General features: G+C 65.3%; 110 protein-coding genes, 1 tRNA gene and 2 pseudogenes (1 of these 113 running past the window's edge). 60 read left to right on the top strand and 53 right to left on the bottom strand.

Translation table 11 applies throughout. From position 1 onward, the window contains the following. Positions 1-40: the 3' end of a gentisate 1,2-dioxygenase gene (gtdA, locus tag TSA1_RS28250; RefSeq protein ID WP_100179207.1), read on the top strand. The gene continues 1,001 nt to the left of window position 1, outside the view; the window shows 40 of its 1,041 coding nt (coding positions 1,002-1,041); its start codon lies off the left edge, out of view; its stop codon occupies positions 38-40. 151 nt (positions 41-191) lie between these two features. Here gtdA and TSA1_RS28245 read toward each other — a convergent pair whose 3' ends face one another. From TSA1_RS28245 to TSA1_RS28230, 4 genes are all read right to left on the bottom strand, one after another. Beyond that, the gene (locus tag TSA1_RS28245) at positions 192-1,016 is read right to left on the bottom strand and encodes an ABC transporter permease (protein ID WP_174719109.1); all 825 of its coding nucleotides are present in this window, start codon (positions 1,014-1,016) and stop codon (positions 192-194) included. After that, complete coding sequence (locus TSA1_RS28240) at positions 1,009-1,782, bottom strand: ABC transporter ATP-binding protein (protein ID WP_100179205.1); 774 nt, start codon at positions 1,780-1,782, stop codon at positions 1,009-1,011. Before TSA1_RS28240 ends, TSA1_RS28245 begins: the two co-directional genes overlap by 8 nt. Before the next feature lie 79 nt (positions 1,783-1,861). Next, on the bottom strand, positions 1,862-2,866 hold the full coding sequence (locus tag TSA1_RS28235; RefSeq protein ID WP_100179204.1) for an ABC transporter substrate-binding protein: 1,005 nt from the start codon (positions 2,864-2,866) through the stop codon (positions 1,862-1,864). Between the two features lie 32 nt (positions 2,867-2,898). Then, positions 2,899-4,266, bottom strand: a complete 1,368-nt coding sequence (locus tag TSA1_RS28230; protein ID WP_100179203.1) for an FAD-dependent oxidoreductase — start codon at positions 4,264-4,266, stop codon at positions 2,899-2,901. A 111-nt stretch (positions 4,267-4,377) separates the two neighbouring features. On the opposite strand from TSA1_RS28230, the gene TSA1_RS28225 reads away from it, so the two are divergent. Both TSA1_RS28225 and TSA1_RS28220 read left to right on the top strand, forming a co-directional pair. Further along, positions 4,378-5,262: a LysR family transcriptional regulator gene (locus tag TSA1_RS28225; protein ID WP_100179202.1), complete on the top strand. Its 885-nt coding sequence runs from the start codon at positions 4,378-4,380 to the stop codon at positions 5,260-5,262. Positions 5,263-5,442: 180 nt separating this feature from the next. Further along, the gene (locus TSA1_RS28220; RefSeq protein ID WP_100179201.1) at positions 5,443-5,715 is read left to right on the top strand and encodes a hypothetical protein; all 273 of its coding nucleotides are present in this window, start codon (positions 5,443-5,445) and stop codon (positions 5,713-5,715) included. 3 nt (positions 5,716-5,718) lie between these two features. Here TSA1_RS28220 and TSA1_RS28215 read toward each other — a convergent pair whose 3' ends face one another. After that, a complete protein-coding gene (locus TSA1_RS28215) occupies positions 5,719-6,522 on the bottom strand; it encodes an enoyl-CoA hydratase-related protein (RefSeq protein WP_100179200.1) in 804 nt (267 codons plus the stop codon). Positions 6,523-6,676: 154 nt separating this feature from the next. Here TSA1_RS28215 and TSA1_RS28210 point away from each other — a divergent pair, with 154 nt between their 5' ends. Continuing rightward, positions 6,677-7,651, top strand: coding sequence for a ketopantoate reductase family protein (locus TSA1_RS28210; protein ID WP_100179199.1), 975 nt, complete (start codon positions 6,677-6,679; stop codon positions 7,649-7,651). Positions 7,652-7,654: 3 nt separating this feature from the next. Here TSA1_RS28210 and TSA1_RS28205 read toward each other — a convergent pair whose 3' ends face one another. From TSA1_RS28205 to TSA1_RS28195, 3 genes are all read right to left on the bottom strand, one after another. Then, positions 7,655-8,329: an alpha/beta hydrolase family protein gene (locus TSA1_RS28205; RefSeq protein ID WP_174719108.1), complete on the bottom strand. Its 675-nt coding sequence runs from the start codon at positions 8,327-8,329 to the stop codon at positions 7,655-7,657. 212 nt (positions 8,330-8,541) lie between these two features. Then, positions 8,542-10,098 (bottom strand): acyl-CoA synthetase, encoded by a 1,557-nt coding sequence (locus TSA1_RS28200; protein WP_100179197.1) that lies wholly within the window; start codon positions 10,096-10,098, stop codon positions 8,542-8,544. Further along, a complete protein-coding gene (locus tag TSA1_RS28195; protein ID WP_100179196.1) occupies positions 10,095-10,847 on the bottom strand; it encodes a TetR/AcrR family transcriptional regulator in 753 nt (250 codons plus the stop codon). The genes TSA1_RS28200 and TSA1_RS28195 overlap by 4 nt, the downstream gene beginning before the upstream one ends. A gap of 89 nt (positions 10,848-10,936) precedes the next feature. Between TSA1_RS28195 and TSA1_RS28190 the strand changes: the two genes are divergently transcribed. Genes TSA1_RS28190 through TSA1_RS28170 form a run of 5 tightly spaced genes read left to right on the top strand, consistent with a single transcriptional unit; the run spans position 10,937 to position 14,993 of the window. After that, positions 10,937-12,118, top strand: coding sequence for a lipid-transfer protein (locus tag TSA1_RS28190; protein WP_100179195.1), 1,182 nt, complete (start codon positions 10,937-10,939; stop codon positions 12,116-12,118). Between the two features lie 5 nt (positions 12,119-12,123). Continuing rightward, entirely contained in the window at positions 12,124-12,579 is a 456-nt protein-coding gene (locus TSA1_RS28185; protein WP_100179194.1) for a MaoC family dehydratase N-terminal domain-containing protein, read from the top strand. Next, positions 12,576-12,986, top strand: a complete 411-nt coding sequence (locus tag TSA1_RS28180; RefSeq protein ID WP_100179193.1) for a MaoC family dehydratase — start codon at positions 12,576-12,578, stop codon at positions 12,984-12,986. Before TSA1_RS28185 ends, TSA1_RS28180 begins: the two co-directional genes overlap by 4 nt. Before the next feature lie 20 nt (positions 12,987-13,006). After that, positions 13,007-13,834 (top strand): SDR family NAD(P)-dependent oxidoreductase, encoded by an 828-nt coding sequence (locus tag TSA1_RS28175; RefSeq protein ID WP_100179192.1) that lies wholly within the window; start codon positions 13,007-13,009, stop codon positions 13,832-13,834. Between the two features lie 13 nt (positions 13,835-13,847). Beyond that, positions 13,848-14,993 carry an acyl-CoA dehydrogenase family protein gene (locus TSA1_RS28170; protein ID WP_100179191.1) on the top strand — a complete coding sequence of 382 codons (1,146 nt, stop codon included), beginning with the start codon at positions 13,848-13,850 and terminating at the stop codon, positions 14,991-14,993. A gap of 18 nt (positions 14,994-15,011) precedes the next feature. Here TSA1_RS28170 and TSA1_RS28165 read toward each other — a convergent pair whose 3' ends face one another. Beyond that, the gene (locus tag TSA1_RS28165; RefSeq protein WP_100179190.1) at positions 15,012-15,896 is read right to left on the bottom strand and encodes a LysR family transcriptional regulator; all 885 of its coding nucleotides are present in this window, start codon (positions 15,894-15,896) and stop codon (positions 15,012-15,014) included. A 104-nt stretch (positions 15,897-16,000) separates the two neighbouring features. On the opposite strand from TSA1_RS28165, the gene TSA1_RS28160 reads away from it, so the two are divergent. From TSA1_RS28160 to TSA1_RS28150, 3 genes are read left to right on the top strand one after another with little or no spacing between them, the layout of a single operon-like run. Continuing rightward, on the top strand, positions 16,001-16,429 hold the full coding sequence (locus tag TSA1_RS28160; protein ID WP_100179189.1) for a DoxX family protein: 429 nt from the start codon (positions 16,001-16,003) through the stop codon (positions 16,427-16,429). Positions 16,430-16,450: 21 nt separating this feature from the next. Continuing rightward, complete coding sequence (locus TSA1_RS28155) at positions 16,451-16,912, top strand: DsrE family protein (protein ID WP_100179188.1); 462 nt, start codon at positions 16,451-16,453, stop codon at positions 16,910-16,912. Continuing rightward, a complete protein-coding gene (locus TSA1_RS28150; protein ID WP_100179187.1) occupies positions 16,905-17,492 on the top strand; it encodes a TlpA family protein disulfide reductase in 588 nt (195 codons plus the stop codon). Before TSA1_RS28155 ends, TSA1_RS28150 begins: the two co-directional genes overlap by 8 nt. A 3-nt stretch (positions 17,493-17,495) precedes the next feature. Here the strand turns inward: TSA1_RS28150 and TSA1_RS28145 are convergent, their stop codons facing one another. From TSA1_RS28145 to TSA1_RS28120, 6 genes are all read right to left on the bottom strand, one after another. After that, positions 17,496-18,635 carry an amidohydrolase/deacetylase family metallohydrolase gene (locus tag TSA1_RS28145; protein ID WP_100181369.1) on the bottom strand — a complete coding sequence of 380 codons (1,140 nt, stop codon included), beginning with the start codon at positions 18,633-18,635 and terminating at the stop codon, positions 17,496-17,498. Positions 18,636-18,758: 123 nt separating this feature from the next. Then, positions 18,759-18,835, bottom strand: a tRNA-Arg gene (locus tag TSA1_RS28140). Positions 18,836-18,937: 102 nt separating this feature from the next. Next, positions 18,938-19,894: a tripartite tricarboxylate transporter substrate-binding protein gene (locus tag TSA1_RS28135; RefSeq protein ID WP_100179186.1), complete on the bottom strand. Its 957-nt coding sequence runs from the start codon at positions 19,892-19,894 to the stop codon at positions 18,938-18,940. 51 nt (positions 19,895-19,945) lie between these two features. Next, entirely contained in the window at positions 19,946-20,317 is a 372-nt protein-coding gene (locus tag TSA1_RS28130) for a cupin domain-containing protein (protein ID WP_100179185.1), read from the bottom strand. A gap of 27 nt (positions 20,318-20,344) precedes the next feature. Further along, the gene (locus TSA1_RS28125; protein ID WP_100179184.1) at positions 20,345-20,983 is read right to left on the bottom strand and encodes an RraA family protein; all 639 of its coding nucleotides are present in this window, start codon (positions 20,981-20,983) and stop codon (positions 20,345-20,347) included. 21 nt (positions 20,984-21,004) lie between these two features. Beyond that, a complete protein-coding gene (locus TSA1_RS28120; protein WP_100179183.1) occupies positions 21,005-22,522 on the bottom strand; it encodes an AMP-binding protein in 1,518 nt (505 codons plus the stop codon). A gap of 232 nt (positions 22,523-22,754) precedes the next feature. Here TSA1_RS28120 and TSA1_RS28115 point away from each other — a divergent pair, with 232 nt between their 5' ends. Beyond that, positions 22,755-23,375: a hypothetical protein gene (locus TSA1_RS28115; protein WP_100179182.1), complete on the top strand. Its 621-nt coding sequence runs from the start codon at positions 22,755-22,757 to the stop codon at positions 23,373-23,375. Positions 23,376-23,734: 359 nt separating this feature from the next. Here TSA1_RS28115 and TSA1_RS28105 read toward each other — a convergent pair whose 3' ends face one another. Continuing rightward, complete coding sequence (locus tag TSA1_RS28105; RefSeq protein ID WP_100179181.1) at positions 23,735-24,742, bottom strand: 2-dehydropantoate 2-reductase; 1,008 nt, start codon at positions 24,740-24,742, stop codon at positions 23,735-23,737. Positions 24,743-24,903: 161 nt separating this feature from the next. Between TSA1_RS28105 and TSA1_RS28100 the strand changes: the two genes are divergently transcribed. Together TSA1_RS28100 and TSA1_RS28095 are read left to right on the top strand one after the other, a co-directional pair. Next, a complete protein-coding gene (locus TSA1_RS28100) occupies positions 24,904-25,494 on the top strand; it encodes a YidB family protein (protein ID WP_100179180.1) in 591 nt (196 codons plus the stop codon). 42 nt (positions 25,495-25,536) lie between these two features. Next, positions 25,537-25,809, top strand: a complete 273-nt coding sequence (locus TSA1_RS28095) for a GlsB/YeaQ/YmgE family stress response membrane protein (RefSeq protein WP_080586664.1) — start codon at positions 25,537-25,539, stop codon at positions 25,807-25,809. Between the two features lie 93 nt (positions 25,810-25,902). Here the strand turns inward: TSA1_RS28095 and TSA1_RS28090 are convergent, their stop codons facing one another. Then, complete coding sequence (locus TSA1_RS28090; RefSeq protein WP_100179179.1) at positions 25,903-26,688, bottom strand: SDR family NAD(P)-dependent oxidoreductase; 786 nt, start codon at positions 26,686-26,688, stop codon at positions 25,903-25,905. Positions 26,689-26,940: 252 nt separating this feature from the next. On the opposite strand from TSA1_RS28090, the gene TSA1_RS28085 reads away from it, so the two are divergent. Genes TSA1_RS28085 through TSA1_RS28075 form a run of 3 tightly spaced genes read left to right on the top strand, consistent with a single transcriptional unit; the run spans position 26,941 to position 30,011 of the window. Beyond that, positions 26,941-28,005 (top strand): acyl-CoA dehydrogenase family protein, encoded by a 1,065-nt coding sequence (locus tag TSA1_RS28085; RefSeq protein WP_100179178.1) that lies wholly within the window; start codon positions 26,941-26,943, stop codon positions 28,003-28,005. Positions 28,006-28,021: 16 nt separating this feature from the next. After that, positions 28,022-29,182 carry an acyl-CoA dehydrogenase family protein gene (locus tag TSA1_RS28080; RefSeq protein ID WP_018316466.1) on the top strand — a complete coding sequence of 387 codons (1,161 nt, stop codon included), beginning with the start codon at positions 28,022-28,024 and terminating at the stop codon, positions 29,180-29,182. Between the two features lie 16 nt (positions 29,183-29,198). Then, positions 29,199-30,011, top strand: a complete 813-nt coding sequence (locus TSA1_RS28075) for an enoyl-CoA hydratase/isomerase family protein (RefSeq protein ID WP_100179177.1) — start codon at positions 29,199-29,201, stop codon at positions 30,009-30,011. 162 nt (positions 30,012-30,173) lie between these two features. Here the strand turns inward: TSA1_RS28075 and TSA1_RS28070 are convergent, their stop codons facing one another. From TSA1_RS28070 to TSA1_RS28055, 4 genes are all read right to left on the bottom strand, one after another. After that, positions 30,174-32,291, bottom strand: a complete 2,118-nt coding sequence (locus tag TSA1_RS28070; RefSeq protein ID WP_100179176.1) for an acetate--CoA ligase family protein — start codon at positions 32,289-32,291, stop codon at positions 30,174-30,176. Positions 32,292-32,484: 193 nt separating this feature from the next. Further along, positions 32,485-33,234 (bottom strand): VOC family protein, encoded by a 750-nt coding sequence (locus TSA1_RS28065; protein WP_174719107.1) that lies wholly within the window; start codon positions 33,232-33,234, stop codon positions 32,485-32,487. Between the two features lie 2 nt (positions 33,235-33,236). After that, complete coding sequence (locus tag TSA1_RS28060; RefSeq protein WP_100179174.1) at positions 33,237-34,028, bottom strand: enoyl-CoA hydratase; 792 nt, start codon at positions 34,026-34,028, stop codon at positions 33,237-33,239. A 179-nt stretch (positions 34,029-34,207) separates the two neighbouring features. Continuing rightward, complete coding sequence (locus tag TSA1_RS28055; RefSeq protein ID WP_100179173.1) at positions 34,208-35,416, bottom strand: ABC transporter substrate-binding protein; 1,209 nt, start codon at positions 35,414-35,416, stop codon at positions 34,208-34,210. Positions 35,417-35,819: 403 nt separating this feature from the next. On the opposite strand from TSA1_RS28055, the gene TSA1_RS28050 reads away from it, so the two are divergent. Next, positions 35,820-36,590 carry a thermonuclease family protein gene (locus tag TSA1_RS28050; RefSeq protein WP_245448435.1) on the top strand — a complete coding sequence of 257 codons (771 nt, stop codon included), beginning with the start codon at positions 35,820-35,822 and terminating at the stop codon, positions 36,588-36,590. 36 nt (positions 36,591-36,626) lie between these two features. After that, positions 36,627-38,117 carry a M48 family metalloprotease gene (locus TSA1_RS28045; RefSeq protein ID WP_100179171.1) on the top strand — a complete coding sequence of 497 codons (1,491 nt, stop codon included), beginning with the start codon at positions 36,627-36,629 and terminating at the stop codon, positions 38,115-38,117. A gap of 199 nt (positions 38,118-38,316) precedes the next feature. Here TSA1_RS28045 and TSA1_RS28040 read toward each other — a convergent pair whose 3' ends face one another. Then, positions 38,317-39,645: an MFS transporter gene (locus tag TSA1_RS28040; RefSeq protein ID WP_100179170.1), complete on the bottom strand. Its 1,329-nt coding sequence runs from the start codon at positions 39,643-39,645 to the stop codon at positions 38,317-38,319. A 180-nt stretch (positions 39,646-39,825) separates the two neighbouring features. Between TSA1_RS28040 and cyoA the strand changes: the two genes are divergently transcribed. From cyoA to TSA1_RS28005, 7 genes are read left to right on the top strand one after another with little or no spacing between them, the layout of a single operon-like run. Then, on the top strand, positions 39,826-40,986 hold the full coding sequence (gene cyoA, locus TSA1_RS28035; protein WP_100179169.1) for a ubiquinol oxidase subunit II: 1,161 nt from the start codon (positions 39,826-39,828) through the stop codon (positions 40,984-40,986). Positions 40,987-41,012: 26 nt separating this feature from the next. Then, positions 41,013-43,010, top strand: coding sequence for a cytochrome o ubiquinol oxidase subunit I (gene cyoB / locus TSA1_RS28030; RefSeq protein WP_100179168.1), 1,998 nt, complete (start codon positions 41,013-41,015; stop codon positions 43,008-43,010). Then, the gene (gene cyoC / locus TSA1_RS28025; protein ID WP_100179167.1) at positions 43,011-43,640 is read left to right on the top strand and encodes a cytochrome o ubiquinol oxidase subunit III; all 630 of its coding nucleotides are present in this window, start codon (positions 43,011-43,013) and stop codon (positions 43,638-43,640) included. Then, the gene (gene cyoD, locus TSA1_RS28020) at positions 43,637-44,017 is read left to right on the top strand and encodes a cytochrome o ubiquinol oxidase subunit IV (RefSeq protein WP_100179166.1); all 381 of its coding nucleotides are present in this window, start codon (positions 43,637-43,639) and stop codon (positions 44,015-44,017) included. Before cyoC ends, cyoD begins: the two co-directional genes overlap by 4 nt. Further along, positions 44,014-44,862 (top strand): SURF1 family protein, encoded by an 849-nt coding sequence (locus TSA1_RS28015; RefSeq protein ID WP_100179165.1) that lies wholly within the window; start codon positions 44,014-44,016, stop codon positions 44,860-44,862. Before cyoD ends, TSA1_RS28015 begins: the two co-directional genes overlap by 4 nt. Next, positions 44,834-46,231 carry an ATP-binding protein gene (locus TSA1_RS28010; RefSeq protein ID WP_100179164.1) on the top strand — a complete coding sequence of 466 codons (1,398 nt, stop codon included), beginning with the start codon at positions 44,834-44,836 and terminating at the stop codon, positions 46,229-46,231. Before TSA1_RS28015 ends, TSA1_RS28010 begins: the two co-directional genes overlap by 29 nt. Further along, positions 46,221-46,754, top strand: coding sequence for a response regulator transcription factor (locus tag TSA1_RS28005; RefSeq protein WP_100179163.1), 534 nt, complete (start codon positions 46,221-46,223; stop codon positions 46,752-46,754). The genes TSA1_RS28010 and TSA1_RS28005 overlap by 11 nt, the downstream gene beginning before the upstream one ends. A 220-nt stretch (positions 46,755-46,974) precedes the next feature. Here TSA1_RS28005 and TSA1_RS28000 read toward each other — a convergent pair whose 3' ends face one another. The 5 genes and pseudogenes from TSA1_RS28000 to TSA1_RS27980 form a co-directional block, all read right to left on the bottom strand. After that, positions 46,975-47,775 (bottom strand): CarD family transcriptional regulator, encoded by an 801-nt coding sequence (locus TSA1_RS28000; protein ID WP_174719106.1) that lies wholly within the window; start codon positions 47,773-47,775, stop codon positions 46,975-46,977. A gap of 344 nt (positions 47,776-48,119) precedes the next feature. Next, positions 48,120-48,458, bottom strand: a complete 339-nt coding sequence (gene fdxA / locus TSA1_RS27995; RefSeq protein ID WP_063198086.1) for a ferredoxin FdxA — start codon at positions 48,456-48,458, stop codon at positions 48,120-48,122. A 133-nt stretch (positions 48,459-48,591) separates the two neighbouring features. After that, positions 48,592-48,855 (bottom strand): annotated as a pseudogene (locus tag TSA1_RS27990) (RNA-binding S4 domain-containing protein); the annotation flags it as partial. 13 nt (positions 48,856-48,868) lie between these two features. After that, positions 48,869-52,288 carry a helicase-related protein gene (locus TSA1_RS27985; protein ID WP_100179160.1) on the bottom strand — a complete coding sequence of 1,140 codons (3,420 nt, stop codon included), beginning with the start codon at positions 52,286-52,288 and terminating at the stop codon, positions 48,869-48,871. A gap of 694 nt (positions 52,289-52,982) precedes the next feature. Further along, on the bottom strand, positions 52,983-53,804 hold the full coding sequence (locus TSA1_RS27980) for a DUF3108 domain-containing protein (RefSeq protein WP_174719343.1): 822 nt from the start codon (positions 53,802-53,804) through the stop codon (positions 52,983-52,985). Between the two features lie 582 nt (positions 53,805-54,386). On the opposite strand from TSA1_RS27980, the gene rpmB reads away from it, so the two are divergent. The 3 genes and pseudogenes from rpmB to TSA1_RS27965 form a co-directional block, all read left to right on the top strand. Continuing rightward, positions 54,387-54,698: a 50S ribosomal protein L28 gene (gene rpmB, locus TSA1_RS27975; protein ID WP_097666901.1), complete on the top strand. Its 312-nt coding sequence runs from the start codon at positions 54,387-54,389 to the stop codon at positions 54,696-54,698. 195 nt (positions 54,699-54,893) lie between these two features. Then, positions 54,894-58,592: a DEAD/DEAH box helicase gene (locus tag TSA1_RS27970; RefSeq protein WP_100179159.1), complete on the top strand. Its 3,699-nt coding sequence runs from the start codon at positions 54,894-54,896 to the stop codon at positions 58,590-58,592. Between the two features lie 93 nt (positions 58,593-58,685). Further along, positions 58,686-58,907: pseudogene (locus tag TSA1_RS27965) on the top strand (phospholipase effector Tle1 domain-containing protein); the annotation flags it as partial. An 8-nt stretch (positions 58,908-58,915) separates the two neighbouring features. On the opposite strand, the gene TSA1_RS27960 reads toward TSA1_RS27965, so the two are convergent. The 5 genes from TSA1_RS27960 to TSA1_RS27940 all read right to left on the bottom strand — a co-directional run bounded on the left by TSA1_RS27960 (position 58,916) and on the right by TSA1_RS27940 (position 61,331). Then, positions 58,916-59,473: a hypothetical protein gene (locus TSA1_RS27960; protein WP_100179158.1), complete on the bottom strand. Its 558-nt coding sequence runs from the start codon at positions 59,471-59,473 to the stop codon at positions 58,916-58,918. Further along, complete coding sequence (locus TSA1_RS27955) at positions 59,470-60,048, bottom strand: ComF family protein (protein WP_100179157.1); 579 nt, start codon at positions 60,046-60,048, stop codon at positions 59,470-59,472. The genes TSA1_RS27960 and TSA1_RS27955 overlap by 4 nt, the downstream gene beginning before the upstream one ends. Positions 60,049-60,316: 268 nt before the next feature. Continuing rightward, entirely contained in the window at positions 60,317-60,595 is a 279-nt protein-coding gene (locus TSA1_RS27950; protein WP_100179156.1) for a DUF1488 family protein, read from the bottom strand. 177 nt (positions 60,596-60,772) lie between these two features. Next, positions 60,773-61,069: a hypothetical protein gene (locus TSA1_RS27945; protein WP_100179155.1), complete on the bottom strand. Its 297-nt coding sequence runs from the start codon at positions 61,067-61,069 to the stop codon at positions 60,773-60,775. Beyond that, positions 61,062-61,331, bottom strand: coding sequence for a hypothetical protein (locus TSA1_RS27940; RefSeq protein ID WP_100179154.1), 270 nt, complete (start codon positions 61,329-61,331; stop codon positions 61,062-61,064). Before TSA1_RS27940 ends, TSA1_RS27945 begins: the two co-directional genes overlap by 8 nt. A 354-nt stretch (positions 61,332-61,685) precedes the next feature. Between TSA1_RS27940 and TSA1_RS27935 the strand changes: the two genes are divergently transcribed. From TSA1_RS27935 to TSA1_RS27925, 3 genes are all read left to right on the top strand, one after another. Continuing rightward, the gene (locus TSA1_RS27935) at positions 61,686-62,027 is read left to right on the top strand and encodes a hypothetical protein (protein ID WP_145984383.1); all 342 of its coding nucleotides are present in this window, start codon (positions 61,686-61,688) and stop codon (positions 62,025-62,027) included. Positions 62,028-62,295: 268 nt separating this feature from the next. Then, entirely contained in the window at positions 62,296-63,615 is a 1,320-nt protein-coding gene (locus tag TSA1_RS27930; RefSeq protein WP_100179152.1) for a T6SS phospholipase effector Tle1-like catalytic domain-containing protein, read from the top strand. A gap of 329 nt (positions 63,616-63,944) precedes the next feature. Next, complete coding sequence (locus TSA1_RS27925) at positions 63,945-64,196, top strand: PilZ domain-containing protein (protein ID WP_100179151.1); 252 nt, start codon at positions 63,945-63,947, stop codon at positions 64,194-64,196. A gap of 173 nt (positions 64,197-64,369) precedes the next feature. On the opposite strand, the gene TSA1_RS27920 is transcribed toward TSA1_RS27925, so the two are convergent. From TSA1_RS27920 to cobS, 7 genes are all read right to left on the bottom strand, one after another. Further along, positions 64,370-64,777 (bottom strand): hypothetical protein, encoded by a 408-nt coding sequence (locus tag TSA1_RS27920; protein WP_100179150.1) that lies wholly within the window; start codon positions 64,775-64,777, stop codon positions 64,370-64,372. 119 nt (positions 64,778-64,896) lie between these two features. Then, complete coding sequence (locus TSA1_RS27915) at positions 64,897-66,009, bottom strand: NADH:flavin oxidoreductase/NADH oxidase (RefSeq protein WP_100179149.1); 1,113 nt, start codon at positions 66,007-66,009, stop codon at positions 64,897-64,899. A gap of 208 nt (positions 66,010-66,217) precedes the next feature. Next, the gene (locus tag TSA1_RS27910) at positions 66,218-67,312 is read right to left on the bottom strand and encodes an esterase-like activity of phytase family protein (protein ID WP_100179148.1); all 1,095 of its coding nucleotides are present in this window, start codon (positions 67,310-67,312) and stop codon (positions 66,218-66,220) included. Continuing rightward, positions 67,309-69,210 carry a cobaltochelatase subunit CobT gene (gene cobT / locus TSA1_RS27905; protein ID WP_100179147.1) on the bottom strand — a complete coding sequence of 634 codons (1,902 nt, stop codon included), beginning with the start codon at positions 69,208-69,210 and terminating at the stop codon, positions 67,309-67,311. Before cobT ends, TSA1_RS27910 begins: the two co-directional genes overlap by 4 nt. Beyond that, the gene (locus TSA1_RS40095; RefSeq protein WP_174719105.1) at positions 69,207-69,416 is read right to left on the bottom strand and encodes a hypothetical protein; all 210 of its coding nucleotides are present in this window, start codon (positions 69,414-69,416) and stop codon (positions 69,207-69,209) included. Before TSA1_RS40095 ends, cobT begins: the two co-directional genes overlap by 4 nt. A gap of 40 nt (positions 69,417-69,456) precedes the next feature. Continuing rightward, positions 69,457-69,867, bottom strand: a complete 411-nt coding sequence (locus tag TSA1_RS27895; protein ID WP_161497267.1) for a GNAT family N-acetyltransferase — start codon at positions 69,865-69,867, stop codon at positions 69,457-69,459. Between the two features lie 11 nt (positions 69,868-69,878). Next, positions 69,879-70,862, bottom strand: coding sequence for a cobaltochelatase subunit CobS (cobS, locus tag TSA1_RS27890; protein ID WP_430649779.1), 984 nt, complete (start codon positions 70,860-70,862; stop codon positions 69,879-69,881). 309 nt (positions 70,863-71,171) lie between these two features. Between cobS and TSA1_RS27885 the strand changes: the two genes are divergently transcribed. Beyond that, the gene (locus TSA1_RS27885) at positions 71,172-71,831 is read left to right on the top strand and encodes a DedA family protein (RefSeq protein ID WP_100179144.1); all 660 of its coding nucleotides are present in this window, start codon (positions 71,172-71,174) and stop codon (positions 71,829-71,831) included. A 177-nt stretch (positions 71,832-72,008) separates the two neighbouring features. On the opposite strand, the gene TSA1_RS27880 is transcribed toward TSA1_RS27885, so the two are convergent. Further along, the gene (locus TSA1_RS27880) at positions 72,009-73,223 is read right to left on the bottom strand and encodes a citrate synthase family protein (protein ID WP_100179143.1); all 1,215 of its coding nucleotides are present in this window, start codon (positions 73,221-73,223) and stop codon (positions 72,009-72,011) included. An 84-nt stretch (positions 73,224-73,307) separates the two neighbouring features. Between TSA1_RS27880 and TSA1_RS27875 the strand changes: the two genes are divergently transcribed. Further along, the gene (locus TSA1_RS27875) at positions 73,308-74,402 is read left to right on the top strand and encodes a citrate synthase/methylcitrate synthase (protein WP_100179142.1); all 1,095 of its coding nucleotides are present in this window, start codon (positions 73,308-73,310) and stop codon (positions 74,400-74,402) included. A gap of 206 nt (positions 74,403-74,608) precedes the next feature. Here TSA1_RS27875 and TSA1_RS27870 read toward each other — a convergent pair whose 3' ends face one another. After that, positions 74,609-75,241 (bottom strand): J domain-containing protein, encoded by a 633-nt coding sequence (locus TSA1_RS27870; protein WP_100179141.1) that lies wholly within the window; start codon positions 75,239-75,241, stop codon positions 74,609-74,611. 105 nt (positions 75,242-75,346) lie between these two features. Between TSA1_RS27870 and TSA1_RS27865 the strand changes: the two genes are divergently transcribed. Beyond that, on the top strand, positions 75,347-75,616 hold the full coding sequence (locus TSA1_RS27865; RefSeq protein WP_100179140.1) for a BolA family protein: 270 nt from the start codon (positions 75,347-75,349) through the stop codon (positions 75,614-75,616). A gap of 173 nt (positions 75,617-75,789) precedes the next feature. Here the strand turns inward: TSA1_RS27865 and TSA1_RS27860 are convergent, their stop codons facing one another. Genes TSA1_RS27860 through TSA1_RS27850 form a run of 3 tightly spaced genes read right to left on the bottom strand, consistent with a single transcriptional unit; the run spans position 75,790 to position 78,892 of the window. Further along, positions 75,790-77,094, bottom strand: coding sequence for an HlyC/CorC family transporter (locus tag TSA1_RS27860; RefSeq protein WP_100179139.1), 1,305 nt, complete (start codon positions 77,092-77,094; stop codon positions 75,790-75,792). A gap of 29 nt (positions 77,095-77,123) precedes the next feature. Then, complete coding sequence (gene aroB, locus TSA1_RS27855) at positions 77,124-78,272, bottom strand: 3-dehydroquinate synthase (RefSeq protein ID WP_100179138.1); 1,149 nt, start codon at positions 78,270-78,272, stop codon at positions 77,124-77,126. Then, a complete protein-coding gene (locus TSA1_RS27850; protein WP_174719104.1) occupies positions 78,269-78,892 on the bottom strand; it encodes a shikimate kinase in 624 nt (207 codons plus the stop codon). The genes aroB and TSA1_RS27850 overlap by 4 nt, the downstream gene beginning before the upstream one ends. 182 nt (positions 78,893-79,074) lie before the next feature. On the opposite strand from TSA1_RS27850, the gene TSA1_RS27845 reads away from it, so the two are divergent. From TSA1_RS27845 to TSA1_RS27825, 5 genes are all read left to right on the top strand, one after another. Next, positions 79,075-79,221, top strand: a complete 147-nt coding sequence (locus tag TSA1_RS27845) for a hypothetical protein (RefSeq protein WP_014439243.1) — start codon at positions 79,075-79,077, stop codon at positions 79,219-79,221. A gap of 17 nt (positions 79,222-79,238) precedes the next feature. Continuing rightward, positions 79,239-80,198: a site-specific tyrosine recombinase XerD gene (xerD, locus tag TSA1_RS27840; protein WP_100179136.1), complete on the top strand. Its 960-nt coding sequence runs from the start codon at positions 79,239-79,241 to the stop codon at positions 80,196-80,198. 271 nt (positions 80,199-80,469) lie between these two features. Beyond that, positions 80,470-81,432 (top strand): acetyl-CoA carboxylase carboxyltransferase subunit alpha, encoded by a 963-nt coding sequence (locus TSA1_RS27835; RefSeq protein WP_100179135.1) that lies wholly within the window; start codon positions 80,470-80,472, stop codon positions 81,430-81,432. Positions 81,433-81,965: 533 nt separating this feature from the next. Continuing rightward, the gene (locus tag TSA1_RS27830) at positions 81,966-83,495 is read left to right on the top strand and encodes a L,D-transpeptidase family protein (protein ID WP_245448433.1); all 1,530 of its coding nucleotides are present in this window, start codon (positions 81,966-81,968) and stop codon (positions 83,493-83,495) included. Positions 83,496-83,662: 167 nt separating this feature from the next. After that, entirely contained in the window at positions 83,663-84,823 is a 1,161-nt protein-coding gene (locus tag TSA1_RS27825; protein ID WP_145984382.1) for a helix-turn-helix transcriptional regulator, read from the top strand. A gap of 106 nt (positions 84,824-84,929) precedes the next feature. On the opposite strand, the gene TSA1_RS27820 is transcribed toward TSA1_RS27825, so the two are convergent. From TSA1_RS27820 to TSA1_RS27810, 3 genes are read right to left on the bottom strand one after another with little or no spacing between them, the layout of a single operon-like run. Continuing rightward, a complete protein-coding gene (locus TSA1_RS27820; protein WP_100179132.1) occupies positions 84,930-86,306 on the bottom strand; it encodes a sensor histidine kinase in 1,377 nt (458 codons plus the stop codon). Continuing rightward, the gene (locus TSA1_RS27815) at positions 86,303-86,968 is read right to left on the bottom strand and encodes a response regulator transcription factor (protein ID WP_100181366.1); all 666 of its coding nucleotides are present in this window, start codon (positions 86,966-86,968) and stop codon (positions 86,303-86,305) included. The genes TSA1_RS27820 and TSA1_RS27815 overlap by 4 nt, the downstream gene beginning before the upstream one ends. Then, positions 86,968-87,294, bottom strand: a complete 327-nt coding sequence (locus TSA1_RS27810) for a PepSY domain-containing protein (RefSeq protein ID WP_100179131.1) — start codon at positions 87,292-87,294, stop codon at positions 86,968-86,970. The genes TSA1_RS27815 and TSA1_RS27810 overlap by 1 nt, the downstream gene beginning before the upstream one ends. A 134-nt stretch (positions 87,295-87,428) precedes the next feature. On the opposite strand from TSA1_RS27810, the gene TSA1_RS27805 reads away from it, so the two are divergent. The 5 genes from TSA1_RS27805 (at position 87,429) to TSA1_RS27785 (ending at position 93,008) form a co-directional block, all read left to right on the top strand. Then, entirely contained in the window at positions 87,429-87,704 is a 276-nt protein-coding gene (locus tag TSA1_RS27805; RefSeq protein ID WP_100179130.1) for a PepSY domain-containing protein, read from the top strand. Positions 87,705-87,715: 11 nt separating this feature from the next. Beyond that, positions 87,716-88,279, top strand: coding sequence for a cytochrome b/b6 domain-containing protein (locus tag TSA1_RS27800; protein WP_100179129.1), 564 nt, complete (start codon positions 87,716-87,718; stop codon positions 88,277-88,279). Between the two features lie 311 nt (positions 88,280-88,590). Further along, positions 88,591-89,625, top strand: coding sequence for an efflux RND transporter periplasmic adaptor subunit (locus tag TSA1_RS27795; RefSeq protein ID WP_245448591.1), 1,035 nt, complete (start codon positions 88,591-88,593; stop codon positions 89,623-89,625). Then, positions 89,626-92,700 (top strand): efflux RND transporter permease subunit, encoded by a 3,075-nt coding sequence (locus TSA1_RS27790; protein WP_100179127.1) that lies wholly within the window; start codon positions 89,626-89,628, stop codon positions 92,698-92,700. It abuts the gene before it with no gap. Then, a complete protein-coding gene (locus TSA1_RS27785; protein ID WP_100179126.1) occupies positions 92,697-93,008 on the top strand; it encodes a DUF3240 family protein in 312 nt (103 codons plus the stop codon). The genes TSA1_RS27790 and TSA1_RS27785 overlap by 4 nt, the downstream gene beginning before the upstream one ends. Before the next feature lie 7 nt (positions 93,009-93,015). Here the strand turns inward: TSA1_RS27785 and TSA1_RS27780 are convergent, their stop codons facing one another. Both TSA1_RS27780 and ndk read right to left on the bottom strand, forming a co-directional pair. Next, entirely contained in the window at positions 93,016-93,876 is an 861-nt protein-coding gene (locus tag TSA1_RS27780) for a TerC family protein (RefSeq protein ID WP_100179125.1), read from the bottom strand. Positions 93,877-93,917: 41 nt separating this feature from the next. Continuing rightward, complete coding sequence (ndk, locus tag TSA1_RS27775) at positions 93,918-94,340, bottom strand: nucleoside-diphosphate kinase (RefSeq protein ID WP_100179124.1); 423 nt, start codon at positions 94,338-94,340, stop codon at positions 93,918-93,920. Positions 94,341-94,652: 312 nt separating this feature from the next. Here ndk and TSA1_RS27770 point away from each other — a divergent pair, with 312 nt between their 5' ends. The 4 genes from TSA1_RS27770 (at position 94,653) to TSA1_RS27760 (ending at position 98,117) form a co-directional block, all read left to right on the top strand. Continuing rightward, on the top strand, positions 94,653-94,910 hold the full coding sequence (locus tag TSA1_RS27770) for a sulfur globule protein precursor (RefSeq protein ID WP_097660959.1): 258 nt from the start codon (positions 94,653-94,655) through the stop codon (positions 94,908-94,910). A 228-nt stretch (positions 94,911-95,138) separates the two neighbouring features. After that, on the top strand, positions 95,139-95,312 hold the full coding sequence (locus tag TSA1_RS40090) for a hypothetical protein (RefSeq protein WP_174719102.1): 174 nt from the start codon (positions 95,139-95,141) through the stop codon (positions 95,310-95,312). A 42-nt stretch (positions 95,313-95,354) separates the two neighbouring features. Continuing rightward, a complete protein-coding gene (locus TSA1_RS27765) occupies positions 95,355-97,217 on the top strand; it encodes an ABC-F family ATP-binding cassette domain-containing protein (protein ID WP_100179123.1) in 1,863 nt (620 codons plus the stop codon). Positions 97,218-97,346: 129 nt separating this feature from the next. Beyond that, the gene (locus tag TSA1_RS27760; RefSeq protein ID WP_100179122.1) at positions 97,347-98,117 is read left to right on the top strand and encodes a hypothetical protein; all 771 of its coding nucleotides are present in this window, start codon (positions 97,347-97,349) and stop codon (positions 98,115-98,117) included. Positions 98,118-98,219: 102 nt separating this feature from the next. Here TSA1_RS27760 and TSA1_RS27755 read toward each other — a convergent pair whose 3' ends face one another. The 3 genes from TSA1_RS27755 to TSA1_RS27745 form a co-directional block, all read right to left on the bottom strand. Further along, positions 98,220-98,714 carry a hypothetical protein gene (locus TSA1_RS27755; RefSeq protein ID WP_174719101.1) on the bottom strand — a complete coding sequence of 165 codons (495 nt, stop codon included), beginning with the start codon at positions 98,712-98,714 and terminating at the stop codon, positions 98,220-98,222. Between the two features lie 177 nt (positions 98,715-98,891). Continuing rightward, positions 98,892-99,344, bottom strand: coding sequence for a DNA polymerase III subunit chi (locus tag TSA1_RS27750; RefSeq protein ID WP_100179120.1), 453 nt, complete (start codon positions 99,342-99,344; stop codon positions 98,892-98,894). 7 nt (positions 99,345-99,351) lie between these two features. Further along, positions 99,352-100,851, bottom strand: coding sequence for a leucyl aminopeptidase (locus TSA1_RS27745; RefSeq protein WP_100179119.1), 1,500 nt, complete (start codon positions 100,849-100,851; stop codon positions 99,352-99,354). Between the two features lie 340 nt (positions 100,852-101,191). On the opposite strand from TSA1_RS27745, the gene lptF reads away from it, so the two are divergent. From lptF to TSA1_RS27700, 9 genes are all read left to right on the top strand, one after another. After that, complete coding sequence (gene lptF / locus TSA1_RS27740) at positions 101,192-102,361, top strand: LPS export ABC transporter permease LptF (RefSeq protein WP_100179118.1); 1,170 nt, start codon at positions 101,192-101,194, stop codon at positions 102,359-102,361. Next, entirely contained in the window at positions 102,358-103,455 is a 1,098-nt protein-coding gene (gene lptG, locus TSA1_RS27735) for an LPS export ABC transporter permease LptG (RefSeq protein ID WP_100179117.1), read from the top strand. Before lptF ends, lptG begins: the two co-directional genes overlap by 4 nt. Positions 103,456-103,547: 92 nt before the next feature. Then, complete coding sequence (locus tag TSA1_RS27730) at positions 103,548-105,944, top strand: LPS-assembly protein LptD (RefSeq protein WP_245448432.1); 2,397 nt, start codon at positions 103,548-103,550, stop codon at positions 105,942-105,944. A gap of 69 nt (positions 105,945-106,013) precedes the next feature. Next, complete coding sequence (locus TSA1_RS27725; RefSeq protein WP_174719099.1) at positions 106,014-106,949, top strand: SurA N-terminal domain-containing protein; 936 nt, start codon at positions 106,014-106,016, stop codon at positions 106,947-106,949. Beyond that, positions 106,949-107,977 carry a 4-hydroxythreonine-4-phosphate dehydrogenase PdxA gene (pdxA, locus tag TSA1_RS27720; RefSeq protein ID WP_100179114.1) on the top strand — a complete coding sequence of 343 codons (1,029 nt, stop codon included), beginning with the start codon at positions 106,949-106,951 and terminating at the stop codon, positions 107,975-107,977. Before TSA1_RS27725 ends, pdxA begins: the two co-directional genes overlap by 1 nt. Then, positions 107,974-108,831 carry a 16S rRNA (adenine(1518)-N(6)/adenine(1519)-N(6))-dimethyltransferase RsmA gene (gene rsmA / locus TSA1_RS27715; protein WP_100179113.1) on the top strand — a complete coding sequence of 286 codons (858 nt, stop codon included), beginning with the start codon at positions 107,974-107,976 and terminating at the stop codon, positions 108,829-108,831. Before pdxA ends, rsmA begins: the two co-directional genes overlap by 4 nt. Before the next feature lie 23 nt (positions 108,832-108,854). Then, complete coding sequence (locus TSA1_RS27710; protein WP_100179112.1) at positions 108,855-109,913, top strand: alcohol dehydrogenase; 1,059 nt, start codon at positions 108,855-108,857, stop codon at positions 109,911-109,913. 73 nt (positions 109,914-109,986) lie between these two features. Next, positions 109,987-110,223 (top strand): hypothetical protein, encoded by a 237-nt coding sequence (locus tag TSA1_RS27705; protein WP_100179111.1) that lies wholly within the window; start codon positions 109,987-109,989, stop codon positions 110,221-110,223. A gap of 342 nt (positions 110,224-110,565) precedes the next feature. Continuing rightward, positions 110,566-111,282, top strand: coding sequence for a Crp/Fnr family transcriptional regulator (locus TSA1_RS27700; protein WP_100179110.1), 717 nt, complete (start codon positions 110,566-110,568; stop codon positions 111,280-111,282). A gap of 8 nt (positions 111,283-111,290) precedes the next feature. Here TSA1_RS27700 and TSA1_RS27695 read toward each other — a convergent pair whose 3' ends face one another. Continuing rightward, the gene (locus TSA1_RS27695) at positions 111,291-111,458 is read right to left on the bottom strand and encodes a hypothetical protein (protein ID WP_245448431.1); all 168 of its coding nucleotides are present in this window, start codon (positions 111,456-111,458) and stop codon (positions 111,291-111,293) included. Between the two features lie 178 nt (positions 111,459-111,636). Between TSA1_RS27695 and TSA1_RS27690 the strand changes: the two genes are divergently transcribed. Next, a complete protein-coding gene (locus tag TSA1_RS27690) occupies positions 111,637-112,515 on the top strand; it encodes an AraC family transcriptional regulator (RefSeq protein ID WP_100179109.1) in 879 nt (292 codons plus the stop codon). Positions 112,516-112,711 lie beyond the last annotated feature (196 nt).

Genomic DNA, 112,711 nt, shown 5'->3' with positions numbered 1-112,711 from the left:
GAAGCTGGATCTGTTCAGGGAAGATCGCGGCAACGCGTGAAGCGTCGCCCTATCCTCCGTTATGGCCGGGCTTGACCCGGCCATCCACGTGCCACTGCGCCCGAGGAAAGACGTGGATGCCCGGGTCAAGCCCGGGCATGACGACCTGATTTTTGGCGCTCGCCTGCGTCCTCATCATCTTTGCGTTCGCGCTACCGCCAGTGCAACAGCCTCATCTCCAGCCAGCCGATCACCTTGCCGACCGCAAGCCCGAACACCGACAGGATCACCACGCCCGCGAGCAGCTGATCCGTCTGCATCAGATTGCCGGCCTGCAACACGAAGGCGCCGATGCCGTATTGCGCGCCGATCATCTCGGCGCTGACGACGAGCAGCAGCGCCACCGAGGCCGTGATGCGGAAACCCGCGAGGATCGCCGGCAGCGCGCCCGGCCAGATCACCTTGCGCACGATGGTCGCAAAGGGAACGTTGAAGCTTTGCGCCATGCGAATGAGATTGCGCGGCACCGCATCGACGCCGCTATAGACCGAAATCGCGGTGGAGAAGAACACCCCGAGCGCGATGGTCGCGATCTTCGGCTCTTCGCCGATGCCGAGCCAGAGGATGAGCAGCGGCAGCAGCGCGATCTTCGGGATCGGGAACAGCGCCGAGATGAAGGTGATGCCGATGCTGCGCGCCAGCCGCGACAGGCCGATGGCGAAGCCGACGACGACGCCGGCTCCCGTCCCGAGCAGCCAGCCGACGCCGATGCGCAACAGCGAGGCCGAGAGATGCTGCCAGAGCGCGCCGGAGACCGCGAGTTGGTAGATCGCGCGGACGATGGCAGCGGGCGTCGGCAGAAACAGCGCATTGACGAGACCAGCACTGCCCGCCGCCTGCCAGATCGCGATCACCAAGGCGAGCGCGACCCAGCCGCCATATCGGCTCGACGCCGGTACGAAGCCGGCGCCACGAAAGCGGACGCGACGCGTCGTCTCGTTCTTGGACGCCATGTCCGTTGCCGCGCGATCAAGCATGCTGGACCTCGCGCTCGGCATCGATCGCCTCGTTGCGGATCAGCGACCAGATCTGGTTCTGCAGCGCCAGCAGCTTTTCGCGCGCCGCCGTCTCGCCGCGTTCGGCGCGCGTCATCGGCACGGCGACGACCTCGCGGATGCGGCCGGGCCGGCGCGACAGCACGACGATGCGGTCGGCAAGCCGCGCGGCCTCTTCGAGATTATGAGTTACATAGACCGCACCCATGCCTCCATCGGCGAGCAGGCGAACGAAATCCTCCATCAGGAGCTCGCGCGTCTGCGAATCCAGCGCCGAGAGCGGCTCGTCCATCAGCAGGATCGCAGGCTTGACCGCGAGCGCGCGCGAAATGCCGACGCGCTGGCGCATGCCGCCGGAGAGCTGCTTGGGATAGGTCTTGCGGAAATCGGTCAGACCGGTGCGACGCAGGGCGTCCTCGACCAGCGCGCGGCGCTGAGCGGCCGAGAGCTGGGTGTGCAGCAGCGGGAATTCGACGTTCTCCTCCACCGTGGCCCAGGGCAGCAGCGCAAAATCCTGGAACACGAAAGTGAGCGGATTGAGGCTGTCCGCCGGCGGCGCTCCGCGCAGCTCGGGCGCGCCAGAGGTCGGCTGCAGGAGGCCACCTAGTATGGACAGCAGCGTGCTCTTGCCGCAGCCCGAGGGACCCACGATCGCCACCACCTCGCCGGCGCCGACGGTGAAGGAGACGTCGTCCAGCACGGCGAGATCACCGAAGCGGTGGGAGATGTGGCTGGCGATCAGGTCCATGCGGCGCGCACCGTTTGTCCACCCTCCCCTGGAGGGCAGGGTGGCAGATCACTCGCCGCGAGAGGCTCCATCGTCAGCATCAATCCGCCTTCACGTAGTCCTTGGCGATGATCGCCTCGGCATCAAAGCCCTTGTCGGCGAAGCCCTGCTCCTGCAGCCATTTGATCTGGTTGTCGACGTTCTTCACGTCGAGCTTGCCGTCGGGATCGATATAGGCGCAATTACCGACCACCTGCTCGACCGGGAGGTTGGTGTATTTTGCGATGATCTCCAGGAGCGGCTTGGTCTTGTCGTTGATCGGCGCAACGCCGTCCTTCATCGCGGCGAGGATGACGTCGTGATATTCGCGGTCGGCCTTGGCGAGCGCACCGAGCAGCTTCGTCACCAGCGCCTTGTTGGTCAGCGTCTTCGGCGACGCGAACACCGCACCCAGCTGCCACGGCGTCTCGTCGCCGACCCAGCCCAGGAACTTCGCGCCGCCCTCATCCATCAGCTTTCGCGCGGTGGAGATCGGCAGCAGCGCCGCATCGACGGTCTCGCCCTTCAGCGCGGCCGCCGCATTCGACAGCGACTGCAGCGGCACGATCTTCACGTCCGAAAGCTTGAAGCCGTATTTGTCGGCGAGCAGACCGAGCGAGTAGTGAAAGGAGGAGCCGACCTGCGTCATCGCCACGCGCTTGCCGGCGAGGTCCTTGGGCGTCTTCAGCCCGGCCGCATAGGCGTTGTTGCTGGCGAAATAGCCGATCAGGGGATAGCCGGCCTTCTCGCGGCTCATGCCGCCGATCACCTTCAGCGTGCCCTTGCCGGCGAGATTGTAGAGACCGGCGGTGAAGGCGGTGATGCCGAAATCGACGTCGCCCGAGGTGGTGGCGACCGCGATCGGCTGCGCCGCATCGAAGAATTTCAGCTCGACGTCGAGACCGGCCTCGCGGAAATAGCCCTTGTCCTGCGCAATGAAGACCGGCGCGGAGGAGGACAGGCGCAGCACGCCGATCCTGGCCTTCAGCGCGTCCTCGGCCCGCGCCGTGCCCATCGCCGTGATCGCCACCAGGCCCGCAAGTGCGAGCCGCACCATCCCGATCATCCCGTTCCTCCGCCGTCGCTTATTGCAGCCCGTCACAATCCTTCGGGCACCGTCTGGTCGCGCCCGATGAAGGCGCCCTGTTGTTTCAACGTTTCCTGCAACTTTTCAATGGGGATTTCGCGCGGGATCCGGTTTCCGGAGAGCGCCAGCGCGGCGGCGGAACCGGCAGCCTCGCCCATCACGAAACAGGCACCGGAAACCCGTGCCGCCGACTGGCCCTCATGGGTCATCGAGGCGCAGCGGCCGGCGACCAGGAGATTGTCGACGCCTTCCGGGACCAGCATCCGGTAGGGCAGCTCGTTGAAGCCGCGCGATTCCGGGATCGGCGGGAAGGTGAAGACGACGTCGCCGGGAACATGGGCCTCGATCGGCCAGCCGTTGACGCCGATGGAATCCTCGAACGAGGCGCAGCCGAGCACGTCCTCGCCGCTGAGCTGATAGCCGCCGGTGATGCGGCGGGTCTCGCGGATGCCGAGTTGCGGCGGCAAATCGACGATGTAGGATTTTTCAAAGCCGGGCACGGTGCTGCGCAAGAACTCGTACGCCGCGAGCGCCTGCTTGCGGCCTTCGATCTCGCCGCGGGTGAGATCGTCAGGCTCGACGCCGTTGATGGCGTTGCCGTCCTCGCGCGCCACTTGCGTGAAATTCACCCGCCACTCGATGCCGGACTTTTGCGGCCGCACGATCGCGCTTTTCCGCGGGAATGTGTGGGTGCCGGCGGCCGCGGCTCTCTCCATCAATTGCGGAATGGTCCGCCAGGCATCACCGGCCTTGTCAGGGTCGATGCCGTTGAGGCGGAGCATCATGGAGGGATACAGCGGATGGCCGTGCGCGTCGCCGATCTCGAACGGCGCCCCGGCCCAGACGGCGAGATCGCCGTCTCCGGAGCAGTCGATGAAGATCTCCGCACGCACCGCCTGGCGGCCGGCCTTGGTCTCGACCAGCAGCGCATCGATGCGGCTGTTGTCGCCCATCACCACGCCGGCACCGAGCGCGTGAAACAGGATGTGCACCTTGTGGCTGGCGAGCAGCTGATCGGCCGCGATCTTGTAGGCGGCGGTGTCATAGGCCTGGGCGAACACCTTTCCGAGGATCAGATGCGGCGTGTTGAGACCGTTCAAATGATCGATCCGCGCCAGCAGCTCGGACGCCATGCCTTGCACCAGCCGCCGGTGCTCGCCATGGACGTTGCCATGCAGGCCGCAGAAATTGGTGACGCCAGCCGCGGTGCCCATGCCGCCGAGGAAGCCGTAGCGCTCGATCAGTAGCGTCTTGCGCCCTGCTTGCGCGCTCGAAGCCGCCGCCACGATGCCGGCCGGGCCGCCGCCGAGCACGACGACTTCATATTCGCCATAGAGCGGCACCTTCCGTGCCGGTTCGTCGATCGTCGTGGCCCGCATGGCGCGTCCCTTCCCAAAATCTCTTGCTTGAGCTCGACTATGAATTAACGCGAGAGGGGCTACAATCCACCAAAATACGCGATCAGCTTTCGCGAATCGAGAAAGGTCGACATGGACATCCTCGTGAACCTGCAGGCCTTCCTCGCCACGGCCGATGCGTCCGGCTTCTCCGCCGCGGCACGCAGGCTGAATGTCTCGACCTCGGTGGTAGCAAAACGCGTCACGCAGCTGGAGGCGCGGATCGGCACGCCGCTGTTTCACCGGTCGACCCGGCAATTGCGTCTCACCGAGGCCGGCCAACGCTACGTGCATCGCGCGCGCGGCGTCGTGACCGATGCCGCCGACCTGCTCTCGCGCATGGGCGAGAAGGGCCACGATCTCGTCGATCATCTGCGCATCAAGGCACCGACCTCGCTGACGGTGGCGCGGCTCGCCGATGCCTTCAGCGCGTTCCAGACCCAGAACCCGCGGCTGAAGCTCGATATCGTGCTGATCGATCGCCCGGTCGATCCCGTCACCGAAGGTTTTGACATCGCCATCGGCGCCTTCCCGCATTCCTTCGGCGGCGTGGTCGACGAGCCGCTATGCGCGCTGAAGCGCCTGCTCTGTGCCTCGCCGGCCTATTTGAAGAAGCACGGCACGCCAAAGCATCCGCGCGATCTCGTCGAGCATCGCTGCCTCAGCTTTCTGCCGACGGGACCCGAATGGATCTTCGACGGTCCGCGCGGTCGCATCAGCATCCAGGTCAGCCCGCTGCTCTCCTCCAACGAAGGACACGTGCTGGCGCGCAGCGCCATCGCCGGCAACGGCATCGCGCTGCTCTCGCATTATCTCGTGGCCGATGCCTTGCGCGACGGCACGCTGAAGCCGGTGCTCCGGGACTTTCCGATTCCGGAATTGTGGGTGAAGGCCGCCGTGCCCGAGCGGCGGCGCAATGCCGCCGCGGTGCAGGCGCTGTTGACCCTGCTGAAAACGTCACTGGCGCCGTCGCTGTAGAGAGCGCCCAATATGCGGTGCCGTAGCCCGGATGGAGCGAAGCGCAATCCGGGTTTCGTGCCGCGCGGGGACAGTCGGACGATGAGGTTGGCCGGCCCCGGATTACGCTTCGCTCCATCCGGGCTACAGGCCTGCCACAAGACGGTTGCTCGGGAATCGCGAACCTGACAGAAGGGCACCATGGATTCGACCTTTGTGAAATACGCATTCACCGCCCTGATCGCTCTCGCAATCCCGGCCACGCCCGCCGCAGCCGTCGAGCAGAACTGCCGCTTCATCCAGGCCAAGCCCGATCGCGAGGCCTGCTACAAGCGGCAGGAGGAAGAACTCGCGGCAAAGCGCAGACCTGCTGCACCGGCCGGCGACGGCCAGACTCTCGAAACGCTGCGCCAGATGCGGCAGGAGGACGAGGCGGTCTATCGCAGCATCAACAACATCTGCCGCGGCTGCTGACGATCAGCCTTTCCCGCCGCCCCAATTCCCCGCCCGTTTCTCGGCGAACGACGCTAATCCTTCCGCTGCCTCCGCGCTCTGGCGCTTGAGCGAATGCAGCTGCACGAGGCGGGTGTAGGCGGCATCGTCCACCGCCATGCCTCCGAACGAGCTTTCCAGCGCGAGCTTCTTGGTCTCGGCCATCGCGTGGGGTCCGTTGGCGAGCAACTGCTCGACGACCTTGGCACCGGCAGCCTCCAGATCGGCGAGCGGCACCACGTCGTGGACGAGGCCGATGCGGCGGGCGTCCTCGGCGCCGAAGCGTTCGCCGGTCAGCGCGTAGCGGCGGACCTGACGGACGCCGATGGCGTCGCAGAGCTGCGGGATGATGATGGCCGCCGTCAGGCCCCAGCGTACCTCGGTGATCGAGAACAGGGCGTTGTCCGCGGCGATCACGACATCGCAGGCCGCGATCACGCCGGTGCCGCCGCCGAAGCAGCCGCCTTGCACCAGGGCGACGGTCGGGATCGGCAGCGTGTTGAGCCGCTGCACCGCCTCGAAGGTCGCGCGCGAGGCGGCCTCGTTGGCCTCCGCCGATTGCGGCCGCACGCCGTTGATCCATTTGAGGTCGGCGCCGGCCTGAAAGTGCTTGCCGTTCCCCCTCAGCACGACGACGCGCAGGTTCGGCTTCTTGGCCAGATCGTCCATCGCGGCGAGCACGCCTGATATCAGGGCGCCGTCATAGGCGTTGTTGACCTCCGGCCGGTTCAACGTGACGGTCGCAACCCCGCGTTCATCGAGGCTCCACAGAACAGGGCTGGCAGTCATCGGCGATCCCTCCGGTTCTTTGCTTGGCGCGCACTATGGCCGAGAGGACGCATTCCGATCCATATCTTTCCAGCGTGGGGCGGTCGCGCCCATCGCATGGCGGCTTGTGTCATGCTGCCGCCCCGATGGCACCAAGGGACAGGACGGAATCATCATGCGCATCTGCATTTTCGGCGCGGGCGCCGTCGGCAGCCACATTGCGGTGCGGCTGGCGCGGGCCGGCCACGACGTTTCATGCGTGATGCGGGGCGCGCATCTGGAAGCCGCGCGCGCAGGCGGCCTCAAGCTGCGGGTCGGCGATTCCGAGGTCAGCGCCAAGGTGAACGCGTCGGGTGATCCGGCCCAGCTCGGCCCGCAGGATGTGGTGATCTCGACGCTGAAGGCGACCGCATTGACGGGGCTGGTCTCGAGCATCAAGCCGCTGCTGCAGGACGATACCGCCATCGTGTTCGCCCAGAACGGCATTCCCTGGTGGTACGGGATCGGCCTGCCGCCGCGGCATCCGACGCCGCCGGATATATCTTTCCTCGACCCCGGCGGGCGCCTGCGCGCCTGCATTCCGAAGGAGCGGATCATCGGCGGCGTCGTCTTCTCCTCCAACGAGGTCACCGCGCCCGGCGTCGTGCACAACCTCACCCCGGACCGCAACCGCCTCCTGATCGGCGAATGCGACGACCGCAATTGCGAGCGCATCACAAGACTGCGGAATGTCTTCAACGACGCGCGGCTGGAATCGCCCCCGGTGGCCGAGATTCGCGAGGCGATCTGGTCAAAGCTGCTGACCAACATGTCGCTCTCGGTGCTGTGCCTGCTGACCGGCCAGACCGCGCGCGGCGTGCGCGACGACCCGGCCTTTGCCGATGTCATTCCGCGCATGCTGAACGAGGCCAACGACATCGCCCAGCACTTCATTCCCGAGGTCAAGCGCGTCACGCGCAGCGGGCCAGCTCCGAACCACAAGCCCTCGCTGCTGCAGGATTACGAGCTCGGCCGCGCCATGGAAATCGACGTCCTGGTGAAAGCGCCCGCCGCCTTCGCGCGCACCGCCGGCCTGTCGACGCCGACACTCGACCTCATCGCCGCGCTCGCGATCCAGAAGGCGCGGGACAAGGGACTTTACTCGGCGTGAAACTCAGACGAGCTGGTCAATCCAGGCCGCGAGCGTGTCGAGCACCTCGGTCAGCGCCTCGTCATTCGTCCGGCCGGATTTTTTCAGCACTGCGAATGAATGATCGCCGCCTTCGACTTCATGCAGCGTCGCCTTCGCCCCGAGCGATGCGATGACGGGCCTGAGATGGCCGAGATCGGCAAGCTCATCGCGGGTGCCTTGCAGGAACAGCATGGGGATGCCGATGCCGGCGAGGTGCTCGGCGCGCTCGGACGACGGCCTCTTGGCGGCATGGAGGGGGAAACCGAGGAAGGCGAGGCCCCTCACATCAGGCAGCGGCGCCTTGGACTGCGCTTGCGAGGTCATGCGCCCCCCGAAGGATTTGCCGCCCGCGAGCAGCATCACCCCGGGACACAGCCGCGCCGCCCCCGCGACCGCCGCGCGGATGGCGGCGTGGGCGACGGCCGGCTGGTCGGGACGGCCCTTTTTCTCTTCCATGTAGGGAAAATTGAAGCGGAACGTCGCGATGCCGCGGCTCGCGAGGCCGCCCGCGACCCTCTCCATGAAGGAATGCCGCATATCGGCCCCGGCACCGTGCGCCAGCACGTAGCAGGCGCGCGCATGGTCCGGCCGCGTCAGGATCGCCGATACCGTGCCGATACGCCCGATGTCGAGCTTGAGTTCGCGCGTCTCGACCAAGACCGAAGGTTCCCGATGAATTTCCTCGATCGTAGCCGCGCGACCGCGATCTGAAAACAGGAGACCTCGCGCTGTCCCAGATCTGCACGCCCCGCGCCAACGGAGGCGCCTAGAGCATTTTCGGTTCTGATTGAATCAGAACCGAAGCTCTAGATTCTGGTTTTGACGCGTTTTCTTCACGCGAACCGGTGTCCACTTCGCTCGAAAACGCTCTAGCTGACCCGCCGTTCCCGTCCCTCCCAAAACGGCCTGCGCAGCTCGCGCTTCAGCACCTTGCCGGCGCCCGACAGCGGCAGCGGCGTCTCGGTGATCTCGATGCTGCGGGGACATTTGTAGCCGGCAATCAGCGTCTTCGTGAACTCGATCAGCTCGCCGGGCGAAACCTCCACGCCGCTACGCTTGACCACGACGGCATGGACCTGCTCGCCCCATTGCTCGTTGGGAACGCCGATGACCGCGCATTGCAGCACCGACGGGTGCTGCGCCAGCGCGTTCTCGACCTCGACCGAGTACACATTCTCGCCGCCGGAGATGATCATGTCCTTGACGCGATCGACGACATAGATGAACCCGTCCTCGTCGATGTAGCCGCCATCGCCCGTGTGCATCCAGCCGTCGACGACGGCCCGGGCGGTCTCCTCCGGCCGTTCCCAATAGCCCATCATCACGGTGTCGCCGCGCACCACGATCTCGCCGACCGCGCCTGACGGCACAGGCTGGTCGTTCTCGTCGACGATCCGCACCTCGCAGCCGAGCGTGGCGCGGCCCGCGCCGCGATGACGGCCCTTTCTGCGCCCCTCCCCGACATGCTGATCGGCGTGCAGCAGCGTCGCGATCGGCGACAATTCGGTCATGCCGTAAGCCTGGGTGAAACGCACATGCGGCAATGCGCGCGCGGCACGGTCGAGCACCGCTTCGCTGATCGGCGAGGCGCCATAGATGATGTGCCTGAGCGACGACAGGTCGTAGTTTCCGATCGCGGGGTGATCGACGAACATCTGGATCATCGTGGGCACCAGCAGCACGTCGGTGACGCGCTCGTTCTGCATCGCGGCCATGACGCCTTCGGGCGTGAAGCCCTGAACGATCACGTTGGAGCCGCCGGAGAGCAGCAGCGAGTACATCGCCGCCCCGTTGGCCAGGTGGAACATCGGCGCCGCGTGAAGATAGGTCGTGCTCGCGGGGAAAAGGCCTTCACCGAGGGCGTTGAGCGCATTGGCCATCAGGTTCTGGTGACTGAGCATCACGCCCTTCGAACGCCCGGTGGTGCCGCCGGTGTAGAAGATGCCGGCGAGATCGTCGCCCTTGCGCATGGCATCGGCGACCGCGGCGCTGCCCGCGACCAGATCCTCATAGCTCTCCATTCCGGCCGGTACCTCGCCGTCGTCGGCGTAGATCAGCTTCAACCCCGGAATGGCGCCGGCGAGCTGCGCGCCAACCTGCGCAAAGGCCTTGTCGACCAGCAGGACGGAGGCTCGGCAGTCGCGCAGCGCGTCCTCGTTTTCGAGGGCGCTCCAGCGGATGTTGAGCGGCACGATCACGCCGCCCGCCCAGCCGGTCGCGAGGTAAAGCTCGAGGTAGCGGTCCGAGTTGAAGGACAGCACGGCGACGCGATCGCCGTCTTTGACGCCGCGCAAGCGCAGGCCGCCCGCCAGCCTCGCAACGCGTTCGCCGAGCTCGCCCCAATTGCGGCGCCGCTGGCCGTAGACGGTGGCGAGCCCGTTCGGGTTGATCTGCAGCGCGCGCCGCAGTCCATGCGTGATGTTCATCGCGGTCCTCCTGTACGCTTCTTCCCTGGTGTTGTGCGTCCTGAGTTGCGCCGTCGCGGCGCCCTCGGCGTCTTCTTTGTCATCTGTTGCCGGCTCTCGGTCGCCAGGCCTTCCGTCAGGCGAACCGTAAACTCGTCGGCGATTTCGGTCGGCGACAGCGCACCGTCGCGGCGGTACCAATGGCCAATCCAGTTGAGCGCGCCCGCGATGGCGAACGCCGCGAGCTTGGGGTCGCACCGCCTGATCGAACCGTCGGCCATGCCGCCGGCGATATATCGCCGGAAGGTGGCGTCGATCCGCTTCTTGGCGGCGCGCGCGACAGCTGCGTTGCGCTCGGCCAGGTCACGCAAGTCGAAACGCACGAGGCTGGCACCGAAGTCGGTCGCCATGAGCGCGGCATAGGCGTGCACCAGCTTGCGCAGCTTGGCGAGGCCGGAGCCGCCGCCGGCGTTGATCTCCGTGATCACGCTGTCGACGAGCTCGGCGCCCATCGACCAGCATTCGAACAGGATCTCGTCCTTGCCCCGGAAATAATTGTACAGCGCCGGCTTGGTGATGTTCAGCCGCTCGGCGACCTCGTTCAGCGTCACGCGGTGATAGCCCTGCTCCAGGAAAAGCTGGACGGCGGCGCGCAACACCGCCTCGCGCTTTTCGTCGCGGGCGCGGCGGCGGCTCTCGAACGGCAGCCAAGGGGAAGTTGGCGGCGAAGATTGCGGCGATGAGGGGGGAGCGGGCGGCGCTGAATCCATGTTGTGATCGGTTGACTCCGGAGGACACCGACCGATATGTTACCCATGGGTAAGAAAAAGTCCAATGGGTAATTTATTCGGAGGAAGCGATGTCTGACGTCATCGTCGCAGGGGTCGGCATGATCCCCTTCGCCAAGCCGGGCGCCAGCGCGCCCTATCACGAGATGGGGACGGAGGCGGTCAAGCTGGCGCTTGCGGATGCCGGCCTCGGCTACGAGAGGATCCAGCAGGCCTATGCCGGATACGTCTACGGCGATTCCACCTGCGGGCAGCGCGCGCTCTACCACGTCGGGATGACCGGCATCCCCATCGTCAACGTCAACAACAACTGCTCGACCGGCTCGACCGCGCTGTTCATGGCGCGGCAGATGATCGCGAGCGGCGCGCTGGATTGCGTGCTGGCGGTCGGCTTCGAGCAGATGAAGCCCGGCGCGCTCGGCAGCGTCTATACCGATCGTCCGAGCGCATTCGAGGAATTCGACGCAGCAGCGGACCAGCTGATCGACGCCCCCGGCATTCCGCTGGCGCTGCGCTATTTCGGCGGCGCCGGGCTCAGCCACATGAAGAAATACGGCACCCCACTGGACGCCTTCGCCAAGGTGCGCGCCAAGGCGAGCCGCCACGCCCGGAACAATCCGCTCGCACTCTTTCGCAAAGAGGTCACAGCGGACGACGTGATGAACGACCAGGTGATCTGGCCGGGCGTGATGACACGGCTGATGGCGTGCCCGCCGACCTGCGGCGGCGCCGCCGCGGTGTTGGTGTCCGAGCAGTTCGCGGACAAGCACGGCATCGGCAAACAGGTGCGCATCGCGGCGCAAGCCATGACCACCGACACGCCCTCGACCTTCAAGGCCGGCGACATGATGCAGCTGGTCGGCTACGACATGGCGAAGGAGGCGGCAGGCCGGGTCTATGAGAGCGCCGGCATCGGGCCTGACGATCTCGATGTCGTCGAGCTGCACGACTGCTTCGCCCACAACGAACTCATCACCTACGAGGCGCTCGGCCTCTGCGGCGAGGGCGAGGCCGGCAAGTTCATCAATGACGGCGACAACACCTATGGCGGCCGGATCGTGACCAACCCGTCCGGCGGATTGCTGTCGAAGGGGCATCCGCTCGGCGCCACCGGACTTGCGCAGTGCTACGAACTGACGCGGCAGTTGCGCGGCACGGCGGGCCCCACGCAGGTCGAGGGTGCAAAGGTCGCGCTCCAGCACAATCTGGGCCTCGGCGGCGCCTGCGTCGTTACGCTCTACAAGCGGCACTGACATCCATGGTCGATCAGTCAGCCGTTGGGCGTTGCTTCACGCCCGTCACCGCGCGCGTGGAGCCGGGCCGCCTCCGCTACTTCCTCAATACGCTGGGGGAAGAGAACCCGGTCTACCGCAACATGGATGCAGCGCGGGCGGCTGGATTGACCGGCATGCCGGTGCCGCCGACCTATCTGTTCTGCCTTGAGATGATGGACGTTGACGACCCCTTCGAGATGTTCACCGCGCTCGGCATCGACCTCGCCCGCGTGCTGCATGGCGAGCAGAGCTTCGTCTATCACGCGCCGGTCCTGGTCGGCGACACCCTGACCTTCCGGCCGAGCGTGACCAGCGTGGCGGAGAAGAAAGGCGGCGCGATGACGCTGATCGGCGTCCGGTGCGCGGTGACCAATCAGGACGGCGTGCACGTCGCCGATACCGCGCGCACGATCGTCGTCCGCAACGAGGTGGCGGCATGACGGCATCCGGAGACATCAAGGCCGGTGACCGTCTCGTCCACAAGGTCTTTCCGCCGATCACGCGCCACACGCTCGCGCTCTATTGCGGCGCATCGGGCGATCACAATCCGATTCACGTCGACATCGACTTTGCCAGGGCGGCCGGATTTCCTGATGTGTTCGCGCACGGAATGCTGGTGATGGCCTATCTCGGGCAGGCGCTCACCGATGTGGTGCCGCCGTCGAGGCTCCGCCATTTCTCGACCCGGTTCGTCGCCATCACCCAGCTTGGCGCCAAGCTGACATGCGAAGGCACCGTGGCCGAGCTCTTCGCCGAAAACGGCGAGCGGCGCGCAAGGCTCGCGCTCACCACCAGGGACGATCGCGGCGAGGTCAAGCTCGAAGGCAGCGCCATCGTCGCGCTGTGACAGCAAGAGGACAGATGCAAATGGCAAAACTGCAAGGAAAGGTCGCGCTCGTCACCGGCTCGGGCCGCGGCATCGGGCGCGCGATCGCACTCAAGCTCGCGCATGAAGGCGCCAGGGTCGTGGTCAACGATCTCGATGCCGAACCCGGCAACGCCGTGGTGGCGGAGATCAAGGCGCTCGGCGGTCACGCCGCTGCCGTGAACGGCAGCGTCGCCGAATCCGGTTTCGCCGACCGCTTCATCGGGGCCGCGCTGGACAAGTTCGGCGGGCTCGACATCATCGTCAACAATGCCGGCTACACCTGGGACTCCACCATCCAGAAGATGACGGACGAGCAGTTTCAGGCCATGCTCGACGTCCATCTCGTCGCGCCGTTCCGCATCCTGCGCGCCGCCGCCGAGCCGATCCGCGTCTTCGCCAGGAAGGAAGCCGAGGAGGGCCGCGAGGTGTTCCGCAAGGTCGTCAACATCTCCTCGATCGCCGGTCTCTACGGCAATGCCGGACAGGCGAGCTATTCCTCGGCCAAGGCCTCGCTGATCGGGCTGACCCGGACCATGTGCAAGGAGTGGGGCCGCTACAAGGTCAACGTCAATTGCGTCGCCTTCGGCCTCATCAACACCCGCCTGACCCAGCCGATCGAGGCGCAGCAGAAGACCATCGACGTCGCCGGCCGCGACATCAAAGTGGGCGTCCAGCCGCACATGCTGGAGGCGATGTCGCGCATGATCCCGCTCGGCCGCGGCGGTACGCCGGAAGAGGCCGCCGACGCCGTCTATCTGTTCTGCAGCCCGGAATCCAATTATATCAGCGGCCAGGTGGTCGTCGCCGGTGGCGGCCTGATTGTCTGAGAGCGAGGGGCCGATGCATTACCGATCATCGTGGATGACCGAAGAGCTGGATACTTTCCGCGACCAGTTCCGGAAATACCTCGCCAAGGACCTGGCGCCGCATGCCGAAAAATGGCGCGAGCAGAAGATGGTCGACCGCTTCGCCTGGCGCGGGCTCGGCGAGATGGGCGCGCTCTTGGCGAGCGTGCCGGAGGAATATGGCGGCCTGGGCGCCACCTTCGCCTATGACGCCGCCGTGCTGGACGACCTCGAGAGCACGGTGCCGGAGCTGACCACCGGGGTCTCCGTGCACAGCGCCATCGTCGCGCACTACATCCTCAACTACGGCTCGGAGGAGCAGAAGAAGCGCTGGCTGCCGAAGATGGCGAGCGGAGAGATGGTCGGCGCCATCGCCATGACCGAGCCCGGCACCGGCTCGGATCTGCAAGCCGTGAAGACAACGGCGAAGAAGCAGGGCAATTCCTACGTCATCAACGGCCAGAAGACTTTTATTACCAACGGCCAGGCCGCCGATCTCGTCATCGTGGTCGCGCGCACCGGCGAAGCCGGCGCCAAGGGCATTTCGCTGATCGTGGTCGAGACCGCGGGCGCGGACGGTTACAAGCGCGGGCGCAACCTCGACAAGATCGGCCTGCACGCCTCCGACACCTCGGAACTGTTCTTCGACAACGTCACCGTGCCGCCGGAAAACCTGCTCGGCAAGGAGGAAGGCCAGGGCTTCGTCCAGCTGATGCAGCAACTGCCGCAGGAGCGGCTTGCGCTCGCGGTCGGCGCCGTCGCCGCGATGGAGCGCGCCGTCAAGCTCACGGTCGATTACACCAAGGAGCGCAAGGCGTTCGGCAAGCCGCTGTTGGACTTCCAGAACACCGCCTTCAAGCTCGCCGAGCGCAAGACCGAGGCGATGATCGCGCGCGTCTTCGTCGACTGGTGCATCGAGCGGCTGGTCGCCAAGGACCTCGATACCGTCACGGCGTCGATGGCGAAATACTGGTGCTCGGAGAAGCAGGTCGAGACCGCCGACGAATGCCTCCAGCTATTCGGCGGCTACGGCTACATGCAGGAATACCCGATCTCCCGCATCTTCATCGATTCCCGCATCCAGAAGATCTATGGCGGCACCAACGAGATCATGAAGCTGCTGATCTCGCGGTCGCTGTGATCCGGTTGCCGTGCGCGGCTACTTCATCCGCTTGTCGGCGGCGATGAAGTCGATGAAGGTCCTGACCTTCGCGGAGAGATATTTGCGGCTCGGATAGACCGCAAACAGTTTCCCGGCAAAAACGATGTGCTCGGGCATGACGTGCTCGAGCCGTCCGGCGGCGATGTCTTCGGTGACCAGCCATTTCGGCAGGAAGGCGAGGCCCATGCCTTCGAGAGCGGCCATGTGCAGCAGCGTTTCGTTGCCGCTGCGCAGCACCGGGTTGAGCTTGACGGTCTCGGGGCCGTGCTCGCCCGTGAACGAGAAGCTCTCGCCCGGATAGAGCGCGTAGTGCAGCAGCGGCTGGCCGGCGAGATCGGCGAAGGTCGCCGGACGTCCCGCGCGTTTGAGGAAGGCGGGAGCGGCCACCATGTAGAACGGAACGCTGGTGATCGGCCGCGCGATCAGCGCCTCGTCCGGCGTGCCGGTTGCCCGCAAGGCGAGGTCAAACCCCTCCTCGACCAGGTTGACGAGGCGGCCGCTGAGATCGACGTCGAGACGGACCTCGGGATAGCGGGCCTGATAGTCCGCCAGCACGCCCGCAAAAATCGCGTTCGCCATCCACACCGGTGCGGTCAGGCGCAGCGTTCCGTGCGGAACGACAGTCGCGTTGCTGACGGCGGCTTCAACCTCGTCGAGTGAATCCAGCATCTGCCGCGCCTGCTCGAAATAGAGCGCGCCGCTCTCGCTCAGGCTGACGCGCCGGCTGGTCCGGTTGAGCAGCCGGGTGCCAAGCCGCTTCTCGAGCTGCATCACATGCTTGCTCGCCATGGCCGGGGAGATGCGCAGGCGCTGCGCCGCGGTCGCAAAGCTCTTCAGCTCGGCGACCAGGCAAAACACCCTCATGCTGACCAGAGAATCCATGAAATCATCAACATCCAGGAAATGAACCAATCCCGGATCGTATAATGATCAAAAACGAGGAAACTATCAAATGGTGGCAACCCTCACATCCCTGGAGAGCCGCCATGTCCACCGCCACCTTCGAGACCCCCGCGCCCGGCCGCATCATCCGCATCGGCCTCTGGGCTGCGCAGGTGCTCCTCGCCTTCGTCTTCATCTCGGCAGGGCTGGTGAAGCTGACCACGCCGATTCCCCAACTGGCCGCGATGATGCCCTGGGCCGGCCAGTATTCGGAGACCTTCGTCCGCTCCATTGCCTTGGTCGACCTCGCCGGCGGCATCGGCATCCTGCTGCCGGCCCTGACGCGGATCCTGCCGCGACTGACCGTGCTCGCTGCGCTCGGCTGCGCGGTGTTGCAGGTCATCGCGCTCGTCTTCCACCTCTCCCGCGGCGAAGCTGACGTTGCGCCGCTCAACGTCGTCCTGCTCGCGCTCAGCCTGTTCGTGCTGTGGGGACGCAACGGCAAGGCGCCGATCGCGCCGCGGCAGTTCTGATCCGCAAGAAGCCCCGTCATCATGATCTCCGCCAACGGATGGTCCCGCAGAGGACTGCTCGCCGGCAGCGCGATCCTCAGGGCCGCCGGCGCCGCCACGGCCAAGGAGGATCGCCTTGCGGACGGCGTCGTCATCCTCATCGACAGCAACGAGCCCTATGTCATGGGCCACGCGATCAGCTATTCGGCCAATCTCGCCAGGCATTTTGCCGACAGGGGCGCGCGGCTGCTGATCGAGGTCGTCGCCAACGGCAAGGGCATCGACGTCTTCCGCGCCGACAAGACGCCGCTGGTCGAGCCGCTCGCGACGCTGCGGCAGTCGCTGCCGAACCTCAGCTACAGCATGTGCGCGTCGTCCAAGGCGATCGCGGAAGCCAAGGAGCAGGTCTCAATTCCGCTGATATCGGGTGCGAGCCTCGTCCCGTTCGGGATCGGGCGCGTCGTCGATCTGCAACTGAAGGGTTGGGCCTACATCCATGCGTGAGAAGCCTCGCGCGTTGTCGCGGCGATCGTTCCTGATCGCCGCGCCGGCCTGTCTCACCGTCCTGCGCACCGCTGGCGCACAGGACAGCTGGCCGCCGGTGTTCGAGGCCGGCCGCAGCCAGTTCACGATCGTGCGGCCGCGCGCGCCGATGCCGCAGCTCAGGCTTCAGGACGTGCACGGCCGGGATGCCGTCGTGACGGCGAAGCCGGGCCGCATCACCCTGGTGAACTTCTGGGCGACCTGGTGTGCGGCCTGCAAACTCGATCTGCCCATGCTGGCAAGCCTTGCCGGCTCGCGGCCCGATCGGCTCGACATCGTCGCGATCTGCACCGACAGCAAGGACCTGCGAAAGATCCGCACATTTCTCGGCGGCCTCTCGTTGCAGAACCTCGCCTGCTATGTCGATGCCTATGACGCGGCGGCCAAGGCCTCTACCGAGATGTTCTCGATCGTCGGCATGCCCATTACCTATCTCGTCGGAACGGGCGGCCGCGTCGAAGGCTACATCACCGGGGCGCCGGACTGGCTGTCGCCGGCCGGCAACCGCCTGCTGCAGTTCTATCGCGAGCAGGGCTCGTGATCGTCAATTCGGATGCCACCAGCGGCCGCCGATGACGACGCCTTCGGACACGATCTTGCGATCGCCGATCAGGTGCTCGCCGACGACGTCCTCATAGTCGAACTGGCCCTGCTTCACCGAGATCAGCGTGGCGTCGCCGACGCTGCCGGGCTTCAGGCTGCCGAGCTCGGGACGCCGCAGCGCCATCGCCGCATTCACCGTCGAGGCCGCGATGACGTCCGGCAGCTCCATGCCCATGCACAGAAATTTCGATAGGGTCGTGACCTGGTCGAAGGCGGGGCCGTCGATGCAGAGCTGGTGGATGTCCGAGGAAATCGTGTCCGGATAGAAGCCGTTGGCGAGCATCGCGCGCGCGGTCTTGAACGCGAACGAGCCCTTGCCGTGGCCGATGTCGAACAGCACGCCGCGCTCGCGCGCGTCCAGCACCGCCTTCTTCACCGTGCCTTGCGCGGTCGCCGGCGTGTTCGGGAAGGGGCGGAACGCGTGGGTGAGCACGTCGCCGGGACGCAGGCGCGCCAGCACCTCCTCATAGCTCGGCGGCGGATGGTCGATATGCGCCATCAGGGGCATGCCGACCTCGCCCGCGACCTCGAGCGCGATGTCGAGCGGCACCGCGCCTGACGTTCCCGAGGAATGCAGTCCGACGCGCACCTTGATGCCGACGATGAGATCGCGGTTGGCATCGGCGACCTTGGCCGCCTCGATCGGATTCATCAGCCGCAGCTCCTCGCTCTCGCCGACCATGATCCGGTGCGAGAAGCCGAAGATGCCGGCATGCGAGACGTGCAGATAGGCGAGGATGCGGACCTGGCTAGGCTCGATCACATGCTTGCGGAAGCCTGCGAAATTGCCGGGGCCCGCGCTGCCGGTATCGACCGCCGTGGTGACGCCGGAGAGGCGGCAGAATTCCTCGGCATCGATGCCGAGCGAGGTGCCGCCCCAATAGACATGGGTGTGCAGATCGATCAGCCCCGGCGTGACGATGAACTGCGAGACGTCGCGCACCTCCGTGCCCGGATCGGCCTTGAGGGCAGTGCCGACCGCCGCCACCTTGCCGCCGGCAAAGGCGACATCGGTCACAGCGTCGAGCTTCTGCGAGGGGTCGACCACGCGGCCCCCGCGCAGGATCAAATCGAAAGGCATCATCGTCTCCGGATGTGTGGCGGTGAGGCGGCTGGCAAAGCCGGCTGAAGGAGGAAGCCCCTGCTTCTAGCAATTTTTGCGCCGGAGAGCTTGCCGCGCGGAGAGGACGGCTGAATGTGAGGCTGGCGATCCCGGCATGACTCGAACATGCGACCTACGGTTTAGGAAACCGCCGCTCTATCCGGCTGAGCTACGGGACCGCGGAACCCGCCGATGAGGCAGGTTGCCTGGAGCTGTACATATCAAAGCGAGCGCAAGATCGGAAGCCCTCGCTTTGGTCAATGGGCAAAGAAGCGCCGATCCTACGCCCTGATATTGTTGTCCTTCACCACCTTGCCCCAAGTGGCGACCTGCTTGTCGAAGAAGGTCTTGAAGGCGGCGCCGTCCTGGAGCAGCAGCGTCATGTGCTGCGTCTCCTTCAGCTGGGCGGCGGTCGCGGGCTCGCTCAGGATTTCCTTGGACGCCGCCGCGAAGGCGGCGACGATGTCGGGCGGCGTGCCTGCGGGGGCAAAGATGCCCCACCAGGCCAGCGTCTCGAAATCGGGAAAGCCCGCCTCGATCGCGGTCTGCGTGTCGGGCAGGGCCGGCAGCCGCTCGCGGCCGAGCTGCAGGACCGGGTGCAGCATGTTGGTGCCGAGCTGGGCGGCGACCAGCGCCGCCGATCCCGCGATGAGATCGACATGGCCGCCGAGCACGTCGTTCATGGCCGGGCCGCCGCCGCGATAGGGCACGTGCATGATCTCGACACCGGCCTTGCTGCCGAGCACGGTCATGGCGAGATGGCCGAGCGTGCCGATGCCGACGGAGGCATACTTCACCGCCCCAGGCGTCGCCTTGCAGGCCGCCACCACGTCGGCAAAGGTCTTGTAGGGGCGGCCGGCACCGGCCGCGATCACGTAAGGCGCGGTGCCGATCAGGAGCACCGGCATCAGCTCGCGTTCGACGTCGACCGGCGGCTTGTCGAGGATCGACGGGATCACCGCATGGGAATCGAAGGTGACCAGGAACGAGGTGCCATCTGCCGGGCTCTTGGCGACCTGCGCAGCTCCAAGCGCACCGGCGGCACCTGATTTGTTCTCGACCACGACGATGCGGTTGAGTTTTGTCTGCAGGCTGGCCTGCAGCAGCCGCGCCATCGCATCGGTCGAGCCGCCCGGCGGAAACGGCACCACCAGCGTGATCTTGCTTCCTTGCGCCATCGCCGGCGTCAGCGCGAGAATGGCCGGCGCGGCGAGCAGCGCCCGTCGTGTGATCGTCATGGTCCCCTCCCTTTTGCTTTCAGCGCCCGGCTTTTTGCTCTTTGGCGCCTCTTACGCGGTCCCGAAACCGGACCCCGCTTTCTTGTATTCTGGCCGAGGCGGACTGAAGATGTCCAGCACCCGGGCGCCGTCGGGGCCGGCGCGCATGGTGTGCGGCACGTTGCCCGGGGTGCGCCAGAAATCGCCTTTCTTCACGGCGATCTCCTCGTCGCCCTGGACGCGGATCGCGGAGCCGTCGAGCAGCACGCCCCATTGCTCCTCGGGGTGGTGGTGCAGCGTGCCTTGCGCATGCGGGGCCAGCGTCACCACCGACAGCATCGCCTGCTCGCCGGAGAAGATGCGCGTGGTCACGCCTGCGGCGAGCTCGCGGAACAGCCCGTCGCCGGGGTTATCGATGTTGTGAAACTCGTCCTTCTGGCTCAAATCGTCCTCCCCTGCCTTCGTCTTTGATCAAGACTTGCCATACGAGCCCTGATAGCGGCCCTCGCGGATCGCCTTCATGGTCTCCTCTTCGCGCGCGACCTGGGCGCGCACGGCTTCCAGCAGCGTGGCGGCGCCCGCGGCAGGGAACGACACCACGCCGTCCTCGTCGCCGACGACGATGTCGCCGGGCGAGATCACGCTGCCGCCGATCGTCACGGGCACGTTGATCTCGCCGGGGCCGTTCTTGTAGGGACCGCGATGGATCACCGCGCGGGCGTAGCAGGGAAAATCGTCGGCCGCGAAGGCCGCGACATCGCGGATCGCACCGTCGATGACGTAGCCTTCGGCTTTGCGCCACTGCGCGATGTTCTTCATGATCTCGCCGACCAGCGCGCGGGTCTCGTCGCCGCCGCCGTCGACCACGATGACGTCGCCGGGGCCGACCAGCTCGAGCGCGCGGTGGATGGCGAGATTGTCGCCGGGACGGGTGCGCACGGTGAAGGCCGTCCCGACCAGCTTGGCGCCGCGATGATAAGGCCGCAGCCCGACCGCGCCCGGCAGCCGCGCGAGGTTGTCCGATATGACCGAGGTCGGCGCCCCGCGAAAGCCCTCGATGATCTCGGCCGGCGGCCTTGCCACGCTGTTCGCTGCGATGGTGATCGTCATGTCCAAAAGTCCTTCCGTCGATTAGTCGGCGTGCGCCCGCGCCTTCGCCGGCATGATCCGGAAGGCGCGCCCTTCCTTCATCCACGCCGCGCGTTCGTCGCGCAATAGTGTTCTGCGAACCTTGCCCGAATCGTCGCGCGGCGGAGCGCTGACGATCTCGAAGCTCTCGGGGTGCTTGTAGCGGCTGAGCCGATCCTTCAGGAAATCCGCCATGCCGTCAGCGATCGTCTGGCCATCCGTATCCGCCTCCGGCTCGATGATGGCGTGCACGCGCTGGCCCAATTCGGGATCTGGCAATCCCACCACCACGCAGGACCGCACGCCGGGCGCCTCGGAGACGGCCGCCTCCACCTCGGCCGGATAGATGTTGGCGCCGCCGCGCAGCACCATGTCGGCCAGCCGGTCGCCGAGATAGAGATAGCCCTCCGCATCCAGCCTGCCGATGTCGCCGAGCGATTCCCAGCCGTCGCTGCGGCGCTTCGGCTCGGCGCCGAGATAATGATAAGTGGCGTCCTTGCCGTCATTGTTGAGGAAATAGATCTCGCCGGTCTCGCCGGGCGCGACGTCCTTGCCGTCCTCGCCGATGATGCGAAGCTTCGCCATCTCGCCGATCTTGCCGACCGAGCCCTTGTGCGTCAGCCATTCCGTGCCCGAGATGATGCAGGCGCCCTGCCGCTCGGTGCCGCCATAGAGCTCCCAGATGCGCTCGGGACCGAGCCAGGCGATCCAGTTCTCCTTCAGCCACGGCGGCATCGGAGCGGCCATGTGGAAGACGGTCTGCAGGCTCGACAGATCATAGGCATTGCGCACGTGCTCCGGCAGCGCCCAGATCCGGTGCATCATGGTCGGCACGAAATTGACCCATTGCACGCGCTCGCGTTCGATCTGCCGCAGCGTCTCCTCCGCGTCGAACTTGACGAGGCCGGTGAGCTTGCCGCCGGTGAACAGCGCGTAATGCGACACGATGAACGGCGCATTGTGATAGAGCGGGCCGGGATTGAGCAGCGAGACGCCGAAGGGAATGCTGAGCGGCGGCGCCGCGACGGTGTCGGTCACCGCCGGCTGATGATCGAGGATGACCTTTGGCCGCCCGGTCGAGCCGCCCGACGTCATGGCCTTCCAATAGCGCGCGACCGGCGGGTTGAGCGGCTCGTCCGAAAAGCCTTGCGGCACGAAATCGGCCGCGAGGCGGTTCGGCGCGTTCCAGTCGGCCTCGCCGCCGACCACCAGCGCGGGCTTGAGGATGTCGAGCACCCCTGCGGCTTCACCACGCGGCAGCCGCCACGACAGCGAGGTCGGTGTGGCGCCGCACTTCCACACCGCGAAGGAGGTCTCGAAGAACGCATTGCCGTTGGGCAATCCGATCGCGACGAAGTCGCCGGGCTTGACGCCCTTGGCCATGAACGCTCGCGCGCGCCGGTTGGCGCCGCGCTCGAGCTCGTCCCATGTCAGCGTGTCCTGTCCATGCTGGACGGCGATCGTGCCTTGCGGTTTGCGTTCAGCGTACCAGCGCGGCACGTCGGACAGGGGCAGCAACATCGGGCGCTTCCACTTCGTTTTCTTGGCGTCGCCTCAGGTGGGGCGCTCGCAAGCGGAAGTGTAGCAGTTCGCCGGACTGCAACGCTGTGACTCCCGCGCCACGTCAAGCACAAAATGTCAGCATTGCAGCCATGAAATTCCCGGGTTCCACGGGTGACAAGCCGGCGATAAAGGGGCAAAAATCCGGCTCGACTCAGTTTGGGTTGAGTTTTCCAGGGAATGCTCTCTTAGAATGTCGTCAGTGATTGCATTGCGTCGTGCGGCGCTGGTTCCCGTGGCCGTAGCAGGAGTTCTTCTGCTGACGCATACGCATGCCCAGGCGCAGTGGTGGAAGCGCGCGCCGGTCGATTTCGAGGAATGCGCGGACGCTGCCGAGAAAGCCGCGACCAAGGCCGAGAAGACGGCGGCGCTTGCCGATTGCAACGCCAAGTTCGCCGGCCGCCGCAAGCCGGGCGGCGGTTACTCCTATTACGACTTCCTGCAGGATCGCACCTTCGACATCGCCGGGCCCAATCCGACGCCGGAGGAGCAGAAGAAGATCGACGCAGCCTATGCCGCCTATCTCGCCAAGGAGCGCCGCAGCAACGAGGCGGCGCAGGCCATGGCACGGCAGCAGCGCGAGCAGCAGGAACGGCAGGTGCAGCAGCTCCAGCAGGTCGCGCTGAGGACCGATGTCGAGCGCGTGCCGGTTCCGGTCGAGCGGCCGAAGCTGCAGCAGACCGTCGGCCAGCGAAAGGGCGCCACCTGCACCAAGGGCTCCTTCTCCTGCGAATGGCCGCGGCTGTCAGAAGGCCTGAACGACCTGAAGAAGCTGTTCAACCCGACGCCGACCAAGCCGGCGAAGAAGAGCTGACGTCACAAGCTCCGCTGTCGTCCCGGACAAGCTCCACTCTCGACAACGCGAAGCGTTGTCGAGAGTGGAGCCCCGATCCGGGACGACGACTGAGGATGTCCGCACCACCTGCATACACGCAACGCATCAGTTCGCGCGCTTCTTCCTGCCGTGCTTCGGTTTGGCCACCGGCACATCCGCCGGCGCCGTGACCGTCGGCGAGCTACCCAACTGAGACCTGCTCTCCTGCAATCGCCTGTCGTATCCTGGAGAGTTCTGGACCGTCGGCGGCCTTGCATGGGCGAGCGTCGATGCTCCGCAGAGCACGGCAAGCGAAAGCCCGGTCATCAAGCTAGGTTTCATCGCGTTCCTCCTCGCTATCATGGCACGCCGCGGATCTGCTGCGGCGTCAGCCGCGGCGGTCCGTTGCCGGCGGCCTCGGCTTCCCTGATCAGCGCAACAATGCGGCGCATCAGCGGCACGTCGACACGGTTCTGCTCGGCGAGCGCGATGACCGCGCCTTGCAGATAGTCGATCTCGGTCTTGCGGCCCTGCTTCAGGTCCTGCCACATCGAGGAGCGCGCCTCGGGATCGATCTTCATCGTCCGCCCCAGGATCGCGTTGAAGATCGCATCCGGCAGCCGCAGCAAGGTCGGAGACCAGTTCATCGGGATCGGCGTCGCCGAGACTGGCGTGATGCCGGCCGCCTTCAGCGCGGCCAGCCCCTCCGCCATCTGGTCGGCGAACAGCCGCCGCCAATCGCGGTTTGCCAATTGCGCGGCGAGCGGCATGTCCGACAACGCGCTGAGGGCGTTGTTCAGATTGATGATCAGCTTGCCCCATTGCACGCCGGTGATGTCACCGCTCGCGCGCACGCTGAGGCCAGCTACCGACAGCGCTCCGGCCGTATTCTCGGCATCCTCGCCGATATGGATGTCGCCGGAAGTCGAGCGGTGGAAACGGCCCTCACCCATCGCGATCACGTTGAACGGCACCATGCCGGCGAGCACGCGGCGGTTGCCAAGCCGCTCGCGCAGCACCGCGACATTGCCGATACCGTTCTGAAGCGAGACGACGACGGCATCCTCGGGCGCATGCTGCGCGATCTGGTCCGCGACACCGGCGGTATCCGCGCTCTTGACGGTGACCAGCACGATGCCTGCGCTGTGAAGGATCGCGGGATCCTCCGAAAGCGCGAGCTGGCCCGCGCCGAGCCTGCGCTCGGAGCCGTCGAAATCGGTCAGACGCAGGCCGAACCGCTCGATCTCGGTCTTCACCCGCGGCCGCACCAGCAGCGCGACACGGCGGCCACCGGCCGCCAGCATGCCGCCGACGAAGCAGCCGATGGCGCCGGCGCCAGCCACCACGATCGGTCGATCCGTCATCACTGAACTCGCTCCCTGAACGTCCTGCCTTCGATAACAGAGGCACGGCCGGCAACCAATCGCGTAGCAAGCGCCTTGTAACCGTCATGAGTGCCCCATATGTTTTCGCCCCGGGGGCAGTCAGCGGCGAGCATTCGCCAGACGAGACGCCAAAGGAGAGCACCATGGGTCTACTCGACGTCCTCAACGGCATGCAGAACGGCCCGCGCGGTCCCTCGACGCCGAGCTCCGAGAAATCCGGCATGTCGCCGATGACCATGGCGCTGCTCGGCCTGCTCGCCTGGAAGGCGTTCAAGCATCTGACGGCGAGCCAGCCCGGCGCGGCGCCTGCCCCGCAGCAGCGCTCACCGCTGCCGCCGCCCACGCCTGTCAATACGGGCGACAGCAGCACGCTGGGCGGCAATAGCGGCGGCCTCAGCGACCTGCTCAAGGGCGGCCTCGGCGGCCTGCTCGCGGGCGGCGCGGCCGGATCCGTGCTGAGCGGCGGCCTTGGCGACCTCCTCAACCAGCTCCAGCAGGGCGGCCACGGCGAGGCCGCGAATTCCTGGGTCGGCAAGGGCCAGAACAAGCCGATCGCGCCGGGCGACCTCGCCAACGCCCTCGGCGCCGATCAGATCGAGAGCCTGTCCGCCCAGAGCGGCCTGTCGCGCGAGGAGCTGCTCAACGGCCTCAGTCAATATCTGCCGCAGGTGATCGACCATCTGACGCCGGACGGACGGCTGCCGACCGAGAACGAGATCTCGGGCAGAATCTAGTCGGACCTTGATCGACACGCTTTCGGGAAGGGGAGCACACTCATGAGCATGGGCGGCCTGTTGTGGATCATCGTCGTCGGCTTCATCGCCGGCCTCATCGCGCGCTGGCTGGCGCCGGGGCCGAACAATCCGAGCGGCTTCATCCTCACCACCATCCTCGGCATCGCCGGCGCATTTCTCGCGACCTTCATCGGCCAGGCCATCGGCCATTACAGCCCCGATCAGGGCGCCGGCTTCATCATGGCCACGATCGGCGCGGTGGTGGTGCTGTTCATCTGGCACCGCCTGGTGGCGAGCGGCGTCATCAAGGGATAGGTCGTTTGTCATTCCGGGGCGCGAAGCGAACCCGGAATCTCGAGATTCCGGGTTCGATGCCATCGCATCGCCCCGGAATGACGTCGTGCAACATCACGTAATCAAATGCATCCCCGCGTCCATGCGCACGACCTCGCCGGTCATGTTGCTGGAGGCCGGCATCGCCAGGAAGCACACGAGCTGGGCGATATCATCCGCGGTCGATGCGACCTTCAGCGGCACCTTCGCCACCACGCTGTCGCGCACCTGCTTGGCGCCGGCCTCGCCGCGGCCCTTGGTGAACCAGGGCGTGTCGATATAGCCGGGGCAGACCGTGTTGACGCGGATCAGCGGCGCCAGCGCGCGCGACAGCGACAGCGTCATGGTGTTGAGCGCGCCCTTGCTCGCGGCGTACGCGATCGACGAGCCGACGCCGCTGATGCCGGCGACCGAGGACACGTTGACCACGGCGGAGGGCCGACCTGAGGCCTTCGCGCCGGCCTCGAGCAGGCTGCGCGCGGCGCGCACCATCTGGAACGGACCGATGGTGTTGACGCCATAGACCCGTTGGAAATCTTCAGCCGACAAGCCGTCGAGATCGGCGTGAGCGACATGCTTGGTGATGCCGGCATTGTTGACGAGGACATCGAGCCGGCCCCAGCCGCTGGCTGCCGCGACAATCCTCCGGCAATCCTCGTCCTTGGACACGTCGCCCTGCGCGACCAGCACCTCCGCCGCGCCGGCCTTGCGGCAGAGTTCTGCGGTGGCTTCGGCTTCCTTCTGGCTCGAGGAATAGTTGATGACGAGCCGCGCCCCGCTCCGCGCGAGAATTTCCGCCGTCGCAGCGCCAAGGCCGGAAGCCGACCCCGTCACGATTGCGCACAGATTGTCCTTGGCCATCCGGATTTCCTTCCCCGTATCCTTGATCTTCCGCGGCCCTGTTTAGCGAGTTTGCGGCGCCCTGCAAATCGAGCAAACTCCGCTAAGCGGAATTAGCTTGGGCCCCATGTCCGCGCCGCAGGTTGACCTGCGATCAACGCTTGTCAGGGCCATGGCTTTTTCGGATCATCGGGCGCAAGAAGACCTGCCAAGAAGACTTGCGCGGGTCGCTCACCAGGCGGGACGCGCCAACGGCAAAACACGGGGAACGCTGTGGCGGAGAGTGACAATATCGTCGTCGAGACCGCGGAGAAGATCTTCGCAGATCTCGCCGATCCGCAAACCATCAACAACGACAAGAAGAATTCCTGGCAGGCGCCGCTGTGGCAGGCGCTGAGCGAAGCCGGCCTGCCATTGTCCTGGGTGCCCGACGATCTCGGCGGATCCGGCGCGAGCCTTGCCGACGGCTTCGCTCTGCTGAACGCCGCCGGCCGTTTCGCCGTCGCGGTTCCCCTGGCGGAGACCATGCTGGCCGGCTGGCTGCTGGCCCAGGCGAAGATCGCGTCCCCTGAAGGTGAGATGACGGTGCTGCCGGCAAGCCCCAGGGATCGCATCACCCTCGATGCCGACGGTTCGCTCTCCGGCCGCGCCCGCGGCGTGCCGTTTGCGAAGACGGCGAAGCACTTTGCAGTGCTGGCGCATGGCAAGGACGGCGCCTCGATCGCGCTGGTCGATGCCGGCAAGGGCCGGATCGAGTCCGGTCTCAATGTCGGCTACGATCACAGCGACACCGTGACGCTCGACAAGGTCCAGCCCGTCACGCTGAAGGCCGCGCCGAAGGGGCTTGACCAGACCACGCTCATGCTGATGGGCGGCGTTGCGCGCAGCCTTCAGATCGCGGGCGCGCTGGAATCGATGCTCGACATCTCCGTGCGGTATTCCAACGAGCGCGTCGCCTTCGAGAAGAAGATCTCGAAATTCCAGGCCGTGCAGCACAATCTCGCGCGTCTCGCCGGCGAATCCGCCGCGGCGCTCGCGGCTGCGACGTCCGCGGCTGACGCCATCGCGAACGCCGAGGCGTTCAACGACGAGGTCTATCTCGAAGCCGCCTCCGCCAAGATCCGCTGCGCGGAAGCCGCGGAAAAGGGCGGCGCCATCGCGCATCAGGTGCACGGCGCGATCGGCTTCACCATGGAGCACATCCTGCACCGCTATTCGCTGCGGGCGCTGGCCTGGCGCGACGATTTCGGCTCGGAGAGCCATTGGGCCGTCGAGCTCGGCAAGCTGGTCGCAAGCCGCGGCGCCGACGAACTGTGGCCGCTCGTGGCATCGCGCTGATCAGGGAGAGAAACACATGACCGCTGCGCTTCGTTTCGACCCGATCCGCCTGCCCGAAAAGTGCGAGCAATTGCGCAAGGAAGTGCGCGCCTTCCTGGCCGAGGAAATCGCCGCCGGCACCTTCGATCCGCACAAGCCCAACCGCGAGGACACCGACGCGCCGGAATTTTCCCGCCGGGTCGGCGCCAAGGGCTGGCTCGGCATGACCTGGCCGAAGAAATATGGCGGCCAGGAGCGCTCCTTCCTCGAACGCTACGTGGTGACCGAGGAGATGCGCGTCGCCAACGCGCCGACGCGGCGCTTCTTCGTCGCCGACCGCCAGAGCGGGCCGGTGCTGCTGAAATATGCCCCCGAGCACATCAAGATGGACATCCTGCCGCGGATCTGCCGCGGCGAGATCTGCTTCGCCATCGGCATGAGCGAGCCGAACTCCGGCTCGGACCTGTTCGCGGCGAAGACGCGCGCGACCAAGACCGACGGCGGCTATCTCATCAACGGCACCAAGATCTGGACCTCGTCGGCGCATATCGCCGACTACATGATCGCGATCTTCCGGACCTCGCAGCCGACCAAGGAAAACCGCCGTCACGGCCTGACCCAGTTCCTGGTCAAGATGAAGCAGCCGGGCATCAAGGTGAACCCGATCGGCCAGATCACCGGGCAATACGAGTTCAACGAGGTCGTCTTCACCGACTTCTTCGTGCCTGATGACCACGTGCTCGGCGAGGTCGACGGCGCCTGGAAGCAGGCGACCAGCGAGCTCGCCTATGAGCGCTCCGGACCCGAGCGCTTCCTCGAGACCTATTACGTGCTGACCGAGCTGGTCCGCGCGGTCGGTCCCAACCCGGATACGCGCAGTGCCGAAGGCATCGGCCGTCTCGTTGCGCAGCTCCACACCATGCGGCGCATGTCGGTCTCGGTGGCCGGCATGCTTCAAGCCGGCAAGGAGCCGGTGGTCGAGGCGTCCATCGTCAAGGACATCGGCACGGTCTGGGAGCAGCAGCTTCCGCACCGCGTCCGCGATCTCGCCGCCTTCGTCGAGGAGACCGCGACCAACCGCGAGACCTTGGAGCGGCAGCTCGACTTCGCGATCAAGACCGCACCGAAACTCACCATCCAGGGCGGCACCACCGAGGTGCTGCGCGGCATCATCGCGCGCGGACTGGGTCTGCGCTAATTCAATCGAGGACATCATGAGCACGTATAAAGACATCGGCGTCGAGAAGGTCGGACACGTCGGCACCATCGAGATCCGCCGTCCGCCGCTCAACTTCTTCGACATCTCGCTGATCAACCAGATCGCCGATGCGCTCGAGGAGTTCGACCGCGACATCGAGATCCGCAGCTCCGTTCTCTCGGCGCAGGGCAAGGCGTTCTGCGCCGGCGCCAACTTCCAGGATCCGGCGCGGCAGGCGCAGGAGGCAAGCGAGGCCGGGAAGAAGGGCGACCCCGCCGACAGCCTCGGCGCCATCAACCATCTCTACATCCAGGCCGTGCGCATCTTCCGCGCCAAGAAGCCGATCGTCGCCGCCGTGCAGGGCGCGGCCATCGGCGGCGGCCTGGGCCTTGCGGTGTCGGCGGATTTCCGCGTCACCTGCCCCGAAGCGCGCTTCTCCGCGAACTTCACCAAGCTTGGCTTCCATCCCGGCTTCGGCCTGACGACGACGCTCCCCGAGCTGATCGGCAAGAACAACGCCGAGCTGATGTTCTACACCAGCCGCCGCGTCACCGGCGAGGAAGCCGTGAAGTGGGGCCTCGCCAACGTGCTGGTGCCGCAGGACCAGGTGAAGGCGGAAGCGATGAAGCTCGCCAACGAGATCGCCGAATGCTCCCCGCTCGGCCTGCTCTCGACTCGCGCCACCATGCGCAACGGCCTCGCCGACCGCGTCATGGCCGCGACCAACCACGAGCTCGCCGAACAGACCCGGCTGCGCGCGACGGAAGATTTCAAGGAAGGCGTGAAGGCCACGGAAGAGCGGCGCGCGGCGAATTTTAAGGGAAGGTGAGTCCTTTCTTCCTTCTCCCCTTGTGGGAGAAGGTGGCGCGAAGCGCCGGATGAGGGGTCTCTCTCCGAGCTTGATCCTCTCACGATGTGCACGCCGAGAGAGACCCCTCACCCGTCTCGCCGCTATCGCGGCGAGCCACCCTCTCCCACAAGGGGAGAGGGCTTAACCTCGCCTCCCCACCACCAGCGCATCGACGATCGTTGCGCCCAGCCCCTCGCCGTGCACCAGCACCGGGTTGAGCTCGATCTCCGAAATCTCCCTGGCATACGCTGCCGCCAGCACGGAGATGTCGGCGATCAGTTGCGAGAGAGCCGGCACATCCGCCTTCGCCGCCCCGCGAAATCCGTTCAGCAATGGCGCGGCTTTCAATTCCGCGAGCATCGCGCCAGCCTCCTCCGCGCTCACCGGCGCGGGGCGATAGACAACATCACGGAACAGCTCCGTCGTGATGCCGCCGAGACCCACCATCACCATCGGCCCGAACGTCTCATCCAGCATCGTGCCCACGATGATCTCGACGCCCCGCTTCGCCATCGGGCCGATCAGCACGCCCTGGATCGACGCCTCAGGCCTGTGCTCGCGCGCCTTGTTCAGCAAGGCCTCGAACGCCAGAAACGCCTCGCCCTTGGTGGTGACGTTGAGGCGCACGCCGCCGACCTCGCTCTTGTGAGCGATATCGGGTGACTGAATCTTCATCGCCAGGGGAAAGCCGACGCGGGCGAGCGCCTCATCGAGCCCGCTCTTGTCCTTGACCAGCACCTCGTTCGGCAAGGCGATGCCGGCGGCGCGGAGCAATGTCTTGCTGTCGGCCTCGGACAGGACCGGCGACCTCAGATGCGCGGACAGATCGCGCAAGGGCAGCCGCGTCGTGTCCGCAGCCGGCGGCAGCCTGAAATTGGCGTAATCGACAAGCCGCCGCATCGCTACGCCGACATGGGTCAGGCCCGAGAGCACCACGACACCTGATTTCGCAAGCTCGCGCCGCGCGAAGTCGGACGGCACGGTGTAGGAATAGAACACCACCGGCTTGTGCTGCGCGGACAGCACCGGCGCCAGTTCCTCTTCCTTGAACGGCTTGCGCACCTCGCTCGACAGCGACAGCACGACCAGGATCGCATCGACCTCGTCGGACGCCGTGAGCACGTCGACGCTCTTCTGCAAACCGCCGGAGGTGACGCCCTGCGCGGTGACGTCGATCGGGTTTCGCGCCGTGCCATAGGACGGCATCAACTGCTTGATCCCCGCCTGGACGGACTCGGACAGCTCCGGCACCTGCAGGCCCTGCAGCGCCACGGCGTCGGCGCCCCAGATGCCGGCGCCGCCGGAGACGGTGACGACGGCAACCCGATCGCCCCTCGGCAACGGATTGCTCGCCAGCACCGCCGCGATCGTCAGCGCCTCGTCGAGATCGTTGGAGACGATGAAGCCGTATTTCGCAAACACCGCGTCATAGGCCGCCGACCAGCCGGCCATGCTCGCGGTGTGCGAGGCCGCGGCGCGCTGGCCCGCGCCGGAGCGGCCGACCTTGGTGACGATGACGGGTTTCTTCACCTCCGCGGCGCGGCGTGCAGCGGCGAGGAATTTTTCGACGTCGCGAATGCCTTCGATGAACAGCAGGATCACGTCGGTCGAGGCATCCTGCACCAGATAGTCCAGGAACTCGCCGGCGCCGAGGTCGGATTCATTGCCGGCGCTGACGACATAGCTGACGGCGACGCCGAGCGCCCGCGCGCGATGATAATAGGCAAAGCCGATACCGCCGCTCTGCGCGACGATGCCGATCCGCCTCGTCGTCGCGACCAGCGGCACCACGCCAGGCTTGACGTCGACCGCCGGACTGAACGTTGCCGCCACGCGCTGCATTTGGCTGAAGAAACCCTCGGCGTTCGGACCGGAGATCCGCATCCCCGTGCGCTTCGCCAGCGCTGCGATCGCATCCTGCATCGCCGCGCTGTCGCCGCCCTCCTCGGCGAAGCCGGAGGAGATGATCACGGCATTCCTGACGCCGGCGGCGGCGCATTGCTCGAGCGCGGCCAGCACCGCGCGGGCGGGGATCATGACGACGGCAAGATCGATCGGCGCGCCGATCTCCGCGATCGATTTGTAGCAGGCGCGCCCGTCGATATCCGCGTAGTTCGGGTTCACCGGGTAGATCTCGCCCGGATACCCGTTCTTGCGCAGCATCGACAGCAGCCGGCCCGGGATCTTCTCGTGATCGCGCGAGGCGCCGATCAGCGCGATGCTGGCGGGGGCAAAGAAACTGTCGAGCGGATGCGGCATGGCGAGTCCTTCTCATTGTTGCCGCGCCGCAGCCTCCATCCCCGTCATCCTGAGGCGCCGGAGCGCAGCGGAGGCCTCGAAGGATGTACGGCCACCGGCCGAGCCGTTCATCCCTCGAGGCTCCCCGTGCGGCGCGTCGCGTCGCACGCCTCGCACCTCAGGATGACGGATCGAGAGCCGTGAACGCAAGAACTCAGGCGGCGAGCCGGAATGTCACCCCACCCAGCAGGAACTCGTTCCCCGCCACAGCGAGCCCCTTCGCCTTGGCAGCGTGCAGCACGCGCGCCACGTCGGTCACCCGAAACTCCAGCGCGCTCATGATCTCGCTGGCGCCCTTGACGAAGCGGAAGGTTGCGTTCGGCAGCTTCAGCTCAGCTCCGTCAGGCGCAACCCCGATGGTCTTCCCCCAATGTGCCGCCAGCCCCTGCGGGTCCGGGCTCTGCATCTCCACCGCGACAAGCGCCTGCGTCACGTCCTTGCGGATGGACTTCTGCCAGTCCGGTCCCGCCGGCGGATATGCGCCCAGGATATCGTCGCTGCCTTCGGTGTGGTTGAACTCGATGAAAGCGGCGCGGCAGTCGCGGGGGTGGAGCTGCACGCCGTGATAGGGCGCATGGTCGATGACGTTGGCGGTGCGCACGCCCATTGCGTTGGCGTGGCGGCCCCGCTCGTCGGGATCGTCACAGCAGAAGATCGCCATGTAGCCGCCGCGGCCGCCGGTCTTCTCGATGAAGCGGCCGGCCGTGGTGCCATCCTTGAACGGGGCGACCACCTCCAGCAGGATGGTATCGACCGGCAGCAGCGCGTTCTCCAGTCCGTATTTCGCGACATTGCCGTCGCGGTAGCAGACGGCAAGGCCCATGATCTCCGCGATGTCGGAGACGACGGGCGCGAGCTGCGGCGCGACCAGGCAGATCTGCCGCAGCCGTAGATAGGGCGCCATGGTCATGCGCCCCTGAAGGTGGGCTTGCGCTTCTCCACGAAGGCCTTGGCGGCCTCCTTGTGGTCCTCGGTGTCGCCGCAGCGGGTGTGATGGATCGCCTCGCCGTCGAAGCAGTCTTCCAGCGGCAGATGCTCGGCGTTGTTGATGTTGCGCTTGATGAAGCCGAGCGCGATCGAGGGCCCCTGCGCCAGCGACAGTGCGAGCTCATGCGCGGCGGCATCGATCTCCGCATCAGGCACGACCTTGGTCACCATGCCGATCGCATGGGCGTCCCTGGCGGTGAGCACCGGCGACATCAGATAGAGCTCGCGCGCCCGCGCGCTGCCGAGCAGCTGGGTCAGGAAATAGGTGCCGCCGTAATCGCCGGAGAAGCCGACCTTGGCGAAGGCGGTGGTGATCTTGCAGGATTCGGATGCGATGCGCAGGTCGCAGGACAGCGCCATCGACAGGCCCGCGCCGGCCGCCGCACCGTCGAGCTGCGCCACCACGGGTTTGGGCATCTGGTGCAGGATGCGCGAGACCTCCATACCACGACGCAAATTCGCGAGCTTCTGCTCGAACGGCAGCGGCGCGCGGCCGGCCGCCATCGACTTGACGTCGCCGCCGACGCAGAACGAGCCGCCGGCGCCCTTGAACAGCACCGCGCGCACCTCGGGATCATCCGCCGCACGGCGTGCGGCTTCGACCAGCCCGGCCACCATCTCCGGGTTGAGCGCGTTCTTCCGCTCGGGCCGGTTCATCGTGATGGTGAGCAGCCCGCCTTCGAGCTTTTGCGGAACCATGTCGTTGCTCATGCGGCGTCTCCCTTTGTTTTTGTTTTGCTCGTCATTCCGGGGCGCGCCTTTGGCGCGAACCCGGAATCCACTTCTCAACCTTCACGGCCGCCCGATGGATCCTCAGGTGCGCAATTGCGCACCTGAGAACCTCGAGATCCCGGGTTCTCGCTACGCGAGCCCCGGGATAACGCTTCGCGTCACTTCTTCACCAGCGGGCAGCGCGACTGCTCCAGCGACTGGAACGCTTCGGCGCCGGGGACGGTGGCGAGCAGCTTGTAATCGTCCCAGCGGCCCTTCGATTCCGACGGCTTCTTCACCTCGAACAGATACATGTCGTGGATCATGCGGCCGTCGTCGCGGATCTTGCCGTTCTTGGCGAAGAAGTCGTTGATGGGCGTTTCCTTCATCACCTTCATGACGGCGGCAGCATCGGTGGTGCCGGCCGCCTTCACCGCCTTCAGGTAATGCGTCACGGAGGAGTAGACGCCGGCCTGCGCCGAGGTCGGCGGCCGCTTCACGCGCTCCTGGAAGCGCTTGGAGAAGGCGCGCGTGTCGTCGTTCATGTCCCAGTAGAAGGCTTCGGCCAGCAGCAGGCCCTGCGCCGTCTCGAGCCCGATCGAGTCGATGTCGGTGACGAAGACGAGCAGCGGCGAAACCTTCTGGCCGCCCTTCATGATGCCGAACTCGGCCGCCTGCTTGATGGCGTTGACGGTGTCGCCGCCGGCATTGGCAAGGCCGATCACCTTGGCCTTGGAGGCCTGGGCCTGCAGCAGGAACGACGAGAAATCCGAGGTGTTGAGCGGATGGCGCACGCTGCCGAGCACCTTGCCGCCGGTCTTGGTCACGACGGCGCTGGTGTCCTTCTCCAGGTCCTGGCCGAAGGCGTAATCGGCGGTGAGGAAGTACCAGCTGTCGAGGCCCGACTTCACTGCGGCAAGGCCGGTCACGTTGGCCTGGCCGTAGGTGTCGAACACGTAGTGCACGGTATAGGGACCGCAGGCCTCGTTGCTGAGACGGATCGAGCCCGGACCGTTGAAGATGATGATCTTGTTGCGCGCCTTGGCGATCTCGCCGGCCGCAAGCGCGGTGGCGGAGGCCGCGACGTCGTAGATCATCTCGACGCCCTGATTGTCGAGCATGTCGCGGGCGATGTTGGCGGAGAGATCGGCCTTGTTCTGATGGTCGGCCGCCAGCACCTGGATCTTGCGACCGAGCACCTCGCCGCCGAAATCCTCGACGGCCATCTTGGCCGCAGTCTCGCTGCCGGGACCGGTGATGTCTGCATAGAGGCTCGACATGTCGAGGATGCCGCCGATCTTGAGCGGCGGCTTGTCCTGGGCCTGCGCGGCGGCGCTCGCACTGAGGGCAAGCGACGCGGCAAAAATGCCCGACAAAATTCTCTTCATCGAAAAAGACCTCCCGTTATCGCGCCGTACTCTGATGGCGGCTTGGTTGTTGCTCTTGGCAATAGTTATTGGCAATCGCTGTTGCCGCAATCATGCCGCATGCGCAAGAGCGCAGCAAGCGCGAGGCGCGTTGCGCGCATGAATGCCGCGCATGTTTTCCGCAAAGCGGAATGGTGAGACGACGCAAGATGTTTCCGCGTCGTTGCGAGTGTGTGAAACAACGGCGCAGCTCCACACGCTCTGCCGTAGGGTAGGCAAAGGCGCGCTCGTCGCGCCGTGCCCACCGCCTCGTGCGATTGGCAAAGACGTGGGCACGCTTCGCTTTGCCCACCCGAGGGCAACCCCTTCGCCATTCGCCACGTTTGGGTTAGAACGATCGCACAACGCAACCTCTCCGGGTCACGTGACGCGACTGCTTCACTTCATCGTCGCATTCCTTCTCCTCGCGAGCCGCGCCGCGCTCGCGACGCCGTGCCAGTTCGAATCGCAGGGCGAAGGCCGCGTCGCCGCCATCGTCGATGCGCGCAGCGTCCGTCTCGACGACGGCCGCGAAATCCGTCTCATCGGAATCGAAGCGACGGCATCCACCAGGCAGGCGCTGGCATCGCTGCTCGCCGGCCGCGACGTCACGCTCCGCGGCAGCGACGACACGCCGGACCGCTATGGCCGCCAGGGCGCGCTGGTCTTCATCGGCGAGGGCGACACGTCCATACAAGCCATGCTGCTGGCCCAGGGCGACGCCCTGGTCTCCGCCGAGATCTCGGACAAGGACTGCGCGGCCGCGCTGATGGCGTCGGAAGCTGCAGCACGGCGCCAAAAAAAGGGCAGCTGGGCTGACCCGTCGGCCATAAAAAACGCGGAAAGTCCGGACGATATTTTGGCGGGGATCGGGCGCTTTGTGGTGGTCGAGGGTAAAGTCCTGTCGGTCCGGCAAGCTGGGGCAATGACCTACCTCAACTTCGGGCGGAACTGGACACGTGGCTTTGCCGCGACTATCTCAAAGCGCGCGTTACCGGCGTTCGAAAGCGCCGGGATCACCCTTAAGTCCTTGGAGAATAAACGTATTCGAATCCGGGGCTGGGTTGAGGAAAGTACGGGACCGCGGATCGATGTGCGGCTCGTGGGACAGGTCGAGTTGCTGGGCGCGAACGAGCCGACAGGGGTAAGGCCCTAAAGAAGGGCCAGGCACGGGTTAAGCGACGTGAATGGGGTGCTAGAACGGCACGTACGGAACGAACGCCGCCGCCTGCGGGCTGCGCCGGCCGCGCTATGCCTCGTGCTGGGCGCGGCGCTGGCGGGCTGCGGCGACATGGGCCGGTTCCAGACCGCCGCGACCCCGCCGGCCGTCGCGATGCCGAAGCCGAAGCCGGCCGTCGCCCAGACCCCTGCCACCGAAAAGGAGCATGAGCGCATCCTGGCGAGCTATGGCGGCACCTATGACGACCCCAGGCTCGAATCGCTGGTCACCAAGACCGTCGATCGGCTCGTCGCCGCCTCCGACCGGCCCGACCAGGGCTACAGGGTCACCATTCTCAATTCCGGCGCGGTGAACGCCTTCGCGCTGCCGAACGGCCAGCTCTATGTCACGCGCGGTCTGCTGGCGCTCGCCAGCGACACCTCGGAACTGTCCTCCGTGCTCAGCCACGAGATGGCGCATGTACTGTCCAAGCACGCGGCGATGCGCGAGGACCAGGCGCGCCAGGCCGCGATCGTCACCCGCGTCGTCACCGACATGAGCAACGACCCCGACCTCACCGCGCTGGCGCTGGCCAAGACCAAGCTCACCATGGCGAGCTTTTCGCGCAAGCAGGAGTTCGAGGCCGACGGCATCGGCGTCGGCATTTCCGCCAAGGCGCATTTCGACCCTTACGGTGCTGCACGCTTCCTCTCCGCGATGGAGCGCAATGCCGAGCTGAAGGCCGGCAAGAGCTCGCTCGATCCGCGCGCGCAGGATTTCACCTCGTCCCATCCGGCAACGCCTGAGCGCGTGCAGAACGCGCAGACCATTGCGCGGCAATATACTGCGCCTGAAGGCGCCGAGCGCGACCGCGAGAGCTATCTCGCCGCGATCGACAACCTCGTCTACGGCGAAGATCCCAGCGAAGGTTTCGTGCGCGGCCGCCGTTTCCTGCATCCGAAGCTCGGCTTCACCTTCCAGGCGCCGGACAATTTCACGCTCGACAACACCGCCCAGGCCGTGATCGGCGTGCGCGAAGGCGGCGCGCAGGCGATGCGTTTCGACGTGGTGCGCGTGCCGGCCGAGCAGTCGCTCGGCGACTACCTCAATTCCGGCTGGATGGAGGGCGTCGAGAAGGCGTCCACCGAGGACCTCAGCATCAACGGCTTCCCGGCCGCGTCCGCCACCGCCAAGGGCGACCAGTGGCAGTTCAAGGTCTACGCGCTGCGCTTCGGCAGCGACGTCTATCGCTTCATCTTCGCGACGAGGCAGAAATCGACCGAGAGCGAGCGCAACGCGCGCGAGACCGTCAATTCGTTCCGTCGCCTGACCCTCGACGAGATCCAGGCCGCCCGCCCCTTGCGCATCAAGGTCATCACCGTGCAGCCCGGTGACACCGTGGAGTCGCTCTCTCACCGCATGGCCGGCGTCGATCATCCCGCCGAGCGTTTTCGCGTGCTCAACGGCCTCGATCGCACCGCGCAGGTGAAGGTGCGCGACCGCGTGAAGATCGTGGCGGATTGAGGTTGCGCTCGGTCTGCAAACTCATCCGTCGTTCCGGACAAGCGCGCCCAAAGCGCGCGCCGATCCGGGACCCATGGCCACAGGATGGAGTTAGGCGAAGACTCGGAGTTGCCACCTCGCGCCATAACCCCTGCCTGGGGTTATGGGTCGCGGCGTTCGCCGGGACGACACCTCTTTTGGAGCCGCAGCCCGCGCCTAACTAACGCCCCGCGTCCATATCCCCCTTCTCGCGCTGGCCGCTGAGCCACAGTGCGAGCAGAGTCCAGAACGCGCCTGACAACAGATACGCGCCCGAGGCGATGACGCCGAGATTGGTGGCGAGCAGCAGCGCGACCAGCGGCGCGAAGCCGGCACCGAACAGCCAGGCCATGTCCGAGGTCAGTGCCGAGGCGGTGTAGCGGTAGGCATGCTTGAAGTTCGAGGCGATCGCGCCGGAGGATTGGCCGAACGACAGGCCGAGCAGAATGAAGCCGATCACCATGTAGATGGTCTCGCCGAACGCGCCGGCGTCGAGCAGTTGCGGGGCAAAGCCGCTATAGATCGCAATCGCGATCGCCGATCCCATCAACAGCGATTTGCGCCCGACGCGATCGGCGATGATGCCGGAGGCCACGATCGCGCCGACGCCGAACACCGCGGCGACGATCTCGATGATCAGGAAGCGCACCGGGCTCTCGCGGGTGAACAGGAACACCCAGGACAGCGGGAACACCGTGACCATGTGGAAAAGCGCGAAGCTCGCCAGCGGCGCGAACGCGCCGAGCATGATGTTCTGGCCTTCGCGCGCGACGGTCTCGGAGATGCGCGCCGGCTGCAATTCGCGGGTCTCGAACAGCGAGGCGTATTCCTCCGTCGTCACCATGCGCAGGCGCGCGAACAGCGCCACGACGTTGATGGCGAACGCGACGAAGAACGGATAGCGCCAGCCCCAGTCGAAAAAATCCTCGGCCGAGAGATTGCCGGCGAAATAGGCGAACAGCGCGCTCGCCACGATCAGGCCCAGCGGCGCTCCGAGCTGTGGCACCATCGCGTACCAGCCGCGCTGCGAGGCCGGCGCATTCAGCGCCAGCAGCGAGGCCATGCCGTCCCAGGCGCCGCCCCAGGCCAGACCCTGCGCGATACGCGCCAGCGCCAGCAGCCAGATCGCGGCGACGCCGATGTCGTGATAGCCGGGCAGGAACGCGAGCGCCACGGTGGCAGTGCCGAGCAGAAACAGCGCCGAGATCAGCTTGGCGGTCTTGCCGTAGGCACGGTCGACCGTCATGAAAATGACGGTGCCGATCGGCCGGGCCATGAAGGCCAGCGCGAAGATCATGAAAGAATAAAGGGTGCCGGTCAGCTCGCTCGCGAACGGGAACACCAGGCGCGGGAACACGATCACCGAGGCGATCGCGAAGACGAAGAAGTCGAAGAACTCCGAGGTGCGGCCGATGATGACGCCGATGGCGATCTCGCCGGGACTGGCCTGGTCGTGGCCGTGCTCGCCCGAGTGGAGGTCTGCCATTGCGGGGGTCTGTGCCGTCGCCATTCGTGCGCCCTTAACGTCCTGAAAACCAAAGCCGACCGCCCGGCAAACGCCCGGCAATCCGGCCCTGTCTGACCCAACCTCCCGCACTGCAACATTGGACAAATTGTCCAATGTCCGGATTGTTGCGCCGCAGCTACCCGTTGGCCCCGCAAAAGAAACTCATTCTCAAAGGCTCGGCCCGTGTCTCGTCTCAAGATCCTGGCGCTACTACCTCTGGCTGCTGCACTCAGTGGATGCGACTACGTCGTGCTGGCGCCAGCCGGCGATATCGCTGCCCAGCAGCGCGACCTCGTCATCATCTCCACCGTCCTGATGCTCCTGATCGTCGTCCCCGTGATGGCGCTGACGGTGCTGTTCGCCTGGCGTTATCGCCAGTCCAACACCGAGGCCCGCTACGAGCCGGAATGGGACCACTCGACCGCGCTCGAGCTGGTGATCTGGTCGGCACCGCTGCTGATCATCGTTTGCCTGGGTGCGCTGACCTGGATGGGCACGCATCTGCTCGACCCCTATCGCACGCTCGGCCGCATCCATGCCGACCGCGCCGTCGACCAGTCCAAGGCCCCGCTCGAGGTCGACGTCGTCGCGCTCGACTGGAAATGGCTCTTCATCTACCCGGACTACGGCATCGCCACCGTCAACGAGCTCGCGGCTCCCGTCGATCGCCCGATCAACTTCCGCATCACCGCATCCTCGGTGATGAACTCGTTCTACATCCCCGCACTCGCCGGCCAGATCTACGCGATGCCGGGCATGGAGACGAAGCTCCATGCCGTCGTCAACCACGCCGGCTCGTACAAGGGCTTCTCGGCGAACTACAGCGGTGCCGGCTTCTCCGGCATGCACTTCAACTTTAGGGGACTCGACGACAAGGGCTTTGACGCCTGGATCGCGCAGGCCAAATCCGCCGGCGGCGCGCTCGGCCGCGCCGAATATCTCCAGTTGGAGAAGCCCAGCCAGAACGAGCCGGTTCGGCGCTGGGGCGCCGTCGATGCCGATCTCTACCGCCTGATCCTCAACATGTGCGTCGAGACCGGCAAGATGTGCCAGAGCGAGATGATGGCGATCGACGCCAAGGGCGGCAACGGCCATGAGGGCCTGAACAACACGCTGCCGCTCACTTACGACAAATACGCCCGCCGCGGCGCTCCGCTCGGGCCCGAGCCGACCTTCGTCGCCGGCACCTGCACGCCGGATGCGCCGCAAGGCCAGACCACGGCGTCGATCAAGGCTCCGATCGACATTGCGCCGCTCACCGGCGCCGGCCTGAAGCGGCCGACCTTCACGCCGCTGAAGTCCTCGTCCTTCTTCCTCGGACTTCGTCCCAAGTCCGATTCCTGAAGTCAGATTCCTAAAGAGATCCCCGCATGTCTCCTGATCTTCTCAAGCTCATCTTCGGCCGGCTCGGCTTCGAATCTCTGCCGCTGCACGAGCCGATCGTCGTCGGCACTTTCGCCGTTGTCGCGCTCGGCGGCGCAGCCCTGCTCGGCGGCCTCACCTATTTCCGCCTCTGGGGCTACCTCTGGCGCGAGTGGTTCACCACGGTGGACCACAAGCGTATCGGCATCATGTACATGATCCTCGGCATCGTGATGCTGCTGCGGGGCTTTGCCGACGCGCTGATGATGCGCGGCCAGCAGATGCTCGCCTTTGGCGGCTCCGAAGGCTACCTCAACGCCCATCACTACGATCAGGTCTTCACCGCCCACGGCGTGATCATGATCTTCTTCGTGGCGATGCCGCTGGTCACCGGCCTGATGAACTACGTCGTGCCGCTGCAGATCGGCGCGCGCGACGTGTCGTTCCCGTTCCTGAACAATTTCAGCTTCTGGATGACGGTCGGCGGCGCGGTGCTGGTGATGGCCTCGCTGTTCATCGGCGAATTCGCCCGCACCGGCTGGTTGGCTTATCCGCCGCTGTCGAACATCGGCTACAGTCCCGACGTCGGCGTCGACTATTACATCTGGGCGCTGCAGGTCGCCGGCGTCGGAACGACGCTGTCCGGCATCAACCTGATCTGCACCATCGTCAAGCTGCGCTGCCCCGGCATGACCATGATGAAGATGCCCGTCTTCACCTGGACCTCGCTCTGCACCAACGTCCTGATCGTCGCCTCCTTCCCGGTCCTGACCGTCGTGCTCGCGTTGCTCTCGCTGGACCGTTACGTCGGCACAAACTTCTTCACGAACGATTTCGGCGGCAGCCCGATGATGTACGTGAACCTGATCTGGATCTGGGGCCATCCCGAAGTCTACATCCTGGTTCTCCCGGCGTTCGGCATCTTCTCTGAGGTGACCTCGACCTTCTCCGGCAAGCGGCTGTTCGGCTACACCTCGATGGTCTACGCCACGGTGGTCATCACCATCCTGTCTTACCTGGTCTGGCTGCATCACTTCTTCACGATGGGCTCCGGCGCCAGCGTCAACTCGTTCTTCGGCATCACCACGATGATCATCTCGATCCCGACGGGCGCGAAGATGTTCAACTGGCTGTTCACGATGTATCGCGGCCGCATCCGCTACGAATTGCCGATGATGTGGACGATCGCCTTCATGCTGACCTTCGTGATCGGCGGCATGACCGGCGTGCTGCTGGCTGTGCCGCCGGCCGACTTCGTGCTGCACAACAGCCTGTTCCTGATCGCGCACTTCCACAACGTGATCATCGGCGGCGTGGTGTTCGGCGCGTTCGCCGGCATCTCCTACTGGTTCCCGAAGGCGTTCGGCTTCAAGCTCGATCCGTTCTGGGGCAAGATGTCGTTCTGGTTCTGGGTCACCGGCTTCTACCTCGCCTTCATGCCGCTCTACGTGCTCGGCCTGATGGGCGTGACCCGCCGCCTGCGCGTGTTCGACGATCCGTCCCTGCAGATCTGGTTCGTCATCGCCGCGATCGGTGCCTTCCTCGTCCTGCTCGGCATCCTCTCCATGCTGATGCAGTTCGCGGTCAGCTTCCTCAGGCGCGAGCAGCTCAAGGACGTCACCGGCGATCCCTGGGATGCGCGCACGCTGGAATGGGCGACCTCCTCGCCCCCGCCGGATTACAACTTCGCCTTCACCCCCGTCGTTCACGACAATGACGCGTGGTGGGACATGAAGCGCCGGGGCTACCAGCGTCCGCTCACCGGCTTCAAGCCGATCCACATGCCCAGCAGCACCGGTACCGGCATCATCCTCGCCGGCCTCGCCACCGCGATGGGATTCGGCCTGATCTGGTACATCTGGTGGCTGGCCGCATTGAGCTTCGCCGGGCTGCTCGTCGTCGGCATCGGCCACACCTTCAACTATCACCGCGACTTCGACATTCCGGCTGAAGACGTCATCCGGACCGAGGACGCGCGCACCAAACTGCTCGCCGGAGCCAAGTAAATGACTGTCGCCGTCAATCCCTCGCAGACCGGCGAGCCGGTCTTCTACCTCGCCGACGAACATCCGCATCCGGAAGGCTGGAGCACCTCGCTCGGCTTCTGGATCTATCTGATGAGCGACTGTCTCATCTTCGCGATCCTGTTCGCCACCTTCGGCGTGCTCGGCGGCAACTACGCCGCCGGCCCGGCGCCGAAGGACCTGTTCGACCTGAACCTGGTCGCGGTGAACACGTCGATGCTGCTGCTGTCGTCGATCACCTATGGCTTTGCCATGCTGACGATGCAGCAGAACAAGGTGGCGCAGACGCAAGTCTGGCTGGCGATCACCGGCCTGTTCGGCCTCGCCTTCATCGGGATCGAGCTCACCGAGTTCGCCCATATGATCCATGAAGGCGCCACGCCGCAGCGCAGCGCCTTCCTGTCCGCCTTCTTCACCCTGGTCGGAACCCACGGCCTGCACGTGTCCTGCGGCCTGATCTGGCTGGTGACGCTGATGGTGCAGGTCGGCAAGTTCGGCCTGATCGAGGCCAATCGCCGCCGCCTGATGTGCCTGTCGATGTTCTGGCACTTCCTCGACGTGGTCTGGATCGGCGTCTTCACCTTCGTCTATCTCCTGGGAGTTCTGCGATGAGCACCGATACCCACACAGCTGGCGCGAACGGCCATCACCACGACGATGGCCACGCCCACGGCTCGTTCTCGACCTATATGCTGGGCTTCGTGCTCTCGGTCGTGCTTACGGCGATCCCGTTCTGGCTGGTGATGAGCGGCGCGCTGCCGAGCAAGCAGGTCACCGCCCTCGTCATCATGGCCTTCGCGGTCGTGCAGATCGTCGTGCACATGATCTACTTCCTGCACATGAACACGACGTCGGAGAACGGCTGGAGCATGATGGCGCTGATCTTCACTATCGTCATGGTGGTGATCGCGCTGTCCGGTTCGCTTTGGGTGATGAGCCACCTCAACAGCAACATGATGCCGATGCACGAGATGACGGGAATGAAGTGAGCGGGATCCGGACCGTGACGAGCGAGGCAAAGGACGTGCGCCGCAAGGCTGCACGTCCGCGCCTGTGGCTCACGGTCCTCTCGCTCACGGCCTTCGTCGCTCTGATCGCGCTCGGAATCTGGCAGATCGAGCGCCGCGCCTGGAAGCTGGCGCTGATCGACCGCGTCGAGCAGCGCGTTCATGCCCCAGCCCAGCCGATCCCCTCGCCTGCTGCGTGGCCCACGGTCAGCACCGCGAGCGACGAATACCGGCATGTCAGCGTTACCGGCCGCTTCCTGCATGACCGCGAGACGCTGGTGCAGGCCGTGACCGAGGAAGGCCCTGGCTATTGGGTGCTGACGCCGCTTCAGCGCGGCGACGGTACGTCCGTTCTGATCAACCGCGGCTTCGTGCCGTCGGAGCGGCGTGACCCATCGGCACGGCAGGACGGCAATCCAGACGGTCAGGTCGAGATCACCGGCCTGCTCCGTATCACCGAGCCCAAAGGCGGCTTCCTCCGGAACAACGTGCCCCAGCACAACCGCTGGTACTCGCGGGATGTCGCCGCGATTGCGGCGGCGCGCGGCCTCCAGAACGTCGCACCTTTCTTCGTCGATGCCGATGCCGGATCACAAATGGGCGGGGGGCCGATCGGCGGATTGACCGTGGTGCGCTTTCCCAATAACCACCTGATCTACGCGCTGACGTGGTTTGCCCTGGCCTTTATGCTGGCCGGCAGGCTTTTCGTCACATTCGGCGGCGGGCTGTTCCGCCGCAAGCGCTTCGTCCACGAACCGGCCGGTGGCCCAAGTGCCACCGCGCGCAGGACGGGATCAGATGCTGGAGAGATCGTCGAGCAAACCTGACGGAGGAAGCGCGCCTCGCCAAGCGCCTGGCGAGCTGACCGTCACGCTGCAATCGCAGGCGGATGCACGCAGCGAGCTGGTCGGTGCTGCGCCGACCGATGACGAGACCAACCGCAAGAACATGGCGCTGCTGATCCAGCTGCGCTGGACCGCGGTGGTCGGGCAGATCGTGACCATCGGCGGCGTGCATTTCGGGCTCGGCATTCCCTTGCCCCTGGAGCGGATGAGCGCGGTGATCGGCGCGCTGGTGCTGCTCAACGTCTCCAGCCTGATCTGGGTGCGCCATCGCGCCGCGATCACCAACAACGAGCTGCTGGTCGCCCTGATGCTGGACGTCGCGGCGCTGACCGCGCAGCTCTACCTCTCCGGCGGCGCCACCAATCCCTTCACCTCGCTGTTCCTGCTGCAGGTGACGCTGGGCGCGGTGCTGCTGGATGCCCGCTCGACCTGGTCGCTGGTCGCGCTGACCTGCGCGAGTTTTGTCTGGCTGACGCTGGCCTACCGCCCACTCGATCTGCCGCCGAACCCAATCAGCGAGACCTATAGCCTCGCCGTTGCCGGCATGCTCTTGGGCTTCGTGCTCAACGCCGTGCTGCTGGTCGTGTTCGTCACGCGCATCAACAGGAATTTGCGCGAGCGCGACGCGCATCTCGCGGCGTTGCGCCAGCATGCCGCCGAGCAGGACCACATCGTGCGCATGGGCCTGCTCGCCTCCGGCGCGGCGCATGAGCTCGGTACGCCGCTGGCCTCGCTCTCGGTGATCCTCAGCGACTGGCGCCGCATGCCGGATCTTGCCGCCGATCAGGAGCTCGCCGAGGATCTCACGGAGATGGAAACCTCGCTGCAGCGCTGCAAGTCGATCGTCACAGGCATCCTGGTCTCGGCGGGCGAAGCGCGCGGCGAAGGCTCCTCGCCGACGACGGTGACGGCCTTCGTCACCGCCCTGGTCGACGAATGGCGCGACGCGCGCTCGGCACGGACGCTCTATTTCGTCAACACTTTTGGCGCGGACGTGGCCATCGTCTCCGACGTCGCGCTGAAGCAGGTTATCTTCAACGTGCTCGACAACGCCTATGAGGTGTCGCGCGACTGGGTCGAGCTGGTGGCCGAGCGCGAGGGTGACAACCTCGTGCTGTCGATCTCCGATCGCGGCCCGGGCTTCGCGCCGGAGATGCTGGCGCAGCTCGGAAAACCATATCACTCGAGCAAGGGCCGCGCCGGCGGCGGGCTCGGGCTGTTCCTGGTGGTGAACGTGGTGCGCAAGCTGGGGGGCAGCGTCACGGCCGAGAACCACAGGAAGCGCGGCGCCACGGTGCGCCTGACGCTGCCGCTTTCAACGCTGGCGATCGGAGGAAATTTTGGCGCCTGACCGTTCGCTCATCGTCGTCGAGGACGATGCCGGCTTTGCGCGCACGCTGAAGCGCTCGTTCGAGCGCCGCGGCTACGAGGTCGTGCTCGCCGCCTCGATCGAAGAGGTGCGCCAGGTGCTGGAAGAGCGAACCTTCGGCCATGCCGTGGTCGATCTCAAGCTCGGCGGCGCCTCGGGCCTTGCCTGCGTCGAGCTGCTGCACACGCATGATCCCGACATGCTGATCGTGGTGCTCACCGGCTTTGCCAGCATCTCCACCGCAGTGGAGGCGATCAAGCTCGGCGCCTGCCACTATCTCGCAAAGCCCTCCAACACCGACGACATCGAAGCCGCCTTCACCAAGGCCGAAGGCAATACCGAGGTCGCGCTCGATGCACGGCCGACCTCGATCAAGACGCTGGAATGGGAGCGCATCCACCAGACCCTGATCGAGACCGATTTCAACATCTCCGAGGCGGCGCGGCGATTGGGCATGCACCGGCGCACGCTGGCAAGGAAGCTCGAGAAACGGCCGGTGAAGTAGGTGGTCCGCAACTCTCACGCCGTCATTCCGGAGCGTGCGAAGCACGAGCCCGGAATCCATCGGGAGACAGAGACGGTGGACGAATGGATTCTCAGGTGCGCAATTGCGCACCGTAGTTCTCGCTTCGCGAGCCCCGGAATGACGGCTGTGGCACCCCAAACAAAAAGCCCGGCCGAGCGGCCGGGCTTTTGATCTGTTGCGATCGACGCGACGAAAGCGCTTACGCGGCCTCGTCGGCGACGGTGGTGTCGTCGCCATCGGTGTCGTCGGTCTCGCCCTCGGCATCGGCCTCGCCCTCGGCGGCTTCCGCCTTGGCATTGCGGCGCGGGCTCTTGGCGAGCTGGGCCTCGATCTCCTTGACCGCTTCGGTCTCGGTCGAGTGCTGCACCACCGCGATCTCGCGGGACAGACGGTCGAGCGCCGCTTCATAGAGCTGGCGTTCGCTGTAGGACTGCTCCGGCTGCGATTCCGAGCGGTAGAGGTCGCGCACGACTTCCGCGATCGCGACGATGTCGCCCGAATTGATCTTCGCTTCGTATTCCTGGGCGCGGCGCGACCACATGGTGCGCTTGACGCGGGCACGACCCTTGAGGGTCTCCAGCGCCTTCTTGACCAGCGTCGGCTCGGACAGCTTGCGCATGCCGACATTGGCGACCTTGGCGGTCGGCACGCGCAACGTCATCTTGTCCTTGATGAAGTTGATGACGAACAGCTCGAGCTTCGCACCGGCGATCTCCTGCTCCTCGATGGCCAGGATCTGGCCGACGCCGTGAGCGGGATAGACGACGAATTCGTTGGCCTTGAAGCCCTGGCGCTGGGTCACGACCTTCTTTTCCTCGACCTTCGGCGCAACAGCGGGCTTCGCGGCCGGCTTGGCAGCGACAGGAGCCTTGGCAGGAGCAGCAGCAACGGGAGCCTTCGGCGCGGCAGGCTTGGCAGCGGGAGCCTTGGCAGTCACAGGCTTGGCAGCAGGCTTAGCAGCGGTCGCTTTCGCGGCCGGTTTGGCAGTCTTGTTAGGCATTGCGCTTCTTTTGTTCTTCGAGGACTTTGCAGCCGGCGCCTTCGTCGCGGTCCGACCCTTGGATGCGCTACGGCTGGCCGCGGCGACTTTTTTGGCCTCCTTATGGGAAGCCCTCGCTGAAGTACTCTTTTTACGCGTTTTCTGTGACACAGCCTGCGCGCGGAAACTGCCACGCCCCTGTTCGACATTTGGTTTCACGGGAACCCAGAGGGGCCAACGGGGCTGACGGGGTTCGGCTTAATGTGCCCAATATAGCACATTTCCCGCAAAAATCAATGATTTAGGGGTCTTCAGGGCTGGTTTTCGGCGGCAGGGCCGCTATTAGGGTTAAGTTTGGGCCCGAATTAGTCGCCGGAGCCGGGGTTCGGAGAAAAATATTTCTCGAACTTGCCTTCCATGCCGTCGAATTCCTTGGCGTCGGCAGGTGATTCTTTCTTCTGGGTGATGTTCGGCCAGCTCTTGGCGTACTGGGTGTTCACTTCCAGCCACTTTTCCAGGCCCGGTTCCGTGTCCGGCTTGATGGCGTCGGCGGGGCATTCCGGCTCGCACACGCCGCAATCGATGCACTCGTCGGGGTGGATGACGAGCATGTTGTCACCCTCGTAGAAGCAATCGACCGGGCAGACCTCGACGCAGTCGGTGTACTTGCACTTGATGCAGTTTTCAGTGACGACGTAAGTCATCCAACACGCTCCGAAAAGCTCTTTTAGAAGTCGCGGCTTGCCTAGCGCGGATGGCCCGGCGCCGCAAGCTCGACAAGCCCGATCATGACGGCTTTGCGCGTTTGATCGACCAAGAAATGAATGAGAAGCGCAATTAATTGCGCGTTCCGAGCTCCTCGTAGAGCTCGCGTGCCGAAGCAGCATCGCCGCGGCGTTCGCTAAAGCTTGTCACTCGCAAGACGCGCACCGTGCGATCGAGCGCGACAGTGATGACGTCGCCGAGCTTGACCGCATGGCCCGGCGACTTTTCGCGCTCACCGTTGACGCGGACGTGGCCGGTCTCGACCAGCTCGGCAGCCGAGGTGCGCGCCTTCACCACCCGCGCGTGCCACAGCCATTTGTCGAGGCGCTGCCGCTCGGTCGTCGTGGGACTACTCCTTGCGCCCCGACAGCTGCTCCTTCAGCGCGGCGAGCTTGGCGAAGGGCGAGTTCGGATCGGCAGGACGATCGCGCTCGCGCGGATTCGCGCTCGAGGCATAGGGACGGAGCGACGGACCGCCCTGACGGTCACGGCCCTTGTCGCGGTCACGGCCACGGTTGTCGCGGCCCTTGTCGCGATCGCCGCCGAACTTCTTGTTGTCGCGGTTGCGATCGCGATCCTTGTCGCGGTCCTTGCCCTGGAAGCTGCGATTGCGGTCGTCGCGGCGCTCGCCGCCCTCGCCACCTTCGCGCGGCTTGCGGAAGTCCTTGTTGCCGTCGCGACGGTGACCGCCGCCATGGCGATGCCCCGGCTTCGCGCCTTCGGCCGCTTCGCCGGGCGCGGCGCTCGCTTCACCGGCTGCGGCGCCGGCCTCGGCACCGGCCTGCGGGCGCTGGCCGTGATGACGCTGGTGGCGGTGGCGCTCGTGGCGCGGCTTGCGGTCCTCGTGACGGCCGCCGGGACGCCAGACCTCGACCAGCTCGGGCTCGGCGGGCGTGGCCGCAGCCTCAGGCGCGGCGGCATCGGCCGATGCAGCGGCTTCCGTTGCCACGGTCTCGGCGGCAGCCGCTTCGAGGCCGGCAGCCTCCGCCGGCGCAGCGGCCTGTTCGGCCGGCGGCGCGATACCGGGGGCATCTTCAGGCGTGACGGGCGCTTCAGGAGAAGCTTCGAGCGCGGGCTCGGCCGGCGCGGGCTCGTCGTGCTGCTCCATGCCGGGCGCGTCCTCGACGGTGACGGCTTCGACAGCAGTCTCCGCAGCCGGCGTCTCCTCGGGCAGGCCGGCAACGGCCTCCGCGGCGGCTTCGGTCGAGGCCTCATTCGCGGTCTCGGCGCTGCCTTCGACCGGCGGCGTCTCGGCCGCGACCGCCTCCACCACGGCCGGTTTTGCCGGCAGCGGCGGACGCTTCTCCATGCGATAGCCGAGCGCGCGCAGCACGGACGCAAAATCCTCGCCGGCAGATCCCGTGAGCGAGGTCATCGCCTGCGTCACGACGAAGCCGCGGCCGTCGAAAGCGCCGGCCGGCTTTTCGCCGGAGGCGTTCTCGCGCCAGGCCAGCGCCGGGCGGATCAGATCGGCAAGACGCTCCAGGATGTCGACGCGCACGGCGCGCTCGCCGGCCTGCTTGTAGCCGAGCACGCGATAGGCATCGCGCGGCAGCGCCTTGTCGACCGGGAACGAGGTGCGGCCCGAGGAGGCCAGATGCTGCGCGCCCGAGAGCGAGGACAGATCGACATTGTCCTGCTTCAGCGCCCACAACAGCGCGGCGAGCGCGCGCGCGGCGGGCTTGAGCAGGCCGGGGAAATAGATGTGATAGGCGCCGAAGCGGACGCCGTACTTCCGCAAGACCGCGCGCGAGGGCTGGTCGAGATCCTTCAGCTCGTTGGCGATTCTGGGCCGCTCCAGCACGCCGAGCGCCTCGACGAGCTGATAGGCGATGCCGCGGGCGATGCCGGTGACGTCCTCGGCCTTGGAGAGCTCGAACATCGGCCCGAGCAGCTTCTCGATATGGGTCTTGAGCCAGAGCTCGAGCCGGGCCTGCACCTTCTCGCGGGGGGCGCCGGTCAGGCGCTCGTCGGAGATGATGCGGATCCGCGGATGCAGCGCGTCCTCTGCGGCAGACAGTCGCGCCACGGCATCGCCGGTCCAGCGAATGATGCCTTCGGAGGTCAGCACGAACTGATCGTCGGGCGCATTGCCGAGCCGTTCGGCGCGCGTGTTGATCTCGCCGGCGAGCACCGCTTGCGCTGCAGCCTGCAAGGCTTTCGCATCGGAGCCTGCTTCCGCCGCATCCGGTGCAAAGGTGAAGCCGTCGAGGCGGCCGATGACATGGCCTTCGACGATGACTTCGCCGGTCTTGCCGATTTCAGTATTCAAGCTCGTGTTCTCCCGCAGGCGGCGCATCAATACACTGGTCCGGCGATCAACGAAACGCTCAGTCAAGCGTTCATGGAGCGCATCCGATAATTTATTTTCGACCTCCCGCGTCACCCCCTGCCAGCGTTCGGGGCCTTTCAGCCAGTCCGGACGGTTGGCGACGAAGGTCCAGGTGCGGATTTGCGCGATCCGGGCCGACAGCGTGTCGATGTCGCCGTCGATGCGGTCGGCCTGGGTGACCTGGGCGGCGAACCAGGCATCGGGAATGCATCCCTTCTGCATCAGGAAGCCGTAGAGCGTGGTCACCAGCTCGGCATGGGCGGCCGGCGACAATTTGCGATAATCCGGGACCTGGCAGGCTTCCCACAGCCGTTCCACGGCCTCCTTGCCATGCGCGATATCGCGCACCTCGACGTCGCGGGCGGCGTGCTCGAGCACGCGCATGTCCTCGGCGACGGGCGCGCGCGTCAGCGCCTCGTGCCCGGGGGCGAGGTTCAGCGAGACCTGCAGCGCGCCGAGCGAGGAGAAATCCAGCTTCGCATTGCGCCATTGCAGCACCTTCACATTGTCGAAGGTGTGGTTCTGCAGCGCGTTGACGAGCTCGGGCTCGAACGGCGCGCAGCGCCCCGTCGTCCCGAACGTGCCGTTGCGCGTGGCGCGGCCGGCGCGGCCCGCGATCTGCGCGAATTCGGACGGCGTCAGGCGGCGGAACTGGTAGCCGTCGAACTTGCGGTCGGAGGCGAAGGCGACGTGGTCGACGTCGAGATTGAGGCCCATGCCGACGGCGTCGGTGGCGACGAGATAGTCGACGTCGCCGTTCTGGAACATCTCCACCTGCGCATTGCGCGTGCGGGGCGAGAGCGATCCCAGCACCACGGCGGCGCCGCCATGCTGGCGCTTGATCAGCTCGGCGATGGCGTAGACCTCATCGGCCGAGAACGCGACGATGGCGGTGCGGCGCGGCTGGCGCGTGATCTTGCGGTCGCCGGCGAATTCCAGCTGCGACAGCCTGGGACGCGTGATCATGGAGACGCCGGGCAGCAGCCGCTCGATGATCGGGCGCATGGTGGCAGCGCCCAAGAGCAGCGTCTCGTCGCGGCCGCGGCGGTTGAGGATGCGATCGGTGAAGACGTGGCCGCGTTCGAGATCGCTCGCGATCTGCACCTCGTCGACGGCGAGGAAGGAGAGGTCGAGATCGCGCGGCATCGCCTCGACGGTCGAGACCCAATAGCGCGGATTTCTCGGCTTGATCTTCTCCTCGCCGGTGACGAGCGCGACCGCCTCGCTGCCGACCCGCGCGGCGATCTTGTTGTAGACCTCGCGCGCGAGCAGGCGCAGCGGCAGGCCGATCATGCCCGAGGGATGCGCGAGCATCCGCTCGATGGCGAGATGGGTCTTGCCGGTGTTGGTCGGCCCGAGCACCGCAGTGACGCCGGCGCCAGGCACTCGATCGTGAAGGGCGCGCTCGGAAGCGAAGGGGGAGGAGGAAAAGGCCATGTAAGGGAATTAGGTAGTGGCGATTTGGGCGAATGTCAGTGCCGGATTGGGGCGGAGGGCGCGCAAGGTGTCAGCCATGTCTGCGAACGCTGTGCTGGCGCGGCCGTCACGACTGTCATCGCCCGGCTCGACCGGGGCACGACGGCGGAGTGTGTGGGAGCATCGCTCCAAATCCCGCGCAACTGTCTCACTTTGCGACGCTTTTCCCGTTGGCCTTAAGCTTCGGAACGACTCTAGAACGAATCGCGGCCGAATCGCTGACTCCCAATTGAGTCCCGTTCCGTTCACGCAACATGTCGCGGGAGTCTTGTTGGCTGCAACTAGATGGAGTTTTCGGTTGCCGCACAAGTGACGGTTCGAGGGCGGAAAGCCTTAAGTTGGGGACGGCGCGGAGTCGAATCAGAATCGGGGAGGAGTCAAATGGATTCCAGGGCGGCAGCCGGCCCAACTCATTTTTGCGAAAACAACCCCATGCACAGTAGAGATGTGGTTGAAATTGCTGGATCTTTCTTACCCTCCCCTGGAGGGGGAGGGTCGATCGCGCGCAGCGCGAGCGGGGTGGGGTGATCTCTCAACACGAACAGTCCCCGTGGGGAGAGATCACCCCACCCCGTCACCCATCTCGCTTACGCTCGATGGCTGCCGACCCTCCCCCTCCAGGGGAGGGTTAAGAGGCACCGCTGCCGTGGTCGTCCTACTGCGTCTTCGCCACGCGGGGCGGCTGGGCGGTGGTGATGAAGCTGGTCGCTTCCAGCATGGCAGGCCCCAGCGGGGTCGGCACTTTCAGCCAGAACGGGACCAGGATGCGCGTGCCGGCGACGGGGGCGAACGCGATTTCCATGTTGCGCTGGGCGGCGAGGTATTTGATCACGGGACGGTCGGGGATGTAGCCGGCGACGGGCACGAAATAGATCGCGCAGACCACGACCGGGCCCTTGTAGCCCTTCTCCGCCTTCACGCTCTCCATGCGCTTGAAATCGAGCTTGAGCTCGTAGCGCATGCGGCCGTCGAACACGGGGGCCGAGTTGTGGCAGGCCTCCGGCGAGACGGGGTCGCCAGTGCCTGATACCCGCAGCAGCGAGGCCGTCATGGGGTCCCAGACACCGCGGCGATGCGCCTCGGTGACGACGATGCGGTCGGGATCGACCGGCGGCTCCGGCAGGATGGCAAAATCCTTCACATTGCCCTTGTCGAGCGTGATGCGGATCTCTTCGGTCTTCTTCGAGGTGGTGGTGGAGGCCTGGTAGCCGGTCGCGACCAGCGCGCCATTGACGACGCGCCCCTGCGAAGCGCCGGTGCCGGACCCGCCGGTGAAGGATTTCAGCAGGCCCGAGGTGCCGCCGGAGGCCGCAGCCGCGAACACGTCGTCCTGGATGTCGATGTTCCAGGCGCCCTTGCCGACGGGAATGCCGGCGAGCGAGGCCTCATATTGCGCCTCGAGCTTGCCCTGCGCCGCTGCCGGCGCTGCGCCCCACACCACGGCCAAGCCGCAAACCACCGTCAGCCAGCCGGCCAGGCGCGGGCGAGCGAAGCGCGATTTGAGCGCAGAAAAGGGCGTTGTGGGCACGAAACAATCCAATCGGGGCGCCAATCGGGACGCGATGGCCGTTACTTAAGCCAAAAACCGCGACAAACAATGTGTCCCGGCGTGTCTGGCCGGGGAACTCCACCGGAGTCCCAGGGAACTCCACCGGACTCTTCGGGCCCGAATGCGCCCTTTATGTGATGGTAAGGCGCGACAAACATTGCCGTTTTGGTGATCTCTTCGCCTCTCCCCCTCTGTCTCTTCCCCCTCGCCCCGCTTGCGGGGAGAGGGTCGGGGTGAGGGGGACTCGCCGCGAGGGCGGTGGCAGTTGGGTATCCCTACCGTACACCTCCCCCGTGGAGAGCCCCCCTCACCCGGAATCCGCGCTATTCGCGCGCATTCCGGCCTCTCCCCGCAGGCGGGGAGAGGCGAAAAGACCGCCCGAAAACTTGACGTCCCGCCCCTTCCCCCCTATACGTCCGCCCGCTCCCTGCAAGGACAGAGAATTCGCCCCCGTGGCGCCCAGAATGGCGGCCGCACATCGTTGGGGGTTTTAGGATAAGGATTGATGCCATGTCTCGCCGCTGCGAACTGACGGCCAAGGGCCCCCTCGTCGGCCACAAGGTCAGCCACTCCAACATCAAGACCAAGCGCCGCTTCCTGCCGAACCTGGTCAACGTGACCTTCATTTCGGAAGCCCTGGAGCGCAACGTGCGCCTGCGCGTCTCCACCAACGCGGTGAAGAGCGTCGACCACAATGGCGGCCTCGATGCCTTCCTGCTCAAGGCCAACGCCGACAACCTCTCCCCGCGCGCCCTCGAACTGAAGCGCGCGATCGTCAAGAAGGTCGGCCCGACGGCTGCCCCGGCGAAGAAGGCGAGCTGAGTTTTTCAGAATTGGGCGGGGGCTAGGTTGCGTCGCGTGGCGTAGGCTTAGCCGAGTAAGAGTTTGCGTTGCGGCCGGATCGGAAGATCCGGCCGTTTTTGTTTTTTGGTCCCGGCCCATCAACGAAAGTGCACTTGCCCGTCAGGGTAGAACCGAGCATCCTGCGGTTGAGCACGTCTTAGATTGGGTCGGAGGATGGACGTCGCCACAGAATTTAAGTCAAAGATTCTTAGCCGGAGCAAAGAGCCCGAAGATTATAGAATTTACCGAGCAGGTCTCGAATGGGATCTGACCGATCCGATAGTTATTGATCGCCCGGAAGATTTTAAGTCAGCGCCACGATGGAATGATCATCTTACTCCTTACCATCACCAAGTCACCAACCTCATTACATTCTGTCGTCGCCTTCCGGTAACTCTGCTCGCGGATGATGTCGGTCTCGGCAAAACGATCAGCGCTGGTCTGATTATCAGCGAACTTGTCGTCCGATCTCGGCTGTCCAAAGTCCTAATCGTCTGCCCAAAAATTCTCGCCCAGCAATGGAAGGAGGAACTGGAGTCGAAGTTCAACTTTCCAGGCATCGTTGCATTTGGAAGGGACCTACTTACCGCTGAGCCTGACGAGGTCGGCGCGGTAATCACAACATACAACTCAGCTCGGTTGTATCTCGAAAGACTTCCGGAAGACCGTTTCCAGATGCTCGTCCTAGACGAAGCGCACAAGCTAAGGAATCTATACGGCGTCCCCAATACTCCTCAGGTGGCCAAACGCTTTCGCAAGGCGCTAGAGGAACGACGATTTCCCTACGTTCTAATGCTGACCGCCACGCCCATCCAAAACCGGTTGTGGGACCTATATTCTCTCGTTGACCTACTGACTGTCGCTCGCGGACATGACAACCCCTTCGGCAACGAAGGCACGTTCATCAGGAAATTTGTTGCAGATCCTCGGGATGGGGCACGCCAGTTAAAGGAAGAGGCAAGAGACGAATTTCGGTCAATCGTCTACGGCTACATGTCCCGGGTTCGTCGAGGTGATGCGAAACTCTATTTCCCTGAACGAAAGGTCTTACGGCACGAGGTAGACCCAACGCCTGCAGAGCTGCAGCTCATCAAAGCGATTGCTGAGCCGATTCAAAAGCTCAATCGACTTACCCAGATCTCGATACTTCAGGCGTTGACGAGCAGTCCCGAGGCACTCTCCGCTCAGTTGGACAATATGGCTCGAAACGGGACGGCTCCGGCCGACCTTGCAACGACAGTCAAAGGCATCGTTACCAAGATGCCGCTAACGGCGAAGCTTCTCGGCCTCAACAAGCTGATAGAAAAGCTAAAGAAGGAAAATCCCGACGGCTGGCGGTTGGTCGTATTCACGATCCGACGAGAGACTCAGACAACAATCCAAAACTTCCTCGAAGGCCACGGGCTGAAAGTCGGCATAATTAATGGCGACTCGGGGGAACGAAACCAGGAGACCATTAAGCTCTTCCGTGAAACACCGCCACGCTACAGAGTTATCGTTTCAACAGAAGCTGGCTCCGAAGGCGTCAATCTTCAAATAGCAAACGTACTCGTCAACTATGATCTGCCCTGGAATCCGATGATTGTCGAACAGCGGATCGGGCGTGTGCAGCGTCTCGCTTCGGCTCATGCATTTGTAAGCATCTACAACGTCACTCTAAGAGGCACGTTTGAAGATTACATCGTCGGTCGGCTGATGGAAAAACTTCAGATGGCATCACACGCTGTCGGTGATGTTGAAGCTCTTCTGCAAGGCGCGGATGTCAGCGACGGAGATGAAGATGGCGGATCTGGCTTTGAAGACAGAATTCTAGATCTTGTGCTGGCTGCTCTCGCAGGAAAAGACGTCGAAAGGGCCACAAAACTTGCTGAAAAGAGCATTGAGGACGCCAAGTTAGAGCTCGAACGCGAAGAGGCAAATATCAACGCCATGCTTGGAGGCATGGACGAAGCCGAGTATGACGGCCCACGCACTCCAACACTTCCGAAGAATGAATGCTCGATCGCTCCTCGTGAGTTCGCACTGGCGGCGCTCAAATTCCTGAAAGTTCAGCTGACCGAGGAACCCAATGGACTTCTCCGTGCTGAAGAGAATGGGGGACGCGAATACATTAGATTCGCAGACCCAGCCGACCCAGCCAAACGAACTACATTATATGCACCGGGGGCGCCGGCCTTTCAGCGCCTCGTCAGTCGCATCGTTGCGAGCGGACTCCACGAGGTGGACGACCTCGACCAAGATCCGACACGAGCATCCCGAGAAATTGCACAGACCTGGATTACGCAATTCGGTGGACGCTTCACGTCCTCAGAACTGATCGATGCCATCCGAGTGTTCGGCGGGTCAGCCCTCCTACGGATCAGAGCCACTGTAGCTCATGATAGCTATGAGCGGCTCGTGGGCATCGACTGCAAGAATCAAGATCACCGCACCGAGCCGGGCAAGACTGCCATCAATCCAATCCCAAAGGCGTTCGACAAGCCTCAAGCACTCGGCATCGATATCGACAGACTTCAGCGAGCCGCCTTATCGGATGACAGCATTTCGGAGTTCTCGCGCTTCTACCTAGAGCGCCGGGAATACGAAACTATGCGCACATCTGATACGCGCAAGCGCAAGAAGCTGGAAGACGAGTTCACTCCCCGACTGGAAATGACCCTCGTCGGACTGGACGGCAGAGTGCATAGGGAAATCGGAGTAAAGGTACGATATACCATCGACTCAGAGGACGAATACGAGAGCCTACTCGTCGTTCGGCCACATGATGGAACACTCATTCGAGCCCCCGAACTGAGCTTATGCTCTAAGTCTGGAAAGACCGTACCTAACCACTGTTTGTCGCGATGTGACGTAACAGGCGCCTACGTGCTCCAGCACCTCCTTATAAGATCCGAGATGAGCGGACGCCTAGTCCTCCCGGAGTTCACGATTGTCTGCGCACAAAGCGGAAAGCGCATTCTTCGTGAGGAAGCAGACCTGTCTGCCGTATCTGGAAAATTGATCTCAGCCGACCTCCTCAAGACGTCCGCAATGAGTGGAAAGAAGGCCGAAGCAGAGCATTTTCGAGCGTGCTCGTTCACCAAGTCGGATTTTCTTCCCGACGAATTGGCCGTCAGTGAAATTTCTGGAAAGGACTATCGGCGCGACGAAGAAATGAAATCGTCCGTCTCTGGAAGAACGGGGCACAAGCAAGAATTTGTGTTTTGTCACGAAACACGCCTCCCCATCGCGATGGACGAAGCAGAAAAATGCGAGATAACCGGGCATCCTGTCAGAACAGGAGTTCTTGAGAAGTGCGAAGTTACCGGCAAGATGGTCTTACCAATTGGCCTCGAAAGATGTTCCGTAAGCGGCAGACTGGCACTCAAGCGCTACTTCGTGACCAGCAGTCTATCTGGTCTCCGGCTCTTGGAGCAGATCGCCCAACGATCATCGACCGGCACATTTTGCACACCTACTGAGCGACAAACGTGCGCATGGAGCGGCCGAACAGCCCACCCGGACGACATCCGAACTTGTGAATTAACTGGGCTTGCGATCCACCTTGACTACATGACGCCAAATGCGCCCTACCGGCTTCAGCCCCTCATCGAGATGCTCAATGGCATCCGGCGAAATTCGGATGGCGTCGAAAGATGGCCGGAGGTTGCTAGCCAGCTCTCGTCAGCCAAGAACGGTGGAAAGTATCGAGTAGAGGCTGCAATTGTGTCACCTGACAGTCGGCACTTGGCAACATCCTCCGAATCACGAGCAATGCTGGGGCTTCGCGTATATCAAGTTGGCGCCCTTTACGACTTTTCGACTAGAAGCATTATCGGCCGTATCTGTGTCGGAAAACGTGGCAAGGAGAATTGGATAGAAATCGACCGCTAGTCTTTTGTTTGGGGGGGGGAACAAATGGGAATGATGAAATCAATCCTTCGATTTCCTTGATATCGTCAAGCAAGGAGACGATCCGCTGGACCTTGTGACGGCACCGGCAACGAGATCAGCGAGAACATCTCCAACGTCCTCAAGCTCCATCGCGGCCTGCGCAAGACCGACCGGACGCAGCCGCGGCAGATGGTGTCGTGCGATACCGGGGTCGGCACGGTGACGGAGCCGACGACGTGACACCGGCTCAAGGCCAACGTCAACCTGGTGCTGGGGCTCGCCACCAGCCATGGGCTCGATGACGATGTGCCGTCGATGGCTGTCTAGAGATTGAGTACCTGCTGCGTTCGATGCGCCTTCTTCAAGCGTTCGGGTAGCGCGACTTTTCGACCGAGATCGTCCAGCGTCTCATCATCGCAAGCGCTGAGAAAATCGACCAGCTCGTTCTCGCTCCTGAAATTGTAGAACTGCTTTTCGGGAGCGTAGTAGACCACGACCGCCTTCCTTCGCGCGACGAGCCAGAGCATGTTCTGAACCGACCCGGAACTCTTGCCGTCCCACAGGACAAAACCGAGATCGGCGATATCAGCCATCGCGCGGTCTTTTTGAGCGTAGAATTCCCGCCCCTGCAATTTCGCGTCGGCAACGACGTTGCGGGTCGGCCAGTTTCCGACATTGTTCCGTGGCGCGGCTCCGACGAAATACACCGTGATGTCGGAATAGCCCAACTCGTGCAGACAGGATTGCATGGCCTTGTCGGCGCCATTGGCATCGCCGGTGACGATCGTCAGCCCGTTCTGGACCATGTTTTCCAGCCGGCCACGAACCTCGCTTCCAATACGAGAGATCTTTCGGGAGCCGGACAGGAAGACGGTGGTCATCGATTGCTTCTCGTTTTGGTCATCGTCAGGACGGAAACCTGCGCTGCCTCGCCTTCCTTATATAGCAAATCGGTCGCGACGCGTAGCGTGGAGCCGGAACGATAGAGATCGTCGACCAGCAATACTTTCCTGCCTCTGAACCTGCCCTGGGAGGCGTCCAGCTTGAGGGCCTCATCGAGGAGTTCCTTGCGCGCGATCGGGTCGGTAATACCCTTCAATTCTTCATTGCCGCTGTTGGTAAGCGCACCCACTGCAACCGCCACCTTGCGCCGTGCACCAAGCGCCTCCGCAATCAGTTCGACCGGCTGAACCGGGCGGTTCTTCTTTGTCGGTGGAATGGGAATGATGAAATCAAATCCCTCGATTCCCTTGATGTCGTCAAGCAAGGTGACGATCTGCTGAACTTTGGACTTATCGCCCTTGTACTTGAGCTGATACACGAGCTCGCCCATCTCGCTGCGGGTATTGTCAAATCGATCATGACCGGACTCATCCGTCCCGAGATGGGTGCTCGATACAGTATGCAGATCGTAGGCCTTGCCCGATTTCCAGTTACCGTCCAGGTTGATCGCCATATGCCCTCCGCCATCTTTGATGGAGGATATATTAGTATCAACCTCCGGATGTCGTCGACGTTTCCGCCAAACTTGGGCGCTTCCACTCCGTCTCCGCTATACTCGCCCCGGCAGCATCCCCCGAGGCGCATCCCATGGATTCCGTGCGTGATCCCGCACCTGCCCTCTTCCCCAAAGACCTCGTCAGGACGCAGCCGCGGCAGATGGCGTCCTGCGATACCGGGGCCAAAGCGGTGACGGGGCCGACGACGTAAGCGCCCCCCTCCCCCTACCCCCGAAAATCGATACTCCGCAGCACGATCCCCGGCGGCTGCCCCTCGAATTCGCTGGCGTGGTATTTGCCGGCGGCGCAGGCTTCGATGCGCTCGCGCAGGCGGGTGAACTGGGCTTCGCGGTGCTCGGGGGGGACCCTGGGGCCGCGCTCGAGATCGTCCATCGCCGAGGTCGAGATCGCGCAGCCGATCTCGCGCGCGCCGTCGCGCATCGAGAACAGCACGATCATCCGCTCGTATTGGAGGCCGATGTAGCGGCCGCTGCTGAGTGTCATCGCCTGCTCCTTGTCGAGGGTTGGTTAAGCCCGGCTGCTTCCGCCTTCGGCGCGGCTTCGGCGCGACGAGCCCGGACGAGTGCCCCCAAGGGCCAGCAAGGGCCGGCAAGGGCCGGCCGCCCGCGTCGCGTCCGCGTCTTTTCGCGCGTGAGGCGACGCGAGCGGCCGAGACTCGCCTCAGCTCTCCTCCGACAGCCGGGCGAAATCGTCGAGCAGCGCCGACACCAGCGCGCGGTGGCGCGTGTCCTCGACCGGCAGGCTCGCGGCATAGAGGTTGAGCAGGTAGCGCGCCTTCACCGCGGCCTCGGGCCAGGAGATGGCGGGCACGGTCATCAGGCGGTGTTCGAGATCGGCCTCGCGCTCGCGCAGCTGCCTGACATTGTTCTCGACATCGGCCAGCGCGCGGCGCAGATCGGTCGCCTTCTGCGCGGCCATGCCGCGATGCCTGTCGAGGTCGACGGGATGGTCAGTCATTGGCGGCGCTCGCGTCGATGCGTTGAGCGTCCGCGAGGTCGATCGAGCCGATCGCATGCATCTCCGCGGTGCCGCCGGGCCCGCCTTCCGCGGGCACCGTGATCATGGTCGCGACGCGGCGCCAGGCGGCGAACGACAGGCCCTCGATCATCTCCTCGTCGGTGACGACCTCATAGGCGCCCGCCGGCAGTTCGCGCGCGATGCCGCGGATGTGGAATGGATGCTTGAACGTCACGGATTCGCGCCGCGAGCGGATGGTCATGCGCGCCTGCCTTTCGAAAAGAGGGGGCCCCACCGGACGCTGGCGGACGCGAGCATGCGCGCATTGCGCGGCAATAGCCAGCGTTATTGTCGGTGCAGCGCGCGCCGCGGCGCCAGGCGCGGTGATTGCGCGCACGGCGTTTTAGTCCTCGCTATCGGAGCGCGGCAGGCGTAGGGTCGATCGCATCACCGCAACTCGGCAACGGCTTCGACCGGTGACTGAGGGTCGGTTTGCGCTCCCGCCGCGAGTTTCCGGGAGCGAGCATGTCGAAGTTCCGCCTTTCCGAATGGATCGTGCCGCCGGTGATCGTTCCATTGTTCCTGCTGCTGCTGATATGCGCGGCAGCCCTCTTCAATGGCTAGGACCGCGCGCGTGCCCTATCTCGTCAGCGGCACAAAGGAATATGGCAGCTCCAATCTCGGACGCGACAACGCCACTGTCGCATTGCGCCTGGCGCACAAGCTGCTGCGCGACGGCTACATGGACGTACGCGTCTGCACGCCGTGCGGGCGCGTGCTGCAGGCGGACGAACTCGGCGAACTCAAACCACAGGAGAGCGACATGGCCAAGGGACAGCAACGCGGCAACCGCGAAACCAAGAAGCCGAAGAAGGACAAGGCCAAGGTGATCGCCGCCGCGCCGAGCCGCAAGGACGCGGCCTGGCAACCGGATTTCGGTCCGGCGAAGAAGAAGTAGGGGCTTCCTTCGCCTCTCCCCGCTTGCGGGGAGAGGCCGGAATTTGCTGCAGCAAATTCCGGGTGAGGGGGACTCTCCACGGATCCAACTCTCACCTCCCTCGCGGAGACTCCCCCTCACCCAACCCTCTCAGGGCGAGCTTAGCTCGTCCCGACCCCGCAAGCGGGGCGAGGGAGCGCATCGCAGCCGGGACAAGCACCATCGTCTCCTCGCCGCCACGCTTATCGGCTATACTCGCTCCGGTAGCATCACCTGGAGAGGCCGACCTGTGGAGCACGCACCGAGACCCGAACCGAAAAACCTCGTCATCTGCTGCGACGGCACCGGCAACGAGATCAGCGAGAACATCTCCAACGTCCTGAAGCTCTATCGCTGCCTGCGCAAGACCGACCGGACGCAGCCGCGGCAGATGGTGTTCTACGATCCCGGCGTCGGCACGGTGACGGAGCCGACGACGTGGCACCGGCTCAAGGCGAACGTCAACCTGGTGCTGGGGCTCGCCACCGGCTACGGGCTCGATGACAACGTGCTCAGCGCCTATTGCTTCCTGGTCGAGCACTACGCGCCGGGCGACCGCATCTATCTGTTCGGCTTCTCGCGCGGCGCCTATACGGTGCGCGTGCTGGCGGGGCTGATCCACAAGATCGGCCTGATCCGGCCGGAGCAGGCGAACCTCGCAGGCAGTGGCCTCGTCGCCTACAAGCAATATTCCGGCACCGGGCGCGGCAACGACATCGAGGATCTCAGCGACGTCACGTTCGACGAGCAGGGGCCGCTGCCGAAGGACCAGTTCGACCTCGCCGCGCAGTTCGCGCGCATCACCTCGACGCGCTGGCCGACCATCCACTTCATCGGCGTGTGGGACACGGTGGCGAGCGTGATCGTGCCGCGCCCCGACCGGCTGTTTTGGCCGAGCCTGGAGGAGCTCGCCTTCACGCTGCGCAACCCGAGCGTCCGGATCTTCCGGCAGGCGATGGCGATCGACGAGCGGCGCTGCATGTTCCGCCTCAAGAAGTACGAGCAGCCGCAGGAGTTCTGGAGCAACCGCTACGTGCCCGACGAAAAGAAGGTGCCGCAGGACATCTGGCAGGTGTGGTTCGCCGGCGTACACAGCGACGTCGGCGGCGGCTATCCGGAAGCCGAAAGCGGCGACTCCAAATATCCGCTGATCTGGATGATCGCGGAAGCCGAGAAGGCGGGGCTGAACTTCAACCCGGCCACCGTGAAGCAGCTCGCCTGGGGCATCCAGCGCAAGAACTCGCCGTTCAAATATGTCGAGCCGGCCTATACGGGCAAGACCGGCGTGCTGCACAATTCGATGACAGCGGCCTGGCGGCTGCTGGAGTTCATCCCGAAGAGTGCGAAGTACCGGGAGTGGCCGGAGCGGAAGGTGTTTCTCGGCTTCTACATCCCCGATTGCGAGCCGCGCCTCATTCCCGAAGGCGCGCATGTGCATGAGAGCGTGTTGAAGCGGATGGCAGTGGAGCCGAAGTACCGGCCGGTGAACATGCCGAAGGACTATGTGACGGTGCCGATGCCGGTGCCGCCGGGGATGGAGGCGGCGACGGGAGAGAGCGTGGCGGGGTGATGCGGGGCGCTCGCGCTCTCTTACCCTCCCCTGGAGGGGGAGGGTCGATCGCGCGTAGCGCGAGCGGGGTGGGATGATCTCTCCCCACGAGCAGTCTTTGCGTGGAGAGATCACCCCACCCCGTCTCGCCTCGCTGCGCGACGCGAGCCGACCCTCGGGCGAGCTACGCTCGTCCCGGACCCCTCCAGGGGAGGGTGGCCCACTACCTTCGCTTTCCGCCTTCGCCGACACTTTTCGTTAAAATTCTCCCGCGCGGCTTAGCCGGATCGCATCTTCTCTCTTCCATCATCGCTGCATCGACCGCGAAACCTTGCGGAGCTGGAGGAGACGTGCCGCAATTCCCACGCAAATATGCCCGCGTGAAACCCGCAGGGCTGGTATCGCGCCAAGCCAAGATCATCACCGATCCGCGCGCGCCCGTGATTCCCTGCACGCTGATCGACTATTCGCCCGGCGGGGCCTGCGTCGATCTCGGCGGACAGGTGAAAATCCCCGATCGCTTCGAGCTGCTGCACGTCAACACCAAGAAGCGCTGCCGCATCGCCTGGAAGCGCGGCACGCGCGTGGGCGTGGTGTTTTGAATCTCACCCTCCCCTGGAGGGGGAGGGTCGATCGCGCGCAGCGCGAGCGGGGTGGGGTGATCTCTCCACACGGGCACTATTCGTCGCGGTGAGACCGTCACCCCACCCCGTCTCACATTTTCGCTGCGCTCAATGTGAGCCGACCCTCCCCCTCCAGGGGAGGGTAAAACCGCCTACTTCCGCATCCTGGCCTTTGCGCCGGCCACGATCTGCATGGCGACGCCGGCGAGCCAGCCGATGAAGACGAGCCAGGTCCAGCCCATGTGCGGATCGAGCCGCAGCACGATGACGGCGACGGAGACGAAGGCGGTGAGCGTGGCGAACAGCGTGCCGGCGGCCGAGAGGAATTCGGCGGCGTCGATGTGGCTGTGGGCGTCGTCGAACGGCATCTGCGGCGTGTCGATGCCGAGATAGAAGCCGACCGCGCCAAGCAGCATCATCAACAGCAGAAAGCCCTGCGTGGTGAGCTGCGGAATCTCCGATCCCACATGGGCTCCGATGAACAGCCCGCAGGCCGCACCAGCCATCGCCAGGCCCACGCGCTCGAAGATGTGGGCAGCTTTGCGGACAGGATAACGCATGGCCGGCCTCCGTTGCCTCGACTTGGCGCAAGGTTAGGCCAGTTTTGCGGGGGGTGGAAGCTGAGGGGATTTACGGAGGAGCGCGGTGGAGGCACGCCACCCACTCCGCCGTCGTTCTCCTACCGCGCCCCAAACGTCGTCTTGCCGAACAGCGCCTTTTGCGCGGAGGGCTGCGAGCGCCAATATTGCGGCGGCGCTTCGACCTCGCCGCCGAGCTCGGCGGCGGCGTGCCAGGCCCAGCGCGGGTCGTAGAGCATGCCGCGGGCGAGCGCGACCATGTCGGCCTTGCCACTGCTGACGATCTCTTCCGCCTGCCTGGCCTCCGTGATCAGGCCGACGCCGATGGTGGGCAATCGCGTCTCGCGCTTGATCGCCTCCGCAAACTGCACCTGATAGCCGGGACCGAGCGGGATCTTCTGCAACGGCGATACGCCGCCGGAGGAGGCGTCGATCCAGTCGACGCCGCGCGCCTTCAGCGCCTTGGCGAACTCGATCGTCTGCGCCAGATCCCAGCCGCCCTCGACCCAGTCGGTCGACGACACCCGCATGCCCACGGGCTTGTCGTGCGGGAACACCGCGCGCACCGCATCGTAGATTTCGAGCGGAAAGCGCATGCGGTTCTCGAGCGAGCCGCCATATTCGTCGGTGCGCCTGTTGGAGATCGGCGACAGGAACTGATGCAGGAGATAGCCGTGCGCGCCGTGCAGCTCGATGGCGTCGATGCCGATGCGCTCCGCGCGGCGGGCCGCATCGACGAAGGCCTCGCGGATGCGCTCGAGGCCGGCGGCATCGAGCGCGGTCGGGGCAGCCTCCCTCTCCTTGTGCGGCAGCGCCGACGGCGCCACGGTCTGCCAGCCGCCCTGCTCGACCGGAATCAGCTGGCCGCCGTCCCAGGGCCGCGCGCTGGAAGCCTTGCGGCCGGCATGGGCGAGCTGCATCGCGATGGCCGTGGAGGAATGCTTGCGCACCGAGGTGAGGATCTGCTTCAGCGCGGCTTCGGCCGCATCGCTGTAGAGCCCGAGGCAACCCGGCGTGATGCGGCCGATCGCCTCGACATGGGTCGCCTCGATGCAGAACATCGCCGCACCCGACAGGCTGAGATTGTTGATGTGGGTGAAGTGCCAGTCGGTGGCGACGCCGTCGTCGGCCGAATATTGGCACATCGGCGACACCACGACGCGGTTCTTCAAGGTCAGGCCGCGCAGCTTGATCGGGGAAAACAGGGCGCTCATGCGGGGGAGTTCCAGTGGGATGGAGGATTGTGCAGAGAGTTTAGTGGACGAGCGGCGGATTGCCAGCGGCACGAGCGGATGGCGGGTCGCCAGGGCGTGCATTTGCGGAAAATGGCTTGGCTGATCGAGCTCTCTCGCCACCGTCATCCCGGGGCGCGACGAAGTCGCGAGCCCGGGATGACAGCGGAGGATGACGCGACAGCCGCGCCTACTCCGCCAGCGTGAATTGCAGCAGCAGGGTGCGCTGGAGCATCGAGAAATTGTCGTCGGAGATCAGCGTCAGCACGGTCTCGCCCTCGGCCGTGACATGGGCGTCGATGCCTTCCATGTTGTCGATCTCGTGGCCGAGATCGGCGGCGAACAAAGCGGGGCCGTCGACCAGCGCGCCCGGTGCGATGGACTTCAGGGGGATCGAGCGGATGCGGATGTTGACGCCGGTGAACCAGGAGAATTTGCGCTCGAGGATCAGGAGCTCGCCGGAGGGCAAGAGCACGGCGTCGCTGATGTCGTATTTCTCGGTGCGGCGCACGCTGAACTGGCCGGGCGAGGCGCCGCCGATCAGGAAGGCTGTGAGGTTGCCGTCATGGTCGAGCCCCCGCTCGGAGAAGGCGATCAGCGTGCCCGCCAGCGGCATGTTCTGGTCCTTGCCTTTGTACTTTTCTTGGGGCACGACGACCAGCGCCTCCAGTCCCTTGTTGGACGGCAGCTTGCGCACGCCCGCCGGCACCGGCACCACCTCGCCGCGCGCGCGCGTGCCACCTTTTGAGAAATCATAGCGCAGGATCTGGTTGACCCGCTCGAGCCCGACATAGACGAGGCTGCCGTCCCGCGCGATCGATTCCGAATCCCACCACAGCGGCTTCTCGGTGATCGGCCGGCCCTCGGCCCCGAGCAGCGGCGCGGCCTCGACGTCGTCGAGGCCAACCATCCTGCCACCGGAATAGCGGATGGTCCCGGTGAACCAGCCGCCCTGGTCGGAGACCGCGAGGAAGCGCTCGCCCTTGGCATCGAGCCGGATGCCGGACAGGCCACCGAAGCCGCGATAGCGCGAGGTCAGCACCAGGCCGCTGCGGTACTCCAGCGAGCCGAAGCGCGTGCGCGTGCGGTCGCGCGGCTCGAAATTCGGAATGGGGCGCGCGTTGACCTCGACGCCGACGGGCTCGCTGACAGCGTTCTCGATCGCAAGCGCGCGCCGCGGCGGCTCGGCCGCGCCCTGCGCCAGAACGGTGCGGGAGGCTGCAAGAGTGGAGACTCCCGCCGCAGCGTATTTGAGAAAGCTGCGGCGGGATGAGTGCGTGCTCACGAATGCAATTTGCGTCGCGGGCGACCGGCCGGCTGGGTGGGCGCGGTGTTGGTCTCGCTGAACAGCTCGGCGAGCTTCTCGGTGATGGCGCCGCCGAGCTCTTCCGCATCCACGATCGTCACGGCGCGGCGATAGTAGCGCGTGACGTCATGGCCGATGCCGATCGCGATCAGCTCGACCGGCGAGCGGGTCTCGATCTCCTCGATGATGTGGCGCAGGTGCCGCTCGAGATAATTGCCGGGATTGACCGACAGCGTGGAATCGTCGACCGGCGCGCCGTCCGAGATCATCATCAGGATCTTGCGCTGCTCGGGCCGGCCGAGCAGGCGCTTGTGCGCCCAGTCCAGCGCCTCGCCGTCGATGTTCTCCTTCAAGAGCCCCTCGCGCATCATCAGGCCGAGATTCTTCCGCGCACGGCGCCAGGGGGCGTCGGCGGATTTGTAGATGATGTGGCGGAGATCGTTGAGGCGGCCGGGATTGGCCGGCTTGCCGGCGGCAAGCCACGCCTCGCGCGATTGCCCGCCCTTCCAGGCGCGCGTGGTGAAGCCCAGAATCTCGACCTTGACGCCGCAACGCTCCAGCGTGCGCGCGAGGATGTCGGCGCAGGTCGCGGCGACCGTAATGGGGCGTCCGCGCATCGAGCCGGAATTGTCGAGCAGCAGCGTCACCACGGTGTCGCGGAACGTCGCCTCCTTCTCGTGCATGAAGGACAGCGGGTGATAGGGATCGGTGACGACGCGCGACAGCCGCGCGGGGTCGAGGATGCCCTCTTCGAGATCGAACTCCCAGGCGCGGTTCTGCTGCGCCATCAGCTTGCGCTGCAGCCGGTTGGCGAGACGGGCGACGATGCCCTGCAGATGCGCGAGCTGCTTGTCGAGATAGGCGCGCAGGCGCTCCAGCTCGTCATGGTCGCAGAGGTCTTCGGCCGCGATGACCTCGTCGAACTTGGGCGCGAAGGCGTGGTATTCCGGCCCGCGCGGCTCGTTCTTGCCGTGCTGGTTCGGACGCGTTGCCTCGCCCGGCGTCTCGTCGTCGCCGAGCTCGCCGTCGTCGAAGGTGTCGGAGGTCGAGGCCTGCGCGCTTTCCATCGCGCTCTCGCTCATCTCCTCGCTCGACGCCTGCGCCTGGTCGGCGCTCATCTCCTGGGCGGCATCGGAATCGGGCGACCCTTCCGCACCGGACTGGTCGTTGTCGCCGTCCTGGTTCTCGTCGTTGTCGTCATTGTCCTCGCTGTCGGCGTTGCGCTCGTCGCCGAGCTCCAGCGCCGTCAGGAGGTCGTGCACGGCATCGCCGAACCTGGTCTGGTCCTCGACGAGAGTATCGAGCCGGTCGAGCCGCTTGCCGATCTTGTCCTCGAGGATGGGGCGCCAGAGATCCACCATCTTCTTGGCGGCGGTCGGCGGCGCAAGACCCGTCAGGCGCTCGCGCACCAGCATCGCCAGCGCGTCCGCGAGCGGCGCGTCGGCGCGATCGGTGATCTCGTCGAACTTGCCGCGATGGAAATGGTCGTCGAGCATCGCCGTGAGGTTTTTCGCAACGCCCGCCATGCGGCGCGCGCCGATCGCCTCGACGCGGGCCTGCTCCACCGCCTCGAACACGCCGCGCGCCTGCGGATTGCCCGGCATCAGCTTGCGATGCAGTTTTGCATCGTGACAGGCGATCTTGAGCGCGATGGAATCGGCATGGCCGCGCACGATCGCGGCGTCGCGCTTGGTCATTTTTCGCGCGGGTTCGGGCAAACGGGCTTTGCCGGGCGCGAGGCCCGGACGCTCGGCCGCGAAGGAGACGTCGAGCTCGGGCGATTTCGCGATCGCCTTCAGGCAGGAGGCCACCGAGCGCTTGAACGGCTCGGTCGGCGCTTCCTTGGAGCTGCGGAATTTGGAGTTGGAGGTGGTCATGGGATCGGCCGAAGCTCCAGCAACATGTTATTCTTCCGGCGACCGGAGATCGTCAAATTCGATGACGCGCGTCGTTCGGTCAGCCGGCCCGCCTTCAGCAATGCGATCTGAGCATCGACCCAGCCATAGAGATCGTCCTCGTAGCGGGCGGGCGCGGTCGATGTTTCGTTCGACCCGGGGCGGACTTTGCCGGTCGTCGTGCTCATCGCATTCGCCTTCTCTGCAGAATCCAAGGGGGCCAACCGATCAAAGCGCCTTCTTAAATCGAAACCAAGTCATCCCGGCTTCCGGAAAGTCGTCAACCTGTCCGTAGATCGCGTAGCCATTCTTGCTATAGAAGGCCGGCGCCTGAAACGAATAGGTATCCACCAGAACACCAACTGCACCTCTCTTCTTCGATTCAGCTTCTGCCGTACGAAGCAATGAGGTCCCAAAGCCGCGGCGACGATATCGGTCTTCTACCCATAAAAGAGTGAAGACCATCCAATGACCAACACCTTCGGCGACCAAACCGCCTCGCGCATCGTCATTCTCTCTGACAGTCACCGCAAACGACTTTGGCGCACCGGCCGTTTGATGCTGCCGATTGAAGGCCTCGAGACCGGCTGCGACGAATTTCTTCGTCGCGCCGTAAGTTGTCTCGATCCGGACCTCCAACGTCCCGAACCCTAGCTCAGCGCCACGTTCACCGCCGATTCCGGCAGCTCTGCATTGAAGCAGCGCTGGTAGAATTCGGCGACCAGGGGACGCTCGAGCTCGTCGCACTTGTTCAGGAACGTGACGCGGAAGGCGAAACCGATATCGCCGAAGATGTCGGCGTTCTCCGCCCAGGTGATCACCGTACGCGGGCTCATCACCGTCGACAGATCGCCATTGGCGAAGGCGTTGCGGGTGAGATCGGCAAGGCGCACCATCTTGTTGACGATGTCGCGGCCCTCCTGGGTGCGATAGTGCTTGGCCTTCGCCAGCACGATCTCGACCTCCTCGTCATGGCTGAGATAGTTCAGCGTGGTGACGATCGACCAGCGGTCCATCTGGCCCTGGTTGATCTGCTGGGTGCCGTGATAGAGGCCCGAGGTGTCGCCGAGGCCGACGGTGTTGGCGGTGGCGAACAGGCGGAACGCCGGATGCGGCTTGATCACCTTGTTCTGGTCGAGCAGCGTCAGGCGGCCCGAGACTTCGAGCACGCGCTGGATCACGAACATCACGTCCGGGCGGCCGGCATCGTATTCGTCGAACACCAGCGCGACGTTGTGCTGCAGCGCCCAGGGCAGGATGCCGTCGCGGAATTCGGTGACCTGCTTGCCGTCGCGGACCACGATGGAGTCCTTGCCGACGAGGTCGATACGGCTGATGTGGCTGTCGAGGTTGACGCGCACGCAGGGCCAGTTCAGGCGGGCCGCGACCTGCTCGATATGGGTGGACTTGCCGGTGCCGTGATAGCCGGTCACCATCACGCGGCGGTTGCGGGCGAAGCCGGCGAGAATGGCGAGCGTGGTGGCGCGGTCGAAGCGATAATCGGGGTCGACATCGGGCACGTGAGGATCGACTTCGGAATAGGCGGGCACTTCGAGATCGCTGTCGATCCCGAACACCTGGCGCACCGACACCTTCATGTCGGGCAGACCGGAAACTTCCTCAACTTTGGACATGGCGGCGGTCGTCATCAATCCTCCGAGGTCCCGGGCGATCCCGAGACCAGTTATTGCACGTTGGCTGCGGCTGGGTGCGGCTGCGAACCTATCAGAGACAACGAGCCGGCAGAAGCCCGCCCGCCAATCAAAGTTCCGTTGTCTTTTCATTTAGATAGGCAAGGAACGCAGTTTTTGGAGGGCTGCCTTGCGAATCACGCCCAAATTCGGGCGGGGTTCGAAGGGTCACCCCCGCGAATGGCACTTTGGCCGCATGCCCTTACTTATGTAGGGTCAGAAGCCCCGCGCTCCAGCCCCGCAAGAGACGACGTGACGTCCTTTCTCGATCCCCTCATAGCCTTCGTTTCCGCCCATCCGTGGCTGGCCTATCTGACCCTGTTCCTGGCGGCGCTGCTCGAAGCGGTCCCGGTGGTGGGATCGGTGATCCCCGGCTCGACCATCATCCTGGCGCTCAGCGCGCTGGTCCCGGGTGGCGAGCTGATGCTGCCGTGGGTACTGCTGGCCGCCGCAGCCGGCGCCGTGCTCGGCGACGGCTCGGCCTATTGGATCGGGCACCGGCAGCAGCGCGGAATCCTCAACACCTGGCCGCTGACCAATTATCCGCGCGTGGTTTCGGAGAGCGAGAGCTTCTTCCACCGCTTCGGCACCTGGGCCGTGTTCTTCGCCCGCTTCGTACCGCCGATCCGCGCCTTCGTGCCGGTCACGGCCGGTGCGCTCGGCATGGCGCCGGCGAGGTTCTATGCGGTGAACATCCCGGCGATCCTGGTCTGGGCCCCCGCCCATGTGCTGCCGGGCGTGCTGGCGGTGTCGGCCCTGCACGAATATGCCGGGCTGCATCACCACGCGCATGTCGGCAAGCACATCTGGATGCTGACGGTGGTGGGCATTGCGATCGCCGGGGGGCTGGCGGTGTGGATCTATCGGAGGCGGCAGAACGGTGGCGTCGCGGAAGCGAAGCCGCGGGCGTAGATCTTACCCTCCCCTGGAGGGGGAGGGTCGGTACGCATGGAGCGCAGCGAAATGCGTAGCGGGGTGGGGTGACGGTCTCCCCACATCCAACAGTATCCGAGTGGAGAGATCACCCCACCCCGCTCGCGCTGCGCGCGATCGACCCTCCCCCTCCAGGGGAGGGTGGAAGCCTATAGCCTATGCTGACGTTCTCCTCCCCGGCGCCGGTCCCACATACCTTGCCCGCGGCCGGATCAACTTTCCGAACTGCAATTGCTCGCTGGCATGGGCGATCCAGCCGACGCTGCGGGCCATTGCGAACAGCGCGAGCTCGCTGCCCGCGGGCAGGCGCAGCGCGTGCACGAGCACGGCGAGCGCATAGTCGATGTTGACGAACTCGCCGGTGGCTTCCGCGATGCGCTCCGGCACCTCGCGGGTGAATTTTCGCGGCGCGCCGGCGCGCGACAGCGCATTCAGCAGCGATTGCGCGCGGGGATCGCCGCGCTTGTAGACGCCGTGGCCGAAGCCGGCAAAGCGCTCGCCGAGCGCGACGCGCTCGCGCACGACAGGGGCGACGTCGCGATCGATCAGCGTCTTGACGAGCTGCGAAGCCAGCACGCCGGCGCCGCCATGCTTTGGGCCTTTCAGCGCGGCGAGGCCGGCGATCACGGCATCATAGAGGTTGAGGCCGGTCGAGGCCGCGCAGCGCGCGGTGAAGGTCGAGGCGTTCAGCTCGTGATCGGCCAGCAGCACCAGCGCGCGGCGGATCAGGTCGGGCGCGTGCTTGTTGTCCGCGGCCCAGGCTGTTGCGATCTGCTGATGCAACGGCCCGGCCGAGGGCTCTGCATTGAGCATGGTCGCGACCAGCAGACGGACGATACGCCCGCCGACCATGGCGCGGCCATCGGGCGCACGCGTGAACGCGCGGGGATCGACGCTCGCCGCCAGTGCGAGCACGGCGATGGCGCGGTCGATCGGCGCGGCCCGGCGCGCGGCCTGCCCGATCATGCGCATCTCCTCGGACAGCGCGGGCTGATTGTCGGGCGCGAACGGATCGACGTCGGAGACGTCCCAGAGCAGCGTCGCGGTGTGCTCCAGCGTGTCGCTCTCGGAAAGATCGACGCAATTGACGCCGCGATAGATCGCGCCCTCCTCGGTGATGGTCGAGATCTCGGTATCCATCACCGGCAGGTCGGCATCGAAGCTGCGCAGGCCGCGCGGCTCCGGAGACGGGATGCGGCGCTCCTTGAGCGCGCGGACGTCCTCGGCCCGGTAGCGGTTCTTCCGCGAATCCGGCGTCGGCTCGGAGCGGATCAGGCCGCGGCTGACATAGGCGTAGAGCGTGGCCGGCGAGATCGCGAGCTCAGCTGCGGCTTCCCGGGCGGATAGATAGAGCGCCGAAGAATTTTTCATATTGATTTATGTAATCAAGATTGATCAATGTGTCGAGAGGCCCGACCTTTCCCCTGCGTGCAATGCAAAAGGGAGATTTGGGCCATGAACATCCACCTCACCAAAAGCCAGATCGGGCTGGACGGCGTTCCCGCGGCCGAGACCGTGCTGAGCCATGTCGATGGCGAGCGCGGCGAATTGATCATTGCCGGGGAGCACGTCGGACGCCTCGCCGCCAAGTCGAGCTTCGAGGGCGTCACCGCCCGGCTCTGGAACGGCGCCAGCAAGACCACCCTCACCGAAGCCAATGTGCGCTCACACCTCGGCATTGCGCGCGAGCGCGCCTTCGCCCGCCTGCCGGACCTGCTGCCGGCAACGCGCGGCATGGGCGTCATCGACGGGTTTCGCGCGGCGGTCGCAGGACTTCGCGCCGAGCACGGGCTCGAGCACGAGGCGACCATCGTCGGCGCGTTTCCCGTCATCGCGGGCGCGCTGGTCCGGCGCGCCAAGGGGCTGGAGCCGGTCGCCCCCGACCCCGATGTGAGCCATGCGACCGATACGCTGCGCATGCTGCACGGACGCGCGCCTGAAACCCGCGAAGTCACCGCGCTCGATGCCTATCTCGTCACCGCCAGCGACCACGGCATGAACGCCTCGACCTTCACCGCGCGCGTGGTGGCCTCGACGCAGGCCGATCTGTTCGCAGCCGTCACCGCAGGCTATTGCGCGCTGACCGGCCCGCTGCACGGCGGCGCGCCGGAGCCGGTGCTGGAAATGCTGGACGCGATCGGCTCGCGCGAGCGCATAAAACCCTGGGTGGATGCGGCGCTGGCCCGCGGTGAGCGCATGATGGGCTTCGGCCACCGCGTCTATCGCGTGCGCGATCCGCGCGCCGACGTGCTCAAGACCGCGGTCGAGGCGCTTGCCTCCAACGGCACCGATTTGCCCTTTGCCGGCGAGGTCGAGGCCTATATCCGCAGCGCGCTGCGCAAGAAGAATCCGGAGCGGCCGCTGGAGACGAATGTGGAGTTCTTCACCGCGATCCTGCTCGATGCGCTGGCGATCCCAAGGCAGGCGTTCACGCCGATCTTCGCGGTCGCGCGCGCCGCAGGCTGGACCGCGCATGCGCGCGAACAGCAGCGCACCGGGCGGCTGATCAGGCCGAGCTCGTCATACGTGGGCGCGATGCCGGAGGCGTGATAGCGCCGCATAACGGCATGTCGTCCCGGCGGAACGCCGGGACCCATACCGCGTGATCTATCGATAGCAGGGGGTGGGAGTACCGCAGGAAGACTTCTTCACTGCGAGTCTTCGCCAAACTACTTCCTGGGGTTCTGGGTCCCGGATCTGCGCTCCGCTGCGCTTGTCCGGGACGACACCAAGGGTGTGGCGACAAGTGGGGCAGCTTACGCCTCCCGCACCACCGTCTTCAGATAATTATACGCCTTGATGATCTCGATCAGGCGGTCTTCGGTCGAGCGGTCGCCGCCATTGGCGTCGGGGTGGTGCTGCTTGACCAGCGCCTTGTACTTGCTCTTGACGTCGGCGAGCGTGGAATCGGGGCCGAGGCCCATCACCTGCAGCGCCTTGCGCTCGGCGTTCATCACCTTGCGCGTCTCGGCTTTGGGCGCGGCTTCGGGCCCCTTCCGCCAGCTGGCGCGGCCGTTGATCTCGGAGAACATGCTGAACGGATCGGACGCCATGTCGATCTCGGCTTCCGCACCCTTCTTGCCGCCATTGGCGCCCATCTTCCAGGTCGGACGGTGGCCGGTCAGCGCGTCCTTCTGGTAGCGCGCGACGGCGTCGGCGTTCATGCCGGAGAAGAAATTGTAGTTCTGGTTGTACTCGCGCACATGGTTCAGGCAGAAGTGCCAGTACTCGCGCTGGTTCTCGCGGCCCTTCGGCGCGCGATGCGCGCCTTTGTTCTGGCATCCGGCCCATTCGCAGCCGACCGCGGTGTCGCGCGGCTTTACTTCCGGCTGCTTGCCCCGCGGCTTGACGCGGATGGAGTCGAAGAACTTCGATGAATCGATTGGCATGGCTGACTTTGACTACGCAATGCAAAAACCTTCAAGTCTTGACATTGCAATTCGCTGCAAACCCGGCAAATAACGGGTGCGACCTCTGCACCCGAATGGCACAACATGGCTATGCGAGACACTATCAGCAACAAGTTGCAGGAAGCTTTCACGCCGGAAAGCCTGCAAGTCGTCGACGAGTCACATTTGCATGAGGGCCATGCCGGGCATCGGCCGGGCGGGGAGACGCACTACCGCGTCTATATTGTGTCGAATGCCTTCCAAGGGAAGAGCCGGGTCGACCGCCATCGCATGATAAATGCGGCGCTGGCCGCGGAACTCTCCGGCAGCGTGCACGCACTGGCGATCCAGGCCAAGGCGCCGGGGGAAGGTTGATCTCCTCTTACCCTCCCCTGGAGGGGGAGGGTCGCTTCACACCGAGCGCAGCGAGATGTGAAGCGGGGTGGGGTGACGGTCTTTCCGCGCTGAGCACTGCCCGAGTGGAGAGATCACCCCACCCCGCTCGCGCTACGCGCGATCGACCCTCCCCCTCCAGGGGAGGGTAAGAATCAAAACGACGTCCCCGCCCGTCTCGGCTTGGCCTCTTCCAGCTCCGTCTCGCGCGGCACCGGTGAAATACGGAGCGCGGTGATGCGGTTGCGCTCGCGGCGGAGAACGCGGAAGCGGAAGCCGTGGAACGTAAAACTCTGGCCGCGGTCGGGGATCGAGCGCGCCTCGTGGATGACGAGGCCGGCGACCGTGGTTGCCTCTTCATCGGGCAGATGCCAGTCCATGGCGCGGTTGAGATCGCGGATCGGCACCGAGCCGTCGACCACGACCGAGCCGTCCGGCTGAGCGCGCACGCCGGCGACGACGACGTCGTGCTCGTCGGAGATGTCGCCGACGATCTCCTCCAAAATGTCTTCCAGCGTCACGAGGCCTTCGACTTCGCCGTACTCGTCGACGACCAGCGCGAAATGGGTTTTTCGTCGGCGGAAGGCCTTGAGCTGCTCCGAGACGGGGCGCATCTCCGGCACGAACCAGGGCGGCAGCGCGATGGTGGAGACGTCGATGCGCGAGGTGTCGCCGTCGGCGGCACGGATCGCGCGCAGGAGATCCTTGGCGTGGAGCACGCCGATGATGTTTTCCGGCTTCTCGCGCCAGAGCGGGATGCGGGTGTACTCGGTGGCCAGCACCTCGCGCACCAGCTCTTCCGGCGGCAAATCGGCGTTGATCATCATCATCTCGGTGCGATGGATCATGACGTCCGAGACCTGGAGCTCGCGCAGGTCCAGAAGGCCGCCGAGCATGTCGCGGTCCTGCTTCTCGAACTTGCCCTCGTGGTGCAGCAGGTCGACCGCGCCGCGCAGGCGCTCGGTCGGCGACAGGATCGCCTGGTGCTCGCCGGCGAGGCCGAACAGGCGCAGCAGCAGGCGAACGATGACTTCGACGATCTTGAGCAGCGGCCCCAGCACGTACATCGTCAGCCGCATCGGGCGCGCGACCGCGAGCGCCATGCGATCCGGCGCGTTGATGGCAATGGTCTTCGGCAGCACCTCGGCGAAGATCACGACCAGCGCGGTCATCACGCCGGTGGCATAGAGCACGCCGACATCGCCGAACCAGGCGGTGAAGATGGAGGTCGCAAGCGCAGACGCGCTGATATTGGCGATGTTGTTGCCGAGCAGCAGTGCGCCGATCAGGCGCTCGCGCATGTCGAGCAGATCAGAGACGACGTCGGCGTCGCGATTACCCTGCTTGGAGAGGCGGAGCATGCTGGCGCGCGAGGCGCCGGTCAGCGCAGTCTCGCTCGCAGCGAAGAAACCCGAGACGAGCAGGCAGAGAATGACGATGGTGAATCCGAGCCAGTCCATGAACCACTCAACAGAAGTTCAATCGCGCATCAAGCCTTTTGCGCGAGCTTCTCTTTCAGGAAATCGCGCACCGGCGCCGGCTCGACATCACCAGCGATCACGGCGCGCCCGACGGCCTCCAGCAGGATGAAGGTGAGCTTGCCCCGCTTGACCTTCTTGTCCTGCGCCATCAGGGCCATCAACGCGTCGGCGTCGGCAAGCCCCTCCTGCGCAAAGCCGGCGATGTCCTGCAGGCGGGTCGGGAGCCCCGCTTCGATCAGATGCCGTTCGACGCGCGCCGCGTCCTGCTCGCCGATCATGCCGAGCCGGGCCGAGAACTGCGCCGCCAGCGTCATGCCGATGGCAACGCCCTCGCCGTGGAACAGGCGGTCGGAGAAACCGGTGGCCGCTTCCAGCGCGTGACCGAAGGTGTGGCCGAGATTGAGCAGCGCGCGTTCGCCGGTCTCGCGCTCGTCACGAGAGACGACGCCCGCCTTGGCGCGGCAGGAGGTCGCGATCGCGTGCTCGCGCGCCGAGCCGCCCTTGAAGATATCGGAATGGTTCTTTTCCAGCCAGGAGAAGAAGGCCTCGTCCCCGAGCACGCCATATTTGGCAACCTCGGCATAGCCGGCGCGGAACTGGCGCGGCGACAACGTGTCCAGCACGGCGGTGTCGGCGATGACGAGCACCGGCTGGTGGAAGGCCCCCAGCAGGTTCTTGCCCTGCGGCGAGTTGATGCCGGTCTTGCCGCCGACGGAGGAATCGACCTGCGCCAGCAGCGAGGTCGGCACCTGCACGAAGTCGACGCCGCGCCGCAGGATCGCCGCGGCAAAGCCGGCGAGATCGCCGACCACGCCGCCGCCGAGCGCGATGACGAGATCATTGCGCTCGATCCTGGCGGCGATCAGGGCCTCGCTGACCTTCTCCAGGCCGGCATAGGTCTTGGAGATCTCGCCTTCCTCGACCACGATGCGCGAGGTCGGGATGCCGGCAGCGGCGAGCGAGGCTTCGGTCGGCTCGAGCCAGTGTTTTGCGACGGTGCGATCGGTCACGATCGCGGTGCGCACGCCGGGGCGCAAGCTTGCGATCCGTTCGCCAAGCGAGGCCAGCACGCCGCGGCCGATGACGATGTCATAGGCGCGGTCGCCGAGCGCGACGTCGACGGTGACGGGATCGGAATGTTTCAAGGGGGCAGTCATCTCAACGCACTCGCGACGTCGGCAGGGGGTTGGGCGGCATGCTCGCCGCAAAGATGGGCGTGCAGCGCCGCGATGCACTCCTCGACGATTCGGTCGTGCGGAACGTCGCGCGATGCGATGGTGAGATCAGCCTTGCCATAGATCGGCTCGCGCTCGGTGAGCAGGCGCGTCACGGTTCCTTCGGGATCGGCGGTCTGGAGCAGCGGACGGTCGGCGCGGCGGCGCACGCGGCGCATGATGACGTCATGGTCCGCCCGCAGCCAGATCGACACCGCCTTCGCGGCGATGCGCGCGCGCGTCTCCTCGCGCATGAAGGCGCCGCCGCCGGTCGCCAGCACCACAGGCCCGCCGTCGAGCAGCCGCGCGATCACCCGCGCCTCGCCGTCACGGAAATACGATTCGCCATGGCGCTCGAAGATCTCCGGAATGCTCATCTGGGCCGACGTCTCGATCTCGGTGTCGGCATCGACGAAGGGCAGCTTGAGCCTGAGCGCCATGCGACGGCCGATGGTGGACTTGCCCACCCCCATCATACCGACGAGCACGATCGAGCGCGCCCCGAGCGCCGACAGGATGTCGGCCTCTAGCGAAGCTGGTATCGGCAACGCGGCGTCGGACATGTCTCGCTCGACTGGATCTCGCTCGATCTGCCGCCAAAGGCGGCAGCTTTGGCCACCTATACGACCCCGAGGGGGCCCTCGCCAGAGGACTCTTGCCACGAAACGGCGAACATGTTGGATGATTTCATTGGTTAATTTGCCCGCCTCGACCCTGACCTGGACCTGCTCCCGAGATCCTGCCGATGCCCAGCCTGTTCCGCTTCCTGACGGTCGTCGCCGTGATCGCCGGCATCGTCTATGGCGTGGTCTTCGCACTGGCCAATTTCGTCAGTCCCAAGTCGCGGGAAATGACGGTGACGATTCCGCCGGATAAGTTTCTCAAGAAATAGGAGCTAGCCTGAAGGGCATGCGCAACCCGCCCTCAGACGCCAAGCTCACCGGCCTGTTCCTCGACATGCTCGCGGCGGAACAGGGTGCCGGGCCCAATACGCTCGACGCCTATCGCCGCGACCTCACCGATTTCTCGGAATTTCTGGGCCGCGCCGGCCATACATTCGTGGACGCCGAGACGCAGACGCTGCGCGACTATCTCGCCGATCTCGACACCCGCGGCTTCAAATCCACCAGCGTCGCTCGCCGCCTGTCGGCGATGCGGCATCTCTATCGCTTCCTGCTGAACGAGCGCATCCGCAGTGAGGATCCCGCCGCGATCCTGTCCGGCCCCAAGCGCGGGCGCGGCCTGCCGAAAGTGCTGTCGATATCAGATGTCGACCGCATGCTCCGCCGCGCCAAGGAATTGAGCGAGGCGGAGGACGCCTCGCCCGCCAAGCGGCTGCGGTCTTTAAGGCTCTATTGCCTGCTCGAGGTGCTCTACGCCACGGGCCTGCGCGTCTCCGAGCTGGTGGCGCTGCCGCGTTCGGCCGCCAAGCGCGATGCGCGCATGATCGTGGTGCGCGGCAAGGGCAACAAGGAACGCCTGGTGCCGCTCAACGACGCCTCGCGCCAGGCGATGGCGGATTATCTCGCCGCGACGGAAGCCGCGAAGACCGAGAAGAAGAAAGACAGCCTCGCCGCCTCGAAATGGCTGTTCCCCTCGTTCGGCGAGAGCGGACATCTGACGCGGCAGCATTTCGCCCGCGACTTGAAGGAGCTCGCGGTCGCCTCCGGGCTTCAGGCCCGGCTGGTCTCCCCGCACGTGCTGCGCCACGCCTTTGCCAGCCACCTCCTGCACAATGGCGCGGATTTGCGCATCGTGCAGACCCTGCTCGGCCACACCGACATCTCCACGACCCAGATCTACACCCATGTGGTCGAGGAGCGGCTGAAGAGCCTGGTGCGCGACCTGCACCCGCTGGCGGAGAAGTAGTGGTCGCCGTAGCCCGGATGGAGCGACGCGAAATCCGGGGTTCTCACCTCGCGGACAGACCTTCCCGGATTGCGCGTCGCTCCATCCGGGCTACGGGCAACCCGTGAAACCGCCTTGACTTCGGCCACATCTCCGCAGAAAGAGCCGGGGCCTCATTCGTGATTTGGCGCGCTCCCGCGGGCGCACAGGTCAAGTCCTTGAAGACGCTACACTTCTTTCCCCGGCCCCGACCTCGCTTCGCTCTCGAGCCCCGTCCCCCTATATTGAGTTGATGCAAGACCAGATGCGCAGCTATCTCGACTTCGAAAAGCCCGTCGCCGAGCTCGACTCCAAGGTCGACGAGCTCAGGACGCTCGCGGCCTCCGGCACCGACATCTCCGAGGAGATCGGGAAGATCGAGGACAAGGCGGCACAGGCGCTGGCCGATCTCTATCAAAACCTGACGCCCTGGCAGAAGACGCTGGTGGCGCGGCATCCGCAGCGGCCGCATTTCAACGACTTCATCAAGGGCCTGATCACCGAATTCACCCCGCTCGCCGGCGACCGCAAGTTCGGCGAGGACGAGGCGCTGGTCGCCGGATTCGGCCGTTTCCGCGGCGAGGCGATCTGCGTGATGGGTCAGGAAAAGGGCGATTCCACCGAGAGCCGCATCAAGCACAATTTCGGCATGGCGCGGCCGGAAGGTTATCGCAAATGCGTGCGGCTGATGGAGATGGCCGAGCGGTTCGGCCTGCCGGTGCTGTCGCTGGCCGATTCCGCCGGCGCCTATCCCGGCATCGGCGCCGAGGAGCGGGGCCAGGCCGAAGCCATCGCGCGCTCGACCGATGCCTGCATGGCACTGACCGTGCCGAACGTCGCCATCATCACCGGCGAGGGCATGTCGGGCGGCGCCATCGCCATCACCACCGCCAACAAGGTGTTGATGCTGGAGCACGCCATCTACAGCGTGATCTCGCCGGAAGCGGCCTCATCGATCCTCTGGCGCGACGGCACCAAGGCGCAGGAAGCCGCCAACAACATGAAGATCACCGCCCAGGACATGCTCCGCTTCGGGGTGATCGACAGCATCCTGAAGGAGCCGGTTGGCGGCGCCCACCGCGACCCCGCCGCCATGATCGCCACCACCGGTGATGCGATCGCCAAGGCCTTCGACGAGCTCCGGGGGATGGACGGCAACGCCATCCGCCAGCAGCGCCGGCAGAAATTCCTCGATATCGGCCGGAAACTGGGCTGATTCGGGTTCTCTTCCGTGTCCCGGACGTGGTGCGGCACGAAGTGACGCTCCGCAGAGCCGGGACCCAGCAGCTTCCGCGCGTCGCCTCAAGCAATGGGCCCCGGCTCAGCAGCGCACCGCCAAAGGGGCGCTGCGCTGCGTCCGGGGCACGAGACTGCCGCACAGCTCCCCGGTAACCTCGCGTTAACCCTTTTTTTGCCCAAATCGGCGATCTGAGTTTGGTCTGGGCCGAAAGGCCCTAGTTCCGTCCCAACTGGCGTCCATTCAGTCTTCGTTGACCATGCCGATGGGCCAACGGCCTCGTGATCCCCGCTCGGGTTGCGACCACATGACCCAGAGGTTAGAATTTTAATCAATGGCTTCAGGGCATAAGCGCTGGGGCGTGAGCTGAAAAAGCCCGTTTGACGGGTCCGGTTCGCCGGTCGGATCACGCACCAAACGAATTGGGGTTCGCGCTTTCTGCCCGGCACGGTGTGGGGTCCATCTTGATTTCTCGTTCGCTTGCTCGCGCGCTTTTGGCTTCGGTTGCGCTGATGACGGCCGGCGTTCTGCTGTCCGGCTGCGACACCGACCAGGTCTCGCTCGCTACCAACGCCAAGGCCAACCAGCCGGTGCCGCCGAAGCTGCTCGCCGCGATGGCCGAGAAGGACATGGATCTGCAATCGCCGATCCTGGTGCGCCTGTTCAAGCAGGAGGCCGAGCTCGAGGTCTGGAAGCAGACCCGCTCGGGCCAGTTCGCACTGCTCAAGACCTATCCGATCTGCCGCTGGTCGGGCGACTTGGGTCCGAAGGTGCGCGAAGGCGACCGCCAGGCGCCGGAGGGATTCTACTCGATCAATCCGAGCCAGATGAATCCGCAATCGGCCTACTACCTGTCCTTCAACACGGGTTACCCGAACGCGTTCGACAAGGCGCTGGGTCGCACCGGCTCGCAGCTGATGGTGCACGGCGATTGCTCCTCGCGCGGCTGCTACGCCATGACGGACGAGCAGATCGCGGAGATCTACTCGCTCGGGCGGGAATCCTTCTTCGGCGGCCAGAAGGCGTTCCAGCTGCAGGCCTATCCGTTCAAGATGACGCCGGTGAACATGGCCAGGCACCGGAACAATCCGAACATGCCGTTCTGGAAGATGATCAAGGAAGGCTATGATCATTTCGAGGTGACGCGGCAGGAGCCGAAGGTCGATTTCTGCGAGAAGAAGTACGTCTTTGACGCGACCAAGCCGGCCGACGCCAAGCGCGATCCGGTGTTCGACGCCTCGGCCAAATGCCCGGCCTATGTGATCCCCGAGGAGATCGCGAGCGCTGTGCGCGAGAAGCAGCAGCAGGACGAGGCCGCGGTCGCCAGGCTGGTCGCCAAAGGCACGCCAGTGGCGCGCATGAACACCGGCATCGACGGCGGCATGAACAAGATCTTCGCCGCCAAGATTCCGGAAGGCTCGACCGGCCTGTCCGAGGGCGCCGAAGGCACCACGCTGCAGATGCTGGCGATGGCGAAGGCGCCGGGCACCATCCCCGGCCACGTCAATCCGCCCAAGCCCAATCTCGATTCCGTGGCGTCCGCGCCGGCGCCGCAGGAAGAGCCGGTCGTCGCCGTGGCTGCGCCCGCGACCAGCACCCGCGTAGCCACCGCTCAGCCCACTGAGAAGTCCCAGGAAAAGTCGCAAGGCTTCTTCTCCAACCTCGGCCGCAAGATGGGCATGGGCTCATCCGAGACGACCGCGACCACCCCGCCGCCACAAGCCACCGCGTCCGTGGCCCCGGCCGCCGCCGTGACGCCGCCGACCGCCGCGTCGCGGCTGAAGGCCGCCGTGACCCGCTTCGTGCCGGGCCACGACAAGTCCAAGGAAACGGCGAAGTACACGGCGAAGGACGCGAAGCCGGCTGCGACCGTGGCCGCCAAGCCCGTCGAGCCGGCGAAGCCCGACACCCGCCTCGCCCAGACGCGGCCTGCGCTGAAGCCGTCGGTGGGCGATGGCGCAGGTGAAGCGACGCAAATCATGGGCGCCGCGCCGGTGGTGTCGTCGAACTCGTTCGACAGCCGCTTTGGGGCGGTGAAGTAAGCGGGCGACGCCGCGCCTTCCGGAGTAAACCAAGCTCAGCGTGCTGATTGTCCTTCCCTGCGGATGGGCTCATCGCTGCAATGGCCACGTGCGATCCGCCAGCTTGCCGGCAGGTCTGACCTCGCAGAGCGGGACGCAGGACATCGCGACTTGGAAAAGGCCGGGATGTGCCGGATTGTGTCGCCCGGTTACCCAACTATAGTTATGCTGCTGGCTCTTTCGCGCTGCACATGAGTGGATTTGGGCATCTCGATCATCTGATTGACCGCATCTACGAGGCCGGGCTCATACCGTCGTTGTGGCCCGAGCTGCTCGATGAGATCGGCAACGCGGTCGGCGGCAACGGCGGGCTGCTTTTCGCGGTACGCGACGGCTATGTCAGCGGGATCAATTCCGCCAATCACGACCAGACCATGTCCCGGTTCATGCAAGAGGGATGGAGTGAGCGCGATCCGCTGCTGCCGCGTGCGGCCGCTCTCAACTACGCCGGCTTCCTCAATGATGGAGACCTTGTCTCGGAGGAGGAGATCGCGACCAATGACGTGTACCGCAATTTCTACCGCAGGCACGGAATCGGCTACAGGGCCGGGACCATCATTCCAATACCGAGCGGCGATTCGATTGCGATCGTCATGCCGCGACACCAGGACAACGGACCGGTGCCGCGCGAGGTCGTCTCGTTCCTCGATCGCCTGAGGCCTCATCTGGCTCGAGCCTCCCTGACTGCGAACCGCCTTGGCTTCGAGCGTGCGCGCGCGCAAGCCGAGGCATTGCAGGCCATTGGGCTGCCCGGAGCGATATTGCGCGAACGAGGCAGGTTGCTCGCGGCGAACGGCCTGTTCGAAGCGCTGATGCCGACGCTGTTCCAAGATCGCGCAGAGCGGTTGACCCTGGCCGATGGCGCTGCGGACGGATTGTTCTTGGCGGCGCTGGGGACCTCGTTCGTCGGCAACAGCCCGGCCGTCAAGTCCATCGCCATCGCAGCGGCGATGGATCGCGTACCGATGGTTCTGCATGTCGTGCCGGTGCGCGGATCGGCACGCGATATCTTCACGCTGGCCACCTTCATGCTCATTCTAACCCCCGTCGATCGCGGCGCGGTCCCGAGTGCGGAAGTCCTGCAAGGGCTGTTCGACCTGACGCCGGCAGAGGCCCAGGTCGCACGTGGCGTTGCACAGGCCGGATCGATCGATGCGCTCGCAGCAAAAATCGGCGTGACGCGCGAGACGGTGCGCACGCAGCTCAAAGCCGTGCTTTCAAAGACCGGCCTTTCCCGTCAGCAGGAGCTCGTCAGCTTGCTCGCGGGCAAGGCATTGCGCGGCGGCTAGTGCGTTTTCGAGCAAAGTGGACACCGGTTCGCGTGAAGAAAACGCGTCAAAACAAGAATCTAGAGCTTCGGTTCTGATTCAATCAGAACCGAAAATGCTCTGACGTTCAACCAGCAGCAGCCATCCCATCGCGGCTGCCGTCGGGGGTGACGATGGCTTTCAATCCGCCGAGCTCGGACTCGGCAAGAACGAGCCGCCATCCATAAGCACTCAGTACGTCCTGAACGATCGCGAGACCGAGGCCGGCTCCCTCGCCGCGCTCATCCAGCCTTGCCCCGCGTTCGAGCACGCGTGAACGTTCGGCGGGCGCGATTCCCGGGCCATCATCCTCGACCGTGATCGTCGGTTTCGCGGCATCCGCGCCAATGCGCACCTGGTTTCTGGCGTGACGGGCAGCGTTTTCCAGGAGATTGCCCAGCACTTCCGCCAGATCAGTCCGATCGAGTGGCACGCTCGGCTCGCCCGTTATGCAGGTCCTGAAGTCGAGCCGCTGCGCTGCGGGCGTGCGCGCAAGTGTCAGCATCAGGGTCTGGACAAGCGGTCTGAGGGGCGTGGAAATACCGCCGCGCAGTCGTGCCGTTCCCCTCGCCCGGGCACGCGCCAGTTCGCGATCGACGTGGCGGCTCATCGCATCGCCGACGGCTTCGATGGCCTGGGCGACATCCTGCTCGCCCCGTTGGCGCAAAAGCGCGACATCGGCAGCGAGTGCGGCAAGCGGCGTCTTCAGCCCATGCGCCAAGTCGGCGGCGCGGCTGCGCGAACGCTCGATCTCGCGTTCCTGGGCGTCGATCAGGCTGTTGACCTCCTCCACCAGGGGCTTCACCTCGGCAGGGACATCGACGGGGAGATGCTTGCGTTGCCCGGAGCGGACGTCCGCGACGCCGCGGCGAAGCGCGTCGAGCGGGCGCAAGCCCAGTCCGACCTGGATCGAGGTGGCCGCCGCCAGCACCAGGCCCAGCACGCCGAGCGCCAGCGCCAGATCCCTGGCGAAGTGCGAGGCAGCGGCCGATACACGGGCGAGATCGGCCGCCACCGCGACGCGCACCGGCGCGCGGCGATCTCCCACGGTCAGCAGCACGCGACGTTCGCTGACCAGGAGCTGCGCGTTCGCCGGGCCAACGATGACGTGACGGTGCAACTCGCCAGGCGATGGCTCATCCCGCGGCAGGTCCAGAGCCGTATCCCATAGTGAGCGCGAGCGCAGCACCTGGCCGCCGTCGTCCGACACCTGCCAATACAGGCCCGAGAGCGGGTCGGCAAAGCGCGGATCGGCCGGCGGCCGGCCGACCATCAGCGTGCCCTGCGCGTCGGCGTCGATACCCGCCACGAGTTGCTTGAGATAGACGTCGAGCTCGTCGCCGACGGTTCGTGAAACGTGGCGTTCGAACAGCAGCGTCAGCCCGACGCCGGCAAGGGTGAGCGCAATCAGGATGGCCACCACTCCGCCGGCCACCAGCCTCAGCCGTAGCGAGCCCGAGCTCACGGCGCTGTGTCCGGCACCAGATAGCCGAAGCCGCGCCTGGTCTCGATCAGATCGGCGCCGAGCTTCTTGCGTACGCGGCCAACCAGCACTTCGAGCGCGTTCGACTCGTGGTCCTCGCCGTGGCCATAGACGTTTTCATCCAGCTCCTGCTGCGACACCACGCGGCCACGATGGTGGAGGAGAAAGGCAACCAGGCGGTATTCCAATGGCGACAGCGCCACTGGAACGCCGCGCAGCGTCACCTTCATCTGACGCTCGTCGAGTTCGACGTCGCCGGCGACGATCCGTGAGGAGGCATGGCCCGCCGAGCGGCGTACGATCGAGCGCAGCCGTGCCAGCAACTCCTCCATGCGGAACGGCTTGGGCAGGTAGTCGTCGGCGCCCGCATCGATCCCGTCGACGCGCTCGGCCCAGCTGCCGCGCGCCGTCAGGATCAGCACCGGCACGGTCCGTCCGTTCGCGCGCCAGCGCTTGAGCACCGCCAGGCCGTCCATGCCGGGCAAGCCGAGATCAAGGATGATGGCGCCGTAGTCCTCGGTATCACCGCGGAACCAGGCCTCCTCGCCGTTGTGGACGGTCTCGACCACATAGCCGGCCGCGCGCAGCGCCCTCTCCACATCGGCCGCGATCCGTCGGTCGTCCTCCACGAGTAGCAGGCGCATCATTTCTCCTTGATGCGTTCGATCTCGCCGCTGCGCGCATCGACGTGCACCTGGTAGAGGCGGCCCTTCTCGTCGACGATGCGAAACTCGTAGATCCAGCGGTCGCGCGCGCGTTCTATTTCGATGCCGGCAACCTGCCCCGGCAGCTTGCCACGAAGCGACGCAAGAATGTCGGCGAGCGACTTGATCTCGCCCGCCTCGACTGCGCGGCGAACCGCGTCGGGCGCGCCTCTATCGTGGTCGCCTGCGGTCGCCGGCAGCGGCGCGAGCACGAGGCCTGCCAGCAGCGGCACCGCGAGGAATTCCAGGAAACCAGGTGTTCGCATGAGTAGAGAATGCCCCAATCAACCTGACAAATTGCTGACGTGGATCAACAGGCGCCGGTCAGGGCCCTTCTGCCAAAGTCCGCGCATCGCCTCGCCGCATGACGCGGCCGGGGCGCCACACGCCGGAGAGAACCATGCGCAAGATCACCATCATCGCCGCCACCGCCGTCCTGCTTGCAGCCGCAGCGACGGCTCATGCCGGCAGCCTCGGGCGGCCCTGCACTGCAGCGCCGCAGGCGAGCTGGCTATCGCTCGAACAATTGCAGGCCAAGATCGAAGCCCAAGGCTACAAGGTCCAGAAGGCCAAGCTCAAGAACGCGTGTGGCGAACTCTACACGATCGACAAGTCCGGCAGCCGGGTCGAACTGTTCGTCGATCCGACCAGCGGCCAGATTGTCGGTCAGCTGTAAAGGGCCGCATCATGAGCGCCATTCACGACGCGATCGAGGCCGGCGGCGAGACGCCGTCGGCCTCGGTCAAGGTCTGGGACCCCTTCGTGCGCGTGTTCCATTGGTCGCTGGCCGGGCTGTTTCTGCTCGCTTATGCGACCGGCGACGAGATCAAGAACGTCCATATCGCCGCCGGCTACACGATTGCCGGATTGCTGACACTGCGCATTTTGTGGGGCCTCGTGGGGCCGCGCCATGCGCGCTTCAGCGACTTCGTGCGCTCGCCGCGCGCCGTGCTCGCCTATATGCGCGCCGTGGCGCTGCTCAAGGCGCCACGCTATCTCGGGCACAATCCGGCGGGCGGCGCGATGGTCGTGGCGCTGATCGTCATGCTGATCGGCACCTGCGCCACCGGCTACATGATGACGACCGACAGCTTCTGGGGCGCCAAATGGGTGGAAGAGGTGCATGAGGCGCTCGCCAACCTCACGATCGGCCTCGTCGTCGTTCATGTGCTTGGCGTCCTGGTCGCGAGCTTCGAGCACCGCGAGAACCTGGTGAAGGCGATGATCACCGGGAGGAAGCGTCGGTCGTGAGCGAGGTCGGTTCGCCACTGGTCTCTACGGCTGAGGAGCAGTTGACCGGGATCCGCCGAAGCGCTCCCCGAGCGCCGAGCAGCTTTCCACAATGGCTCGCCCGCTTGAGGCAAATCAACCCACTCACGCGCCGGTGGAGTACCCGAAACCTGCCATCGATCAGCGCTTCGCTCACATCCGGGTGTGGATTATTCCTCATGCGAATCCTTCGCAGAAGCCTCCGTCTCGCCTCTTCAGGGGGCGTGCCCGTTCGTGCGCTCTCGGTCATTACGCTCTTGGCCGTTGCATTGAGCTTGCCGGCTTCCGTGTCGATGGCGCAGGACGAGGTGAAGCTGAGCGATGCGCAGGCGCGCAATCTCGGCGTCCGCGTCACCCACCCCATCGCGAGCCGGACCGATCTGACGCTGCCCTATCCCGCCCAGATCGTGATTCCCACGCAGCAATTGTGGGTCGTCAGCGCACCGGTGGCCGGCATGGTTGCCAATCTTCTGGTCGGGCGCGGCGACCGCGTCACGGCCGGTCAGCCGCTGGTCACGCTGGAGAGCCCAAGCTTCGTCTCGCAGCAACGCGACTATTTGCACGCGATGGCGCAGGAGCGCCTCGCCAACCAGCAGCTCAATCGGAACGTCGATCTGTTCGAGGGCAAGGCCGTGCCGCAACGCGTGCTCGAGGCCAGCCAGGCCGAAGCGCGCCAGGCCGCTCTCATCGTCGCCGAACGGCGCCAGATGCTGCATCTGAGCGGGATGTCCGACGAAGCCATGTCCCGGCTGGCCCAGGAAGCGGCAATCAGCGCGACGCTCACCGTCAACGCGCCGCAAACCGCATCCGTGGTCGATCTCGCGGTGTCGCCGGGGCAGCGCCTCGAACAATCCGCGCCGCTCGTCAAGCTGGCGCGGCTCTCACCGCTATGGGCCGAAATCGCGGTGCCGGCCGCCAACATTCGCGCGATCCGCAGCGGCGCGAGGATCGAGATCGAGGGCTATTCCACCCCCGGCAAGGTCGTGCTGGTCTCGGAGACCATCGACCCCGCCACCCAGACCATTCTGGTTCGCGCGGAAGTCCCCAACGATGGCGAGTTGCACCCGGGTCAAACCACCGCGGCGCGCATCGGCTTTCTCTCCGCCGGCGAAAGCGCCTTCGAGATCCCCTATAGCGGGCTGGTCCGCCGGGGCGAGCAAACGTCGGTCTTCGTCGCCTTCGACGGCGGCTTCCGGCTGGTCCCGGTCAAGCTGCTCGCGGAAGACCAGGATCATGTCGTCGTGTCGGGCGCCGTCACAGAGCGGGACGCGATCGCGATCGGCGGGATCTCGGCGCTTCGCGGCATTCTCTCGGGACTGGGGCAGTAGATGCTCCGCCGCCTGGTTGCGTTCGCATTATCGCAGCGGCTGTTCGTGATGCTGGGCGTGCTGCTGGTGATCGGTGCCGGGGCCGTCCTCCTGCCCGGCCTGCCGATCGACGCCTTCCCCGACGTCTCGCCGGTTCAGGTGAAGGTCATCATGAAGGCGCCGGGCCTCACCCCGGAAGAGGTCGAGCAACGCATCACCGTCCCGGTCGAGCTCGAGCTGCTCGGGTTGCCGAACAAGAAGGTGCTCCGCTCGACCACGAAATATGCGCTGGCCGACATCACCGTCGATTTCGAGGACGGCACCGACATCTACTGGGCGCGCAACCAGGTCTCGGAGCGGCTGTCGAACATCTCGCGCGACTTCCCGGAAGGCGTGACCGGGGGTCTTGCGCCGATCACGAGCCCGCTGGGCGAGATGTTCATGTTCACGATCGACAGTCCCGAGCTTTCGCTCGCCGAGCGCCGGACCCTGCTCGACTGGGTGATCCGCCCTGCCCTGCGGACGGTACCCGGCGTTGCGGACGTCAATGCGCTCGGCGGCTATGTCCGTGCCTTCGAGATCGTGCCGCGCAACGATGCGCTGGCCGCGCGCGGCATATCCTACGAGCTGTTTCGCCGGGCCATCGAAGCCAACAGCCGCAATGACGGCGCCGGACGGGTCAATCAGGGCGAGGACAGCGCTCTGGTTCGGATCGAAGGCAGCATCCGATCGGTCGAGGACATCAAGGCCATCGTCGTCGACACCCGCGAGGGCGTTCCGATCCTGGTCAACGACGTCGCCACCGTCAAAGTCGGGACGCTGACACGCTATGGCGCGGTCACGACGGACGGCCGCGGCGAAACCGTCGAGGGCCTCGTGCTTGGCCTGCGCGGCGCCAACGCGGGTCAGCTCATCCGCGACGTCCGCGCCCGGCTTGCCGAGCTGCAAGGTGCGCTGCCGAAGAGCGTTTCGATCAACGTGTTCTACGACCGCAGCCGCCTGGTCAACCGCGCCGTCGGCACCGTGGTGCGGGCCCTCGGCGAGGCCACCGTCCTCGTCATCGTCCTTTTGCTGCTCTTCCTCGGCAACTGGCGGGCCTCGCTGGTGATCGCCCTCAGCCTGCCGCTCGCCATCGTGATCGCGTTGATCATCATGCGCCTCGTCGGGATGTCGGCCAATCTGATGAGCCTCGGCGGGCTCGCGATCGCGATCGGCATGCTGATCGACGCGCTGGTCGTCGTGGTCGAGAACATCGTCGGCAATCTCGGCAAGCATGAGCCGGGCAAGGGTCTCCCGCTGATCCATTTGATCTACCGCTCGGTCTGCGAAGTGCTGGAGCCTGTCGCCTCGGGCGTGCTGATCATCATCATCGTGTTCGTGCCCCTGCTGACGCTGCAGGGGCTCGAGGGCAAGCTGTTCATCCCGGTCGCGCTGGCCATCATTTTCGCGCTGGCCGGCTCGCTCTTGCTGGCGCTCACCGTGATCCCGGTCGCAACCTCCTATGTGCTCAAATCCGCCTCGCATCACGATCCTCTGCTGGTGCGCGCCGCCCAGCGCGTCTACGCGCCGGCACTGGCCTGGGCCCTGAACAACGAGCGCAAGGTCATGGCCGCGGCGCTGATCGGCCTCGTCGCGGCGGGCTTTGCCTACACCCAGCTCGGCAAGACCTTCATGCCGACGATGGACGAAGGCGACGTCATCGTCAGCGTGGAGACGCTTCCCTCCGTCAATCTCGACGAGTCGCTTGCGATGAACGCGCGGTTGCAGACCGCGCTTCTGGCCGTGCCTGACATTGCCGGGATCGTCGCCCGGACCGGGTCGGACGAGCTTGGCCTGGATCCGATGGGCCCCAACCAGACCGACACGTTCCTGGTGCTCAAGCCGGCCGCCGAGCGCGCGACCGACAATCGCGAGGCCCTGCTGCAGAAGCTCCGCGAGGTCCTGGCCGGCTTTCCCGGCATCTCGCTCAGCTTCACCCAGCCCATCGACATGCGCGTGCAGGAGATGATCAGCGGTGTGCGCGGCGATGTCGCCGTCAAGATCTTCGGCCCCGACATCGCCAGGCTGAACGAAACCGCGGCGAAACTGTCGGCGATCCTGTCCAGCATCGACGGCGCCGAGGACGTCTACACCACGCTGAACGAAGGCGCTCAATATTACACGGTTGCGGTCAATCGCATGGAGGCCGGCCGCCTCGGCCTCACCGTGGATTCCATCGTCAACTCGCTGCGCACCCAGATCGAGGGCCGGACCATCGGCACCGCGCTCGAGGAAGGGCGCCGCACGCCGATCCTCATCCGGGGCAGCGAGACGACGCGGGAAGCGCCGACGCTGCTGGCGAGCCTGCCGCTGACGCTGGCGTCCGGGCGGCATGTCGCGCTGTCGCAGGTTGCCCGCATCCAGCGCGTCGACGGCCCGGTGAAGATCGACCGCGAGGACGGCGCCCGCATGAGCGTGGTGCGCGCCAACGTCCGCGGTCGGGACATGGTCGGCTTCGTCGAAGCGGCGCGCCAGAAGGTGGCGAGCGAACTGCCGCTTCCGAACGGCTACCGGCTGAGCTGGGGCGGACAGTTCGAGAACCAGCAGCGCGCCGCCGCGCGCCTGTCGATCGTGGTCCCCGTCGCGATCGGCCTGATCTTCGTGCTGCTCTTCACGACGTTCGGGGCCATCCGCCAGGCCTTGCTGGTGCTGGTCAACATTCCCTTTGCCCTGATCGGCGGCGTGTTCGCGCTGGTGGTGACGGGCGAGTATCTGTCGGTGCCGGCCTCGGTCGGCTTCATCGCGCTGCTCGGCATCGCCGTGCTCAACGGCGTCGTGCTGGTCTCCTACTTCAATCAGCTCCGCGCCCACGGCCTTCCCGAGGATCGCATCGTCGTCGAAGGCGCCATGCGCCGGCTTCGGCCGGTGCTGATGACCGCGAGCATCACGGCGCTCGGCCTGATCCCGCTGCTGTTCGCCACCGGCCCGGGATCCGAGGTGCAGCGACCGCTCGCCGTCGTCGTGATCGGAGGACTGCTGTCCTCCACCCTGCTCACCCTGATTCTCCTGCCGATCCTGTACCGCCGCTATGGCGGGGCGTCGAAGGTGACGAAATGATCGACCAGCCCGTCTGTCTCACGCTGATCGTGCCGCATCAGCTTCGCGACGAAATGTTCGACATTCTCGCCGAGCAGAGCGATCTGGTTTCGGGGTTCACGGCCTTACAGGGCTCAGGTCACGGCACCGAGGTCCGATTGCTGACGGCCGCCGAACGCGTGAAGGGCCATGCCGATCAGACCGTCGTGCAAGTGGTGCTGGCGAGCACCGATGCCAGCCGCCTGCTCGAGCGCCTGCGGGTTTCGTTTGCGGGGACCAAGCTGGTCTACTGGACGATGCCGGTGACGGAACTCGGCATGATCGACTGAGCCGGCCCTACTCTGCCGAGGCCCGGGCGTGGCGCTCGGACGATTCCAGCGCGGCAGAGTTCAGTTTGCGCCGGCGCCAGATGCTGCCGACCACGAGCACGACGACGACGCCGAGCGCGGCGCAGAAATATTCGCCGCCGGCCCCGCCATGGCCGAACTGCGGCGGGATGCGCACGGCGCCGAGCATGCCGTCGAGCGAGGCGCCGAACGGACCGTCGAACAGCGTGTGCAGCTTCGGCGCGACGCCGGGATCGGTCGAGATCACCTCGCCCGCGATCCAGCCGAGCAGCGCCGCACCGGCCCAGACCAGCACCGGCAGCTTTTCGAGCAGCGCCATGATCAGCGCCGCGCCGGCGACGATCAGTGGCACGCTGATGGCAAGGCCGAGGACCAGGAGCGGCGCGCTGCCATTGGCCGCGGCGGCCACTGCAATGACGTTGTCGAGCGACATGACGATGTCGGCGACGACGACGATCTGCACCGCCTGCCAAAGATGCGAGGCCGCGTCGACGTCGTCCTCGTCCTCGTGTTCCGGCACCAGGAGCTTGGCCGCGATCACGATCAGGGCGAGACCGCCGACCAGCTTGAGATACGGCAGCTCCATCAGGGTTGCGACGATGCCGGTGAAGATGATCCGCAGCATCACCGCTGCGCCGGCACCGAAGATCATGCCCCACAGCCGGTGTCGCGGCGAGAGGCCGCGGCACGCGAGCGCGATCACCAGCGCGTTGTCGCCGGAGAGCAGGATGTTGATCCAGATGATCTTGCCGACCGCGATCCAGAAAGTCGGCGCAGCCATCTCATTGCGAAACTGGGTGAAGAATACCCCGATCGTCGCGGGATCGAAGATCTGCCAGAGCCAGTCCACAATGAGTCCTTTCGCCCTCGTCTTTCACTTACGGCCGTTGATCAGCCGACGATCTCGTTGCCCGAGAAGAACTGCGCGATCTCGATCGCGGCCGTCTCCGGCGCATCCGAGCCGTGCGCGGAGTTCTCGCCGATCGACTTTGCGTAGAGCTTGCGGATGGTGCCGTCGGCAGCCTTGGACGGGTCGGTCGCACCCATCGCGTCGCGATAGCGGGCGACGGCGTTCTCGCCTTCCAGCACCTGGACGACGACCGGGCCCGAGGTCATGAACTCGACGAGCTCGCCGAAGAACGGCCGCGCCTTGTGGACGGCGTAGAAGGTCTCGGCCTGCTCCTTGGTCATGCGGATACGCTTCTGCGCGACGATGCGCAGGCCCGCTTTTTCGATCACGGCGTTGACGGCGCCGGTCAGGTTACGCGCGGTCGCGTCGGGCTTGATGATCGAGAAAGTGCGTTCGATGGCCATAATCTTGTCCTTGGGAAGAAAAGCGGGGGTGTCGAGTTGCGGGGCTTATATCGGCGCCTTTGCCATCCGGCAAGCGACCGCCGGGATGACGCCACAGACGCTTCGCCGCAGCACCGGGACCGGCGATTTCCGCTTGGGTTACGACAATTTCACCCAGATGAACCCAATCTGAAGGCGCCATTCAGGCTTTGGTTCGGCCTGCCGGCCTATGCTCATTCCATCGAAACCGAAGCCTGATCACGAGGCGGACCGTTTCGGCGGCCTTTCATCGACGCGGATCCCCCCCGCGCCGGCAGTTTTGAGGAGATCACCATGTTGAGGAAACTTTCGCTTGCCGCTGTCGCTGCGGTTGCGCTCGGTGCCGCGCTGGCGCCGACCTCGGCCTCCGCTCACTGGCATGGCGGCGGCTGGGGCTGGCACGGCGGCGGCGGTGGCTGGCACCGCGGTTACGGCTGGGGCGGCCCGCGCTTCTATGCCCCCGTCTCCTACGGATATGGCGGCTGCTATGTGCGCCGGCTGGTCCCGACCCCCTGGGGACCCCGCTGGCGGCTGATCAACCGCTGCTACTGAGCCCGACAGCACCTTCCTGAAAACCAAGGGGTACCTGCGCCCCCCTCAGGTACCTTCCAAGAGGAGCCCCGGCGATCCCCCCGCCGGGGCTCCGCATTTTGGGCGGACATGGCGCAATTCATACAATTTTGACGAGAATGCCCGCGATTCCCAAGGAATCGCGAAACCATTTTGGGGGCCAATGACTTGGTACCGTGTCGAACCTTTGAGAACACGGAACCGAACGCGATGGCTGGCCTTTCTGCCAATGACAGCGAACAGATCGACCGGCGGACCAGCCGATCGATCTGCGATGCCGTGGGCGAGCGGTTGCAGCAGAGCCTTCGTCCCGAACCCCGGCTCCCGACTCATCTCGAGCAGCTCCTCAACGAGCTGGAGCGGCGCGACCGCGAGCCGCATTAAGTTGCGGCTTGCGTTTGACCTCGGCTGCGGTGACAAGGCCGCATGCTTGTCATCTCCGACCTCTCCATCCGCCTTGCCGGACGCCTTCTGATTGACCAGAGTTCCGTGCAGATCACGCCGGGATCGCGCGTCGGTCTGGTCGGACGCAACGGCACCGGCAAGTCGACGCTGTTCAAGGTGATCCGCGGGGAACTCGCGGCCGAGCACGGCTCGGTGACCTTGCCGCCGCGCTGGAGCATCGGCAGCCTCGCCCAGGAAGCCCCGAACGGTCCCGAAAGCCTGATCTCCGTCGTGCTCAAGGCCGATCTCGAGCGCGACGCCCTGCTCACCGAAGCCGAAAGCGCGACCGATCCGCACCGGATCGCCGAGATCCAGACTCGCCTCGTCGACATCGACGCGCATTCGGCGCCGAGCCGTGCGGCCGCGATCCTCTCCGGCCTCGGCTTCTCCGCCGCCGACCAGCTCCGCCCCTGCGCCGAATTCTCCGGCGGCTGGCGCATGCGCGTTGCGCTGGCCGCCACGCTGTTCGCCGCCCCGGACCTCCTGCTGCTCGACGAGCCCACCAACTATCTCGACCTCGAAGGCACGCTGTGGCTGGAGGATCACCTCGCCCATTATCCGCGCACCGTGATCGTGATCAGCCACGACCGCGACCTGCTCGAAAGCTCGGTCGACCAGATCCTGCATCTGGAGCGCGGCAAGCTCACGCTCTACAAGGGCACCTATTCGTCGTTCGAGGAGCAGCGCGCCGCGCGCGAGCTGCTCGATGCCAAGGCCGTCAAGCGCCAGGAGGCCGAGCGCGCGCGGCTGCAGGCCTTCGTCGACCGCTTCAAGGCCAAGGCCTCGAAAGCCCGGCAGGCCCAGTCTCGCGTGAAGATGCTGGAGCGGCTGAAGCCGATCACGGCGCTGGTCACCGAGGACGTGCGCGAGATCTCCTTTCCCGCGCCGGAGAAGATCCTGTCGCCGCCGATCATCGCCGTCGACAACGCCTCGGTCGGCTACGATCCGGCGAGCCCGGTGCTCAATCGCGTCACCTTGCGCATCGACAATGACGACCGCATCGCGCTGCTGGGCGCCAACGGCAACGGCAAGTCGACGCTGGTCAAGCTGCTCGCCGGCCGCCTCGCGCCGTTCTCCGGCAAGGTGACGCGCGCGGACAAGCTGTCGATCGCCTATTTCGCGCAGCATCAGCTCGACGAGCTGAACGAGGACGCCTCCGCCTACGACCACGTTCGCAAGCTGATGGGCGATGCGCCCGAAGCCAAGGTGCGCGCCCGTGCCGGCGCGATCGGCTTCTCCGGCAAGGCGGCCGACACCAAGGTGGCCAAACTGTCGGGCGGCGAGAAGGCACGGCTGCTGCTGGGGCTGGCGACCTTCTTCGGCCCCAACATGATCATCCTGGACGAGCCGACCAACCATCTGGACATCGACAGCCGCGCCGCGCTTGCCGAAGCCATCAACGAATTCCCCGGCGCGGTGATCATGGTCTCGCACGATCGCTATCTGATCGAAGCCTGCGCCGACCGGCTCTGGATCGTCGCGGACCGCACCGTGACCAATTACGACGGCGACCTCGACGAATACCGCCGCCTGGTGCTGTCGGCGCGCAACAGCGAACCCGCGCCGCGCGAGCGCAGCGTCGCAAGCGAGAAGCCGCCGCGCCCGAAGTCGGACAATCGCGGCTCGCTGAAGAAGCGCATCGCGGAAGCCGAAGCCGAGATCGCCCGCGTCAGCGACATCATCGCCAAGATCGACACCGCGCTGTCGCTCCCCGACATTTTCACCCGCGACCCCAAGCAGGCCGCACAACTGTCGAAGGCCCGCGCGAACGCAGCCGACGCGCTGGCGCGGGCGGAGGAGCAATGGCTCGAGGCGAGCACGCAGTTCGATGAGGCGGCGGGGTAGTCGCATCCAGGGCGCTGCGCGCAGTTCGAAAACACAATCCAGAGCACAGTGAGATTGCGCCTTGCATCACCGAAATGCTACCGACGATGCTTTCCTGGGAGTATCAATTGCTGGAGCCTCTGGGACATCATGCTCAAAAAAGCCGCCTTGGACTTCGGTCAAGCACTCGCCCAACTTGGCCAATTGGAATGGACGTGCATCCTCTCCCGCAAGATGAATTCGAATATCATAGTCGATACGACCGGAACGTTGAGGAGAGATGCAACAACGATTCTCTCTAATTTGAGACGCGTCTGCATCCTTGCTGACCTTCAGGAAGTTTTGCCTGAGATCGATCGTTTTGGCTCGCTACTCACAACCAATGATGTCGTTATCGAGGACGCGAAAGGAGCGGCCTCGCACCTGAAATACAGACTCTTTGAAGAGCTCCAGAACGAGTACTATTTTCAAGTTGATCGCCGCGACGTTAATTTTTATGGGAACAGGAATCTATTTGGCGAAAGAGTTGGAAAAAAATTCAAACTGGCTGCGACAGACATCGAGAACGCAGGCAACTGTTTGGCTTTGCGGCAAGCGGACGCAACGGTCTTCCATTTGATGCGGGCAATGGAAATTGCTGTCCGTAACCTTAGCAAGCGTCTGGGCGTAACGATCACGCCTAATACTACTTGGCGTCAGATGACAGGCTTGATGGACGATAAGATCAAGAAAATGCCAGATAATACGATGAAGTTGAAAAGAAGGAAAAACGAGTGGGAAGCTGCCCGAGCCAATCTACACCATGTCGGCTCTGTATGGCGCAACAATACGATGCACCCAGCAACCTCGTACACACCTTCCCAAGCGTTGGACGTTTTCAACGCAGTAAGAGTGTCTATGAACTCCCTGGCTGAGCTTTAGAAGACACGAATTAATTATTGGCTCAGGCGTTTCATCCGCTTCAAGACGATCTGTGACTTACTCAGCCGCCTCAACGACGAAAGACGGTCGCAAACGGTACGGTTACGCCGATTTCTTCTTCGCTTTCGGCTTCACCGCCCTCGGCACCGGCTGCGGCTCCGGATTGCCCTCGATCGAGGACAGGCGCCCCGCCGTGAACGTGTAGATCCCCGCGCGCGGACCGGTCGTCCAGGTCACGACGGCGACGCGCCGGCCGGCGGCATCGTTGGAGAGATTGACGTTCGAAGGCGCGCCGATACCGCGGACCACGTCGCATTCGGTATGGCCGAGTGCGACCGTGCCGCCTATCGGGGCCGGCGACGTCGATGCATTGGCATCGGACGGACCAGGCGGCGGCGCCATGCCGGGACAGGCGCCGTCGGCGCTGACGAGATCTTCAGCGCCCACGGGCTTGTCGGGCGTCAGCGGCGGCGATTCAATCGAGATGTTCTTGATGAACAGCCGGCTCGGCGTGTTGAACCATTGTGCATCCTTGGCGGACGCGAGCAGATCGGTCCCGCCCGAGCAGCCCGCGACCAGCGGTGCTACGGCAACCAACGCAACTAGGAGCGACCTGGGAAGCTTTTGATGTCGCACGATAAACCAAATTCCCCGCGTGAAGGACCAGCCCTAAGCGATTGTCCCAACATCACTTTGCGGCACGAAGGTGACAAAAGCCAGCATCGCCCGAAAAGTGCAAATTATCATTAATTGCCAAGGATGACGCCAAGGACGCTAATTCCGACGTTGCCACCGGCCCCGCTCGTCGGCCTGCCAATAGGTGACATCAAATCCCCGCGCCTTGCAATCCGTCCAGGCGCTGCGGGCGAGCGCCAGCGCATCCGGATCGTCGCCGTTGAACAGCAGCACCATGCGCGCGTAGCCTTCCGCGTCCTGCGGGAGGGCGGCGCTGTCCACCAGAAAGCGGACATGGGCGCCGTTGGGATTGCCCTCCTCGATCGCCAGCACGATCGGCTGATCGGCGGCATCGTTCACGCGCCATGTCGCGTGCGGCAGGAAGGAATCGTCGCGATAGGTCCACAAATGCGCGTCGAGCGCGTCGGCCCGCTCCTCCGAGGTCGCCTGCACCACGACGCGCCAGCCGCGCTCGAGCGATTTCTCGAGAAGCGGCGGCAACACGTTCTCCACCGTCATGTTTTGCAGATGATAGAATAGGACTTCAGTCATCGTGAGGTCACTTGCGCTCGTAGTGATCGGCGACCAGGCGATCGAGGAGTCGGACGCCGTAGCCGCTTGCCCAGCTCTGGTTGATGTCGGTCTTCGGCGCGCCCATGGCGGTGCCGGCGATGTCGAGATGGGCCCAGGGCGTGCCGTCGACGAAGCGCTGCAGGAACTGCGCCGCGGTGATCGAGCCGCCATGACGGCCGCCGGTGTTCTTCATGTCGGCGAACTGGGAATCGATCAGCTTGTCGTATTCGGGGCCGAGCGGCATGCGCCAGACCTTGTCGCCGGTCTCGATGCCGGCCGTCAACAGGCGTTCGGCGAGCTCGTCATTGTTGGAGAACATGCCGGCATGCTCGGTGCCGAGCGCGACCACGATGGCGCCGGTGAGCGTTGCCAGGTCCACCATGAATTTCGGCTTCACCTTCTTGGCGACGTACCAGAGCACGTCGGCCAGCACGAGGCGGCCCTCCGCGTCGGTGTTGATGATCTCGATGGTCTGGCCCGACATCGAGGTGACGATGTCGCCCGGCCGCTGCGCGTTGCCGTCGGGCATGTTCTCGACGAGACCGATGGCGCCGACCACGTTGGCCTTGGCTTTGCGCGCCGCCAGGGCGTGCATCAGGCCGACGACGCAGGCCGCGCCCCCCATGTCGCCCTTCATGTCCTCCATGCTGCCGGCCGGCTTGATCGAGATGCCGCCGGTGTCGAAGCAGACGCCCTTGCCGATGAAGCTGACCGGCGCCTCGCCCTTCTTGCCGCCGTCCCAGCGCATGATCACGGTGCGGCTCGGCCGCGCCGAGCCCTGGCCGACGCCGAGCAGCGCGCCCATGCCGAGCTTCTGCATCGCCTTGACGTCGAGCACCTCGACCTTGACGCCGAGCTTGCGGAGCTGACTGGCGCGGCGCGCGAACTCCTCGGGGAAGAGCACGTTCGGCGGCTCGTTGACGAGGTCGCGCGCGATGACCACGCCGTCGACGACGTGCCCGGCGGCGACAAACGCCTTCTTCGCCGCCGCGACATCGCCGACCGCAAGCGAGATGTCGGCGCGCGAGCCGCCCTCCTCGCCGTCCTTCTTCTTTGTCTTGTAACGGTCGAACTTGTAGGCGCGCAGGCGCAGGCCCGAGGCGACCGCGACCACCTGCTCGCTGGTCATGGCGCCACTGGGCAGCTCCGCCATGACGGTCATGGTGGCGGCCCCGGCGCCAAGCTTGCCCGCCGCCACGCCGCCGAATTTGAGGAAATCGTTCGCTTTCAGGCCGGTTGCCTTGCCGGCGCCGATCACGAGCAGCCGGGTGGCTTTCACCCCCTCCGGCGCCAGGATATCCAGCACGCCCCCGCTTTTACCTTTGAAGGCGGCGGCGGCCGCCGCGCGCTTCACGAGTTCGATACCCCCGCCGAGTGCCTTGGCGGATGCCGGACCGACCTTCAGGCTGTCGTCACAGAACACGACCAGGATGCCACGGGCGGCTGACGACAGCGGGACGAAGCCGACCTTGATGGCATTGGACATGGGTAACTCCTTCAAAAATCTTGATCTTTTGATCATTCCCGGTCGCGGCGGGAGCCGGGCCTGAATGACGATTCACTGAGCCATGCGCACTATGGGCCAGCGGCCCGGCAGATGCCAAGCACCCCCCGTGGCCTCAAGGCCACAACGAGGGAAATATTAACCATATATTGAGGGTGCCACGGGGCAGCCATTTTGTTGACGGATCAAAGGGATGGTAGTGAGAGAGTGAGCCGTCGGAAGAGCCTTGCCGGTCGACCTTGGGGATCCCCTTTCGGGGATTGGTCGGACAGCCGGATTTCCGGCCGACATTGGGGACTTGGTGGGGTTCGTGCGGTAGCGCATGGGGTCGATCGATAGGTATATCTTCCGCACGACGCTGGCGTCGTTTGCGCTGGTCCTGGTCAGCCTCACCGGCGTGATCTGGATTACGCAGGCGTTGCGCGGCATCGACCTGATGACGAGCCAGGGTCAGACCATCCTCACCTTCCTCGGCATCACCAGCCTCGTCGTTCCCGCGCTCGTGCTGATCATCTCGCCGATCGCGCTGATGATCGCGATCTCGCACACGCTGAACAAGCTCGCGACCGATTCCGAGATCATCGTGATGAATGCCGCCGGCTTCTCGCCGTTCCGGCTGTTCTATCCGTTCTTCTACGCCACCTGCGTGGTGGCGCTGCTGGTTGCCTTCATCGCGGCCTATCTCGCCCCCGACGGCATGCGGCGGATCAAGCAGTGGGATGCCGAGATCACCGCGGACGTGCTCACCAACATCCTGCAGCCCGGCCGCTTCGCCCAGCTCGACAAGAACCTCACGATCCGCATTCGCGAACGCCAGCCCGGCGGCATCCTCGCCGGCATCTTCATCGACGACCGCCGCGATCCCAACGAGCGCGTCTCGATCGTCGCCGAGCACGGCGAGGTCGTGAAGAACGCCACCGGCTCGTTCCTGGTGCTGGAGACCGGCAATCTCCAGCGCTTCGAGGCGGGCAAGCGCGATCCGGCGCTGGTGGCTTTCGGCCGCTACGGCTTCGACATGTCGAAATTCTCCAACCAGGGCCGCGACGTCACCCTGGGCATCCGCGAGCGCTATCTCTGGGAGCTGTTCTCGCCGTCCGAGAAAGATCCCGTCTACATGCAGATTCCCGGCCAATTCCGCTCTGCCCTGCATGACAGCCTGCTCGCGCCGATCTATCCCTTCGCCTTCGCCGTGCTGACCTTCGCCTTCCTCGGGGCGCCGCGCACCACCCGCCAGAGCCGCAACTTCTCGATCGGCGGCTCGGTGCTCGCCGTGTTCGGCCTGCGCATGGCGGGATTTGCCTGCTCGGTGATGGCCGTGAAGTCGTCTGCCCCGGTGCTGGTCCAGTACGCGATGGTCTTTGGCGCCATCGGCGTCGGGCTGTGGATGATCATCGGCGGCATCGTGGTCGAGCCGCCGCCCGGCCTGATGGAGGCCATCAACAGGTCGAATGCACGCATCGCGCGGCTGTTCGGACGTCCGGCCACCGCATGAGCATGCTCACCAACACACTCGGTCGCTATTTCGCCGGCCGCTTCGTGGTCGCCGCGCTCGGCGTGTTCGCCGGCATCTTCCTGCTGCTGGTGCTGGTCGACTACATCGAGATGGTGCGCAAGACCTCGGGGCTCGCCTCCGCCTCGGCGCTCATGGTGGCCGAGACCTCGCTGTTCCGGGTGCCGCAGCTTCTGGAGAAGCTGACGCCGTTCTGCATGCTGATCGGCGCCATGACCTGCTATCTCGCCCTCTCCCGCCGACTCGAGCTCGTGGTCGCGCGCGCCGCCGGCATCTCCGCCTGGCAGTTCATCTCGCCGGCGCTCGGCAGCGCGCTGCTGATCGGCGTGATCGCCACCGTCGCCTACAATCCGATGTCCGCCAATTTGCGCGAGCTCTCCAAGCGCATGGAGGCCGAGCTGTTCGGCTCGGCGCCCGGCGGCGGCATCCAGGACGCCTCCGGCTTCTGGCTCAATCAGGTCACCAGCGACGGCCAGACCATCATCAATGCGGCGCGCAGCGAGCAGCAGGGCGTGCGGCTGACGGGACTGACGCTGTTCCGGTTCGACCCGGACCAGCACTTCAAGGAACGCGTCGAGGCGCGCGAGGCGACGCTCGAGACCGGCCGCTGGCTGTTCAAGGGGGTTCGCCGCTTCTCGCTGGACGCGCCGCCGGTCGACCAGGCGACGTTGGAGATTCCGACGACGCTGACCGAGGCGCAGGTCCGCAACAGCTTTTCCACCCCGGAGACTGTGTCCTTTTGGCAACTACCGAGCTACATCCGCTCGTCGGAGAGCTCGGGCTTCGCGACAGCCGGATACCGACTCCAGTATCAAAAGCTTCTGGCGCAGCCGTTTTTGCTGGCGGCCATGGTGATGCTCGCGGCCTCCGTGTCGTTGCGCTTCTTCCGGATGGGCGGCGTGCAAAAGATGGTTTTGAGTGGCGTGGGCGCAGGCTTTCTGCTCTACGTTCTGTCGAAAGTGACTGAAGACTTGAGCAAGGCTGAGTTGATGCATCCGATCGCTGCGGCGTGGTTGCCCGTGGTGGTGGGCGGCCTCACCGGCTTTTTGGCCTTGTTGTACCAGGAGGACGGTTAGTGACTGCCGTCCATCGAGGACCCGTGTCTCGTTTGACGCGCCGCATGGTGATGCGCGCGAACGGGTCCGGCTTGTCTCTTCGCAGGCTGTTGATGGCTGTCGCTGCCGTGGCATCGCTCGGCGCGCTGATCGATGTTGCCACTGTCGCCCCCGCCTCGGCCCAGGGCTTCACCTACAATCCGCTGCCGCCGCGCCCCAAGCCGCCGAAGGCCGCCAACGACAACCAGATGCTGGTTCAGGCGACCGAGGTCGACTACGACTACAACAATTCGCGCGTGTCCGCGGTCGGTAACGTCCAGCTGTTCTACAACGGCACCAGCGTCGAGGCCGACAGGGTCATCTACGACCAGAAGACCAAGCGGCTGCATGCCGAAGGCAACATCCGCATGACGGATGCCGACGGCAAGATCACCTATGCCGAGATCATGGATCTCTCCGACGATTACCGCGACGGTTTCGTCGATTCGCTGCGCGTGGATACGGCCGACCAGACCCGCATGGCCGCGAGCCGCGCCGACCGCTCCAGCGGCAACTACACGGTGTTCGAGAACGGCGTCTACACGGCCTGCGCGCCGTGTCGGGACGATCCGAAGAAGCCGCCGCTGTGGCAGGTCAAGGGTGCGCGCATCATCCACGACCAGCAGGAGAAGATGCTGTATTTCGAGACGGCCCAGCTCGAATTCTTCGGCGTGCCGCTCGCCTACATGCCCTATTTCTCGACGCCCGACCCGACCGTGAAGCGCAAGAGCGGCTTCCTGATGCCGGGCTACATTTCCGGCACGTCGAACACGGGTTATGGCGTCGAGGTTCCCTACTATTGGGCGATCGCGCCCGATATGGACGCCACCATCACACCCCGCATCCTGTCGCGGCAGGGCGTGCTGCTGCAGGGCGAGTTCCGGCAGCGCCTGATCGACGGCGCCTACCAGATCCGCGCCTATGGCATCGACCAGCTCGATCCCGGCGCGTTTTCCGGGCAGCCCGGCGACAAGCAGTTCCGCGGCGCCGTCGACACCAAGGGTCAGTTCGCGCTGAACGACAAATGGGTCTGGGGTTGGGACGGCGTCCTGATGTCCGACTACTATTTCTTCTCGGACTACCGCCTCTACCAGTACCGCGATCCGCTCGGCTCGTTCCTGCTGCTGCCGACGGAGGCGCTGTCGCAGCTCTATCTGACCGGCGTCGGCAACCGCAGCTTCTTCGACGCGCGGACGATGTACTGGCTGAGCTATTCGGGCAACCAGAGCCAGGTGCCGATCGTCTATCCGGTGATCGACTATTCCAACGTGCTCAACTATCCGGTCTTCGGCGGCGAGTTCAGCTACAAGACCAATTTCGTGAACCTGTCGCGTGACCAGGCGGTGTTCGATCCGATCACCACGATCGCGAACACCAACAGCCTGTGCACGACGGCGTCGGCCGATCCGCTGGCCCGCACGCCGTCGCAGTGCCTGCTGCGCGGCTTCCCCGGCACCTACACCCGCCTCACGGCCGAGGCGCAGTGGCGCAAGTCGTTCACCGATCCGTTCGGCCAGATCTGGACTCCGTTCGCCAGCCTGCGCGCCGATGCGATCAACTCCTCGGTCTCCAACCAGCCGGGCGTGTCGAACTATCTTCCCGTCGGCGACACCCAGGCGTTCCGCCTGATGCCGACGGTAGGCCTCGAATACCGCTACCCCTTCATCAACGTTCAGCCCTGGGGTTCGACCACCGTCGAGCCGATCGCGCAGATCATCATCCGGCCGAACGAGACCTATGCCGGCAAGCTTCCGAACGAGGACGCCCAGAGCATGGTGTTCGACGCCTCGAACCTGTTCAGCGTCGACAAGTTCTCCGGCTACGACCGCGTCGAGGGCGGCGGCCGCGCCAATGTCGGCGTGCAGTCCACCACGCAGTTCGACAAGGGCGGCGCCGTCAAGGTGCTGTTCGGCCAGTCCTACCAGCTGTTCGGCATGAACTCCTTCGCGGTTCAGGACTCCATCAATACGGGTCTCGATTCCGGCCTCGACAAGCCGCGTTCCGATTACGTCGCCAGCGCCAGCTACTCGCCCAACAGCACCTACACGTTCAGCGTCCGCTCCCGCATGGACGAGCAGACCTGGAACGTGCAGCGCTTCGAGGCCGAAGGCCGCGCCAACTTCAATCGGTGGTCCGTCGCCGTGCTCTACGGCAATTACGCGCCGCAGCCGGAACTCGGCTATCTCACCCGCCGCGAGGGTATCCTGACCTCGGGATCGCTGAAGGTCGCGACCAACTGGGTGGTGTCGGGTTCGGCGCGCTGGGACCTCGAGGCCAACAAGATCAACCAGTATGTGCTCGGTGCCGGCTATGTCGACGATTGCTTCGTGCTGGCGGCGAACTACGTAACTTCGTATAGCTATTCTGCGGGCACCGCGCCGCCCGTGCTGAGCCACGCGTTCATGTTCCAGATCGGCCTGCGCACGCTGGCGAACTCGTCGACGACCAGCAGTTCCTCCGGCCTCCAGTGAACGTTTTGAAGTGCCGGCCGCGCTTGCCCCCAACACAGGCTCGACGCGGCTGACATGCGAGCGACAATCATGACGATCCCATTGCCCGCCTTCCGCCTCCTGCTCGCCATCAGTGCCGGGTTGATCCTGACCGGACTGCCCTCGCCCTCGCGCGCGCAGAACATCGTCGTGATGGTCAACGGCGACCCGATCACCGATTTCGACATCGAGCAGCGCTCCAAGCTCGACCAGCTGACGACGCAGAAGACCCCGAGCCGGCAGGAGGTCATCAACGAGCTGATCGACGACAAGGTGAAGATGAAGGAGGGCAAGAAGTACGGGGTCGATCCCGGCGTCTCCGACATCAACCAATCCTACGAGGGCATGGCGCAGCGCATGCGCATCACGCCGGAGCAGCTCACCAAGTCGCTCGAATCCAAGGGCGTCCGCCCCGAGACGCTGAAGGGCCGCATGAAGGCCGAGATGGTCTGGACCAGTCTCGTGCGCGGCCGCTACAAGGAGCGCCTCCAGGTCGGCGAGCGCGACGTCGCGCAGGCCGTGCAGGCCCAGACCGGCGACAAGCTCCAGATCGAGGGCACCGAATACAAGATGCAGCCGATCGTGCTGATCGTGCCGCGCGGCTCGTCCGCGGCGTTCCTGGAGACGCGGAAGAAGGAAGCCGAGACCTATCGCGCCCGCGTCGGCAGCTGCGAGGAAGCCAACTCGCTGTTCCGCTCGACGCCGAACGCGACCATCCGCGACACCGTCACCAAGACCACCGCCGAGCTGCCGGAGGCGCTGCGCAAGGTGCTGGACGACACCCCGATCGGCCACCTGACCGCGCCCGAGATGACCAAGAACGGCATCGAGATGGTGGTGCTGTGCTCGCGCAAGCCGACCATGATCGACACGCCGAAGAAGCGCGAGGTCCGCGAGAAGATGTATCAGGAGAAGTACGAGAAGACCCAGAAGGCCTATCTCGACGAGCTCCGCAAGGCGGCGATGATCGAATATCGCAACCGCTGATGGCCGCTTCCGCAGCAAAGCCGCTCTCCCTCCCCCTTGCCCTGACCCTGGGAGAGCCCGCCGGCATCGGGCCCGACATCACGATCGCAGCCTGGCTGAGGCGTCGTGAGCTGAACCTGCCCGCCTTCTATCTGCGCGGCGACGAGGCGCTGATCGCCCGCCGCGCCCGATCGATCGGTGTCGATGTCAGGACGGCCGCGGTGAGCCCCGGCGAGGCCGCGGCCGCTTTCACCGAGGCCCTCCCCATCGTTGAAACCGGCGAGCGCGCGACCGCCGAACCCGGCAAGCCCGACGCATCGAGCGCGCCCGCCGCGCTCGCCTCGATCCGGCAGGCCGTCGGCGATGTCCGACAGGGCCGCGCCGGCGCAATCGTCACCAATCCGATCGCCAAGAGCGTGCTCTACCGTGCGGGCTTCCGTCATCCCGGCCACACCGAATTCCTCGCCGAACTCGCCGCGGAGAACGGCCGCGTGCCGCAGCCCGTGATGATGCTGTGGTCGCCGCGGCTCGCCGTCGTGCCGGTGACCATCCACGTCTCCCTGCGCGAGGCGCTGAGCCAGCTCACCAGCGAATTGATCGTCTCGACGACGCGCATCGTCGCGACCGAGCTGAAATCCCGCTTCGGAATCGCGCGGCCGCGCATCGCGATCTCCGGCCTCAATCCGCATGCCGGCGAGGACGGCTCGCTCGGTCACGAGGAGCAGACGGTCATCGCTCCCGCGCTCAAGACCTTGCGCGGCGAGGGCATCGAGGCCAGGGGCCCGCTGCCGGCCGACACCATGTTCCACGAGGCCGCGCGCAAGCTCTATGACTGCGCGGTCTGCATGTATCACGATCAGGCGCTGATCCCGATCAAGACGGTGGCCTTCGACGACGCCGTCAACGTCACGCTCGGCCTGCCCTTCATCCGCACCTCGCCCGATCACGGCACCGCCTTCGACATCGCCGGCACCGGCAAGGCGAACCCTTCGAGCCTGGTTGCCGCGCTGAAGCTCGCGGGCCGCATGGCGGCAACGCAAAGCCGATGAGCGCGATCGACGACCTCCCGCCGCTGCGCGAGGTCATTCGCCAGCACGCGCTGTCGGCGCGCAAATCGCTCGGCCAGAATTTTCTGCTCGACCTCAACCTCACCGCCCGCATCGCGCGCGCCGCAGCGCCGCTCGAGGACGCCACCATCGTCGAGATCGGCCCGGGCCCGGGCGGCTTGACGCGCGCGCTGCTCGCGCTCGGCGCCAAACGCGTCATCGCCATCGAGCATGACGAGCGCGCGATCCCCGCCTTGCAGGATATTTCCGCGCGCTACCCCGGCAGGCTCGAGATCGTGCATGGCGATGCCATGACCTTCGATCCCCGCCCGCTTCTCGCAGGCGAGCGCGCCAAGATCGTCGCCAACCTGCCTTACAACATCGCGACCCAGCTCCTGATCAACTGGCTCACCACCGAGCCCTGGCCGCCCTGGTACGACATGATGGTGCTGATGTTCCAGCGCGAGGTCGGCGAGCGCATCGTCGCGCACGAGGACGAGGAGGCCTATGGCCGGCTCGGCGTGCTCGCCAACTGGCGCTGCGAGACCAAGATCCTGTTCGACATCTCGCCGTCCGCCTTCGTGCCGCCGCCGAAGGTCACCTCCTCCGTCGTGCGCCTCACGCCGCGCGCAGAACCGCTGCCCTGCGATCGCAGGATGCTCGAGCAGGTCGCAGCCGCCGCCTTCGGCCAGCGCCGCAAGATGCTGCGGCAGAGCCTGAAGTCGCTTCAAGCGGATCCGGCGCGGCTTGCCGCGGCCGCCGGCGTCGATGCGACGCGGCGCGCGGAGACGATCCCCATTTCCGGCTTTGTTGCCATGGCGCGCGAATTGGCGGATATACGCAGCGAAACTGCGTAACCAAGAATTTCGGAGGAAGGAATATGGCGTTGATGCGTCGGCAGTCCCTGGTCAAGTTCGATGCGCCGCTGTGCGAGACCATCGTCGACACGCCGAAGCCGAAAGGCGCCGAGGTCCTGGTGCGCATCGAGCGCTGCGGCCTCTGCCATTCCGACCTGCACATCCAGGACGGCTACGCCGATCTCGGCGGCGGCAAGAAGCTCGACACCACGCGCGGCATGACGCTGCCCTTCACGCTCGGCCACGAGATCGCCGGCGTGGTCGACGAGGTCGGCCCGGACGTCGCCGGCGGTCTCGTCGGCACGAAGAAAGCCGTCTTTCCGTGGATCGGCTGCGGCCAGTGCCGCGACTGCGCCAATGGCGACGAGAATCTCTGCGTGAAGCAGCGCTTCCTCGGCGTCTCCATCGACGGCGGCTTCGCCACCCACGTGCTGGTGCCCGACGCGAAATATCTGCTCGATTACGATCCGCTGCCCGTCAACCAGGCCGCGACGCTGATGTGCTCCGGCGTCACCGCCTATGGCGCGCTCAAGCGCCTGGTCGATCGTCCGCGCCAGCGCAATCTCCTGCTGATCGGCCTCGGCGGCGTCGGCATGATGGGCCTGTCGTTCGCGCAGGCGATGTTCAAGCAGCCGATCACGGTTGCCGACCTCTCGCCGGCCGCGCGCGACACCGCGCTGAAGAACGGCGCCGCGGTCGCCTACGACCCGTCCGAGCCCGACGTGATCAAGCGCATCCTGAAGGAGACCGAAGGCGGCTTCGACGAGATCGTCGATTTCGCCGGTAACGAGAAGTCGATGGCCTTTGCGGTCGCGGTCGCCGCGCGCGGCGGCAAGATCGTGGTCTCCGGCCTGATGGGTGGCCAGTTCACCCTGCCGATGGTGCAATGGGTCTACAAGCGCATGACCATCGAAGGCTTCATGGTCGGCACGCTGGCCGAGGCGCAGGAGTTGATGGCGCTGGCGCGCGCCGGCAAGATCAAGCCGACACCGATGCGCGAGGAGCCGATGGGCGACGTCCAGAAATGGATCGACGAGCTTCGCGCCGGCAAGGTCGTCGGCCGCATCGTTTTGAAGAACTGACGATCGCTGCGGCGGGCCCGGCGCAAGTTGCGCCCGCCGCGGAACGCCTGCGGCCTCGCCGCGTTGGCTGCGCATGACCATTCGCTGCACCGTCGAAAGCGCATTCTTCATCGCCTGGAGCTGCCTGGAGCAGAGCGGCGAGCTCGGCCCGCCCGACGAGAGCGCCAACGTCATTCTCGACGCCATCGAAGCCCAGCTCAGGACCGGTGAACGCCGGCAGCTGATGCTCGCCAACAAGGCGATCGACGCCTACCGCACACATGCCGCCCAGCGCCATCCCACGGGGGATCGCGAAGCGCGCTTCGGCTGAAAAGTTCTCGCCGCCCCTCGGGGCCGCCGGCCCGGCGGCATTCGAGCGGATTGAGGCCGGCGGTCCGTCGGGCAAGAGCGCACGGGGTACGGCGCTCGGCGGAAGGACGGTACGCCAATCCGCAAGCCCGCTATGTTCACTCCTGAACAAACCTCGCACGATCACCGCTGCCGGGCCGCGCGCAGGGCCGCTCCATCCTACCTTTCCGGAATCCCGGAACGCCGGCGCGCAACTTCTCTGGGCACCGGCGCGCCCTTGTGTGCACTTTGGAACCGTCGGTTCCGCCACGGAAACGTAGGGTTGTTGCTGGCGCCGATTCCCGGCCAGCCCAGAGAAGAAACTGTGACCGGTCGGCCCCACAACGATCTGCTCCGGCAGCTCTCCCACCAGGATTTCGAGCTGCTCGCCCCCCACCTCCAGCCGGTCGAAGTCGAGGCAAGCCAGATCCTGCATCACGCCGGCGATGCGGTAACGGCCATTCATTTCCCCTGCGGCCCCACGCTGGTGTCGTTCGCCGTGCCGGTCGAGGACGACCGCGAGGTCGAAAGCATGCTGGTGGGACGGGAGGGCGCTGTCGGCGTTGCCGCGGGATCCAGTCCTTCGCTCACCTATTCGCGCATCGTCGTGAAGCTCGGCGGCACCCTCGTCCGGCTGCCCCGGCGTGCGCTGGAGCAGGCGCAGCAGAGGTCGCCCCCGCTCCAGGATGTGTTCTTGCGCTATGCCGACTGCCAGTTTGCGCAGTTGCTGCAAACTGCAGCCTGCAACGCCGCGCATTCGATCGAGCAGCGTGCCGCCAAGTGGATCATCTCCACACAGGAACGGATCGGCCGGGCCGAGATTCCTCTTACCCACGAGCAGCTCGCCAGCATGCTGGGCGTCTCCCGCAGCTATGCCAGTCGCGTCATCCAGATGTTCAAGGCAAGGCACATCCTCGCCACCCGCCGTGGCGCCATCGTGATCCTCGATAGGCCGGAGCTCCAGGCCAGAGCCTGCTGCTGCAACGACTGGGTGAAGAAGCATTTTGACGAAGTGTTGGGCGCTGCGACTGCCGGCGGCTAACGCCACCGTCATGCCTGAGGCGACGACTGCCGCTTCAGATGCAGATAGGTCGGAGTGAAATCCCCGAGCCGCTGCAATTCCCGCCATTTCAGCACGATCAGCTCGCCGTCGCACAGATCCATGACTTCGCTGCGCCGGAGCTCGACCTCCTCGGCGTCCTTGTCGTGGACCTCCATGAGATGACAGATGCTCGCTGCCGCCAAACGCGCGCTCAAAGTGCGGATTGCCCTGCTCCACCACAGCGCCCTAAACAGCCCTTGGCGGCGTTCTGCGCCCCCTGGCAAAACCGCAAGATCGGTCGAGCGTGCGACGCCGGTCTGCGCTTTAGCTGGTGCTGCCACGGAGAACGGAACGATGACGGCGGCGCTTCAGACCTACCATGCCCGGATGCAGCGGGTGCTGGATCACATCGACCAGCATCTGGACGACGATCTGGACCTGGACGCGCTGAGCAGCGTCGCGGCCTTCTCGAAATTTCATTTCCACCGGCAGTTCACGGCGACCTTCGGACTGTCGGTGCATCGCTATATCCAGCTCGCCCGCATGAAGCGTGCTTCATACCGGCTGGCCTACAGCGACGCCGAAAGCGTCACTGACATCGCGATGGATGCCGGCTACGACGCACCCGACGCCTTCGCCCGCGCCTTTCGGCAACGGTTCGGGCAATCGCCGTCGTCGTTCCGCAACTCTCCCGACTGGGAGCCGTGGCTTGTGGCCTTCGGGCCTCTCGACAACGCGAGGAGCAAGCTGGTGAGGACTTTTACCCCTGACGACGTGACGATCCGCAATGTGCCCCCGACGCGGGTGGCGATCATGGAGCATCGAGGCGACCCGGCGACACTCGGCGACACCATCCGGCGGTTCATCGCCTGGCGCAAGGCAGGCGGCCTGCACCCCAGCACAAATCCGACCTTCAATGTCTGGCGGTCCGAGCGGCGACCAGCCTCGCCCAGCACCTACAGCACGGACCTCTGCGTCGGGACCGACCAGCCGATCGAGGCGAACGGCGAAGACATCAAGGCCGGCGAGATTCCCGGCGGACGCTGCGCGGTGCTGCGGGTGGTCGGCTACACCGACAATCTGGAGCCCGCCGCGCTCTACCTCTATCGCGACTGGCTCCCGGCCAGCGGCGAGGAGGCGCGCGACTTCCCGATCTATTGCCAGCGGCTGAGCTTCTTCCCTGATGTCGGCGAGCACGAGGCGACCGCGGATGTGTTCCTGCCGCTGAAATGAACCGTCACCGCAACCACCGTCATTCCGGGATGCGTGCCCGAGCACGCAGGCCCGGAATCCATCGGGCCGCATGCTCTGCCGTGCAATGGATTCCGGGTTCGCCCTTTTAGGGCGCCCCGAAATGACCAACATCGGCCCGGGCCACCGCGCGCGAGGCGTCGGGCAAAACACCAAACCGCCGCGTCAAGCCCTTCCT

Source organism: Bradyrhizobium nitroreducens (assembly GCF_002776695.1).
In the GTDB taxonomy this organism is placed as follows: domain Bacteria; phylum Pseudomonadota; class Alphaproteobacteria; order Rhizobiales; family Xanthobacteraceae; genus Bradyrhizobium; species Bradyrhizobium nitroreducens.
The sequence above is the reverse complement of the archived record's forward strand: the minus strand, read 5'-3'. Positions and strand labels throughout refer to the sequence as shown.

Coding starts and splice junctions, on each gene's coding strand:
- TSA1_RS28155 (WP_100179188.1), top strand. CDS start 16,451: ATGATCTCCGCCAACGGATGGTCCCGCAGAGGACTGCTCGCCGGCAGC.
- TSA1_RS27790 (WP_100179127.1), top strand. CDS start 89,626: ATGCTCCGCCGCCTGGTTGCGTTCGCATTATCGCAGCGGCTGTTCGTG.
- TSA1_RS27880 (WP_100179143.1), bottom strand. CDS start 73,223: ATGAAAAATTCTTCGGCGCTCTATCTATCCGCCCGGGAAGCCGCAGCT.
- TSA1_RS28125 (WP_100179184.1), bottom strand. CDS start 20,983: ATGACGATCACCATCGCAGCGAACAGCGTGGCAAGGCCGCCGGCCGAG.
- TSA1_RS40090 (WP_174719102.1), top strand. CDS start 95,139: ATGGCTGGCCTTTCTGCCAATGACAGCGAACAGATCGACCGGCGGACC.
- TSA1_RS28095 (WP_080586664.1), top strand. CDS start 25,537: ATGAGCATGGGCGGCCTGTTGTGGATCATCGTCGTCGGCTTCATCGCC.
- TSA1_RS28060 (WP_100179174.1), bottom strand. CDS start 34,028: ATGAGCAACGACATGGTTCCGCAAAAGCTCGAAGGCGGGCTGCTCACC.
- TSA1_RS28190 (WP_100179195.1), top strand. CDS start 10,937: ATGTCTGACGTCATCGTCGCAGGGGTCGGCATGATCCCCTTCGCCAAG.
- TSA1_RS27960 (WP_100179158.1), bottom strand. CDS start 59,473: ATGACCACCGTCTTCCTGTCCGGCTCCCGAAAGATCTCTCGTATTGGA.
- TSA1_RS28120 (WP_100179183.1), bottom strand. CDS start 22,522: ATGTTGCTGCCCCTGTCCGACGTGCCGCGCTGGTACGCTGAACGCAAA.
- ndk (WP_100179124.1), bottom strand. CDS start 94,340: ATGGCCATCGAACGCACTTTCTCGATCATCAAGCCCGACGCGACCGCG.
- cyoD (WP_100179166.1), top strand. CDS start 43,637: ATGAGCACCGATACCCACACAGCTGGCGCGAACGGCCATCACCACGAC.
- TSA1_RS27815 (WP_100181366.1), bottom strand. CDS start 86,968: ATGCGCCTGCTACTCGTGGAGGACGACCGACGGATCGCGGCCGATGTG.
- TSA1_RS27695 (WP_245448431.1), bottom strand. CDS start 111,458: ATGGAGGTCCACGACAAGGACGCCGAGGAGGTCGAGCTCCGGCGCAGC.
- aroB (WP_100179138.1), bottom strand. CDS start 78,272: ATGACTGCCCCCTTGAAACATTCCGATCCCGTCACCGTCGACGTCGCG.
- TSA1_RS27950 (WP_100179156.1), bottom strand. CDS start 60,595: ATGACACTCAGCAGCGGCCGCTACATCGGCCTCCAATACGAGCGGATG.
- TSA1_RS27875 (WP_100179142.1), top strand. CDS start 73,308: ATGAACATCCACCTCACCAAAAGCCAGATCGGGCTGGACGGCGTTCCC.
- TSA1_RS28180 (WP_100179193.1), top strand. CDS start 12,576: ATGACGGCATCCGGAGACATCAAGGCCGGTGACCGTCTCGTCCACAAG.
- TSA1_RS28195 (WP_100179196.1), bottom strand. CDS start 10,847: ATGGATTCAGCGCCGCCCGCTCCCCCCTCATCGCCGCAATCTTCGCCG.
- pdxA (WP_100179114.1), top strand. CDS start 106,949: ATGGCCGCTTCCGCAGCAAAGCCGCTCTCCCTCCCCCTTGCCCTGACC.
- TSA1_RS27765 (WP_100179123.1), top strand. CDS start 95,355: ATGCTTGTCATCTCCGACCTCTCCATCCGCCTTGCCGGACGCCTTCTG.
- TSA1_RS27745 (WP_100179119.1), bottom strand. CDS start 100,851: ATGTCCAATGCCATCAAGGTCGGCTTCGTCCCGCTGTCGTCAGCCGCC.
- TSA1_RS27970 (WP_100179159.1), top strand. CDS start 54,894: ATGGACGTCGCCACAGAATTTAAGTCAAAGATTCTTAGCCGGAGCAAA.
- TSA1_RS27945 (WP_100179155.1), bottom strand. CDS start 61,069: ATGACTGACCATCCCGTCGACCTCGACAGGCATCGCGGCATGGCCGCG.
- rsmA (WP_100179113.1), top strand. CDS start 107,974: ATGAGCGCGATCGACGACCTCCCGCCGCTGCGCGAGGTCATTCGCCAG.
- TSA1_RS28115 (WP_100179182.1), top strand. CDS start 22,755: ATGTCGTCAGTGATTGCATTGCGTCGTGCGGCGCTGGTTCCCGTGGCC.
- TSA1_RS28070 (WP_100179176.1), bottom strand. CDS start 32,291: ATGCCGCATCCGCTCGACAGTTTCTTTGCCCCCGCCAGCATCGCGCTG.
- TSA1_RS27860 (WP_100179139.1), bottom strand. CDS start 77,094: ATGGACTGGCTCGGATTCACCATCGTCATTCTCTGCCTGCTCGTCTCG.
- TSA1_RS28075 (WP_100179177.1), top strand. CDS start 29,199: ATGAGCACGTATAAAGACATCGGCGTCGAGAAGGTCGGACACGTCGGC.
- TSA1_RS28055 (WP_100179173.1), bottom strand. CDS start 35,416: ATGAAGAGAATTTTGTCGGGCATTTTTGCCGCGTCGCTTGCCCTCAGT.
- TSA1_RS27865 (WP_100179140.1), top strand. CDS start 75,347: ATGGCTATGCGAGACACTATCAGCAACAAGTTGCAGGAAGCTTTCACG.
- TSA1_RS28065 (WP_174719107.1), bottom strand. CDS start 33,234: ATGGCGCCCTATCTACGGCTGCGGCAGATCTGCCTGGTCGCGCCGCAG.
- lptF (WP_100179118.1), top strand. CDS start 101,192: ATGGGGTCGATCGATAGGTATATCTTCCGCACGACGCTGGCGTCGTTT.
- TSA1_RS28210 (WP_100179199.1), top strand. CDS start 6,677: ATGCGCATCTGCATTTTCGGCGCGGGCGCCGTCGGCAGCCACATTGCG.
- rpmB (WP_097666901.1), top strand. CDS start 54,387: ATGTCTCGCCGCTGCGAACTGACGGCCAAGGGCCCCCTCGTCGGCCAC.
- TSA1_RS27870 (WP_100179141.1), bottom strand. CDS start 75,241: ATGCCAATCGATTCATCGAAGTTCTTCGACTCCATCCGCGTCAAGCCG.
- TSA1_RS28235 (WP_100179204.1), bottom strand. CDS start 2,866: ATGATCGGGATGGTGCGGCTCGCACTTGCGGGCCTGGTGGCGATCACG.
- TSA1_RS28240 (WP_100179205.1), bottom strand. CDS start 1,782: ATGGACCTGATCGCCAGCCACATCTCCCACCGCTTCGGTGATCTCGCC.
- TSA1_RS27985 (WP_100179160.1), bottom strand. CDS start 52,288: ATGGCCTTTTCCTCCTCCCCCTTCGCTTCCGAGCGCGCCCTTCACGAT.
- TSA1_RS27810 (WP_100179131.1), bottom strand. CDS start 87,294: ATGCGAACACCTGGTTTCCTGGAATTCCTCGCGGTGCCGCTGCTGGCA.
- TSA1_RS27920 (WP_100179150.1), bottom strand. CDS start 64,777: ATGCGTTATCCTGTCCGCAAAGCTGCCCACATCTTCGAGCGCGTGGGC.
- TSA1_RS40095 (WP_174719105.1), bottom strand. CDS start 69,416: ATGAGCACGACGACCGGCAAAGTCCGCCCCGGGTCGAACGAAACATCG.
- TSA1_RS27935 (WP_145984383.1), top strand. CDS start 61,686: ATGGCTAGGACCGCGCGCGTGCCCTATCTCGTCAGCGGCACAAAGGAA.
- fdxA (WP_063198086.1), bottom strand. CDS start 48,458: ATGACTTACGTCGTCACTGAAAACTGCATCAAGTGCAAGTACACCGAC.
- TSA1_RS28200 (WP_100179197.1), bottom strand. CDS start 10,098: ATGAACATCACGCATGGACTGCGGCGCGCGCTGCAGATCAACCCGAAC.
- TSA1_RS27760 (WP_100179122.1), top strand. CDS start 97,347: ATGCTCAAAAAAGCCGCCTTGGACTTCGGTCAAGCACTCGCCCAACTT.
- lptG (WP_100179117.1), top strand. CDS start 102,358: ATGAGCATGCTCACCAACACACTCGGTCGCTATTTCGCCGGCCGCTTC.
- TSA1_RS28220 (WP_100179201.1), top strand. CDS start 5,443: ATGGATTCGACCTTTGTGAAATACGCATTCACCGCCCTGATCGCTCTC.
- TSA1_RS27835 (WP_100179135.1), top strand. CDS start 80,470: ATGCAAGACCAGATGCGCAGCTATCTCGACTTCGAAAAGCCCGTCGCC.
- TSA1_RS28000 (WP_174719106.1), bottom strand. CDS start 47,775: ATGCCTAACAAGACTGCCAAACCGGCCGCGAAAGCGACCGCTGCTAAG.
- TSA1_RS27725 (WP_174719099.1), top strand. CDS start 106,014: ATGACGATCCCATTGCCCGCCTTCCGCCTCCTGCTCGCCATCAGTGCC.
- TSA1_RS28100 (WP_100179180.1), top strand. CDS start 24,904: ATGGGTCTACTCGACGTCCTCAACGGCATGCAGAACGGCCCGCGCGGT.
- TSA1_RS27770 (WP_097660959.1), top strand. CDS start 94,653: ATGTTGAGGAAACTTTCGCTTGCCGCTGTCGCTGCGGTTGCGCTCGGT.
- TSA1_RS27785 (WP_100179126.1), top strand. CDS start 92,697: ATGATCGACCAGCCCGTCTGTCTCACGCTGATCGTGCCGCATCAGCTT.
- TSA1_RS28040 (WP_100179170.1), bottom strand. CDS start 39,645: ATGGCGACGGCACAGACCCCCGCAATGGCAGACCTCCACTCGGGCGAG.
- cyoB (WP_100179168.1), top strand. CDS start 41,013: ATGTCTCCTGATCTTCTCAAGCTCATCTTCGGCCGGCTCGGCTTCGAA.
- TSA1_RS28245 (WP_174719109.1), bottom strand. CDS start 1,016: ATGCTTGATCGCGCGGCAACGGACATGGCGTCCAAGAACGAGACGACG.
- TSA1_RS27830 (WP_245448433.1), top strand. CDS start 81,966: ATGACGGCCGGCGTTCTGCTGTCCGGCTGCGACACCGACCAGGTCTCG.
- TSA1_RS27940 (WP_100179154.1), bottom strand. CDS start 61,331: ATGACCATCCGCTCGCGGCGCGAATCCGTGACGTTCAAGCATCCATTC.
- TSA1_RS28010 (WP_100179164.1), top strand. CDS start 44,834: ATGCTGGAGAGATCGTCGAGCAAACCTGACGGAGGAAGCGCGCCTCGC.
- TSA1_RS28165 (WP_100179190.1), bottom strand. CDS start 15,896: ATGGATTCTCTGGTCAGCATGAGGGTGTTTTGCCTGGTCGCCGAGCTG.
- TSA1_RS27850 (WP_174719104.1), bottom strand. CDS start 78,892: ATGTCCGACGCCGCGTTGCCGATACCAGCTTCGCTAGAGGCCGACATC.
- cobS (WP_430649779.1), bottom strand. CDS start 70,862: ATGTCCAAAGTTGAGGAAGTTTCCGGTCTGCCCGACATGAAGGTGTCG.
- TSA1_RS28170 (WP_100179191.1), top strand. CDS start 13,848: ATGCATTACCGATCATCGTGGATGACCGAAGAGCTGGATACTTTCCGC.
- TSA1_RS27705 (WP_100179111.1), top strand. CDS start 109,987: ATGACCATTCGCTGCACCGTCGAAAGCGCATTCTTCATCGCCTGGAGC.
- TSA1_RS28215 (WP_100179200.1), bottom strand. CDS start 6,522: ATGACTGCCAGCCCTGTTCTGTGGAGCCTCGATGAACGCGGGGTTGCG.
- TSA1_RS27750 (WP_100179120.1), bottom strand. CDS start 99,344: ATGACTGAAGTCCTATTCTATCATCTGCAAAACATGACGGTGGAGAAC.
- TSA1_RS27955 (WP_100179157.1), bottom strand. CDS start 60,048: ATGGCGATCAACCTGGACGGTAACTGGAAATCGGGCAAGGCCTACGAT.
- TSA1_RS27795 (WP_245448591.1), top strand. CDS start 88,591: ATGGCGCAGGACGAGGTGAAGCTGAGCGATGCGCAGGCGCGCAATCTC.
- TSA1_RS28080 (WP_018316466.1), top strand. CDS start 28,022: ATGACCGCTGCGCTTCGTTTCGACCCGATCCGCCTGCCCGAAAAGTGC.
- TSA1_RS28175 (WP_100179192.1), top strand. CDS start 13,007: ATGGCAAAACTGCAAGGAAAGGTCGCGCTCGTCACCGGCTCGGGCCGC.
- TSA1_RS28160 (WP_100179189.1), top strand. CDS start 16,001: ATGTCCACCGCCACCTTCGAGACCCCCGCGCCCGGCCGCATCATCCGC.
- TSA1_RS28145 (WP_100181369.1), bottom strand. CDS start 18,635: ATGCCTTTCGATTTGATCCTGCGCGGGGGCCGCGTGGTCGACCCCTCG.
- TSA1_RS28135 (WP_100179186.1), bottom strand. CDS start 19,894: ATGACGATCACACGACGGGCGCTGCTCGCCGCGCCGGCCATTCTCGCG.
- xerD (WP_100179136.1), top strand. CDS start 79,239: ATGCGCAACCCGCCCTCAGACGCCAAGCTCACCGGCCTGTTCCTCGAC.
- TSA1_RS27800 (WP_100179129.1), top strand. CDS start 87,716: ATGAGCGCCATTCACGACGCGATCGAGGCCGGCGGCGAGACGCCGTCG.
- TSA1_RS28230 (WP_100179203.1), bottom strand. CDS start 4,266: ATGCGGGCCACGACGATCGACGAACCGGCACGGAAGGTGCCGCTCTAT.
- TSA1_RS27730 (WP_245448432.1), top strand. CDS start 103,548: ATGGCTGTCGCTGCCGTGGCATCGCTCGGCGCGCTGATCGATGTTGCC.
- cobT (WP_100179147.1), bottom strand. CDS start 69,210: ATGACCACCTCCAACTCCAAATTCCGCAGCTCCAAGGAAGCGCCGACC.
- TSA1_RS27710 (WP_100179112.1), top strand. CDS start 108,855: ATGGCGTTGATGCGTCGGCAGTCCCTGGTCAAGTTCGATGCGCCGCTG.
- TSA1_RS27690 (WP_100179109.1), top strand. CDS start 111,637: ATGACGGCGGCGCTTCAGACCTACCATGCCCGGATGCAGCGGGTGCTG.
- TSA1_RS27845 (WP_014439243.1), top strand. CDS start 79,075: ATGCCCAGCCTGTTCCGCTTCCTGACGGTCGTCGCCGTGATCGCCGGC.
- TSA1_RS28150 (WP_100179187.1), top strand. CDS start 16,905: ATGCGTGAGAAGCCTCGCGCGTTGTCGCGGCGATCGTTCCTGATCGCC.
- TSA1_RS28185 (WP_100179194.1), top strand. CDS start 12,124: ATGGTCGATCAGTCAGCCGTTGGGCGTTGCTTCACGCCCGTCACCGCG.
- TSA1_RS27805 (WP_100179130.1), top strand. CDS start 87,429: ATGCGCAAGATCACCATCATCGCCGCCACCGCCGTCCTGCTTGCAGCC.
- cyoC (WP_100179167.1), top strand. CDS start 43,011: ATGACTGTCGCCGTCAATCCCTCGCAGACCGGCGAGCCGGTCTTCTAC.
- TSA1_RS28090 (WP_100179179.1), bottom strand. CDS start 26,688: ATGGCCAAGGACAATCTGTGCGCAATCGTGACGGGGTCGGCTTCCGGC.
- TSA1_RS28225 (WP_100179202.1), top strand. CDS start 4,378: ATGGACATCCTCGTGAACCTGCAGGCCTTCCTCGCCACGGCCGATGCG.
- TSA1_RS27915 (WP_100179149.1), bottom strand. CDS start 66,009: ATGAGCGCCCTGTTTTCCCCGATCAAGCTGCGCGGCCTGACCTTGAAG.